We start from the raw sequence: 115,343 nt of genomic DNA on the forward strand, positions 1-115,343 counted from the left end.
TTTGCCGGCAGCCGAAGTGACGCCCCTTTCACACCGAGTGCAGGGCGAGCTTCAACTTCATTGCGTTCCCGGTCCCAAAGGAAAATGCTGCTGCGATCACAATCCAGAAGCCGCGTTGCTTCGTTGGCGATTTGTTCGAGTAACGGGGCCGTGTCTTCAGCTGATGACAATCGTGACGCAATGCTCAACGTCGATCGAAGTCGATCAACCTGTTGTCGGTTCTTCAGTTGTCGATCCGCCAGACGCAGCGAAATCGAAAGGGATCGACCGATAATCAAACCTGAATCCAGCAGGTCACCATCGGTGTGCCGCGTCGCGACGACCAGCATGTCCGCAACGGGACCACCTGTCTGCAATGGAAAGGCTCCCAGTGTCCAGTTCTGAGCTGTCGACTGCAGTCCGGCCTTATCGCGATCATAGGCCTGATCCCAGAATTCCGTCTGGCTAATCGTCAGTGTGTGCTGGCCATGTTCGGCGACGGTTTTCCACGCGGGGCCCGGTACCCGCCTCACCAAAGCGATCCATTGCACCGAAAGTTCCGTCGCAATTTCGGCCAGTGCAGGACGCAGGAAGGAATCGAGCGTCTTGACTTCCAGAGCGTCTGCCAGCAGTTTTCCATTTAGCTGCACCAGCGTTGCGTGGGCATTTCCGGGGGCAAACAACGAAACCTGATTCCAGGACTTCCATTCAACGGCAGCCAATCGTTCGCACTCCTGTCTTTCACCACTCAAAGCGACCCGCAGAATCGTCGACGTTTGTCGGTGAATCCTTCTTGTCGCACGGATTGACTCCGCTCACACTCCTGCGCCATCCAGATGATGACGCCGGGAAGGTTAACCGTCGCGAACCGGATGTCAATGGCACTGTCGGTCTGATAATGGAATGACCAGCAGGGCGGTGTTCGAGTTCCCGCAGGAACTGCAAGTACCAGAAAATCTGCGCAAACCTCTCATTTTGCCTTGTTGAGCGGCACTGTCGATGCGCGAGTGGCTGTTGGTGAAGGCTGTTGACGGAAGAAGAAAATACCTACACTTCCGGACCACTCGATTCTGGACAGGTTACATCAATGGATTCAGGTTTGATTCTTCGACGCGCCGCAGAGAATGATGCGGAAACGATAGCCCGGTTCAATTGCCAGCTTTGCGAGGAAACGGAGCATCGTTCGCTGGACCCTGCGACAGTTCTTCGAGGTGTTGTCCGCGGTCTGCAAAAAAACGAGGATGTTCAGTACTGGGTTGCCGAAAGTTCAGCCCCTGCGGGACAGGAAGTCGTCGGCCAGCTGATGATTACGCGTGAGTGGAGTGACTGGCGAGATGGCTGGATGATGTGGCTGCAGAGCGTTTATGTCGCAGCGCCTTTCCGTGGACAGGGAATCTTCAGGCAACTGTTGTCGCACGCGATTGGTGAAATGCAACGAAGCCCCGACATTGTGGGGCTCCGCCTGTACGTCGAAGCTGAAAACAGTCGAGCGATGGAAGTCTATCAGAGACTGAAGTTTCAGGATGCTGGCTACCGAGTGATGGAACGTCTGTTTGATGGACGAAAGTAACACTGCGACTGCTGAATAACCCACGCGCCAGCAAATTTACAGGTATTGCAATGGGGTGCGATCAGAGTCGAGTAAGCCCGGCTTCTGCGGGTGCAGCAATCCAGCGAATCTGATGAATCGGGCGACCCGTAGCGATTGCTTTACCGGGCCCGTTGACTGGAATGCCTCTTCCGGCCGTGCGCTGAACCGGCAGCACGTCTCGCAGCCGACTGACAAACATTTCTGGACGTTGATTCCTGGCAGAACTTTCCGGCGACAGCAAGTCGGTGGGATCCTCCGTCGAGCCTGATTCAGGCGTCGCGTCTTCTGCAGCCTTCGGTGCCTCTTCAGTTTCCGGGGTCCCGGAAAGTGGATCCGAAATGGGAGGCTTGTTGGTAGCGCGAGGCGTGAGGGATGGGAAATCGTCGTTTCCTGATCCACCAGAGTCACCGCCAGATGGTGCCCACCGCTCGTTTTCGCGACCGGTTCCGACACCTCCCGTGGGCTCATCAAGAGGCCCCCGATTGTTGTCAAACAAATCGGGTTCTCCGCCTGAGCGGGCTGGATCCGCAGGCAGGAAACCGTCACTGGGATCATCATAGGTCCGGCGCGGCGTATCTTCGAGACCGTCGCGAGGGTCGGTTCCCAGATTGTCTCGACGACGCTCAAGGTCTTCAGCAGGTCGTTCTGGTTCGGATTTTTCGCGAAAGTTGGGATCAGCGCTGGGTTTCAACGTTCCGGATTCGACGACGCCACAACCTGTGGAACAACCCGTTCCGCACCCGACACCACCACAATTACCGACACCGCAGCTTCCACCGCAATTGCTGCATGGAGAGCAACCGCAATCAAATGAACCATAGCCCGCGGAATATGGGCTGCCGCCCCAGCCTGAGTAGCCATACATCGGTACAGGTGCCATGGGCATTGGAGCATAGCCAACGCCCCAGAAGCCCGGTGAGAATGGCGAATAGCAGGACCCGAATTGTGCTGAGGCTGTCTCGCAGGTGAATAATCCTGCCAGTGCAATCAAACCCAATTTGCTGAAAACTCGCATGCGAGCGGACTTTCCCATACAGAAGCAGTAATCGATCATCGTTAGCCGTTTTACCCGTCCTAACAAGCGTTTGTCAAATGCCTGCAGACCAGATTGGGAGGTTGATGCTCGATTTTTGCCGCGGAATCGATCCACGCATTCGTTGACCGGTGATGGTCGTATTGACCTGATTTCCGTGATGCCAGTACTGTTCAGCTGTTATTTAGCCCCGGTATTTCCATGGGACGACGTAATGGATTACTCGTCACGCATCACTCTTGTCTCTCTGTCAGCTGCCGCGTGGATTTTCTGCGCGATGCACAGCGCTAATGCGTGGCAATTTCAGGAGGCATTATCGCCTGATGTCGACTCCAGCCCGGCACTGCTGGTGCTGACGGACGGGCGTCTGATCGAAGGGCAAATCTCGTTGCGCGATGACGGCTACGAAGTTATTCAGCCGTCCGGACGCATTCATTTTCCATCGAGCAGCGTTCGATTTCCGGCCAACGACAAGAACGATGCATATCAAAAGATGAAGTTGTCTCTGCCCGAACTGACGCCCAACCATCACATGGAACTCGCGAAATGGTGCGAACGTAACGAAATGCTGGCGGAGGCGCAACGGGAGCTGATGGATCTTCTTCATCTGGATCCCAATCGCCAGGAAGCGAAAGAAATGCTTCTCGACATCATCCACAGGACCAATCCGAACTTGTTGACGCCCGATGCCGTCCCATCGCAGCAATCCGCCCATGCTTCTACTGAAACTGCTGACACGTCTGCGGATCGCGATCCGAACGAACCCCGATCCCTCCTGGGGCTTCGTCGATCAACAGCTCAGGAATTTACCAGTCGAGTCCAGTTGCTTGTCGTCAATAAATGCTTTGGCGGTTCCTGTCACTCCACAAATCATGCCACCATGCCACTGGTTTCGATACGCCAGAGAACGACACCCACTATTACAGAGAGGAATCTGGCGGCGGTGCTGAGGCACGTGAACCGTCAAAATCCCGATGACAGTGCCCTCCTGACTTTCGCCAGTTCCACCCACGGTGGTGCTCGTACAGCCCCACTTTCCGGTCGCACGGGTGCCGTGCAGTTTCAGTTGATCCGAGACTGGGTTCACAATGCTGCTGCGGATCTGGATTCCCTGGAAAATGCTCCCTCGTATCTTACAGCGGGTTCTGCGGAACAGGATGCACGAGCTTCGCTGAATTCTCCTTTCACCCGGGAGGCATCCGGGAACGATAGACAACCCGAACCAACTGTCCGTCAAGCTGGTTTCGAACCATCGGCCGGTGTTGGGTACGGTCGCCGATTATCCAGTCAGGAACTGGACCAGCGAATTCTCAACGAGCTTCGATTGATGGACCGAAGTGATCCATTCGACCCAGCCATCTTCAATCGAAAATACCACGCTGGCGCCGGAAACAGTCTTCCCGGCGACACGGGTACAGGAAACAACACGGGTACAGGAAACAACACGGTCACAGGAAATAACACGGTCACCGGAAACAATTAAAAGAACGATTCGAGTGCCGCCTGCGGGTACGGCAGGCACCGAAGCATTCTGCATGCGAAAGGAATCGCAATGTCTGTTCGAAAACTACTGACGAACCTGATGGCAGGCACGATGCTGTGTTCGGGAATGGGCTGCACTTCATTGAAATGGCTCTCGCGAAACGACTACGCGGCCATGGAAGACCCATTTCTGCAGCTGCCAGCTGTTCCCTCCGCCAGGCAGACAGCCAGCCTGTCCGGTGTGAATTCCGGGCTCGCGAACGCGTCGGGCGATTTCAGCGCGCAGTCGATGGGGACTGCGGAATACGGAGACTCAAACACCGACAACCCATTTGCAGACCCGTCACAATCGCCGCTGGAACAATCGTCCTCGCAGCCTTTCGCGCAAGCGAGCGGGGATGCCGAAGACCGACCTTTCAACCCATTCGCAACCGATGAACCGTTTATTCCCCGGGAGACGCGACCGGTTGCTTCCAGTCCGGGTATTTCCGGCAGTATGTCTTCGACTGATGCGTTTGCCTCGTCTGCCGGCAATCCCGAGGCTTTTCAGTTTCAGCAGCCCTCCCCGCTGCAACAGCCATCTGCGGATGCTGACCGAGTGAGTTCGCCAGTTCAGAAGAGTCATGATCTGCTGGCTCAGGGGTTGTCTGCTCACCAGCCCGGTACGGCGCGGCTGACGGATGATGATGTCGCAGCTTTCAATGAATTCATGCAGGAATCCGCGACGCGCCCTGCGTCTCGGCTGAATCATGAACACAACCGAACACTCAGGCCGGTCGATGCACAGCAAGCATTGGTTCAGTCAGGTCACTTCGAAAGTGCAGCCGGAGTGTATGATGACTTGGTATCCGATCAGCCGGCCGGCAATTCATCGCCTGTGAACCGATCAGCATCCCTGTCCCGTAATGATTCCGCGGCATCAAACTCAACTCTCGATCAGTCGTTCCGAGGTGATAGCGGTTGGAAACCTACGCAGTTTGTTCATCCTTGACCGGTCTGACCACGTGAGGGCTCCAGCTCTCCGCCGTCGCGCGCGGGCCGGATGCCGTATCCCTTGAGAGCTCTGCGCGAATAACGATGCTGCGTGCCAGAAACGTGACTGCAGATGATGCAGGTGCGCTTCCGGGACAGATACGCCTATCTTGAACCAGCGCCACCTTCCGCAGACATGCCTGCCTGTCCGTTCACTCAGGAAACCACAGACAGTCAGACGTTGCAATCGATTACAGTGAGTGTTTCAATACGCTCGCGGCCAGATCCTCAGGGAAGATCCGTAGATGCATCATTTGAACAGTCGGGCAGATGGCAAGTACGAACAAGATAGAAGCAACCGATTCTGGAGGCGGTACCGGTTCGATCAGTCACTGGATTCACGAACTTCGCAATGGTCGAGAATCTGCCGCAACACATCTTTTTCATCGGTACCAGCCGCTGATGCAGGCTGTAGCCGGAGAGGCGTTGGGGAAGTCACCAAGAACGGTGGGTGATGAAGATGACGTCGTCTCTACGGCGTTCTGGGCATTCCTTCGAAGGAGCCAGGTGGGTGCCTATCCCGAACTGAATACGCGGGATGACCTCTGGCGTCTCCTGGTAACGATTACTCGAACCCATGCATGGAAGCAGGGCCGATTTCTGACGCGAAAGCGTCGGCACATGCAGCATTTGCATCAACTGGACCGTGTGGTTTTAAGGGAAATGGCGAATGACCGGATTCTGCCGGAAGTCACTGCCATCATGTCAGACACCCTGACAGCCTTGCTGAAAACCCTGGATCAGTCAGATCCGGAACTGGGCGACATTGCGCGTGGAAGACTGGAGGGATTGTCAAACGCGGAACTGGCCGAGAAACACAATCGATCACAGCGCACGATTGAGCGTCGAATTCGTCTGATTCAGGAAATATGGCAACGCCACTTCGAGCAACCCGAGAATGAATCTTCTGATTGACCGCATCTGTATTCAGTATGAAGACGCGCTGCGCGAGGGAAGCCAACTTTCTGTTGCTGAACTTCTGCTGCAAGTCGCGGCGGAACATCGCGAAGAGCTGCTGACCGAACTTCTTTGTCTGCGGCACGACTATGCCAAAGATGATGTTCATCCGGAACAATGGTTCGCCGAGTTTCCCCGGGAGAAAGCCGCGGTGCAGGAAGCCCTGCGACGCTGCCTGAAACTGACCCCTGCAGAATTACAACCGAGTGATTTACTGCTGAATCGATTCCGCATTGAGGAGCCCGTCGGAAAGGGAGCTTTTTCCACTGTATATCGCGCCTGGGACCAGGAACTGGGCCGGTGGGTTGCAGTAAAGATTCCCGCTCTGAAGGGCGCTGTAACCTGCGAAGTTGCCGATCAGGTGTGCCGCGAAGCGAAGTTGTTGGGTTCGCTGCGACACCATTCCATCGTTTTGCTCTATGATGTCATTCGTGACGAGAACGGTTGGCCGCTGCTTGTGATGGAGTTCATAGATGGCCAGCCGCTGGATGACTGGTGGAATTCAAAATCGCACCCTGACGTCCCGTGTCTGATGCAGATTGCGGAAGCGATGGGATACGCGCATCAAAAAGGTGTGATTCATCGCGACCTGAAGCCCGGTAATATTCTTGTTACCACCGAAGGTCGCGTTGTGCTCGTTGATTTTGGTCTCTCGGTCCAATTCAACTCGCAGTTGAACCGTCGTGATGGTAACGGTGGAACGCTTAAGTACATGTCGCCGGAACAGGTGCTGGGGCAGGCGCACTGGATTGATGGACGCGCCGATATCTGGGCATTTGGTGTCATCCTTTACGAAATGCTTGCCGGTGAGCCGCCTTTTGCGGGTGAGACACTGGATGAAATTGCTCAGGCGATTGTGGAACGCAATCCGAGACCACCTCGTCAAACAAATCCTCAAATCTGCCCTCAGCTGGAAGCCATCTGCCTGCGGTGTCTGAGCAAATCTCCGGACGGTCGATACAACACAGCGATGGACCTTCTGGCCGACCTGAAGAAGACTCAATCCACGAAGCACCTTATCCCGCCCAGAGTCTGGATCGTTGCAGCAGCGGTCCTCCTGTTGATGATTTTATTCCGCCTGTTTTCATCAGGTATCAGCAGACACGCGGGAACTGATTCAGCCCTTGCCAAAAACGTCGGCACGGACCTCCGGCAAAAGAACGTCCAGCAAAGCGGTCCAGCCTTCGTTGTCGCTGAGGATTGCCCCCCTTTGTTGGCATTCGATTTCGATCATGACGTGGGGCCATGGTACGCGTACGAAAAAGCCATTTCTCGGATTGAGGGCGACGCATTCAGGGGCGAAGGATGCCTGGCCGTCCGCGATCGTGTCCGTCAATTCGATGGGGTCGCATTCAACGCGACGGACCAACTTGCGTCCGGTCGTCTGTATTACATTCAGTTTTTTGCCAGAACACTGAGGCATCCATTCCTTCTGCAACTGCAATTGGAACTATCAGAGCCGGACGGCATGAGTTACCCCCCAATTGCCTACCAAATGCTTGAAGCCCAATGGAATCGCATCGAAGGGGATATCCTGCTGCCGGAGCATGTGCTGGAATCACGGCTTGTCTTTCGCCCTGCCGACGGTGTCAGCACGGAACCGTTTGCAATAGACGCTGTGTCTATTCGGGAATTGCAGATTGTCACTGGTTCGGAAATGTCCCCCGGCGGAGATTTTGAACACGGTGCGGGTCCATGGAAGATCGATGGTGATCTGGGCAACGTCAACGTGGTTCAGCGTGATGACGCATCGGAAGGAGATCATTGCCTTCGTGTGTCCGATCGTGCCAGTGCCGATTCAGGCGCGGCCAGGGAATTTCAGATCGAGAACGGGCGGTATTACCTGTGCCGGGCATTATTGAAATCTCCCGAGCAGGACATGAGCATTAAGATGATGTCACGGTTGGTTGACGACGCGGGTGTCCACTATGGAATGTACCGAATTCTGAATGCCGGGATGGATCAATGGCAGCAGCTTCAGGAAGTCGTACGAATTGACGCCGTTGGCAGCATCCACTCATTTCAAATCGGTGTCTACAACGCGGACGATCAGAATGCAGATTACCTGATGGACGATTTCAGTTTGCAGGAAGTACGTTTCGTCGCTCCTTAGTAAACGATCGTTGATGTGACGCTCATGTGTCATGCATCCTGCGACATTTTTCACGAATGCATCATCGCGTTGTTTACCGCCGATTCAGCTGAGAAGAGAATCACGAAGAGAAGACAGAGTGCCAGCCGGCGTGTGCGTGATCAGCCTTCAAAGCGGAGTTGATGGCTGTCCTGCTGATTGCTGAGTCTGCCACGACGCGGGCATCGCTGGTGTTCGATTTTCCAGAGCCAGCCGTCGGGAATCACGGATCAGCTGAATCACGCGTCCATCCGTTGGCTGCTGTTCGTAACACCATAGCAGCGTCCGTGCTGCCTCATCGAACCGTTTCTGTTCAAAGTATGTCATGCCAAGCGCTTTCCTGGGACGGTAGGCAGATTCATCGACCGCAAGAATCTTTGTCAGGACGTTTTCGCAAAGTGAATAATCGCCCAAGGCAAATGCAGTATCGAAAGCATCCATCGCCAGATTGACCCGGAGTTCATCTGACATGCCGTCATGTTCTTCATCCATATGTGCGGCAATCAAATCCAGGACCGGCTTAAGATCATATTCCTGACCGCTGGCTTTATAGACAGCAAGTACGTCTGCGAGTTCCGGAAGCTTCGGTGCAAATTGTTGCAGGAGCAGACTGGGGGGAACCATTCTTGAATACAGAGCGGTAATGGCTCTGCGATAGTACGAATTCGCGTGAAAGACGACTGACCAGTGTTCCAGTGCTTCAGCCTGATTGCCGGTCATGAGCAGTTCCTGTCCAATCAGGAATCGAGTCCGCGGATCGTATCCACGGACAAGCAGGGCCTGATCGAGCATCGTTCGCGCCATCGTGCTGCTTGCCGGACGCAGAAACGAGGTCTCCGCCAGCAACATGTATGCGGTTCCCTGAATTGGACATTGTGCAAGCGATTTCCGGGCCAGCTGATCCGCCAGCATTGGCAGTTTGATTGCCTTGCCAAAGGCCCTTTGTAACCACGCCATCTTTTCCTGCTGCGACTGGAATTCTGCGGATCGAACTGTGTCGCGAATCTGCGTCAGATTCAGAGGGGTTTCGCTGGTCGCCTGCTGTTCGTCAAAAAGCGTGAGACAAAGTTGAGCCATTGTCAGCTGGACACGTGGCTGATCCGGACACGCTTTCAGAGACTTCACCAGCAGGCCCAGACGATGTTTCTTAATGCTCAGATCCCTGTGATCCGGCTGGCTGGCATCATCCGGACTATTGCCGTTATGGCCATGATTCCGGTATTCCATTTCCACTGTGGCATCGCCGGGATCATCGGCATCGTATGCATCGGAAGCGTCACTCTCGTATAGCGAAAGTTCTTCTGCTTCTTCACTGTCCATCGCAAGTGAAATGGCAGCATCCGCAACATCCCGTTGCTCGTCCAGTGTCGTCAGCAGATACTGATACCAGTACTTTTCGCCTGCCACACGAGCCGACAGCCCGGGCTGAACCAGCAACAGTAGTCCACCACATGCAACAGCCGGGGCTAGCCAGAACGGGCGTGGAATTGTGATGCCACGTTCGCGTTCAAATCCTGAACAGAGGCGAAGGCCGGCAACAACAAGCACAACAGTCGTTACCACGATTGCTGGCGCGTACCAGATGAAATCTGCTGTTGCGTGCGCTGCCCCCGCCAGGAGACTTGCACTGACCGCAGCGACCAGTTCGGCCTGTTCGGAATCTGCCGGGCGAACCATGCGCCAAAGGAGACGTGTTAGTACGTAGGCCAGCCCAATCACCAACAATCCAAGTCCCGCCAGTCCTGTTTCCAGTGCCAGGTTGATGTAGGTACTCTCGGCATGAGAGAACTCGAACGTTGAAAAGTCAGCGAAGTCTGTCATGTAGGTGGGATAGACTTCCCGATGACTACCGACGCCTGTCCCGAACAGAGGGAACTTCCTGGTTGCTTCAATATCTGCCGCCCAGATGGTCCGGCGTGCATTACCACTGTCCAGTTTGTTGACATCTCCGGATGCAATTTGGTTTACCCGGACATCAACGGTGTCGCCTCCCAAAAGCATTAGCCCAAAAACCAGCAGAGTCCCGGTGGCGGGCAGTGCCAGCGACAGTGTCCTGCGCGTACTTTCGTTTCGCAGCAGCCCCACACACGAAACGCACGCCGCCAGCGCCGCCGCCGCCATGCCGCCGCGGGACAATGACAATACGGCGCACATCATCACTCCTGCCACAGCGCAGATCAGCAACAGGAGTCGAACGCTGACCAGGTTATCGAAATTCGAATGATTCCCCTGGGCCGGACCCAGACCCTGACGAACAGTGCCCGCATTCTGTAACTGGTGCTGTCGGCGTTCTTTCAGAGCCCACCAGATCAACGGGCCGACACTGATCGCAAGAAACTGAGCAAAGTGGTTTCGGTTTGTAAACGCCCCCTTCAGTACCTCGCGTGTTCCTGTGAATGGGTGCCTGTAAAACCAGAAGAATTTATCGTTAGATGTCGCCATCTGGGCGACAGCAAAGACGGCCATCATCACTCCGGAGATCCCAACCAGCTTCAGCAATGTTTCACAATCCGCTTGATTGCGAATGCGTTGAGTCATGACAATTCCGATGATTCCGTAGGCCAGCAGAATCCAGAAGCCATGCCGAGTTTCAGACGGAGTCAGGCTCAGTGTGTTCCAGACGGGGCCGGGAGCTACGTCCGAAGTCTCGCTGCCGACTGAAACGGCCTGGTCCGGTTCGCGTGATGGTGGATCTGCCTGAGTTGCGCCCCACGAGGGAAATAGTCGTTGATACTCACCGGAAATCCCGGACATCACAGCCGGAGTCTGAGGTATGGTCTGGTACCAAACCAGCATCAACCCTGCGATCAGTAATGGTTCCAGCGTTAGTATCAGAAGCCGCCCGCCTTTTTGAAATCGGTGCAGCGACCAGGCCAGCCCCATGAACAGCGACAGTGAGATCAGAATGCGGTGCCCCCACGCTTCTCGCCCCCCCATGATGAACGGGAAAAACAAAAGCAAAGCGACAATTGCGCAGTCAGTGAGCAGCATTCCCCACGATTCGGTCTTCAGTTCTGGCAGAATAGTTGCATTGCCAAAGGATCGTGCGCTGTTCTTCGACGACTTCTTCCTGTCGTGCAAACTCTGAACCATGGGGATGACTTTCCGGACGTTCAAGCAGCTCGATTCGAGCCCGACTTGCGAAATGACGAACCGCCTTCTGCCAGTGCACTCAGGCCCGCAGCCACATTTGGCTGGCCGGGTTCGCCGTGCTCGTCGGCTTCGTGGCCGTATCCATAGCCGTATCCATAACCGTACCCATATCCGTAGCTGCCATCGTCATGCCCGGAAAGATGATTCACGACGACACCCAGCAACTGGCAGCCGAGGCTGCGGAGAGTTTCGGTTGCTCGTATCACCATGCGGCGGCGGTCCTTGTCTGGTCGAACGACCAGTACCACAGCGTCGACAAGACGCCCGACAATGGTTGGGTCGCTGACAGCCAGTACCGGTGGAACGTCAACAATAATCTGTTCATAACGCGTTTCGGCCCACGCGAGCAGATTGGCGAAGCGATCACCCGCGAGAAGTTCGGCCGGATTAATGGGGCGAGGTCCGCAGGAGATGACATCGAGTTTGTCGGTGTTCAGGTTGCGAGTGTGGCGAGTTGCGATGGTATCAATATCTTCATCAGACTTGAGTATCTGTGACAGCCCGATGTCATCACGCAATCCCAGCAACGCCGACAGCCCCGGACGACGCATATCCGCGTCGATGATGAGTGTGCGTTTGCCGGACTGAGCGAACGCAACAGCCAGATTCGATGACACCGTGGTCTTTCCATCACCGGGTTCGGTACTGGTGACAATAAGCCGGCTGGATTCCACCGGTGAAAACTCAATACTGGTTCGCATCGATCGAAACGCTTCGACTTCACGAGCATTCGGACGAGCATGACTGATGACGGCATCAAAGCCGTCCCCCTCCAGTTCTTCGATGCGTGGCACCATCGAAAGGACCTGAGTGGACAACTGAAGTTTCAGTTCTTCAGGCGTTCGGAAACGATCGTCCATGATGTCCAGAACCCAGATAATGCCCAGGCCCGTCACAGTTCCAAGCATCAGAGACAGAAGTCCGGTAATTGCCAGACGGGGTGAAACGGGTCGAGCGGAGTAGCTGGGTTTGCTGGAGACCTGAGCACGGATGCCTTTTTCCTTGTTCAGGTCGATGGTGCTCATACTGGTGAGCAAGCCGTTTCGCAGTTCGTGTAACTGTTCAATCTCGCGATCAAGGTCGCGCAGTTGAGTCAGAGTTTGTGACAACATCATCGAACTGTTTTGCTGTTCGTGCATTCGTGAATACAGCTCTGTTTCGTGAGCCTGGCTGCTGCGAAGGCGCTGCTCGGCCATTTTCAGCAACTGTGGTCCCAGATGTTCTTTGGCCATCAGCTGAATGCGCTGACGCTGCATCTGAGGCTTCTCAGAAAGATACTTTTCTTTCACCAGGATTTCGGACTGCAGTCGCTTCAGTTCGGGATGAGCAGCACCCAGCTTTGTCTGTGCATCGTTGAGTTGTCCGTACAGGTCCAGGAGTTCCTGACTGAGCCGCGAATTGATGATGTCATCCTGAGCTCCCACACCCATCAGCTGATTCATCATATCTCGCCCCGCACTATCCATCGACTGCGAGAGGAAGAGACTGATGTCTTCGTTATTATCGATCGCCTGGCGCAGCCCCATATAGAGAGTCTTCGCCCGGGTGGTTTCTTCGCGGGCGTTGGCCAGATCCTGTGCCAGGATACGAATCTGTTCTACCGCGATACTTAACACGCCCTGATCACTGCCGGAATCGACGATATCCGGATTGGCAGATTTCAGGCGAAGACGTTCGGTGGTCTTCTGTATCAGTTGATTCTCAAACTCCGTCAACTTTGACTGCAGCGTGCGGAGATTCTGTTCCGAGTCACCCTGGTGTGTCTCATTCATATAGTGTTCGTATGACGACAGCAGCGTTCGCAGCATCATCTGAGCACAGGCGGGATCGCGAGAGCGATACTTGAGTTCAAGAATGGTCGTGCCGAAGGGAGATGAGACGCGAAGGTTATCGCGCACTTCTTCAACCCAGAGAGATTCTGAAACTCCGACCAGATCAACTCGGTATTTTTTTGGCAACCTCACCAGCGCTCGGCTGATGACTTCGTCACTGGACATCAGCTGTTGAAAGGTCGGCATGTCCGCACTGGGGCTGTCGTTCTTCTGAACACCGTCCTCGGTGACTCCGGACCCTTTGCGGACGATGTGCAGTTGAGCAGATGATTCGTAACGGCGCTCGGCGACGACGTAATAGGCCGCTCCGCAAAGGCCAACAGCAACGATGGTCGCCAGCAGGATTCCGCTGCGCATTCGCACGGTGCGCAGGAAGCGGAAGACAGAATGCAGAGTTGTCGCAGCGCTATGCTGGCCAAGTTGCTGCATCATCATCAGATTTCTGTCGTCCATCGACATTGATCGGCTTCCTGCCCGTGTCTTTAAACAGACTGTGTAGTCAACAAAACTGGTGCGTGGCTTCCGCTGCGAAATTCGTCAGAACAGAGTCCCGACACTTCCGCTGACGCCAAATCGAATGATCTGCAGTGCTTCCATGAACACTGTGCCGGGCGTTTGCTCTACAGAAACAACGTCGCCCGGACCAAGTCGAATATTCGAATCACCGCTTCGCTTCGCCTTGTAAATTGTCAGTTCAATGACTGCCGGGTTCGCTCCATTGGCTACCGGACGAATCACATACACTTTGTTGGCTAACTGGTTTGAAATGCCTCCGGCCAGCGCGATGGCGTCCAGGACGTGAATATCTTTTCCAACCGGGAAGTCATACTTGCCGGGATTTTTCACGAGGCCAATCACTGAAACCGGATCCGGGTCCCGCTTCTCGACCATGATGACGCCGCCGTCGCTCACGAGATAATCGCCACCTCCGTCTTTCGAAGCAGAAATCAGGTTGATGCGATAGGAATTCATCGAACGAGTTGAGGCGACCGGTGTTTCTGCGCTGGACGAGCTGACTGGCGAATAGGGATTTTGAGGATCCCCGGCAATGGCCGGACGATCGTAACTTGCGGACACAGGGTTTCGAACCTCCACATTCTCGCCTGCGTTTTCTGCCAGGCCACCAGCCTCTGCGATCGCCGAAACAACATCGCTCGCCGAGGGGGGAAGTTCGTAAATCCCTGGCTGCTTCACCGCCCCCAGAACGCGAATGCGATTCTTTCGGGCATGCGAAACGGTGACCGTTACAGAAGGATTCTTGTAGAGGTTCTTCTTGATGGCTTCCATTCGAATCAGAGATTCGGCTGCCTGCGGTGGGTAACCAGCCAGCTGAATGGTGCCGATCTCCGGAAGGGATGCGTTTCCGTCATCCGCGATCCGGGACGACAGTTTGACCTGATCTTTTTCTGTGAGCCCCGCTGCAATGGAAACATCCAGCACATCGCCCGGGCCCAGGACTTCGCTGCTTCCATTCGCGCTGGCGAGCCCCGACAGATCGGCCTCCTGCGGATTCGACTGCGCAGCAAGTCGCAGCGACATCGGGAGCGATTCGGCGAAGAAATGATTGTCCGACCGACAGCCTGTGAGGATGCACAACAGGGCGACCGTTATGAAAAACGGAGCCTGCGAATCCTTCGCGTTGCCGCCTGTGCGTCTGTAGTTCATCGAAGATTTCTCATTCGTCATTTGCAAACCCGATCGTCCGAATGGATGAATCGAGCCGCAAAGTGGAGTTCTGAAATCACACACCCGACACAATGTCTCTGGTGAGCGACGAAGAGGAGGGAGAGTGAGAGTGCTTATGATGGGTCGCTGAAGCAACGCTGGTACGCTTTTTCAGCAATTGAGCGGATTCGAACGGCAATCCCAGCCGAAAGTCCTCCGATCAAACCACAGAGTTCTACGGAAATGGATCGGAATGGGTCAAGATGAATGTCACTCGGGCCAGCGACGCCGCTTTCATGGCTGCCTGTTCTTTGTAAACGGGCTATTCTGCCGCCAATGACGGGGTCTGCACTGTCTGGAACGGAATGTCCGCACTCTGTCGATCATCGATTCAGACATCGATTCAGGTCAGAAATCAACCATCGTCCACGATTTACGATGGCATGCGAGTTCTGAGTTCTTTGCGCAGGCTGGGGTGATTGGCTGTTCGGCCTGCTGAGGCGTGTCTGGGTGGAATGCGGTGATTTGGTGGAGCTGCTGGCTTCGGTGAGAGCATCCGACCTATTTCAGGATGCGGCTTCGGCGACAGCCTTCATTTTTTGCAGCCCTTCCACGGCGACTTCCAGGGGATTCTTTTCCCAAAGGTCCGGGCGAAACAATTCCAGCGAGAGAAATCCCTGATATCCAACTGTCCGCAGCAGGTCACAGTAGCGCCGCAAGTCAACTGCTCCGTCGCCAGGCATGACACGGTCCGGATCCCGCTGAGTTGACGGTTCGGGCTCGGCCGGTGCGTCATTGAAATGAGAAACCGCAATCTGCGTCGGTCTTAATTTGCTGATGGATTCCATCGTCCCGCCACCGACAAAGCAGTGAAACGGGTCGAGAACGATGCAGGCAGCCGGATGATTGGCGCCCTCAATGATCTGGATCGCATCGTCGATTGTTTTGATGTCTTCAACAAAACCGAGGTATTCGAATGCGGGGCGGACACCATATTTTCGACCGATTTCAAGCAGGTGATGGTAACGTTCTGCTCCCAGAGCACGGTCAGCATGGCCGTGAGGTGGTCCGGCCACTGTGAACTCGGCGCCAACCGCGGCAGCCTGTTCAAATTTCCTGTGGGCGTCCTGAATTGCCTGAGCGTACTCGTCACCTTCCGACTGGAACCATTGTTTCAAATGAATGGTGGTGGGAACTTTCAGTCCGCTGGTCTGCAGTGACTGACGCAGTTGCTGAAGCGTTCCACCTTCGGCAAGGAACAGGTCGATATCATCGTGCCACAATTCAATCCCTTCGAAGCCAGCTTCTGCGGCCACTGCAATTTTCTGCAGGATGGGCGTCGTTTTGATCGTGCTTGAATTCAGGCTGTAGCGAAATGCAGACATAGGAGGACTGTGTTTCAGAATGGATTTTGTTTCACCCGATTCTTAGAGCCAGGGAGTGCCTGGATTGGCATATCAGCTCCGGGTGTGACGGCGGGATCGGGCCACTCCTGTGGTTTCGGCAGCTTCTGAAGTCGCCGCCACAGAAGGGCTCGGAAACGAATTTGTGCGAGCGTTGAATTGGCAAGGCAAGCGAACGAGTTCAGGCTGATTTGGGCTTCCTTCGGCACGCCAGGCAACGATCTCAGCGAATTTGTACACTTCTAGTGTGCGTGGCGGCAGCAGCCGGGACCGCATGGACCGGCAGACGGCGGCGGGCATGCCGACGTAATTGGCAATGCGGAACCTGATCCCACGTGTCCTGCAGAAGTACTCATCAGTTTTTCAAGTTTCTTTGAGCCGCAATGCGGGCAATCCGGCGTTTCACGCAAACTGACAAGCAATTCCGACTCTTTGTGACATTCTTCGCAAACGAATTCAAAAATAGGCATGGCATTTAACCTTTCATTTCACGACGCAGTGCTTCGATTTCTGCGTCTATCGCTGATTGTTTTAACTGGGCCGCTGCGGACGCTGCGTGCACCGCTGTTTCCGATTCCAGTGGAATTTGTACGTTGTTTCCAGTGAGTTCTGCTAGTCGACGAGTGGCATCTGATTGTCGGGCTTCCAGAGCTTTTTGAATGCGAAGCATGTTTTTCTGCAGGCTGTCGGCAGCTTCCATTTCGGGCAGAATCCCGGCAATCAGCCCTTCGAGTTCGACTTTGCGGGTCAGGGCGTTGCGTGCCTTGATTTCGTCCCCGTCGGACAGATTCCGGCGAGCGATATCCAACCATTCGTCGATTTGTCTTTGGTGCTGATTGACCTCTTCACGCAGACGCTGGTGATTGGCTTCGGAGACTCGCACAGTACGCCGGCAAGCCGCGAGTCCTTCCTCCATTTCCGCGATGACTTCTCGCAGAGTGGTGGCAGGATCGTCGGATGAATTCAGTATCTCGGTCAGATTACAGGTTACGATATCGGTCAGGCGGCTGAAGTGAGGCATGACAGAACTTCTTTGATGGAACGAAAAGCAAAATTCATCGAACAGTTTAGCAGAGACGGTGGTGTCTTGTGTTCCGGACTGGGCCAGGAAACGGTTTTGCTGCCGTCACAGATCATTCCGATTCAGCAAATCCTCGACACGAGAGCAGATACCTTAGTTTTTCCTTGGCCAGTCGGAGGCGGCTTTTGGCCGTGGGCAGACTTGTTTCCATCGCATCAGCAACTTCCGACAGTGTGAGTGACTCGTAGTGGTGCAGTTCAAATGTAGAACGCTGATCCTCCGGCAATTCTTCCAGCAGTTCACGAACAACGACTGCAATTTCTGATGTTTCTGCCCGGGAATCCGGTGGCAGCAAATCGGAAGGAATGGTCTTCAGCAGATCAAATTCATCGTCGCCTGATTTCACCGATTGCCGAAGACTGCGAATCATCACATCGTTCACGGCGCGGCGTGCATGGTCAATCATCAGATTATTGGCAATTCGAAACAGCCAGCCTCGAAAACGGCCTGTGGGCAGATAATCCCACCCCTTGCGATACAGCCGAAGTAACGTCTCCTGCACCAGATCTTCGCAAAGCTGTTCGTCGCGACTGCTGCGGCGAAAAAAGCCAAACAGGGGCCGGCTCCAGACGGCAACGATTTCGTCGAATGCCCCCGGATCGCCTTCCTGAAGGCGAATCATTCGAAGATCGTCTTCGTTATATTGCGATGTGGCAGCAGGAGTGAGGGACATGAGGATCGATGGTCCGGGCTGAATAAGCAGGTCTCTGACGGTTATTTTTCTGATGCGGTGGGCGTGAGAATACCATCTGCAATCGGCATCGTCCCGGCAAAAAGGCCCTGAATGACCCTGGTCATGTGAGACAGATTCAGCTTGTCAACTTCATCGGTCGGTTGATGATAGTCGTTATGAAGCGACCCGGCCGAAAAACTATGGGCGACGACTCCGACGCGCACAAATGACGCATTGTCGCTTCGAGAGTAGAGCATTTCACTAAATTGTCTGTGATGAAACACCGTCATGCCCACACGTGCCGCTCCGGCGGCCATCTGCTCACCAAGGTTGGAGTGTTCCCAGCCGGTGCCCCAGGCTTTGCCTTCTGCGTTTTCTTCCGGGCGACCGATCATTTCGATGTTGATGTTGGCCACAATTTTTTCCAGCGGCCAAAGTGGATGTTCAACAAAATACTTTGAACCGCGAAGCCCCTGCTCCTCTCCCCAGAATGTCATAAAGATGACGGTCCGTTTGGGAGGTTCAGGAAGCGAGGAAAATGCATCGGCCATCGTCAAGACCGCCGTCACGCCGGTGGCATTGTCGTCCGCCCCATTGTTGATCCGATCCTGTCCTTCATTCAGAGTACCAATGTGATCCAGATGAGCCGAAATGATGACGGCCTCTTGTCGCAGTTCAGGATCTGATCCGGAAAGCACCCCAATCACATTATGGACGGGTGCCGTCGTTCGGGTATTGGCTGGTACTTTTGCCGTCAGGTTTCCTTCGACTGGAAAGTCAAGAGGAGCAATCAGCACAGGAACCGCAGGGTGGTATTGTTCGGGCAGATTCACAGGATCTGACCTCATCTGATCGGCAATCTGCCAGAGAGGACTGTCATCTGCGGACCGAATAATCACGAGAGAAGCCCCGGCTTCTGTGAACGGCCGAATCCGGCGGGACCACACCGACATCACCCGTGCCGGGCTGCTCAGCATTTGAGGAGCCAGCATGATGTCCTCGATGACGATGACCTGCACAGCTCCGGAGTCTGCCACCTTTGTCGTCAATGAACCGGCAATCTCAAGCTCTTCCGGCCGCCCCCAAAGGATCCTCAAACGATCATCCGGAGTGTTGTTCACCGACACCTTTGGTAACGGCCGTCCCGGACCTTCCATTTCAATCTGGTGTGTCTGATAAAAACTGCCATTGTCCTGGATGCTGGTGAGACCAGCTCCACGAAATCGCGCTGCGACGTAGGCTGATGCGATGGTCAGCTCCCGGGACGGTGTCGCGCGGCCCGCCATTTCGTCGGATGCCAGAAAGGCGACCGCTGAAAGGACACTCCCTTCGCGAATGCCTTCGATGGCCGTTTTCTGCGCATCGGTTAATTCCGGCACGACGATCTCACTATCGACCGCGGATACCGACTCCGTGTTTGACAGCAGGCAAAGCCCGCACAGCAACAGCCCTGTGGCAGAAAAAACACGAAACCTTGAAATCGGGTATGACATTGCACCATGTCTTCGCTGCAGGACGTTTCCGGGGAAGCTCAAAGAATCGGATCAAGACCGCCAGAGCGTGACATTCTGGCGGCGAAACCTGAGGGTGAAACATTCGTCGGCCGATTCCAGCGCCCACGAATTCCAGTCTTGGACCGGTACGTCAGATCTGCGAACACCCATCCAGTCGGCGAATGAAAACGTTTCGCAACCACACTTCGCTGTTGTGGTCGGTCAACATCAGACGACCCACGGTGTTTTGGCCGAATCCTTCATGGTTCCTGAACTTGCTGTTTGCGACGGCCTCCATCCATCGGGGAGTGCCAAAGTACTCGTCAATAATCAACCGCCCGTTCATCCAGTGTCGAACCCGTCCATTCTGAACAACAATGCGTCCGACATTGTAGTCGCTCAACGGTTTATAGTCCCGCACGTAGAAAGGCTGTGAAGGGACGAACAGGTCGTACAGAGACGCGGTGCGGTGTTTCTCTGCCATCTTCGGAAATGCCTGATCGTCCTGAATCTGGTACTCCAGACCAAGCAGCGAATTGCCGTACTTTTTGACCCGGTACTTGATTCCGTTATTGCCTTTTTCTGAGATTCGATATTCGAACCACAAGTCAAAGTCACCAAACTCATCCCGGGAAATCAGGTTGCCACCTTTGCCGGACAAATGCAAAACGCCTCCCGGTTCAAGCACCCATCCACCATCGACCGGCTTTCCATCAGCCTTTGTCCACTGACTGAGAGAAGTATCCGAAATCAGATTGGTGTAACCCTGTGCCAGAGCGTTTGAACCGTCCAGGCAGAGCTGGCACCAGGAGATCAGAAGTGCAGCCATGGTGAATGACGAGCGTGCAGGAACCATCGAAGAATCCTCAAAGAGTTCAGGGATCACAAAACAGCGTCGGATCAGGATCCATGTTTTAGAGCACACAGGAACCTGACGCGACAATCAGACGCCCGTTTTCTTGAGGCACGCATAAATTGGTCGCCGGGCTGACGTGGTAATCCGGACGGCCCGAAGGGGACGGTTCTTAAGGACCGATTTCCGCCTGATAGTTATGCCGGTCCAACAATGCTGCTCAATTGATTCAGGTTCGTAATCAGGCGGTCGGGCCGGGTGGCAGGATCTTTCATCTGAGCGCTGCTGACTTCCAGTCCGGTTTTCTCGGCGGCCAGCAGAATGGTTTTCATTCCGGCAGCCTTCGCTGGTGCGAGGTCAGTGGACAGTCGACAACTTACGTGAACGATTGCTGAGGCCGGAATCCCAATGGATCGAGCCCGGGACACCGCGTATTCAAAAAGTGTCTTCGATGGTTTTCGGATCCCAAGCTGTGTCGAAAACAACAAGGTTTCCGGACGAAAGATTTCATGAAGCGGAGGCAATGCGTCCTGCTGGCCCAGATCATGAAGCACCTGCACCAGAGAATAGGATTGACCATCAGCAAGGAGACCCTGCAGCACATCAAGCGACGCCAGCTCGTGCATTGCTCTGACCGCATTTTCCCGGGCCTCCGTGGCCTGAAGATTGCGATGGAAAAAGAAGGCCACTTTCTCACTGAATTGACGAAGGTTACCGAAGTGTCCCTCGTCGAACTGATATTCCTTTTCGAACAGGCGAGTAATGATGCTCTGCCAGACATCCACCATATCGACCTCTGTGTAGTCGCCGCGACGCTCTGTAGCGATCATCGAAAGGCGACCCGCGATATCGCGGTAGAGCGAAATCAGAGATTGCCATGGAGGTCCGGGTCGACGATACATGTGATTCCACATATTGAATTCATGGATCGTTTTGTCGAGTGCAATCTGCAGGCGTGCTTCATCGGATGGTTCGAATCCGATCTTTCCATCCGTGATTCGAATTAACGTTCCGAAGACGTCCCAAAGAACAAGTTTCACTCCGGCAAGCGGCTTAATTGTTGGCGTTGCATTCACTCCAGCGACAGCCTGAACGCGTGGCCATAACAGGTTGCGTTCGTCGAGCGAATCTGAATACTCAGCCAGCGATAGTGCCATGGGTGCTCTGGTAGACGTTGGTAGAAAACGTGACTTGGCGGGAAATCTTCCCTGGATCGTCGGCTCCTGGTGCCTGCGGAAGGTAAACCTTGCGGGGCGGGAAGTATAGAATCCGCCAAATCCCGAGGCAAAAAGAGGATCCGTGTTTTGCCCGGAATTGATCCCAACGGAAACAATTAGCATGAATCATCGGTTTCTCAGGCATCAGCGAGTCAAATCTCAGGCAGATTTTCGAGCCATCTACGGTTGCGATGTCCGCGCGGGAGATGATCATCTGCTGGTTTTTGCCGCGCTGCGGACGGCGGACACTCACCCGGATGAAGTATCCGCAGGAAATTCGGAATCGTTGGCGAACGCGCCCAGGGGCAAAACGCTTCCCACGCGGATCGGGCTCAGCGTTTCCAGGAAGCACGGACCAGCTCCTATCCGCAACCGCAAGAAGCGTTTACTTCGGGAGGCTTTTCGGCTGAAACAATACGAAGTTCCCGCCGGTCTGGACTTGATCCTGATTCCACGACAGCGGACCGATTCGACGCTGGATGACTTCCAGAACTCGCTAACCCGCTTGTCCGGAAAGCTGCACCGCAGACTCACCGAACGACGTCGTCTACAAGAGCCGGGCTCGGAGATCATTCCTGGCTCTGGCGGACGTGGTTAACAGCCTGTTGAAAAGCGGGACTGGCTCGAGCCGGAGACCTGAAAACACGACGGTTTCCAGTCGTCCTGCTTGCCTGCCCCGACTTTTCAACCGAGAGTCAGGCTGGAGCACAGCCTGACGAAGGCTCGCGGTCCGAATACACACAGAGCAGACACGGAATGTCTGCTCTGTGGGGGTTTCTGCATTGATTTGATCGCATTGTTTCCCCCGTCGCTGGCAGACCTGACCGTTTCGGGGTCGGACTTCTGAGCCACAGGTTCAACGATAGAAACTGCGAAACACTAGTTCAGAGTTTCTTCACCCTTCTTCCAGTTGCAGGGGCACAGTTTATCTGTTTGCAGAGCATCCAGAACACGGATGACTTCGTCCACGTTTCGGCCGACGCTCAAATCATGTACGGCCAGATAACGCAGCACTCCGTTTGGATCAATCAGATAGATCCCACGGTAAGCAATGCCTTTTTCGCAATCCAGAACGTCGTAAGCCCTGGACAGTTCCTGGTTGGTATCGCCGATCATCAGATACTTCAGGCTCTTCAGATCGTCGTGTGAATCACACCATCCCTTGTGAGAAAATACACTGTCGGTGCTGGCGGTCAGCAGCACGGTTTCCCGATCTTCAAACTCGCCAAGAGCTTTGTTGAAGGCGACAAGTTCGGTTGGACAAACGAAAGTAAAGTCCAGCGGATAGAAGAACAGGCACACCCACTTGCCCTTCAGATCAGCCAGCTTCAAATCCTTGAATTGATTGTCTGAACCATCCTTTGTTCGGTCATATGCTCGCAAAACCAGATCGAGCCCGGGAGCTGTTTGTCCAATCCGAACACTCATTGTGTACCTGTCCTTCTTTTACAATTAATTTGCTTTGAAACCAGTGACCCGATGGACTGTGAAATCCGTCGTATCGGCAAAAATCCTCACGCAATTGCCCGGCCGCTTCAGAACGACCGGAAAACCAGCAGGATGCCGGGAGTATATGGCCGGGGAACCGTGTTTCAAGCAGGCAAAACTTCTGCGAAAAATCGCAGCCAGTTGCCATGCATGATGCCGGCGATATCTGTGTCGCTGTATCCACGCTGGCTCATCAGATCCGGCAGGCGCTGAAGATCACTGATCTTGTTCAGATCTGCCGGTGTCTGCTCTACCCCGTACCCACCATCCAGATCCGTGCCAATCCCGACGTGGCGGGCGTTTCCTGCCAGCTGGCAGACAATATCGATATTGTCAACGGCCCGTTCGATCAGTATTTCCGCAGATGTGATTCCACGCACGTAACCAGGCTGCATCATGATCGCGTCAAAAGCCATGCCGATCACTCCATCGCGTTCAATTACAGCCTTGTACTGCTCGTCGCTGAATTGACGCTGCCAGGGAGCAATGCGGCGAGAATTCTGGTGGCTGGCGTGAATGCGGCCGCCAAAGTGTTCGAGCACCTGCCAGAACGCAACGTCCGACAAGTGTGTGACATCAACGGTCATTCCGAGATCCGTGATGTTCTTCAGCAAAGGAATCGCGTCCAGCGCAAGTCCAACTTCACAACGGGTTCCTCCCCCGTATCGATTGGCACCGTAATGGGTCAGCCCGATGGCACGCAGGCCGTGTTCATGAAACTCGTGAATTGTGTCTGGTGTCAATACGGGATCAGCACCTTCCATCGTCAGGATGAATCCAAGCGGCGTTCGGACAGGATCTGTGGTCCAGGCATCAAAATGATTCTGAAGGTCCGTTTTTGTCTTCAGCATCTTCATCCAGCCGGCTCGTTCCATTGCCCGATACCACGCAAGATGTGCATGAGCCATGGCGTAACAGGTTTCCGGCGTTGTCCAGCCGAACGGATGGTTGACTTCTTTTTCCTGCCGCGCCAAAAGAGTGGTCAGACAGATGCCGATCTGTGCCGTTCGCAGCTCCGGCAGGCTGAGCGTACTGCCGCAGCGTCCGGGGTCAGTCATGCCAAGTGAACGTTCCTGAGCTCGCAATTCGTCGACATCACATCGCATATCGCGGTTCCAGTCCACGCCATTGAGTGCAAGATCCAGGTGGGCATCGAATAGTAACACAGGCATATCCTCACAGAATGGTTCGACAATGTCTCCGGGGCATTCGCTCAGGACCATCCGAAGATAACGTGACTGGCGGGGAAATTCATGCATTCCTGAGCTGACAGACGTCTGGTTTCGGCTGGCATGACCGTGACTATAGAGAACGCTTGCGGGATTCACACGCAAGCTGGCAATAATCCTGTTACCCTTCCGGGGCAGGGTTCGTCAGCCTGCTATACTGCTCCCAGCCCGTCTCCATTACCACGACATCGACAGCCGGTTTTCGAAAGCGGATGCATGGCCATCGAATTTAATTGCCCCTACTGCACAGCAACAATTCGCGTCCCGGATGGATTTGCCGGTAAACAGGGGAAATGCCCGAAATGCGAAACCAGACTGCTGGTCCCGAATGTTGAAATCCCGGACGAAGAACCATCGCAAAGTTCCGATGGCCCGGAGACCAACGCGTTTGGTGCCGACACGATGTCAGGGCTCAGTGCAGAAGGACCCACGACAGTGGGGATTCATGCCGTTGAATCTGCCGGTTCGGTGCCCGAATTCATCCCGACTACACCACAGACCAACATCACTTCGAAGTTGAAACGCCGAACGCGCCGGGGCCGCAACCGAATCTGGACGGTGGCCGTGCCGGTGATCGGTTTCCTGCTTCTGCTGTCCCTGCTGGCCATGTTCACTCTGTACAGCCTGCCTCAACTGAAGGGTACTCTTGCGGCAGAAGTGTTTTCGGAACCAACGGTGCCACGTGTCACATTTCCATGGAGTTCGACCGGATTATCAACGGAAGAGCAGGAACAACTCTCCAAAATACTTGAACATGCACCAGAGGGGTTTGTCAGCGAGCTCATGACCTGTCGTCTGATTGCAGATGAGAAAGGCCTGCAGGTTCAGCTGACGGCCGGTGAAGGCCATTCGTGGTTTGTCGTCGACCCAACGCAAAGCCGCGCGCTGGTGTTGTGGGCTGAAAAACAACAACAGTACCTCAGTATCACTCGGGCTTCCGAAATGAAACGCAGACTTGCCGACTATTGTCAGGACAAAATCAAGCAGCAGGCCGGTGAGATATTCACGATCGACGCGCAGCAGTACCGCGACAGCGTTGGAATCAACACGCATGTTTCTGCACTGGGCTATGCACTGGAAGCTTTTGGCAGCGGCCGGATTGTGCCGTGTGGTCATGAAGACCAGCAGGGAAGGCTCTACTTTCTGCTGCCCTCAAAAACCCGATCGTTCATCATGAGGGGCCGAATGGTTGGTGATGGGACGAAACCGTTTCCCGGGGAATACACCATTCAGGTTGGCGATCGAATTCTTCAGGAAGACATCAGGACCGTTCCCGTCGAACCGGAATCCGAAGCGTCGTCCGATGGTCCGGAACCCGAGGATTCGTCTGAACAACCAATGGATGCTGCGATGGACAAGGATGACCAGTCACCCATGAAGCAGCCCGGCGATTCTCCCGCCGGGATGGAGACAAAAGCCGGGACAATGATGGAGAAGTAGCGAAAGACGGACGCCGGGTTTCATATGCACGCCAGGCAGTGGTTTGCTAACATCCGCGGACTGCTCGCGAAAAAAGCAGCGACAAAGGTCTGAAAGAAGGACAATACAGTTGGCCGAAAAACGGGACTTCGACGAGTTTCTGGAGAAATTTCGTCGCCACCACGAAGTCATGGTGGAAGAACTTCACAAGGTAATCGTCGGACAGGATGACGTCATCGACCAGATCCTGTCGGCCATCTTCACAGGCGGTCATTGCCTGCTGGTGGGTGTACCGGGGCTTGCGAAGACTCTGGTGGTCAGCACCATTGCCCGATTGCTCGACGTGCAGTTTCGAAGAATTCAGTTTACGCCCGACCTGATGCCGTCAGACATCACCGGGACAAATGTGCTGGAAGAGACAGAATCCGGACGTCGCGAGTTTCGATTTGTCGAAGGTCCGGTCTTCACCAACATTCTGCTGGCGGACGAAATCAACCGAACGCCGCCGAAGACCCAGGCCGCTCTACTGCAGGCCATGCAGGAACACGAAGTTACTGTTGGACAGACAACGTATCAATTACCGGAGCCGTTCTTCGTCATCGCTACCCAAAACCCCATTGAACAGGAAGGCACCTACCCTCTGCCTGAAGCGCAGCAGGACCGATTCATGTTCAATGTTAAAGTCGACTACCCGACCCTTGAAGAAGAAGAACGCATTCTTGAAGCGACAACAAGCGGCGAACGTGCCGAAGTTCGAAAAGTACTTTCCGCGCGATCTATTCTTTACCTGCAAAAGCAGATCAGCCAGATTGTGGCCAGCCCACTGATCATCAGTTACGTCACACGGCTTGTTCGTGCCACGCGTCCCAAAGACGGCGCGGCACCCGACTTTGTGAAAAAACTGGTCGACTGGGGCGCGGGGCCTCGTGCGGGCCAGTACCTGATCGCCGGGGCAAAGGCAGTGGCCGCCATGGACGGACGACCCAATGTGACGATTGAAGATGTCCGCAAAGTTGCCATTCCCGTTCTGCGCCATCGACTGGCTACCAATTTTCAGGCACAGGCCGAAGGCATGGCTGCCGACGATATTGTCACGCGGCTGGTAAAAGAAGTTCCTGAACCCAATATTCCAAAGTACGAACGCTAGACCGGTCAATCTGTCCTTCGATGGCTGACTTCACGAATTCCGTTTCAATCTGGTTACCCGGTGTCATCGCCATGATGGTGCTGATTCTGCTGTCGGGTTTTTTCTCGGCCAGCGAAACAGCATTGTTTTTCCTGTCTCGCGACGAGATCCGAAATTTCGGCAAAGGCGTGGGGCGTCAGCGAATGGTGGCCGCACTGATGGCGCGACCGGATCGACTGCTGACCGCCATTTTGTTCTGGAATCTGTTGATCAATCTGGCCTATTTTTCAGTCGGCCTGGTCACGATGAACAAGCTGTCGCACGGCGGATTCAATCGCGTGGCTGCGGCGCTGGGTATCAGTAATCTGGTGGGAATCATTGCCATCGGAGAAGTGTTTCCAAAGAGCCTGGCCGTTGCCTTTCGACGAACCCTGGCACCGATGGTAAGCTGGCCGCTGGCTGTGATGACTGCCGTTCTTGACCCTGTCATTCCCGTCCTGGGCAAGACCGCGTTGTCTCTGCGTCGAGCTTTCTGGCCACATGTTCGCGGCGAATCTCACCTGAACCCCAAAGACCTGGAACACGCAATCGATGCATCGGCTGCCATCAGCGCGGATCTGCTGGATATCGAACAACAGGTGCTGCACAACGTTCTGGATTTAAGTGAGATTCGGGTTGAGGAAGTCATGCGTCCCCGAAGTCACTGCCTGATCGTTTCAGCCAATGACAGTTTTGCAACGCTGAATACCAGTATCCAGAGCGTGGATTATCTGTTGCTTCAGGACCCGGGTGAAGATCATGTGAGCCGCGCGGTGGCTTTGGGGGCCATCAGCGCGTTTGACCATCGTCGATTCCGCCAGATGTCAGAACGCGTGATCTTTGTGCCCTGGTGTTCGACTCTGGCCTGGACGCTTTCGGAACTGCAGCGGCAGTATTGCGGTGTTGCCGTCGTCGTCCATGAAATGGGTGAGATGGTGGGAGTCGTTTCTTACGAAGACATCCTGGAAACCATGCTCACGGAGAGCCCCAGTCGAACGCGCCGAATCATGCGCAGAGAACCGCTGATTACTATTGGCCCCAATCGATTTCACGCAGATGGACTTGTAACACTCCGGTACCTGGCAAGTCAGTTGCGAGTGGATTTCGATATGGATGTTGACGGCCAGTACACGATTAATGGCCTGATTCATGACGAGCTTGAACGATTCGCAGAAGTTGGCGATTCGATCGTCTGGAAGACATGGACATTGACGGTCATTGAGACGGCCGCCCGGGGACGTGTGCGAGTGCTCATCGAACAGCTGCCAGCCGGACTTTCGATGGGTGATGCCGCGACCGAGCCGGAGAAGCAATCATGATTCCCGCATTGACCATGTTTGCAGGCATCATCTTGTTTCTCATCGGTGTCCGACTGTCCTTCTTCTTTAGTGGAAGTGAAACCGGGTTCTACAGACTCAGCCCACTTCAATTGGCAATCCGCGTGCACCAGGGCGACAGAGTTGCTCAAAGTCTGCAAAAATTCGTCAATCACCCCGAACGGTTTGTGGCCACGGCCCTGGTCGGTAACAACGTTGCGAATTATCTGGTCACTGTCGCTATTGGACTGGTCATGTCGGTCCTGGTAACAGATTCTTCCGGGGCCGCTGAAGTGATTTCAACGGTCGTCGTGACGCCCGTCGTTTTCGTCTTCGGCGAATTGATTCCCAAGAGTCTCTTTTATCTGGCGCCTCTGTCGCAGCTGCGGGCCAACGCACGCTGGTTCTCCTTCAGTTATGTGGTGTCACTGCCACTATCCTACCCACTGATTCTTTTGTCTCGGTTTATCGCGAAGCTTGGAAATTCAGATCGCCAGCCGCTGGAAACAGTGTTGAGCCGCACTCGACTGGTCAGCGTTCTCGAAGAAGGACATCGCGAAGGTTTACTGACAGAGCTTCAAAGTCAGCTGGCCGACAACATCATTCAGGTGGCAAGGCACCCGGTTTCGTTGTCCATGATTCCGGCGCTGGGCGTTCAGGGGGCTCCAGAGAATGCTTCGCGCGAGGAGATCCTGGCGTTAGCAAGACGTTTGCAGAATCCCCGAATTCTTCTGCATCTTCCCGGGCAGCCAGGCCAGTGGTGTCGATATGTGCGTGTCGCGGATCTTTTTGAAAAAGGGAAATCACCGCGTTCAGTCGCTGTCGCCCTGCCGCAATTCGCATCTGATGCCCCCAAACTGGAAGTACTTTCCGAATTGGTTCGGCAGTACAGCAACTACGGCGTCGTCGTGGAGGAAGGTCGAGTGCTGGGTGTTGTAAGCCGACGGACACTGCTGGCCCAGTTACAGCGAAGCGGACCAAGAACCCAGTTGCCAGTGGAGCCGATTCCACCTGACAAAGTCGCCGCATCCATTCGTCAGGCTCGCGACGTCGTGAAATCGACATCGCAGGACGCCGGGCAGCAGAGCAAAGACAAGTCATGATGATTCAGGATGCTGTTTCCAGAGAAGGCAGGCAGCAACAACTGGCAGTGACAATTCTGGCGGTCTTCGAATTGCTGCTGATTGTGGCGACCTGGAAGCTTTGGACTGGTCAATCGGCATTCCCGATGGTTCCTCTTCTGCCATTGAATTCACAATCGGCCCGCTTGCTGTCCGACCAGTCCATCGTCATGCAGTCTTTGGCAGCCACGCTGACACCGCTGTTTCTGACGTGCCTGATGGCGTGGACTGCCTGTCATCTTCGGATGGCGATGATAGGCTGGAAGACCATAACCGGCCTCGCAACGCTGCTGATCGCTTCGCTGCTCGTATTGCAGAACGAACACCGCCTTCAGGCATGGCACTGGTTCTTTATGGTTGGGTTAAGCTCATCGATTGTGCTGGGCCCCTGCAACTGGCGGCGTTTGTTGTGTCTGCAGATTTCCATGGTCTACGTCTTTTCCGCGTTATCTCGATTCGGTCCGCAAACCAGCGACATGATGACCTGGCAAATTGCCTCCATGCTCTTGAAGCTGGCGGGACTTGGCAGAGCATCAGCGGATGCTTCCGTGCTTTCTGCGTTCGCCTGGTCGTTTGCATTTGCCGAATTCCTGATCGGGCTTGGGCTCCTTGTCCGACGTTTTCGTCAACTCGCTGCCGTCGCCGCGATGCTGTTACATGCAACACTCATCCTGGCCCTCAGTCCCTTTGGTCTGGGACACCACTGGGGCGTTCTGATCTGGAACAGTATGTTCCTGTGCCTGCTTCCCGTACTTTTTCTGTCGCAATCACAGAATGATGCGATTCACGATCAGAAGCGGTGGTTCCGAATACTCGCCAGCGCAGTCGTTCTCATTCCGCTCACTGGTTTGATAGGATTTGCCGACAACTGGATGTCGTGGCAGCTGTATTCGCCCAGGCCGGAAGTCTACGGGTTGTTCATTCGCTCAGATGCCATCAAAGACCTGCCGGAAACGGTTCGGCCTTTTGCTGCCGCCCCCAATCCTGTCGATGATTTTTGCTCCGTACGTCTGGATCGATGGTCACTCGACCAGACGAACTCACCATTGTATCCGGAAGACCGATTTCAGATGGCAATCATTCGATTTGTTACCGCGCAAATCTTGGATCGATCTGCAGTCCGGGTAATCATCGATGAACCACAGGTCCCTCTGTGGTGGAATCGCCGGATCACCATTCTCAATTCCCCGGAATAGCCGACCATACGTCGGCAGGCTGTTGATTGGTGCCGGGGCTGCCTATCCGCCGGAGATTGCCCTTTGCGCTGCCACCGCTCCACTGTCGTCGCTACTGGCACAAGGCTCGCGAAGAAGATCAATCGCGCTTCTCATGTGCTGGCGGTGATCACCAACAACAACGCGTGCGAACGAGCCATGCGTCCCGTAGCTATGGTTCACAAGAACTGGGTATTCGTTGCCAGCAAACCGGCTGGCGACCGAGCCGCAGTCCTGATGTCGATGATTGCCAGCCGCAAAGCTGACCTCGTGGAACCCGGGCCTTGCTCAAAGAGGTGCTGATCCGCTCGGAGCCCCTCATGAGTTTCTGATCGCCGGACCATCTCTGAACGAAGAAATCTCGAACGACAACGCTGCTCAGACGATTAGCGTGTTCCTCACCTGGTTATGACCTGGCGGTTATGAATGTGTACTCGCTGTCACGTAGCTGCTAAATGACTTCGAGGGTTTCGGACTCCGAAGATCAAGGGCCTCAAGTTCCGCTGATACACCGCGCTACGTTGTCTGCGGCATTGGCTGTTTGGGTCACCAGCGTTGAGAGTTCACTTGTCGCTCCATATTGCTGCTCTACTGCGGATCGGATGCTCACAGACACCGTGGTGATTTCATCGATGATGTTGAGAATGTTGCTGATTTCAGATGCGGCGACGTCTGATACGGTTCGGATTTCAGACAGTTGGCAGTTGATGTCGGCGGACAGCTAAGCTAAGCGTGCCTGAAGAACAGGGGCTTGGCACCTTTCGAAGGTGCACTCGGTGAAATTCGTTTTCGAGACGGAATCGCCTGAGGCGACATCGCGCATATTGGATAGCGTAAAGAATGTTCCTGGATTGCATTCTCATGTAATTCAGAATGTCCCCTTATCGCTCTGCTCGGTGCTGTGGATCGTGTGCCTCACTGAGGAAACCGCCGAGGACAGTCACGCCTGACGCAGAATCAGTCCAGTTCATGCCATCCTGCGACGCCGTTGGGCGGGTCGGCTCTGACTTCTGCTAATCGACCAGCTCATTTCCGAGCACGCGATCCAGCTCGAAGAATTCCTAAACATCAAGCCCGCTTGCTACGATGCCTCGCGACGTTGTTCGCTTAAGACGTCCGTTACCGAAAACAGAAGGGACAGGATGACAGGATCAGCAGGATTTCTGCCATGGACCAACCCCGCACTCATCCTGTCAATCCAGTGATCCTGTCCAGGAACAATCCCCTCGAATCCGAATCATGAAACACGAAGACCTCACCCAGAAGATCATCGGCTGTGCCTATCAGGTCTATAACACCATGGGCTGCGGGTACCTCGAATCGGTGTATGAAAAGTGCCTCATGATCGAACTCAAAAAAGCGGGTCTGTCCGCTGTCGCTCAATACCCCATTCAGGTGACGTACGCTGGTGAAATCGTCGGTGACTTCATCGCCGACATTTTCGTCGAAGGAACCATCATCGTGGAGCTCAAGGCAATCCGCCAGCTAACGACCACGCATGAGGTTCAACTTGTGAACTACCTGACGTCCACCAATACGGAAGTCGGCCTGCTCATCAACTTCGGGGCAACAAAAGTGGAAGTGAAAAGAAAGATCAGAACTCTGCCTTCTGCGTGAAGACAACGGAGGGGATCACAGGATGAACAGGATTTCCGCCATGGTCAAACCCCGCACTCATCCTGTCAATCCTGTGATCCTGTCCTGTACCGTTGCACTGTCTGCCTTCTGCGTGAAGACAATGGACAGGATGACGGGATGAACAGGATTTTCGCCATGGACAACCCTCGCACTCATCCTGTCAATCCTGTGATCGTGTCCTGTACCGTTGCGCTGTCTGGGTTCTGCGTGAAGACAACGGAGGGGATCACAGGATGAACAGGATTTCTGCCATGGACAAACCCCGCACTCATCCTGTCAATCCTGTGATCGTGTCCTGAACCGTTGCACTGTCTGGGTTCTGCGTGAAGACAATGGACAGGATGACGGGATGAACAGGATTTCTGCCATGGACAACCCTCGCACTCATCCTGTCAATCCTGTGATCGTGTCCTGAACCGTTGCGATGTCTGGGTTCTACGTGAAGGCGATGGACGGGATCACAGGATGAACAGGATTTCTGCCATGGACAACCCCCGCACTCATCCTGTCAATCCTGTGATCGTGTCCTGTACCGTTGCGATGTCTGGGTTCTGCGTGAAGACGACGGACGGGATCACAGGATGAACAGGATTTCTGCCATGGACAAACCCCGCACTCATTCTGTCAATCCTGTGATCGTGTCCTGTACCGTTGCGATGTCTGGGTTCTGCGTGAAGACGACGGACGGGATCACAGGATGAACAGGATTTCTGCCATGGACAAACCCCGCACTCATTCTGTCAATCCTGTGATCGTGTCCTGAACCGTTGCACTGTCTGGGTTCTGCGTGAAGACAATGGACAGGATGTCGGGATGAACAGGATCTGTATTGTTGCCATCTCTGGCGAGAATCCGGTTGTTCCTGTGAACCTGTCGAGGCCCGTTGAACCGTCTGTGTTGTCAGTCAAATCAACGCGGGCTTGCAGGGGGCTGACGTTTCCCGAAGTTCATCTTATGAGAACTGTTTTCAAAGCCAGGGCTGGTTTGTGCCTGTGACGGAGTCGTCAGTCGGATTCATCAACGGCAAACCGCTGCGGTTCTTTCAGGCGGGCACCCAGTAATTCCAGTTGATATCTGACAAGTCCGGCGACTTCATTGTTGAACGTATCGTCGTCCGAAAACGTCAGCGGGATCTTTCGTTCTGTGGAATCCAGGATGACTCCCCTGGACTTTGTCGCTGACGGGCGTCGTCGGTCGCCGGACTCCTTTGGGTTGAGCGTGATGGCTGAGCCGATGCCAATGTCGGTGACGGAATCGGTCGAAACAGACAACCTCTTGCGGAACCATCCGACACCCACTCCGCCGGTCAGCTTGTCGCGATTGACACGAATAGTTACTCGGCCAAACCACAGGGCCAGAAGCATTCCCAGCGGCATGAGCCCCACGATGACAAAGATAGAGAGAAAGGCCAGCATGGCAATCGTGAAAAGATTCAGCTCCTGCGATTTCAGAATGCCGACCGCCATCGTGCCCACGACGCCATACCAAAACACACAGAAGAAGGCCAAAAATGGTGTCCCGATGGCTCGAAAGATAAGAGGGACGGCAACCGGGTAGCTGATCGCAAGATCATGGGCATCAAACGAGTCGATACGGACCCTGGAATCCGGCGGCAGGTCCTCCGGGCACAGTTCCGGAGGCCGCTGGGTGATGGATGAATGCTCTTCCAGATCGCTGATGCCGTCCTGAAGAATGCTGTTGGTTTCGATGGATGCGGCTCTCGCCAATGCTTCTTCGCCGTAGAGGCCTCCGTCCCAGTTGAGAAATTGATTGATGACCGTGACAAGCCATTCCTTTTCGGCGACCTCCAGGGCGGTCCCAAAGCATTCTTTGCGGTCATTAACCCCATAGACCGCAACCCGATAAACGGGCTCATTGTTTTGCTCATACGATTCTTCAAGTTGCGCATGAGCTCCCTCGCCCAATTCCAGCTCAGTGAACTTCTTGCGCCCCGCGAGGCTGCGTTGAATGGACAGCAGGTTTGGCTGTACGGCCAGCATGACCTGAGTAAATCGCATGCGAAACCAGGCCACGATCATCCCGACTCCAACGGCGTAGAACGCACCGAAGAAGAGAGTCAGAAGTATCAGCTGTTTGCCCCCGGGCTTTTCTGCAAAGAAGAAGCCACATGCAATCGCGGTGGTGATTAGCAACCAGAAGACAGCAAACCATCCCAGCGCGCGGCCTCTTCTTCCGCCTGGCGGGATCACGATCACCAGCCGCTGTGCCGAGTTCTCATGCAGCAGGATCGTTGAGCCTTCCGGCGGATTAGGAGTTTCAGACGCCATGGATTTTTCTACCCTGACAGCAGGATGCAGACCGTGCAACGGACAATGACAGAACCGGGGACAAAGGGACATACCAACCGGGCCCTGCCCGGCGAAAGTCCATTCCACTGTGTTCAATCTCCTGGGGCGTGACGGCGGCAAACGGCCTCTCGCCCCGAAAAAGACAACACCGCCAAACGTGATGATCGTTTGACTCAACAAGCCGTCCTGCAAGTCCTGACTCCGATCTCCGATCTCCGATCCGCATTTCAGCGAATCGAGTTTCGGATTTCGACCAAATCGTTCCGCTCAGGACGCAGCGAAGCAGGTGCAACGTTATATCAGATCAGGCTATCAACACTGTTGCAGGTGGTTTGATTTTGGAGCGTTAGCGCCTGACAAACCGCCAATGGCGGCTGCGAGCGGGCGTGCTGGTCGAACGCGAACTGCATCCCTCGATCGAAGGCACGATGCAAGGCGGTCCGCTGTCTCCGATCCTGGCGAACATCCTGCTGGATGACTTCGACAGGGAACTGGAGCATCGTGGTCTGCATTTCGTCCGCTATGCCGACGACTTCCTCGTGTTTACCAAAACGAGAGAAGCCGCCGTCCGCGTGGCCCGTTCGATCGAGAACTATCTGACTCGCAAACTGAAACTGGTGATCAGTCATCAGAAGAGCCGCATCTGCCGCACGGAAGGAGTCGCCCCAAAAAGAATCGAACAGGGCTCGGCTTCGCTTTCGAAGGCTGGGGCGGTCAGATTCGGGTTAGCCCGAAGAACGAACGCAAGTTCCGTAACCGCGTCAAGCAGATCACACGTCGCAACCGCGGCGTGTCGATGTCTCTTCGCTTCACGGAGTTGCATCGCTACTTTCAGGGCTGGGTGGCTTACTTTCGTTTCGTGCCGATCAAGACGTACTTCGCGGAACTCGACAAGTGGATTCGCCGTCGCATCCGGGCCTGTGACTGGAAGCACTGGCGCGGTGTCCGCACGAGGATCGCGAATCTGCGTCGGCTCGGTGTCAAAGACGACGAAGCGGTCACCCACGGCTGCAGTCGCAAAGGTCCCGTGGACGCTGTCGTCACGCTCAAAGCGATGCACGAAGCACTGTCGCTGGACTATCTCGCTCAGGAAGGATTAGTCAGCCTGTTCACAATCTGGCAGACACTCACTGCGAAAGATCTGAACCGCCGGTGCGGACCCATGCCGGGTGGTGTGGGCTCAGCCCCAAGGCTGACCTATGCCGATCCTGGTTAGGCGATTCTTGTTTAAGGCACTATTGCTCCTTTTGCCATGATTCCATCAAGGATTGCATGTCCAGTCGGGCTGCAATCCGCAGGCGAGAAGTTGGTAGGATGAGTTCCGCATCCCTTAATGTGCTCGTCCCAAGGAAAAAGACGGTGTCATCAACACGCAGAATTGCGGTCATGTAGATGGCACGGTTGGCATTCGATCAACTGGTAGTTACGGAACTCTCCAGCAACCCTGGACAAAGGCAATACATTCGCAACACCGAACGTAGCTTTGCCTTTGGTTGTCACCAATCGGAGTTCGAGCGTCCTGCTGAGATCGCGCAAGTACAGATGAAAGAAGTCTGAGTCGAGATATCGGTCGAAGTAGTGGACGCAGCGTTTGGCAGTGTTAATCGCGTCGCGTATCTTGAGATAGACGGTGAAAGGCGTATTTGCTTCATGTAGCTCCGCAGCCCAATTGATGGGAACGCGATCGATCGCGTTTAGAGTGTTTTTCTTAACGAGAGCTACGCGTTCCCGAAACTCTTTCTGTTTGTCGAATGGATCACTTGACTTTCTCGCAAGGATTCCAAGGTAATTTCGCAGTCCGTATTGTTCGCCAGCAATTTCGTTGTACTCGTCCACAAAACGAGCAGTGCCAAACGTTACGAATACACACACCTCGTTCATCCACCGGTCCATGTCCGGCCCAAGTGAAGCCGCAACGATCTGGTACTCAGTGTTGGTTGGGGGCTGTGCCTTTTCTGCAAGTGCATCAACCGGTGCGAGCACTCTGCCAAGCTGAAGGATCAGCGTCGATCTTTGAGCGGCGCTGTCAACCTTCATCAGCGTCTGTTCGCTAACGCCCCGCGTCACCGGGGCCCGTGAGTTGAGTATCCATTTGAAAAACCGATCCAACGGGCCTCCGGTGCACACTACTGATGGTTATGCCTTATTTGTCTGCAGGCACAGGCAATTTCGTCTTCGTTGTGCTGATCCTCATCTCCTCAAGTGCGATCGATATCCCTTCAATCGCTTGCTGCGATGCGGAAATTTTCTCAGACAATACGCTGATTGATTTGTTTAAGGATGCGGTACGTTTATCGAGATCATCCGGCTTCACAACGGCAAGCGTCGGAGGCGTTGAGTTCCCCGCATTGCAAAGTCATCATCTTCAAAAATGCCAAAACAAAGCATAACAGCCCCTGTGATCAGCAAAACGGCGATGAGCACGTCATGCACAGCGGAATTTATTCGAGCAAGCTAAACCTGTTATGAACTTTGGGGAGTGGAGTCTTGCGAGCATAATGGTGACGAATGCGAGCCAGTGCCAGCAAATCAAGCGTCACACTCAGCCGTTCGTAGTCTGCGCCAGTCTTCGGAATCTCGCCAGCCAGGCAAAGGTTCGTTCCACAACCCACCGGCGAAGGTAATAGTACAAATCCACGCTTCGCTTCCGTGTGCTTAACTACTTCCAAACGAATCGACTCAGCGTTCGCCTGTTCAACAGCGATTCTCCGGTGTAACCTGATCGACAGCCACGCCAACTCTACCGACTGATCCGTCACTTCCTGAACTTGTTTCGCCAGCTCACCGACCTGCGCACGGTCCTGTTCGTTTGCTGGTGTTACAACAGTGGCAAGTAAATGCCCAAGTGTGTCTACCGCCACATGAACCTTCGATCCTTTGCGTCTCTTTGCTCCATCGTAACCGGCCCAGGATCCACTCTCCGGGGTCGACTGCTAATGTCCGCATCAAAATCACTGCTGAAGGATCTTCAGCACGCTCCGTATTCAGTCGAGCCACCATTCGAAGATCATGAACAATGGATTGGAAGACTTTCGCATCAACCCAGCGTCGAGCTTTGCTGGTACACCACAGTCCATGGCGGAAAAATCATTGGGCGGGTATCGCCACCCGGACAGCCAGTCTTAACAACATACTGCAATGCATTGAATACGGCTCGCAGAGGATATTCCCGCTGCGGTGCGTCTTCCGTCATCAACGTCAGATACGGCACAACAAATTCCCATTCGTCATCCTTGACGTCGCTGGGATACGACGTGTCTTACTCATCACTTAACTTCAACATATGTTTCAAGTTAAGTCAATAACGAGCTCTAGAGGATTCGATGCCGTTCAAATTTCGCCAGCGTCTCCACGTGAAGCGATCGCTTTGGGCGTGGAGGACCGATTCCAAAACCAGAGCGGTGATACCAACGCACCGGCCGCTTGGTTGTCCTTGAGGCAACATTTTGAACTGAATCGAACCAAGCGTGTGTCCAGTCCTCCATTGCCAGAGACTTCAGCGCAGCAGTAACTACGGACGCGGAATACAGGTAGTAAACTGACTGAAGCAGTCGCTTGCACGCCCACACAAAGCCCGCAACTAAGAGGCACAGGAATGCAGTGCCAATGAATAGGAGCGTGCGCGACCGTGAATCAGTGGCATCAATCGCATACTTGCTGGAATAAAGTATCGCGGCAAGTGCCACCAAGTACCGTGTGTATTAACGATTCGCATCCTCAACAAAATCGCGGCGCGTGTCGTACATGTTGAATAGCAGCGTCTCGGTCCGCCTGCTGAGTTTCGAACGGCACTTTTTTGACTGGTAGTTTTCGGCGACTCTCTCGGCCTCACTTTTCAGGTAATCGCGTAGGTTGCGTTCGCTGTCAGTGGTTGGAAGTAGCAAACAACTTTCGACATCGATTTGACTGTTCCATTTCGGGAGAGTCTTCATCTTCAGGTGAGTCTTCATTGGAATCAGTGTTCAAGTCTAGTTCTCGCATAACGTTTGCGTTGACCGGGCCGCCGCCAATCAGCATTGACTTCACGAACGACGCGACCGGCGGCTCTGCGTCCAACGATGCGCCCAACATGGGCGTGGACTTGTGGGGTGAAAGTCCCCTGTACGAAAACGGGACTCACTGAGAGCAGTATGCCAAATGTTTCTTTGTGAGTGAAGTACGAGGCGAGGAGCAACTGCGGAAGAGCGATCGACCGTGGGGAGGAAGCTCTTCTTTGGGGCCGGGTTTGACAATCGCCACCTTGAGTGCGGAGACTTGTCGCCGCTTTGGATTCTTCTGACAAACGATCTTCGAAAAGGCGGTTCTATTCCGGAAGCATTTACGACAACACCGGGCACCAATCTTCCGTTGAATCTGGCGATCGGCAGAAGCCCGAAGGTCCACGGGCGTTCGCGGAACTGACAGGAATTCTGGCCGAGGTCTGCCGTGTAAATGATCAATTTTGAGCGATTCAGAGTTTTGACCAGTTGTGCGATCCGTCAATTTTAACCTGCCGCCCAACTCGCGGAAACTCGAAGTGGTGAATCAAAGCCAAAGCCGCGACAAGTCGCCGCACTCCAAACGACAACCTGGCGGCTGCCCAGTTAGCGATCCCCGGCATCGAAATCCTCACTGCGTCAAGCAGATCACGTCGCAACCGCGGCGTGTCGATGTCTCATCGTTTCACGGAACTGCGTCGCGACTTTCAGGGGCTGGGTGGAGTTGCTTTCGTCTGGTGCCGATCAAAACGTACTTCGCGGAACTCGACAGAGTGGATCCGCCGCATCGAGGCACTGTGACTGGAAGCACTGGCGCGTGTCGCACGAGGATCGCGAATCTGCACGTCGGCTCGGTGTCAAAGACGACGAAGCGATCACTCACGGCTGCAGTCGCAAGGTCCGTGGACGCTGTCGTCAACAAAGCCGTGCACGAAGCACTGTCGCGCTGGACTATCTCGCTCAGGAAGGATTAGGCGGCCTGTTCACAATCTGGCAGACACTCACTGCGAAAGATCTGAACCGCCCGGTGCCGGACCCACGCTTGCAGGTGGTGTGGGAGAAGCAGCCCCAAGGCTGACCCCTATGCCGATTTTTTGTTACTTCCCGCACGCTGATCAGTGCGTTTCACTGCACAAGGTAACCGCCCCATCTCGCTTGAGGAATAGATGCGGGCTACCCATATCGCCAACATCATCATGGAATAATTGCCAGCAGAATTTTCGCCGAACCATCCATCGTATGGCTTTTCACGATTCGCCCACGGATAGCGAATTTCAGGAGGCATCAGTAACCGATGCGAGTTGCGCGATGTACACGCCGTCGGAAACGCTCGCGGTATAGATGATCTGGAACTCACCGATCTTCACAACAGACAGAACCGCAAGGCGGTAATTGTCGCGTACATCCAGCTCTCTTGCATCAGCAGATGCTTCTGGTTAGTCTGCGGCTCGGTAAATAACGCCGTATCCATCAAAGTGCGTGTACTCGTATACGAACTCAGGGAACTGTTGCCAGGAGATCAGTTCTGGTCTTTGACGGTCTCCCAGAGAAAATGCATGGACTGACAATCGTCGTAGCACCAACCTGCTTCATCCTCGGTATCAACAGTAAATCGCCGGGAAGCTTCGGCACGAGGTCAAAAGAGTCCGCAAAGTTGATCTGAGCCATGAACCACATTGGGCCTCCGTCTTTGTTCTTTGGCCACGGCTTCGCAGCAGGCCAGTACGGTAGACCACCGATTTTGGTGACGTGGCGTTTAGGAGACTCCCCTTTACTTAAAGACGAAGGCATCGGTGGGAACTCCAGAGGGGCGTCGCAACCCATGCCGATCTCGAAGCGTTTCAACTGAATAGAGATCATAAGGACCGGAGATGTTTTGCCCTCGAAGGGCTTCTGTTCGGATCGCGTTCTCGTAAGTGCGGCGAACTGCTGGGAAGTCCAGTTCGTCGTGCACTTTGCTCGAAGTGGAGTTGATCATCTGAACGGGCGACTCCGTGTTGGCAAGCAACGACAAAGATCAACCGGATTTGCCGCGACTGATTCTCCAATGTGTGCGCAGTCCATCAACAAACTTCTACTGCATCTTATTGTTAGCTAATCAAGCACGGCAGCACGTGCCTGTGGAAGCCAAACGCGGAACCACAGGACTTTGCCCCAAAAGCGACTCCGAAAGCAATGCCCGCCTAGCCTCAGTGTACTGAGCAATTCGTGCTCTCATTCAGACGTGTCTCTACATATATTGCTCTCCCAACCATCGTATTGGAGTTCGAAGATATCTGCAATGCACTCCATCGGAACTGAGCACTGAACACAGCATTCTGCGTTATTGGCATCATAATGGACACGACAATCTGGTGGGAGTCGCCATCGCTTTTTGCAACGGCATCGCCATACCGATTGTCGTTTATGAAGCGTGCGATCAGGTTTGCCTTCTTTGCGTTGGGGGCGATGAGGAGGAATTCCACTTCGCGAGCAGTGGTGGCGATATCGCCCAAGCCTTCGTTGCTGATCAGGAGTTCCCTGTCAGCGCAAGAAGTCGAAAGGAGTGCGGAAATCAGTTCAGACATGGTGTTTCAGCTAACAAGTATTATCCAGCCGCTGGATAATCACAATGGATAATCTGAAAACGAAACGTGCGGCTACCGAGCAGATTCTGACTCCCGGAGAAGCTGATGTCAACGACCCTGCGGGCTGGCGTCTTCACACACCCGCGATACACTTTCGGCTGCGTCCAGGAAAATCCAGCTGCTGGATATTCTACCCGCCATGAATCAGGAGATCGTAGGTACGGGCGCGGGATTAACCGCGACTTCCGGGGCAGGTGCGAGGACTGGCATTCAGCATTAGTGCCAGCGAGCTTCAGGCCTTACATGCGATCTGTCGTTTCTTCAGGCGGGAGACTGACCTACTTCGACTGCGTCAGAGTTCATTCGGATTGAAACGGTAGATCTGCTGAAAGACTGGTTTTTCTTCTTCCGGAAGTCGGCTCTGATACTCACGAAAGGCATCTACATTCCACTGCACCACTCCTTTGTGGAGGCCACCTTCGAACTGCGACGGTTCCCGGAGATCTGATGTTTCGAACGGCCTGATCTGCCATTACTTAAAAGCCATGACCTGGGATTTTGCCCGTTGCGAGGAATGGGCGTTTGCAAGGTCGATTGAACATCCGTCCGAAAAATGCAGGACAGATCGCAGAGTCATCGTGGTGCCCATCATGTAGCTGCCTGTCTGTAGCTGAGTGATTTCGGACCACGCCGCAACACGTCGGTCGGTGGCGAAATGTCCGCCCCGGAACACTCCATTGGGTGCGACATAGCCAGCGGAAATCAAATCCCAGATAAAGATCATCGCCAGGAGCAGGACAGCGGGCACAAGAACTGTCAGAGACACGCGAATGCAGCCGAGAGAATAAGCTTGCAGGTAGTCATCAATGGGCAGTTCGGGATCAATACGTCGAATCACGGCCTTCATTGCCGCACCGTTGAGCCAACGGCTGGCAGCATCGCGACTCCCCTGCATCGTCATCTGAATTCCGGAAATCGCCGTGGGTACTCTCCATAAGGGCCTGGCATTCAAAATCAGAAAGAAGATCAGCGCGCTGAGTATGATGCCGACGAATACTGCAACGACAGCACTGACCGGTTCCATATCGATCAGCCATGTGTCGTCAGGAATCAGGCCCAGCCAGATACCGATTCGATCCATGGGAAGCTGAAACAAACCGAAAGTCGTTCCGATGATGCCAGCGATCAGCAGGAGAAGCTGGCCGATAACAGCACCCGCACAACTCAGCTTTCGCAATCCACGCGTCACCTGAATGTGGTGTGCCACGGTTGCTGGCATTCCAAAGGAAATGAGATCGGCGACCTGTTGGTCATTCAGAAAGAGTTCGTCGCTTATCATTGGGCACGTCTGGGTGGCACTGGTGACAGAAACGGCAACGAGTGCGCCGCTTTCTCTGCCAGCGCCCTTTCTGGTCGAAAACAATGGCGAAGCCAGATAGCCACCACATCATCATTGAAACGTTCGATCTTCTCAACGCAAGAGACGTTGGCGGGGTGTCATATTCTATGAAGCATGATCGCCGTGCATGGCGGTTGGGTGGCGCAGGCACACGATGGACTATCGTGGGCGTCGATGACAGATCGGTTGCGAACGGGACATCAATTTCCAGTCCGAGCGGCCAGCGCATCGGTAAGCCAACAGACCGACGTACCAGATAACATCGCGCCGAACTCCATGGCCATTCGTTGACTTGTTGTGTCAAGCCCGCTCGAACGGCACTGCGATCAGATTGCGATACCATTCGTTCCCACGGGCCCCAAGCTTTCTGTTGGGGGCGATGATCAGGCACGCTCCGTTGTGTCCGGTTGCCGCGGAATGGTAGAATCGCATGCTGGCAGGATGCTCCTGTTCGTGTCATTCAGATTGCCACATGGGTTGCCGCCCAGGCTGTGTGGCGTTTTCGTCGAACAGACTCAGAAGTCACGCGAAAGCGATGAGTTTGCGGGTGACGATTTATTCGTTGCAGGATGCGACGCACGAAGTGAGTCGATGGCCCTTTTACCTCTACACGTCCGAGACATTCAGAATGTTGCTCATCCTGCGAATCTCAGGCAGTCCATCAGCGTCATTGCCTTCAGTCTGCTCCTCACCCATCTGAGTCCAGCCACTTGCCTGGCCGATCAATCCAGCCAATCCCGGCCAGGTCCCAACATTGTTGTGATCTATATGGACGATATGGGGTACGCCGATATCGGGCCGTTTGGTGCGACCGATTACCAAACGCAATCTTGACCGGATGGCTTCTGAAGGACGGATCTTTACCGACTTCTATGTCACTCAGGCGGTCTGTTCGGCCTCGAGAGCGGGGTTGCTGACGGGATGTTACAACGTCCGTGTTGGCATTCAGGGAGCGTTGGGGCCTTCGTCACCTATCGGGATCAACGCGAACGAGGTCACCCTTGGTGAAATCTGCAAGCAAAAAAACTATGCCACCGCATGTTATGGCAAATGGCACCTGGGACATCATCATCAGTTCCTTCCGATGCAGAATGGATTTGATGACTACTTCGGACTTCCCTACAGCAATGACATGTGGCCCTATCATCCGGGCGTCGCACATCTGCCAATGGAAGAGCGTCTGAAACGATGGCCGCATCTGCCCTTAATTGACGGTAATACAATTGTGAATGCCCAGGTGACCGGGGAAGACCAGGAGCAACTAACAACACAATACACCGAACGTGCCGTGAAGTTTATCGAAGATCACGTCGATCAGCCGTTTCTTGTCTACCTGCCACACAGCATGGTTCATGTACCGCTTTATGTTTCTGATAAGTTTAAAGGAAAAAGTGGTCGTGGGTTGTTCGGAGATGTCATGATGGAAGTCGACTGGTCTGTCGGACAGATTCTGGACACTCTGCGAACCCATCATCTGGAGGACAAGACACTGGTCATCTTCACTTCGGACAATGGACCATGGCTTTCGTACGGTGATCACGCTGGTTCTGCCGGCCCGCTGCGAGAGGGCAAGGGGACAATGTTTGAAGGCGGATGTCGCGAATCCTGTGTCATGTGGTGGCCCGGCACAATTCCCGCCGGAACAAAATGCTCCGTTCCTGCCATGACGATCGATATTCTGCCCACGGTTGCCCACCTGATCGGAGCCGACTTGCCTGCACATCCGATTGATGGCAGGAACATATGGCCCCTGATTGCTGGCGAACCGGATGCCGTGTCTCCCCACGAGGCCTACTATTTTTATTGGGGTGGCCAACTACAGGCCGTTCGCAGCGGACGATGGAAGCTGCATTTTCCTCACGACTATCGCACATTGAACGGAAGGCCCGGCGGTACCGATGGCAAGCCGGCCAACTACGTTCAGGCGGAGATTGGACTATCGCTTTTCGATCTGGAATCAGATATGTCCGAAACGACAAACGTCGCCGATCAACATCCCGAAGTCGTCGCTCGACTGACCGTTCTTGCCGATCAGATCCGAGAGCAATTAGGCGACAAGGGAATTCGAGGCCAGGCGATTCGACCAGCGGGCCGCAAGGTCGAAGTCAATTAATCACAAGGCTCTCATCGACAATGGCATTTCGCTCTTGTGCGGGATAGCGGGTGTGGCGATGGAAAGCTGCGATTAGCAGGATTCCTTCACTCACTCGTAACGTATGCCGACATCCCAGATGTGAGTGATAAATGGCGAAGATGGCTGTGTGGACCATGGAAAAGTGAAAACCTCCCGGGGCATGGTCTTCTGGTTCTCAACGGTCCTCAATCGTGAAATGGCTAATTGATGACCAAACCGCGACCAGGCTATAGACATTGCATGCCCTGGTAGTCGCGCGGTGACGATTTGTCGGCCTGTGGCCGGCTGCCAGGCCGTAATGCAAACGGCTTGTCCGGATGCATCCGGAGCGATTGTATCTGCGAAACTCTGTCCGACAGTCCAGAGTGGTCCGCTGCTGGTGGTTCCAAAAGCCACCGAAGAAATCGAAAGTCCGGGGATCTGTTCTCGAACCGACAGCGTCTTCATGATGGAACCGTCCTGGAGATTCCGTATTTGAACGGCTTTCCGGTCGGCGATAGCCATTCGGGCCGGGGCGGGAGAACGCGGGATCGGACTGGGTTCAGACATACGATCAAGGCTTATTGCAGACGGAATGGAATTCAGATTCACCTGCCATTCCGTGCTTCCATCGCTTACCCGGCTTCGGACCAGTTTCGGTTCTGATTCGTCCGAATTCGCCCGCGCGACCTGTGCAACCTGGTAGCCATCATACGTCTGTCGGTGGATTCCGGTGACAGTCCAGGTTGATACTGAAAGGAGCGATTGACAGTCCAGTGTAAACTGCAGGTGCTCAACCTGGGCAACGTGAGGCTGAATACGCTGATGCAGATAAAACCTTCTCGGCACTGGAAGATTCGTATCAGGGGTGTGAGGCCATTCCGACGTGACAATGCCGTAAGGTCTGTCGGGCAGTGGCTCTTCGTCTGCATTCCAGAGTTCAATGCTGCCGTCGATCTTGCCAATCGCAAAAAGGCAGCCGCCCGTGGCGGCCACAATTCTTCGAGCACCAGTATCTGAATATTCGAGGCCGCTGGTGTGGTGTCTGCCAGGACCTGAATTTGGTTGAGCGGCAATGGTGGGATATTTGTCTTCAACGGTCTGCAAGTGTGCGCCCGTTTTTGCGTCCCAGAAACGAATGACCGGAAACTGCCCAACGGTTGCGACAACTCTGCCATCCCCCGAGATGGCCGCCTGAAAAATTCGTTCGCCATCCGGGGAAATGCCAGTCGTCTGTTGCACGGTCCCGTCAAGTGGATTGATCAGATAAGCCACCTGATCCACCAGGACAACAGTCTTTGTACCGAACGACAGAGAGGCGACTCCAGCATCATCCGCAGCCCCTTCAGTCGCACGTCCGGACATCGAGATCGATGCCCTGGGCCACGGGGTATCTTCGGGAACGGTTACTACTGGTGGTTCCGGGCGACGCCTTTCTCGCTCAAGGTTGACCAGCTCCTGGCCGCGAAGGCGGTATTTCGATGCGATGGGGATCAGATTCCATGCAAATCCAATGAGTGAAACGACCAGCCAGATTTTGATGATGCGTGCAGCCATGAGTCTATCTCCGGCAATAAATGTGCGCGATAATGAATGCCAGCCGGGCTGACTCTCATTCACTTTGGAGAGATCGCCCCGAGACAATCCAATGGATCTGCCCGTTTGCTCGTTTTGGATTGCTGAAACGTCTACGGCAAATCCATTCGGCACCAGCGCCGATATGCAGTGACGGTTAGCAGAATGCCTGATATCAGCAGCACTCCTGATACAACCCAGGTGGTCCGGGCCAAGTCGCCATCGTCCATGCGGTTCGAAGCAATCCAGGAAGTTTGTGACACCAGTGTTGCGGCTAAAATTCCAATCGCCATGCTCATTCTTGATCCGTAGGAAGAAGCCAGCGCGCTGACGCCAAACACAACGAAATGAGCACCAATGACCCACAGAGAAAACTCAACAATGGCTTGCGGATAAATCGCTAATGCGTTGACTGGCCAGATCACAATACTCGTGCCGATTCCGAACAGTGCCCACCAGGCCAATTGTGCGGTGATGGAATTTGACAGCAGCATCAGCCCATTGTCGCGTACCCAGGTGCGTCGACTGAACGGGCGAAGGCTTTCATAGCCCAGTCGGGGCCATCGTTGCTGAATCAGAAGAAACTGCCCCCATGTGAGCATCAGAGAAAACATGCAGGGAAGAGAGAGCATCAGACGCACGCTTCTGACATCCAGCGATTCTTTCAGGGCGCGACTTTGCAGCCAGATGGCCATCAACTGTATTGAACCAACGACCATGAAGAACCAGACGTGATTGGTCGGCCAGTCTGCCGACAATCGCCAGAGCATGATTCGTTCGCGAAGGGTCGTCGCGGTCCGCAGTGAAAGAGCTTCCAGGGCTTTTGATGCTGGTTGGAGATACCAGTCCCAGGACAGGGTATTATATGGTTGCATCTGAACGCGCCTCGATCGACGAATCGTAGCGGCTTTCAGGTCCCAGACATCCATGGGCATCACCTTGCCGTAATCCGGATCATCCTCTGTCAGAGAAAACAGGTGATGAAAGAGCAGGCAAGCAGCCCCCAGAGCGAGTGACATAAGAAACCACGATGCTTGTGGTGCACCTCCCATCAGGAAGTCTCCGAGGGTCGCTCGCAGAACAGGAGAGAATGCCGTGGCTATTCCAAGAGAATACGGAATGGCCAGCCACCATCCCGGACACGCACCTGCTGAATAGCTTACGGTCCAGACCAGCAGGCTCAGACCACAGGTCGCCAGAGGTGAACTGCCGGATGCACGCGAGAAAGCAAACGCGGTCAGCAGAGGCACTGACCACATTAAGAAAGCCACAATGAGATGCCACCGACGATAGTCCGGAACCAATGTGGCTTCCGGCCGGGCTATCTGTTGTTTCAGGTGGATTCCGAGCCAGAATGTCAACATCAGCATGGGGCCGAATGTGAAGCCGGCAAACGTCAGGGAGTTCTTATCAGCCGTCACAATGCTCAATAGTGTACCTGGCACCATCAGGCAAAGCATCAGCATCAGAAAGCGTCGCGTCACATACGTCATCAGCACCTGATAAAGCTTACTCATGATGGAGCTCCAGAAAGATCTCTTCCAGATTCAGGTCTTCAACATCAATCTGAGCTTTCCATTGCCTGCTGAATCGCGACAGCAAGTCCGGTGTGAATCCGCGCAGACTTAATACTGCTGACTGACCATTCGATTCACAGCTCAACAGGCCCGGAAGCAGCTTCAGATCATCCGGCAGGGAACCACTGGTGGTAATGCGCAGCCGTTTGACCTCGTCCTTCAGGTTGCTTAACTCATCGTGGTAGATGATGCCGCCGTCTCTGAGTACCGCGACACGGTCGGCAACGCGTTCCAGATCGGACGTAATGTGGGTCGAAAACAGGATGGTTCTTTCCCCCGACATTGCCACATCCAGCAGCGTGGCCAGAAACTGTCGGCGAGCGGATGGATCAAGACTCGCGACAGGTTCATCCAGCACAAGTAAGTCCGGCTCGTGCCCCAGGGCCAGCAATATGGAAAGAGACTGAGTCTGCCCGGTGGAAAGCGTTCCGACCTTCGCTTCCCGGTCAAGCTTCCATTCCGTGAGCAGCTTTTCTGTAAGCGAATTGTTCCATCGCGGGTAGAACGCCCGGGTGTAGTCGATGATCTGCCTGATTTTCATCCAGGAATACAGTGTGATTTCCTGCGGCACATATCCAAGGCGCGCTTTTGCGGTGCCCGACAATGTGGCAACGTTCTCACCCATTAACCTGATCAGACCAGCCTGCGGACTTTGTAGCCCCAGAGCGCATTTGAGAAGCGTTGTCTTGCCTGATCCATTGCGTCCCAGCAGCCCCGTGACCGATCCGGGTTTCAGGTCAAAGTTCAGCTGGTCAAGGACCGTTTTGCCGGAGAACCGTTTTGTGACCCCGATCATCTGAATGACGGGCGCATGTTCGGGCTCAACTGTCCCTTCTGGCCCCGTTTGTTTTTCTGCGGCTGGGTGTTCTGAAGCTGCATCCAGCGCGAAACGATTAGTCATTACCGGGCTCCCTCAATAACGGGGTCAGGGCCGTCAGAACCTGATCGGCGGTGAGTCCAAGCTGGAACGCCTGAGCGGCGACCTGCTCGAGTAACGGGCGCAGTTGTTGTTGCCGCTGGCGAACGGTGTCCTGGGGTCTGGCTGGTGCGAGGACTCGCATCCCCTGACCGCGAACGCGTTCGACAACGCCGTCGCGTTCCAGAAGTGAATACGCTTTGGAAACGGTCATGGGATTGATCTGAAGGGATTCTGCGATCGTGCGAACCGACGGCAGCATCTGACCCGAAACCAGTTTTCCGTTGGCGATCTGCGTTCTCACCTGATCCATCAGCTGCCGATAAATCGGCACTCCGGAGGAGGGGTGAATCTGGAACAGCAGAACCGGGCTCATCAGAAAAAACTCGCCTTCCGGGTGATCATTCAGAAACTGATATCAGTGTATGACGACAATAATACACATCAACAGGTTTCTTGAGATTTGTTGCTCGGGATTGGAATGTCTGGTCTGCAGTGTGTCCGTTCAGGCCGTCAAACATCGGGTAAACCGCGTCGTTTTCGGTTCAGGCAAAAGGTCTGGACACAGATTTCGAATTCCGGCAAACTTCGCCGACTCCTCCGTTGCTTCGTTCTGAAGCTACGAAAAACCTCTCATTTCTGATGGGGCGTCCGACAACTCATGTCGGTGTCGCTTCGGATCCAGTCTCGCGCAGTTTCACTGCAAACTCTCTCTACTCTTCGTACGTCAGGATCATTCCAATGGCTCGACTGGCTATTGCCGTCTGCTGTTATGCTGCTGTGTTTGCGGCGACGTTCCTTGGCGCGGTGCTGTTGCGTTTTGATTTCGAATTTGCCGCGTATCCTCGCAGCCTGTATCTGGAAACCGTTCTGATTGTCGTATTGCTGAAGCTGGGGATCGTGTTGTTTTCGCGCGATTGGCGCAGGCATCTTCGATATTCGACAATTCACGACCTTTCCTGGTCAGCGGGCATCTGTGTCATCGCAGGAGTCCTGATATCTGCCATGCAGCTGGCTCGGCCGACGATGCCGTATATCCCCCGGTCGATAATTGCCATCGATACTGTGCTTTCTGCGGCAACTCTGGCGTCATTGCGAGTGGTTGCCAACATGCTTCGCACTTTCCTGATCAATCATCAGGGACCTGGAATCGAAAGAGCCCTCATCTATGGCAGTACAACCGATGCCGTCAGCCTGCTGACAGCCATCCAGTCAGGTTCTGCGCGACTGAAAGTTGTGGGAATTGTGAGCGATTCGAAAGGTGCCGCGGGTCTGGTGGGAGGAGTTCCCACGTTTACCGACGGTGGTGCACTGGCCAGTGTGATCAGCCGAACGCATGCGGACCATGTGCTGATGCCTTCGAATCTGCCCGGAAAAGTAGTCCGGGATGTCACTCGAAGTTGTCTGGAACTTGGAATCGAAGCTCACCTGGTACCGGCTGTTGATGAAATTCCCGCCCGCCGATTTCAGCTTCGGATGCGTGATGTAACCATTGACGACCTGCTGCGTCGCGAACCCAACGTTCTTGATCTGAACGGCATTCGCTCAATCCTTCGCAATCGAGTGATTCTGGTTTCAGGGGCCGCTGGAAGTATCGGTTCGGAAGTTTGCCGCCAGCTGCTTCATTTTCAGCCACGCAAGATCGTGCTGGTGGATCAGTCCGAATTCGGCATCTTTCAGATCGAGCAGGAATTTCAGCAGCAAATCAAGACGCTGAACTGTCCCGCGCCGGAGCTCGAGTACCTGGTGGAAGACATTGTCGATGAAGAAGCCATGCGGCGCGTCTTCATGCTGCATCGCCCGGCTGTTGTCTTCCATGCAGCCGCCTATAAACATGTTCCGCTGATGGAGCATAATCCGCAGGCTGCTGTCCGCAACAATGTCTTTGGCACGAAGATTCTGGTGGATCTGGCCCACAAGTTTTCTGTCGATCGATTTGTGATGATCTCCACTGACAAAGCCGTGCGCCCAACCAATGTGATGGGTGCGACCAAACTGATTGCGGAGCAGTATCTGAATAGCGTCGCTTCCAGATCGAGCACTCGCTTCATAACGGTTCGATTCGGAAACGTGTTGAATTCAGCGGGAAGCGTCGTTCCGACGTTTCGGCGTCAGATTGAGGAAGGCGGTCCGGTGACCGTTACCGATGCCGACATGCAGCGGTATTTCATGACAATCCCGGAAGCGGTTCAGCTGGTTCTGCAATCTGCGGCGCTGGGAGAAGGTGGTGATGTTCTGATTCTGGATATGGGGGAACCGGTCAGGATCGTCGATCTGGCGCGCGACATGATTCAGCTGTCCGGGCAACGGTATCCGGAAGACATTGATATCGTGATCACAGGTCTGAGACCGGGCGAGAAACTGTACGAAGAGTTGTTCTACGAAAGCGAAGGAACCGCCAGCCGAGTGCACGAGAAGATTTTTCGGGCACCACGTCAACAGATTCAGAACACAGGTTGGATTGAAGATGAACTGGAAAACCTGCGCAGCCATCTGATGACAAGTCGCGAACAAATCCGCGAAGTCTTGTGGCAGGTGACTGCTCGCATCGTCGAAGACAATTCCAGGATCTCCACAGATTCCAGCGAGTCACGCCGAGCGGCTTAAATTCTTAACGCGAGGCCACGCGACCAGACAGTGGCAGGCAGACAATAAGTTCTGCCACGGCCGCAGCGGCACTGAGACCGACAATCGGCCCTGGTTCATGGCAGAAGTAACTGAGTAACGGCAGATAATGCCGCAGGAACGCCTCAAAAACGTCGTCGTCGAAGGATTGCCGGGACTTTGGGACAGTCGCACGATCAGAAGCAGTCAACAGGGATTGCTGATCGTAGGTTAGTCGCGATATACCACTGAATTGAATTCCAAAAGCTTACTGCGGCGTTCAACTTCAGGATTGCTGAACAGGGCCAGATTCAGCCTCGATGCCCAAACGTTCAAAGGATTGACAATGAAACTTCGGCCAACCGGTCTCTTAGTGGCCACCGCTTTCCTCATATCTGGTTTTGGCTGTTCTTCAACGGCTACATCGAACACTGCCCGCACAGCAAAAGAGCAGATGCTCCTGTCGAATGCTGTTGATCAGTCGCTGGACAAGGTTGACTTCACGCCATTGTACGGGCAGCGAGTATTCCTTGAAGAAAAATATCTTGATTGCATCGACAAGCCTTACGTTGTCGGCTCTGTGCGTCATCGCATCATGAGAGCTGGTGGCACTTTGCTGCCCAGTGCTGATGATGCCGATGTCGTGATGGAGCTCAGAAGTGGTGGCGTTGGCACCGATACATCGGAGTCCTTTCTTGGGACGCCGGAAATCGCATTGCCCGGAATGCTGACGATTCCTGAGGTTCGCTTGGTCGAACGAAAAACACAGTTTGGCTACTCGAAGCTTGGACTTGTGATTTACGATGCCAGAAGCCGTCAGGTGCTGGGTGATGGTGGAATGGCCATGGCCCAGTCGGATGACAATAACTGGCACGTTCTTGGGGTTGGCCCGTTTCAGAATGGTGATCTGAAGACTGACGTTGCCAGGGCAGAAATGATTCCCCCGGGAATGTACCGTCGCCAATTGCCGACACAGGTCGCGTTCGGGACTCGTGATGGAGTCGAGGCAGATGCCAATAATGTCCGCTACGCCAGCGGCAAGAAATAGCGCCGGTCACGGAGCGACATTCGCAAAATACGGCAACCCGATCCGAAAAGGATCGGGTTGTTTCTGCGCTGCTTGCGATGTTCCATGGGCACCGTGCTGACCGCCAGCAACAGCCCGATCGACTTCATCAGACGCAAGCTCGAATCATTCAATAGTTCTTGTGAGGCTTGCACAGGCCGGCAAACATGACGACTGCGACAACCGCTGAGACGACGGAGAGTGTTGTGATGGTTTCTGCCGACAGTCCAAGGTCCACGGAGGCGACTCCGAATGCTGCGAACACTGCGATCCCCACTGCCGTCAGGGCCTCTCCAGCGATGACGCCGGACGAAAACAGAACGCCTCGATGAAGAATGGCGTCGTGTTCTGCTTCAGGTTTGCCTCGCGAATAGAAGTGTGCCAGCAGGCCGCCGAACAGGATTGGAATGGCCAGCCCGAATGGCAGATACATTCCCACGGCAATTGGCATCAGGTATGCGCGAAACTTTGCGTTGGCTGATTTGAGTCTGTGGTCAATCAACAGGATGACTGCCCCCACACCGATTCCGACCGCAATCAGATCCCAACGAAGTTCCCCTTCGCCTGCGAATCCGCGAGCTAGTTCTGCAAATAAGCTGGCCTGCGGCGCGGAGAGTTCGGGACCTCCAATTCCGCCCGGCGTATTGCTGTGAAGCAAGTTCAGCACAGGAGCGATCGTAAAAGCTGCGACAGTGACGCCTGCAATTTGCATCATTTGCTGGCCGATCGGAGAAGCCCCAACCAGAGACCCTGTCTTCAGGTCGTTGCAAACGTCTCCGCTGGTACACGCCACGCAGCAAACAATTCCAGCGATTCCAAGAGTCGCGACCATCGCTTCAGGCCCTCGAAATCCCGCGAGATATAACATTCCGCCTGCAACAAGAACCGCTGTAATTGTCATCCCGGACACCGGACTATTGGAATTCCCGACGACGCCCACGATGTAGCTGGCGACCGCTGTGAAGAAGAATCCAAGCACCACCATGACGATGGTGGACAGTGCAGTGATGCTGACCCCTTTCGTAAACGAATAATTGACACCTGCAAGCAGAAAGACGCACAAGGCAGCCAGAAGAAGGATCACCCGGGAAGGGATGTCTCGCTGAGATGCGTCGGCAGGCTGTTGGTTGCCGGTCATTCCTGACCATAATTCACGAACGGCAGCGATCAACCCGGCTCTGACATTGTATAACGATGCGAATCCGCCCAGCACCATTGCACCGACGCCGACATAACGCACCTGCGAACTCCAGATTGAATACGCCTGATCGACGGCGGATTCCTCTGCAATCGCCCCACCAATAATTGGGATCCCAATTAACCACGACAGAGCTCCGCCGAGAAAAATCAGAACGGCCACATTCAGTCGGACGATAAAACCCACGGCTACGAGCATTGGTGACAAATCGCCACCGATATAAAAGATCCGTGTGCCTACAACCCTGGCAGTTTCCAGTGACCCGGCAATTAAACCCAGGAAACCGCCCATCAGTTTGAAGGCCGTCCCGAGGAGTCCTCCAAGAATTAAGCTTTTCCCCGCACCGGAATCCTCTTCTGCATTTTCGCCAGCCTTCAAAACGGCCGCGCAGGCAACGCCTTCGGGATAAGCAAGTTCGTCGTTGTCGACGACAAAAACTCGACGCATCGGAATCATGAAAAGGATTCCCATCAAACCGCCAGTGAACGCGATAATCGTGATGGTCCAGTAGTCGAAGCTGGTCCAGTAGCCGATCAGAACCATTGCCGGCATAGTGAAGATAATTCCTGCGGCCAGCGATTCCCCGGCCGAGGCGCAGGTCTGCACCTGATTCGCTTCGCGGATCGTTGAATTTCGAAACAGCAGCCGGAAAAACATCATTGCCATCACTGCGGCCGGTATCGATGCGGACACCGTCATACCAGCTTTCAGACCAACATAAACGTTGGCAGCGCCCATGATGACGGACAACAGCAATCCCAGAACGATGACTCGCGGCGTAATTTCCGCACGAGGTTCGTCCGATTGGGGCGAAACAACAGATTCTTCTACTGACACGGCAGCTTGACTCCCAAACGTAAACTCTTCGAGCGAGAATGATATCGCCAGGGGGAGTGTAGAAGGTCGGCAACGTGTTTTCGACGACAGGATTCCCTTCGGTCCCATCATTTTGACATTGGTTCCTTGTCCCGGTGCTCGCGATAACCGACCCCTGTGTTGCAGGCAAGGCCTGTCACGAAGCGAGGAAACGAAACCATACCGAAGGTCTGATGGCACCTCGGCTAAAAGAACGAATTGATGCTCGGTCTGAAGACGGAGCAGTTTCATTGCGATGCGTCGTCCGGTCATATGGCGGCGACGTTGTCTGTGCTGATTCCTATGGGCGTCCACCAACGGTTTCACGCAGAGCGTTATGGTTAAGCATTTCGCCGATCTTCTTTTGCTGCATCAATTCCCGGCCTTTGGCGTACGCCGGATCATGCCAGAAGACAAGGCATCCGTTGCAGCCGCGTCCACAGCAACCGGGATTTCCTGTGCGAAGCGACTTTGGTTCTGACGGAGCGTTTTCGGCATCGCGCGCTTCGGAAAGCTTCACCTGCTGCAACTGGTACAACTGCAGATCGGGACTGGCTGAACCGCACGAAGAATCGCCGCTTCCACACGAGGTGTTGTCGCCACAACAGCTGCTGCCTGACAGTTCCATTCGCCGCGCTGTTTTGTCCAGACGGAGTCGAGCGGCTTCCGTTTCGGTCAGCGGTTTTTCCTTGCGAATCACCGTCAACAGGGGCATGCGTGCGGGCAGCGTGGCCTGATCTTCCTGTTCGAACTGCGACCAGCGAATCTTCAGTTTTCTTGGCTGCCCGGGGTGGACAACTTCAACCGGATCGGGCATTCCTTCAAGTTCAAATTCGTACAACCGCAGTCGGACATCATAGAACGAACTCTGGATGTTCTCGCCCGGAAGAACAAACTCAAGAACATCACCGGGATCCAGTCGATTGCGAACGTCCACCAGAAAACCATCGTCGGTGTATTCACAAATGTAGCCGGCGAAGACAGCATCTGATACCTGTCCGGTGTGCTGATAGCCGTGTGCCAGATTGGTGAGCTGTCCGTCATGAAACGCCAGCGTGTAACCTCTCGAAGGAACCCGGTCCAGTTCATCCATGAAGGGCTTTGGATCCCAGTTGTCGGGATCGGCCGCCCAGGCATCCATTGCCTTTCGATAAGCGCGCGCGACGACTGCCACGTAGTAAACGCTCTTGCCGCGCCCTTCGACCTTGAACGAATCAACCCCCAGTCTCAGGTACTCGTCCAGCTTTGGAAGCAGGCACAGATCCTTACTGTTCAGAATGTAGGAACCGCGTGAGTCTTCTTCGATCGGCATCAGCTCGCCGGGCCGAACGCCCTCTTCCAGCAGGAACTGAAACATGTCACGATTACTGTCATCGATTGTCAGTTCCTGAACGGTGCCGTCGTTCAGCTTCAGATGAACTTTATAGTCCCATCGACAACTGTTCGCGCAGTTGCCCTGATTGGCTCCTCGTTCGGACATGAAGTTTGAGAGCAGACAGCGACCGGAATAGGTCATACACATGGTGCCATGCACAAACGCTTCCAGCTTGATGTCCGGGCAGTCGTGTCGAATCTGGGTGAGCTCTGCAAACGACACCTCGCGAGCGAGGACCACCAGCTTCGCGCCCTGATTCTGCCAGAATCGCACCGACAGCGACGAACAGACGTTTGCCTGAGTCGATACGTGCAGGGGAATTTCCGGTGCACGTTCACGAACGTATTCGAAGACCCCCGGGTCGGCGATAATCAAGCCATCGGGATTGACCGTCTTGACGGTATCTATGAACGTATCCAGCTTGGATACGTCCTTGTTGTGGGCGAACAAATTGAGAGTCAGGTAAACCCGCACATTATGTTGGTGAGCGAATTCAACCCCTTCCAGAACATCCTGCAGCGAAAAGTCGGACTTGGTGCGCAGGCTCATGTCCGGTGTGCCCAGATAGACTGCATCGGCCCCGTACAGAACGGCTACCTTCAGCTTATCGAGTGAGCCCGCAGGCATCAGAAGTTCGGATTTCATGATCGAAGTCGTCTTAGAGCGGAGACCAATTAAGTTCGCGTTGAATGGCTCAACCCGAGTTTCATGCCACGCATGGGCCAATCCAAAAGTAAAGTGGCCCGCTGTCGGCATTCTGGACATTCTGTTTGGGGAGTAAAGTGGAATGTCGTAACTGTTTCCAGAATGAGATGCCCCCATACCACTTCGTAGCCATTTCCAGCCGTAATTGAGAGGCGATTCCGCAACTTTCGAAATCCGAGACACGCCCCGACGGCTGATTCTCACGCCGAACGAGAGAACTTTTGCGAAAATGGGGGTCCTGGCAGCCGCCTTGCCATCATTGTCGCTTCCGGGGAGAAGTTGTCTGCAAAAAGAAAAGCCGGACAATTGCGGTGTGCAATCGTCCGGCTTCGGGATGGTAATTTCGTGTGGGTGAGTTCAGAAACAGATGAGCTATGCTTCAGGCACAGGCAGGGCACTGAGTCCAATGCCGGAGTAGTAGAAGCCGCGACGTGCCATTTTCTGGCGGTCGTACAGATTTCGTCCGTCAAAGATCACCGGGGATTTCATTTTCAGCTTCACGTAGTCGAAATCCGGATTCCGGAATTCATTCCATTCCGTGACGATTGCGATGCAGTCGGCATTTTCGCAGGCATCATAGTGATGCTTGCAGTAGGTGATGCGATCGCCCATAACCTGACGAACGTTTTCTTCGGCTACCGGATCGTGAACACGAACCGACGCGCCAGCGTCCAGAAGGCTTTCAATGAGAACCAGTGACGGGGCTTCGCGAATATCGTCCGTTCGAGGTTTGAATGAAAGTCCCCAAATGGCCACCGTTCGGTCCTTCAGGTCGCCAAAGTAACTGGAGATCTTCTTGAACAGAACGTGCTTCTGATGATTGTTTGTTTCGTCCACGGTTCGAAGGATTCGAGCTTCCACATCATTGGCCGCCGCAACTGACGCAAGTGCGCGAACGTCTTTGGGAAAGCAGGACCCGCCATAACCGACTCCCGGGAACATAAATGCAAACCCGATCCGGGCGTCATGCCCCATGCCTTTGCGGACGTCGTTGATATCCGCACCAACCCGTTCGCAGATGTTTGCGATCTCGTTGATAAAGCTGATCTTGGTGGCCAGCATGCAGTTGGCGGCGTACTTGACCATCTCAGCACTTTCAATACCCATGCTGATAAACGGCTTTTCGGTGCGCAGGAACGGCTTATACAGTTCATGAAGCACATCTGATGCTTCTTCCTCGTCGACACCCACGACAACCCTGTCTGGTTTGGTGAAGTCGTCGATCGCGGCACCTTCCTTCAGAAATTCCGGATTCGATGCCGAATAAAATGGCGTCTCTGTTTTTGCCTTGATCCAGTTGGCTACCTGACGATTGGTTCCAACAGGGACGGTACTCTTGCAGATAACGACGGCTCCTGACTTCAGGTAAGGAGCCATGCCTTCCGCCGCACTCTGAACGTATTTCAGATCGGCCGCACCGTTTTCGTCCTGAGGCGTCCCCACGCAGATGAAAACGCATTTTGCATCGCTGATCGCCTGCTGGTAGTCGGTTGTAAACTTGAGTCGACCCGCAGCCGCATTCCGTTTGACCAGTTCTTCCAGTCCTGGTTCGTAAATGGGCACTCCACCATTATTGAGGAGATCGACTTTACGGGCATCGACATCAAGACACGTGACATCATTGCCGCTTTCGGCGAAACACGTTCCTGTCACCAGCCCTACATAGCCGGTACCTATCATCGTGACCTTCATTGTCAGTCTCGCTTAATACTTTCAAGTGGTTTTGAATTGGACTGTGCCTGCTGGTAATCCCGATGCAGTTGCTCCAGCAGCATCTCGATATGGTCCAGCTTCTGATACTCCGCCTGTAACTGGTTGTTTGATTCGTTCACGCTGCCTTCATCAAACGCCGCATACGCTTTCAATGCCGTGCGGGATTCACTGGCAACACTTTCAGGTGTATGCCGTCCCGTTTCCTGAGACACCGTCAATATTCCCTGACGGCTTCGGTTGCGCACAGAGTCGGCAATGTACACCGGCCGACTGCGGACCTGATCGTAGATTCGAATTACGTATTCGCCAAGAATGCTGATCCCCAGCGCATTCAGTGTGCCAAAGAGCGAAGCGAGCGTAACGACGGATGTCCATCCGGGTATTGCCAGCCCGGTGAACAGCTTGTGAAACAATACGAAGCCGATCGACGCTGCACAGATGGAGGCAGAAAGGGCGGCGATCACGTAGAAGAATGTAAGCGGGAATGCCGAGAACGAAAGGATGGCTGTTTTGGCCAGGCGAAACAGGCCCTTCAGAGAGACGCGCGGATGCTGATCATGTCGAGCGGCCCGTTCCACTGGAACTCCCGTTTGACGGAAGCCAGCCCAGCTTCGCAGGCCGGGGAAATAGCGATCCTGTTCCGGAAGCTGCTGAAGAATATCGATCACGCGGCGATCCAGCAGACCAAAGTTGCCAGCGTCCTGAGGGATCGGAGTCGATGAGACGGCATTCAGCACACGATAGAAGCTGTAGAACAGCAGTCGTTTGGGCAGAGATTCCTTGCGATTGAATCGCTCGGCATACACCACATCAAATCCCGATTCCCACTCGGTCAGAAAGTCGGGTATCGCACGGGGATCATCCTGCAAGTCCGAATCCATGACGATGGCAACATCGCCACTGGCGTAATCCAGTCCTGCGTGAACGGCAGGCTGGTGGCCAAAATTACGCGCCAGATGAACGACAACGATCCGATGGTCTTCAATCGCCAGTCGGTCCAGCAATTCACGCGATCCGTCGCTTGATCCATCGTTCACGTAAACGATTTCAAAATCGGCGGAGTTCTTCTCCAGTGCCTTCACCAGTTGACTGGTCAACTCCCTGAGGATCGCGACTTCGTTGTAAACCGGCAGCACGGCCGAGATCTTTGATGAATGTCGGTCACGATCATTGCAGTACACGGCGAATGCACCGTCAGCTTCCAGCTCTCGTTGCGGAACGTCAAACGTCATTTGCGCAGCACTCCAACAAGCGACAGCCCCATCGGGACACCAATACTGTTCAGGCACCAACGCTCAGCGGCAGCCGCCGTCAGCAGCGCACGATTCGTGAATGACGATACTTCGGGAAAATCCGGCTGGTGACGACTGGGAAACAGTTTTTCCCATCCGCGCACGGCGAGAGCTGCGGGCAAAGTGAAGCTGTTCCAGTAGTTCAGCCACTGGACACGGAACTGCGATTCTCGCGCGTGAGTCCGAAATTCCGCGATTGTGTACCTGCGGAAATGTCCGAGCTGTTCATCCCAGCGACTGTAGAGCCATGGATGGGCGGGTACGGTGATGATGACCGCTCCATCGTCTTCAAGCGAATCGTGAACATGCTTCAGAACCTGCACTGGATCCTCAACGTGCTCAAGCACATCCAGCAGGACGACAGCACGAAGCGATTGCGGTTCGACCGGCCATGGCTGGCCAAGATCATGCACGCGAACATCTTCAATGCCGCGGTTTCGAACGTGCTCGACTGATTCGGGCATCAGGTCAAACCCGGTGACGTCGTAGCCCATCTCGTTGAATTCGACGAGATTACGTCCCGACCCGATGCCACCTTCGACCAGCCGACCGGGGGGCGGGCAATGTTTGCGAAGTAAACGTGTGACGAGTTTGCGTTTCGCAACGTGCCACCAGTAATTGTCTTCGAGTTCAACGAGTTCCTGCAGGTGACTGGGGTCCATGCCGAATAGTGCTCCGAAAGGAAAAGTCTGCTTCACCGCAGCCTGAAGGGAACTCTGTTCAATACATCCAGCGAATTAACGCGCCGCCGGCGCCCGGCGTGTGACAAGAAGAGCCTATCACCTGGATGCATCGACAACGTTAAGTTCAACGGTACTTCAGGCTCTGAGCACTCATCGGCCGAAATCTGTAGGGGTCACGCCGGTTGTGTGGTGAATCAGCAACAGGAACGCATGATCGCCATAGCCGCTATGAACAACCGCATCCGTATCATCAGAATATCGCAAGACTCAGCAGTGTCATCAGAATGAACAGGATGCCACTGGTGAAAACGATCAATGACAGCCGCCGCCGCTGAGGTGGGCTCGCCTCCAGTTGTCCACTGGCAATTGAAATCAACGACGATGCCGAAACGTAGAGTGCATAAAGCAGCAGAGGTGGAAATGCGGGGGACAGCAACAGCGATCTGGTTGCTCGTTCAGTCAGCTTTTTCGTTTCGGCATTTTCAACCACCGGTTGATTTGCAATCTGCACTATTGGTGCAGCGTAGGGATTCTCAGACCGTTCCGTCTCGATGACATCCGGCAGGGAAATACTCGTCCCGTCTTCCTGCAGCGGTGCTGTTACCTCCCGGTCGTCAGTACCCCGCAACTTGCCGCAGTTCCAGCATTCATCAAATGTCCGGGCGTTGATTTCATCGCAGGCAGAACACTGCCATTCGGTCGCTTCAACATCATTCACCCGGGCCTCGCGAAGTACCTGAATTGCTTCTTGTGCACGGCTTTCCGGAACCAACAGCTCAATTCTGCGAACGGCCAGACCGTAATAGTTCAGGGAATCTGCCAGTTCGGTGCCGGTCGTCTGAACGGGTATGCCGGACGACCTCAGGATGGCAGCATCTATTTCTGCCGTCGTTGGCTGGTCATACATCCGGATGACCACAGGCCCGTCGTCACCAAATGCAGGTTGGTTGGCGGGACCTGTACGTGCCATGAGTTCCTCCCCCGCAAAACGTTACTGGGCCGGGATCCGGTCGACAACAGACTGAATTGGCAGGACCAGCGTCGACTCGCGCGCACGGCGTGCAATGATGACGCCGATAATGCGGCCACGGGCATCGATCAATGGTCCGCCGCAATCGTCAGGCTGCACAGGGATGTCACATTGCATGATCTGGCGAAAACCAGTTCGTCGCTCACTCAATGGACCCACACGGCCATCCAGAAATTCTGCTCGATGAAACATCGCTCCGGGATCACTACCCATTCTCGCCCCGGTGGTTCGTGCCTGACCGTTTCGCCACAAATCAAACTGCAGCCAGTCTCCCGGCTGGTTTGACTGGTGAATGCGTTCGACATCTTCAAATCCGCTCAACGTCTGCCCATTGATAGCATGAATGCGGTCACCTGTTCGAATCATTGCATCGGTTCCCGTGCTGTTGGGACTGACACTCTCGACAACGATCTCCGCTTTGTCGGAAAGCGAAAAACGCATTCCGAACTTTCCCTCCGCGGCTGGTTCGTCATGCATTGTTCGAGACAACCATCCGAGCTTCAGAGTGCTATCCGGTTGAAGCGTTGCCGCGACAGGGTGATCGACGAAGATGGATTCCGGATTCGGCAGCGGCTGCATTCGATCGTCGTCAGAGATATCCAATCGAAGGATCGTAATGTCGGTCGCCTGATCAGTTGCCACAACACGTGCCGAGAATCTCTTTCCATGGCGACCGACGCAACGTATGAAATGCCGGGGAACTTCGTCCCGAACCACGATACCATGGTCATCCAGCAGCGAACGTTTGGTTGCTACCAGGCCGTTACCGAGCCGTGTTCCAAGCCCGACGCGTTTCCACCGTTGCTGATCACGAACGGCATCGCTGTGATCTTCTGTGTCCTTTGTACGCGTTTCGACAATCACAGTGCGATCTTGTGCAAGTGTGTGAAGTTCAGATGGCAGATGGTTGAGTGCCCGCTCGAGTTCTTCTGATAAGTTTCGTTCTGCCTGGCCCGGGATTTCCCGGGGCACGCTGGCGACTTTTGAATCAGTCAGAAATTGTCGGACGACTTCCAGAGTCACGTGGTGATTACTGGTCAGATCGAAGCCAATTTGGCGATGGACTCCCAGCAACTGCCCCCGCAGATTGATCACGGGGCCTCCCGAATCTCCCACAGATAACGCACACGTCGTTCGGAATGAACGTTCTGTTTGATGCGTGATGGTTCCCAGGCGAACCACAGTCGAAGAATGATTTGGTTCTCGAGCCGGAAGACCTGAACTGAGCACAAACGTACCAGGCCCCTCCGGCGGCGAGACTGGCATTTCCATCGCGAGAGGGATGGGCTGCATGTCGAATTGGCCGATCACCGACGGATCGGCTAACTGCAGCACCGCCAGATCACAGTGACTGTCTCGGTGTCGTATGGTCGCAATTGCAACTTGATGCTGCGGCAATACTACACGAACCATCGGCGCTTCCTGGCCTGGCGTCGGTTCCGGTACTCCGTGGGCAACCGTGAGGATGATCCCCTCGCGATTGATCAGAACTCCGGAAGCACGATCGTTTCGGCTGATGATGCGTACGGTACCACGACGCAGGCATTCGTGGAGCCACGCTGTTTCCGGAACCGCTGGTTTTGGAACGGAATGGGCAGTCGCGTCCGGATTACGACGGCCGTCGTCTTCTGGGCTTCCTGGACAGAACGTTTCGTCCGTTGCCATAGCCTGACTCGCAAACACCTGGCATGCGAGGAGCGACAGCATGAGAATCCACGTGCGCCCAAAGTTTCTATTCACCTTCGATGTACTTCAGCTGAATGGCGGTGTTCGGCAATTTCATTTGCAATGCCTGAACTCCCTCTTCAGTGACAGCGGTTCGTGTCACTTTCAGGTCTTTAAGTTGAGTCAGGTGTTCGAGTGATGGCATGCCAGCATCCGAAACAGAGGTTGAACCCAGATGAAGGAAGGTCAGCTGGCTCATGTCTTTCAGTGCGGGCAGGCCAGCATCGGACACCTGCGTGTTGTCCACGTTCAGCCATGCCAGATTGACAAGTGGCGACAAGTGCTGAAGCCCCGTATCACTGATTGCATCGCGCCAGAGGTTCAGCTTCTTCAGTGAAGTCATCTGCCCGACAATTGCCATCCCCTGGTCATCCAGCAATGAGTTTTCGCTCAGGTCCAGATCTTCCAGTTTTTTGCAGGCTGTCAAATGTTGAAGCCCGTCGTTGCTGACCTGTGTTTTTGAGATTCGAAGTTTCTTCAGGTTTGGAAATCGTGCGACCATGGTCATTGCGTCGTCGTCCACCAGCGTACTCTTCAAATACAGTTCTTCGATGCTCGACAACCCAGCCAGGGCTTCCAGTGCTGTGCCGCTGACCCACAGGTCATCAACTGCCAGGACTTTCAGATTCTTTAATGTCGCCAGTTTGGCAACTCCGTCATCACCCACCGATGTCGCGCTGCTTTCGCCGGACAAGCGGATGGCCTTCAGCGTCGTGATCCCCGACAGTGTCTCCATAGCCGCGTCGGTGATAGCGCAGTTTCGGATATCCAGATTCGCGAGCGGGCCTTTGAAACTTCCGATCGTTGCGATGCCGGAGTCTGAAATGGGAAGTTTGTCCAGATGCAGAGATCGAAGACGTTCAAGGGGTTGAAGTATCGGCAGCGTTTCATCGCTGGATTCTGTACCTCGAAGATCAACGTCAATGATGAAACCAGCTTCGCGCTGAAGCTTTGCACCAAGTGCCTCAAGTTTTGATGAGATCTCTTTTTCCTGTGCCGCAGGTTCGGCCGAAACTTCAGTCGTTTTTTGGCTTGTGGACGGCTGGCATCCGGAGACCATCACGAATGCCGTGGCCATTCCGATGGCAGCAACTGAAGACAAACGCGCAAACAGGTGTCGAACAAACAGGTTTCGAACAAGCAACGGAACACTCCTGCCATCATGCATCAATTCGAACAACAAAGACTGCTGTAAGAATACGCAATGCGGGAGGAATTCCAAACTCAGTGAGCCGTTTGTTCGCAGGTCCAGCCAAAGATGGGCTCGAACAGGCCGCAAAGAAACACGCCGCTCGAAGCGCATCATTGCCAACGAAATTCATATCAGCCGACCGATACGGCCCCCCGGAGTCGTGTTCAGGCAGCTTCTTCGTGTGACACCGTCTGAATCTGCCCCTGCGCCAGTCGAACGATGCGATGGGCCTGCGCGGCGATGCTTTCGTCGTGTGTAACCATCACAATGGTCAGCTGACTGTCCTGATTCAGTCGATTCAGAATGTCCATAATCTCGCCGCCTGTTGACGCATCCAGATTTCCGGTTGGCTCATCGGCCAGAAGAATCTCCGGCTTGCCCACAAGGGCCCGTGCGATGGCACCTCGCTGCATTTCGCCGCCTGACATTTCGGAGGGACGATGTTTGATACGGTGCTCCAGCCCAACCTGCTGAATCATGTCCATCGCCATCTCCCGGATTTCTCGGCGTTTGCGCCAGTAGTCCAGCAGAGAGTATCGGATCATCAGCGGTGTCATCACGTTTTCGAGCAGCGTGAGTTCCGGCAGCAGATGATAGAACTGAAAGATAAAACCAAACACATGATTGCGCAGCTGATCACGAGCGTGCTGCGACAAGTTGTCGATCCGTTTTCCCTGCAGCATGACTTCGCCAATATCTGGTGCATCCAGAAGCCCCATGACATGAAGCAGTGTGCTTTTCCCGGAGCCACTCTGGCCGACCACGGAGATAAATTCCCCGCGGTTGGCTTTCAGGCCGGCTCCACGCAGAACCGGCACCTTATGTTCGCCTTTGACATAGGACTTTGTGATGGCGTCGGCGGAGATCAGCGGCGTTGTCATCTTTATGGTTTCGTTCATGATGGAAGACTCATCTGCGGCAGAAGTTCGATCACAGAAGAACGCGCGGATGCGATTCCGCAGATCAGACTATTCGTATCGGAGAGCACGCACGGGATGCAGGCGTGAAGCTCGACGGGCCGGCAATACGCTCGCCAGAACGGCAATCGCGATGGCGCCAAGAGCCACCCAGAACACCATCATGGGATTAACCTGAGTGGGGATCTCATGAAAGTAATAGATCTTTTCGTCGAAGACGCGTCGACCCGTCAGCCAGCTCAATCCGTCTTCGATTTCGTTGATGTAGTGCACAAAGAACAGCCCGATCATCACTCCGGCAAGGCTGCCAACGATTCCCAGGCCCAGACCATAGGACAGGAAGATTGACATCACGCCCTGACTGCTGGCGCCCAGGGACTTCAGGATCCCGATGTCGCGTGTCTTTTCGACAACGATCATGAAGAAGATTGCCAGAATTCCAAAACCAGCAACCGCAATGATAAGAAACAGAAGTACATTCAGGATGGCGGTTTCAACTTCCACGGCGGACAGCAAAAGGCTCTGCTTTTCTTCCCAGGTTCGTATGCTGACGGCGAACGGCGGGAAGGCGGCCTTCAGTTTCGCGACAACCTGTGCAGCATCCTGGTAGTCCTTCAGTCGAATATGGATGGCCGAAATATGGTCGACTCCATCCACGATCATTGCGCGATTACGCTGGAGTTCTTCAAGATTCATCAACACGATGCTGGAATCATATTCGCTCATTCCACTGCGAAAGATATCAGAGACAGTCGCTGTAAATTTGACGACATCAGGTGGCTGACTTGCTTTGACCGTCGAAAGAATGACGTCGTCGCCGGGATTCACCATCATGACCTTCTGAAGCTTCTTGGTTTCAGGGTTGAGGACCTGGAAGCTGACAATACCTTCACCGAGATAGACCCGAGCGGCGAGCGGCTCGGTGGAAATCGCTGCATCGGGGATATCAAAATGTTCGTCGAACGGGAGATCAATCGGCGACTCGGCCGCAGCGGAACCTGGCGTCATTTCCGTTGAAGCATCGCTCACGGCATCCGAAGCCCTGGCGATGTTCACCGGCGTGGTACTGTCGCCTGCCAGATCGAATGTGGGTTCTTCGACTGCTGCCTGAAGATTGTCCCCGGGATCTGAGTTGGTTTGGGGCAGATGGTCGAACGTTGGCGTGATTGATCGCTGTTGAAGCTGCATTGAATTCAGCTCCTTCACCTGCCGACGATATTCAATCGCTTCCGGGGTGAGTGTCCATCCCAGTGGCGTGTCCGGCGAACGCAGAGCCGGCCGGGTGACAACTCCGTCCTCGATGACCGCGTTGTAGCTGTCCAGATAGTCCTGTAGCGGGCCTACCTGTGCCTTACCTGCCGGATCAATGCCAACGATGCTGACCTGAGCAACGAACATCTCGCCACTCCAGGGGTCAGTGCATGAAATCATGCCGGGTACTTCTACTGTGGGCGTCATCGCGGCGATATAATCACCGGCAGCTTCGCGCACAATCTGCATTTGGCTCTGGCTGTCAGCGATTCCGTCCATGCTCTTGGATTCAACAACGATATCCGCCAGGAAGTTGTGAAGGCGGTCTCGCATCTCATTCGCAAAACCAGCCATCACACTGTTCACCACGATCATCGTGGCAACACCCAGCATGACGCTGATGATGCAGGCGAGGGCAATGTATTTGGTTCGAAGATAACGAACACAAAGCAGCAGCTTGTACATAGTTGGCACTCCGTTGCCCCGGGAAATCAGCTTTCCCGGATTAATCCTGTTTCTTGTCTTCCTGCTTGTCTTTTCCACCTTCATTTTCGTGCCGCAGAAGCGGGAAGAAAATGATATCGCGGATGCTGCGGCTGTTCGTCAGCAACATCACCAGACGGTCGATTCCAATTCCCAGTCCACCCGCTGGAGGCATCCCTACTTTTAATGCTTTGACGAAGTCGTGGTCCATTTTTGCCATCGAATCTTCTTCATCCTGACCTTCCAGTTGAGTCAGGAACAGTTTTTCCTGCAGTCGAGGATCGTTGAGTTCTGTGTAGGCGTTTGCCAGTTCCATCCCCCGCACAAACAGTTCGAAGCGTTCGGCAATGGCCGGATTGTCCTGCTTTCGCTTGGTCAGCGGACAAATGGCTGCCGGGTAGTCAATTACAAAGATGGGACCCTTCAGATTGTCTTCCACCGTGGCTTCGAACACTTCGCTCACAACGACATCCGGGTGCATTCCGGTTGTGTCGATCCCCAGCGATCGGGCTTTGGCTTCTACAGCGCTGGCATTTGTCATGTCGCAGCCTGCATGTTCCAGAAACAGGTCGGCGTAGGTTCGTCGAGGCCAGGGAGGTGTCAAATCCACAGAGTCGCCCTCTTCACCCCATGGTATGATCAGCGAATCTCTGATTGCTTTGGCCGCATTCGTGACGATCTTTTCGGTCAGATCCATCATTGACCGATAATCTCCATAAGCCTGGTAGATCTCAATCATCGTGAATTCGGGATTATGCGTCGCGTCCACGCCTTCGTTTCGAAAAACGCGACCAATCTCAAAGACCCGCTCGATGCCGCCAACCATCAACCGCTTCAGATGCAGTTCAAGTGCGATCCGAAGATAAAGCTCCATATCCAGCGTGTTATGGTGCGTGATGAAGGGCCTTGCCGCAGCTCCTCCGGCCACGGCGTGTAACACAGGCGTTTCAACCTCATTGAACTTTTCACCGCGAAGTGTCTGACGAACTGAATCGATGATTGCAGAACGTTGCAGCATTCGATCCAGGACACCGTCGTTGTAGATGAGGTCCAGATACCGCTGGCGGAGAAGTGTTTCAACATCCTGGACCGAATGGAACTTCTCCGGCGGCTGAGCCAGTGATTTACATAACACGGTCAATTCCGAGACCTTAACCGACGGTTCACCCGCATCAGTTCGCCAGGTTGTACCATCGATCCCGATCAGGTCACCCAGATCCAGCGCGCCCATCAGTTCCCATTGCTGGTCGCTCAGGTCGCCGCGGGAGAACAGCAGCTGAATGCGTCCCGTCTGATCCTTGATATCGTAAAACCGAAGCTTGCCAGCCTTACGACGCAACATGATGCGGCCGGCAATTCGCACGGTGGGGCCGTTGACGCCCGCTTCGGCGGGAACCTGCTCTCTCGCCGTTGCGATCCCTGTGTGGTTGTCGAATCGCTGTCCCCACGGATCCTGGCCAAGAGACTCGATTTTTTCGAGCTTCTCAAGTCGTGCAAGTTCGAATCGATCCGGTTTCTGTGGCGCCGTCATGAGTTCACGTGTGAGGTCTGTTTTCCGTCCGCACTGGCGAACGTCGGAAAATGACAACTGTTTTGAGAAGAGAGTGAGAATGGGCCAGTGCTGATTGGTGGACTCAACAACGGCGGAAAACCGGCGGATCTTGCTGAAATCAGCCGTTCAGGTCAATCCCATCCCGGTTCTCGATCAATTTCGCCGGATCCTGCCGGGATCACCGGATCCGCTACGGATTCCATGCCCAGAGATACCACACGGGTCAGAAGGGCACAGAATTGGTCAGGGAACTTCCCGGACAGCAGAAGGGAGTCTCCCGAAGGTGTGACGTTGACTTCCCGGGAATTTCACGCCAACTGAGTTTCAATTGACGCCGACAGACCGAAGAAACTGGCTGCCACAGACAATGGTTGCGGCACACTGAACGGCTTCGTAGATCGCTTCGTCCGAGATTTCCAGCTGACGTGCCTTCGCAACGTGGGAGGATGTACAGGGTTTACATCCGTTCAGGTTGCTGAGTGAGAGGTTGATCAGTTCCACCGTTTGATGGGTCAGAGATGTCCCGCTGAATGTATGGGCTCGCAGTCCGACAGACATCCCGTCAAACACGTCTGATCCGCTGATATCGCGGAACTTGAACAGCACATTGTACATGGAGTTTGTTGATCCAACTGCCATGGCTTCAATGACTTCCGTCGAATTGACACCCGCACGTTCAGCGTATGGCTTCAGGAACGACAGCCATGCCTGGCAGCCCATGTGCCCGCATGCCGCTGAAGCGACCAGCAGTTTTGTTTTCAGATCCAGTTTTCCTTCGCTCAGCACAAACTTGCGGAAATTCATGAAGTAGTCGTGCAACAAGGCTGGCACATTTGCGAAATAGCGGAAGATCTCGGGCACCTCTGACAACTCAAGAACCTCACGAATCCGCTCAAAGGTTTGTGCGACCTTGTCCACGGCATCCGATTCGTTAACTGGCTGGATAAGAGGTGTAGACATGGCTCTGATGGGAACTCCTGTGATAATGAAAGGGCTTTAGTGTCTTTGAATGAATGAGAGTGGATAGAATACGCAGATGCCGGAGAGGGAGTGAAATTTGGGGTTTGCAATCTCCACATTTCGCAACTTCCACATATCACTCCTGTTGAGCATGTGCGATGAATGATGGGCTGGAAGACGCTCTCCACATCTCCAACCTTTCACGAATCTGTTCAATTCATCGCGGCGCTGCGGAACCATGAGCGGCATCGTCCCTGCTGACTGTCCTTTCTGCCACGTATACAGCGAACCAAGTCACCTTTTCAATGAATAATACTGTCAGCATCTTCATGATTGGCCCATTGCGCGAGCCTGTGTTTGCAGCAACGGTCGAAGCAGTTCGGCGGAATGATGCCGTTCGAATTGCCGGGGAATTCGAAACAATTCCAGCGGCCATTCGACATCTGAAGCAGGGGGCACCGGCAGCGGACCTGACTATCGTTCTGCAAAGTTATCCTGAACAGTTTCAGCGGGCGGATATCGATCAGCTGATTTCCGCGACGATTTTCAAGTCGTTGGTCTGTTGTTTTGGTCCCTGGTGCGAATCGGATGGACGATCGGCACCACACTGGCCAACCACCGTTCGAATACCTGCTCGTTTTTGCCCGGATGCCATACTGGATGTTGTAAATGGTCTATCCGAGGGGCTGGAGCCACTTTCACCTCTCGCATCACCTGAGGAGGTTTACGCGTATCGGACCCTGGGTTCGGCTCTGAGACGGCCTGATACAAAAGATGGAATCGAGTCTGCTGTTTTGATCGGACAGGATCGAGCCCTGTTGCAAACGGTGCAGGACATCTGCCGCGAGTTCGGGATCAGGGTGGAATGCGTTACCGTCCACCAGCTGGTCGCAGGAACGATTGGTGTGACGGTGCCTCCGCAGTTGGCGTTCGTCGATCAGGATGGACTGCGTTCGGAGCTTTGGTTGAATGCCGCACAGCGTCGATTTCCCAGCGCTTGTGTTGCCGGGCTCACTTGGCACGTTGATCCAGACTTGAGCGATTCGTCGTTCCCGGTAATTGCAAAGCTCAATCTGGCTGCAGGCATCGAGGGATTATTGCGTGCTCTCACATCAGAGGTTCACCAAATGCAAGTGCTCGATGATCCTGATGACGATTAGGGATTTGCTCGCTCCTGACGTTCGGCGGAACGTTCGCTTCTTGTTTAGAAATCCTGATCGCTGAGATCTTCCTGTGTTTCGATTGCCGACTCGGGGCTTCGCGGCCGCGAACCGGCGGGGGAGACGAGTCGAGCGTAAACCGATGGCGCGATATCTTCGCTGACGAATCCCACCGATCCATCAACCCATGCAACATTGACACCGTTGGGATGCTGGGAATTCGGGGCCGCGAATCGGACATCATTTTCCGATCCCAGTCCGGCGGCGGTCCCATTGACAACAGAGCTGACACCGATCGAACTGCTTGCTTTCGAAATTGAATCGAATGGGTTTCGATAATTAGCAGGCCCCTGATCGTACGGAGCAATTGGCAGCACAAACGTGCAACGCCGCCAGTTTGGGCTTGCCCAGTTGGCTTTGGGACCGGCGTTGGCAAGACCAGCGTGTGAGTTTTCAGAGAGCAGGATGGTTTGGCTGCTGCCATCGTAGACTCTATCCAGAGAAAAGCTTCCGTGACTCCACGATCTGGTGATCATCGCGGAGTCGGCGCCAGGTTCACGCACTTGCCAGAACATGCCCGTATCACGGTGGGCGTCTGCATCTTCAGCGTCGATGTCAGGTGTGGCCATAGAATTGGTGGTGTTATTGCGATTCCAGTTGATCTGACCGGCATCCCAAAAATTGTCCTTTGCACCGACCGACATGTAACCATGGTTCACGACGTAACTCAACTGGCGGGGCTCCGATGGTCTGGTCGTATCATCGGGGCAATACAAAACGCGAACAGGAATCGAACCCAGCTCTGAATTTGCAGGGCTATCAAAGGGTTGGTCGAAATTCCATCGATCGGCAATATCTCTGCGGTCCACGTACGGCAGAAGAGATACAACCCAATTCTGCATGGGGCGGAACCTCCCGCCGTCGCGGTGCTGAAATCGTTGTGATGCCGGCAAATGACCCTGATGAGCACCCGCGTAGTTGTGCATCGCCAGTGCGAGATTCTTCAGGTTATTCCGGCACGACAACAGATGCGATGAACCGCGTGTGACTCGAATTGACGGCAGAATCAATGCCAGCAGTGTTGCAACGATGGCCACAGAAACGGCCAGGTCCACAAGTGAAAATCCACCGCGTTGCGGTCGTTGCCCGAATCTCTGCCGCCCGAATATCGTTCGCCCCATTGTGTCCCCCATTCGACATTGCCGGCCAGTACGATTGCCTTCAATCCAAAGGTTGCAATCGCGTAGGGGGGAGTAACGATGTCGTGCAGCAGAGTTCCGTATCCTGCTACGGAAAAATTATCCTGATTGTCAGGAAAGATCCTTGCTGAGGAGCAACTTCGAAGACACTGCCCAAATGCATCAATCGGCACTGCGAATCAGTCTGGTGATTTGAGAACTGCGCCGAAAGACGGCTCCGGGGCGAACATGGCAGGCAGGGATCCGTCGCCCGGCGCCCGGGAAATGGCACTGCGTGGGACCGGCCCCTTCATTTGGGGTGATCCAAACTGGAAAGCGATCGCCTGGATGGTCCTCAGTTCTTTTCGATTGCACTGGAGAGCGACGCGACGCTGTTGACTTCCCCGGTCATGATGGAACGAGGGAACATCAACTTGGGGACAGCCCCAGCGCCGACCTTGCGATACAGATCCACATGCCGTTGGATATACTGATCCGGAATGCCACGATTGAGTTCATCCTGCAGAGGCTGCCGACCGACGAGCTGTTCCGCTTTGGTCCGTGCTTCTCCCGCGGTGCGGTTTCGCCCTGCATAGAACATCCAGTTGTGGTATTCGGCGAACTGCTGTGGCGAAACTCTCCAGACAGCAACGGCCAGTTTTGCCAATTCGCATGCATCAGCGTGGCCGGTGCTGCTGATGGCATTGTTGCAGCGTGGGTTCAGAGGCACGGCCAGCATAATAATTGCAAAGTCATCACCGTATTTTTCACACGCTTTCTTGATGGTTCGGTGAGTGTTTCGACAGTGTGGACACGTGTAGTCGAACATTTCCACCATGATGTATTTCGCATCGCACTTGCCAACCATGGGCCATTGAGCAGCATTCAGCCGGAACTTGTCACCAGCCACGCTGACAATTCTTGGTTCCGCTTCGCCGGCCGCTTCTTCCGTTTCGGGTTGCTGTGCTTTGGTTCCTTCAGTTGAAGTCGCTTCGTCCGATTTCGTAGTTTCATCAGCAAACGCGATCAGGATGTGATTTGTCGATCGAATGGCTCCCGGAATGATTGTCAGAACGGAAGAAATCACCGGAAGCGTTTCATCCTTTTCTGCGGATGCTGCGGCAGGTTGCCGGGGCTCAATCTCCGGAGTATCAGAGCCGCTGCGACTGACACTGGGGTTCGAGGCGCTGGATTTCGTGTCTCTGGATTCCACCACTGGCGAATCCGGGTCGCGAGCCGAGGCAGGTGATGAATCACCCGGGGCAGGCTCGATAAAGGGAGCTTCAAACACCGCGGTTGCGTCAGCAACAGGAGACTCAAACACCGGTGCGGCTTCAATTTCGCCGGGAGCCGCGAAGATCTCATCACCCGGCGGTGCGAAAATATCTGCGTCTGGAGATGCCAGCATTTCGGAACTGGATGAACCTGAAGCGGGAAGATCGAACTCCTCCACAACGAAGGTCTGGGGCGGGGGAGTCAGCAGTTGGCCAATGATCAGAACTGCCGAACACGCGGCTCCTGCGCCGCCAAATTGTCGGATCGATTTCCAGCTGATCTGCTTCTGCATCAAGACGGTGGCAACCAGCAGCAGCCCACAGGTATGCGCGACCAGGCAGTATGGGCACAGGTGTCCGATCACAAAAACTTGCAACCCGATAAACCAAAGCGCCGCGATACCAGCGGCCACAGCTCCCGCTGTGAGCGATTTCCAGGCAAGAACACGCAGGGATTCAGGGGAATTCGGACCAACAAAAACAAGGACTGCCAGAAGACTCGCATACAGTCCAACCGCGGGCACGGAGACGGGGATACCAAACCACTTCGACCAGGCGCTCGTGAGAACGTGTCCGCAATTGAAGACATCTCCCGTACATCCGAACACGGGTGAAGCATTAAATGCAGTCCATGCAAGGTATGCAGAGACTGCGAGCGCAATTGTACAGAGGATACGGAGAAACCAGCGCACACTGCCGGATGGACCAGATGGAGGGCTGCCGGAAGGGGGACCCTGGCCGTCATCGATCGGGGCGTGAAACGCCGGCGTTTCCGATGTGGTTTTCAATCCGTCGTCATCAGAACAGATCACAGCAAGTCGAAGCGGCGAAGGCATCGAACTATCTCCGTGTGCCAGCCTCTTGGCTGACAGCGTGGCGTGGTCAGCGTAGGAAAACGCAGAACCACTTAACTCATGCGAGCCTCTATGGACCGGGCAATTTGCCCCGCGGAGCGCTGGCGAGGGATACCAATGCTCTGACCACAGAAAATACACCCTCCCTGGACCAACCAAGAATACGTTTTGCTGAGGCACGACAAAAGGCCAAAGAATTGATTCTATGGCTATAAATCTTTATCCAAACGTCGCAAACCTATCTCAGGAATTCTCCGGCTCCTTAAGCTTGCAGGCCCACTTCGCCGCAAAATCCGTCCAGTTTTACTGAAATGCTCATCCGTCCGAATCTGCTCGAATACGTGAATCGGGGCACCAACGCTCTGCGGATGGGGTGGCAGATACCAGAATTCTGGTTCACTCAGGCAGTTCCCGAAAGCGTTGTGCTGCACTGCAAGGAGGGATATAACCCGCCTGGTCGTCGATCTGGCGTCACTCCGCATCGACCGCTGTTTCGTTTCTGTCGTTTCCATTGTGGCTTTTCGTATCAGTCGCAAATGGAATGGACAGTCTTTTTTCTGACAAGATGGATTCATGATTCAGGTTCAACTGCCCGACGGGAATGTTCTGGAACAATCTGACAATGCAACTGCACTGGACGTCGCTGCTGGTATCGGCGAGCGTCTGGCAAAGGCAACTGTGGCAGCCAGCATCGACGGAACCATCGTCGACGCAATGCGCCCGCTTGCGGAACTGACCGACCTGCGTCCCGTCCCCCTGAAATTGATTACCGAGCGTGATGCCGAAGCACTGGGGGTGATGCGGCACAGTTGTGCGCACGTGATGGCACGTGCCGTAATGCGACTGTTTCCCGGCACTGGGCTTGCATTCGGCCCGACCCTTGGGAATGGCTTCTACTACGATTTTGACCTGAGCACTCCGATCAGCGAAGACGACTTCCCACGCATCGAAGCAGAAATGCAGAAGATTGTTGATGAAGCGGAACCGTTTGAACGCTTTCACATGAATCGCGACGAATCCATTCAATTCTGCGACGATCTTAAACAGGAACTCAAGGTCGAGCACATTCGGACCGGACTGGCAGAACATTCGACACTCAGCTTCTACCGTCAGGGAGAATTTGTGGACCTGTGTCGTGGGCCTCATATTCCACACGCCGGCAAGATCAAGGCTTTCAAGATCCTGAGCGTTGCGGGTTCCTATTGGAAAGGCAATGCAGAAGGTCGACAACTGCAGCGTGTTTACGGAACGGCCTGGTTTGACCGCAAGGACCTGAAGGCTTACCTGGAACAGATTGAGGAGGCCAAGAAACGGGACCACCGTGTGATTGGCAAACGGCTTGGTCTGTTTTCGATTAATCCCGAGGTTGGTCAGGGATTGTGTCTGTGGCTGCCCCGAGGAGCCATCATTCGAGCAACGCTGGAAGAGTTCATCAAAGCCGAACTTCTGCGACGTGGGTACCAGCCCGTCTATTCGCCGCACATCGGTCGCGTTGAAATGTATGAAACCAGTGGCCACTTCCCTTATTACCGTGATTCACAGTTTGCACCTCTGTTTGGTCATTCCGCCGGGCAACTGGTCGATCACTGGATCCGTTGTCTTGATCCGTCCGACGAGGAACACGTGGTGCCTTCGCCAGATGATGAAAAGAAGCTTCTGGAAGCCGCAATCGTTCTCGGATTCAAGGTGGATCAATTCCCGGTCAATGGGACACCTGATGAGAAGCGTGATGTCTTGCGCCGCTGGGAGCGTCAGCAGGAACGGTTTCTTCTTCGTCCGATGAACTGCCCCCACCACGTTCAAATGTACAAAGCGATGCCGCGCAGCTACCGGGACCTTCCCGTGCGACTCGCAGAATTTGGAACCGTTTATCGCCATGAGCAGTCGGGTGAACTGAACGGCATGCTGCGTGTTCGCGGCCTGACGCAGGACGATGCCCACTTGTTCTGTACACCGGAGCAGGTGGAACAGGAATTCAAAGATACGCTGGGGCTGGTGAAGTATGTTCTTCAGGCCGTTGGTCTGGAAGATTACCGCGTCCAGCTTTCCACCCGCGATCCGGGGTCGGACAAATATGTTGGCAGCAACGAGCTTTGGGACAACGCTCAGGGCGTCCTTCGTAAGGTACTGACCGAGCAGGGACTCTCATTCGTTGAATGCGAAGGTGAAGCCGCCTTTTATGGCCCGAAGGCCGACTTCATGGTGCGTGATTGTCTTGGAAGAGAATGGCAACTGGGGACCGTGCAGCTGGATTACAATCTCCCGAATCGATTCCAGCTGGAGTACACTGGTCCGGACAATAAGCCGCATCAGCCCGTCATGATCCATCGAGCTCCGTTTGGTTCGATGGAACGTTTTGTCGGGATGCTGATCGAACATTTTGCGGGCGCGTTTCCGCTCTGGCTGGCGCCCGAGCAGATTCGCGTACTTCCGCTCAGCGAAAAAACCGACGACTACGCCATTGCTGTGGCTGACAAATTGCGATCGGCAGGTTTCCGGGTTTCGACCGATCTGCAAAGCGCTCGTGTTCAGGCGAAAATTCGCGACGCACAACTCGACCTGGTGCCGTACATGCTGGTCTGCGGTCCAAAAGAAGCCGAACAAAACGCTGTGGCAGTGCGCTGCCGGATCGACGGGGATCTGGGAGTGATGTCAATCGACGATGCAATCGCCCGACTGGTAGAAGAACGCGATCAGCGGACAATTCGGCAGGTTGTAAAATCCACGTTCAGCGGACTGGAAGGTGAGTCGGCAGAACAGGGCGAATACTAGATTGCAGTCTGAACGGGCCCGGCCGATGGATTCAACAGGGGCTTCGCGCCACAAAGGACGCTCGGCCTGATCCCCGGCAGCTATTCGTGATTCCTCACTGGCCACCAGAACATTCGAATTCTTCACACTATACCATCCCAACCATATCAAACAGAAAGTTCAGTGCCATGGGCGCAACTGCCAAAGCAAGACAACTGGGCATCGCTCTCGATCCACAGCCAAAGGGCTACCTGAATATGTGTATCAGGAGCGGCAATCAGCTCATCACGTCCGGGCACGTGAGCGACATCAAAGGGATTGTTGGCAAGGACGTGATGGTCGATATGGGCTACGAGGCCGCCAAAGAATGTGCAAAGAAGATTCTGCGATCCGTCTGTAACTGCCACGGTTCTCTGGATGGACTGCGGGTCATTAAAGTTCTCGGCTGTGTTTATTCCGCCCCGACCTTCACCGATCAACATTTGGTGATCAATGGTGCGTCTGACTTGTTTCATGAAGTGTTTGGCAAAGACGGCGACGGTTACCACGCCCGCAGCGCACTTGGCTTCGCCGCGCTTCCAACTGGAGCGGCTGTTGAAGTGGAAGCTATCTTTGAGATCAAAGAGTAGACCTTTCGATTCCAGAGCGTCTGCTGCTGCTGTTGTCTCAGTTCTTCCGAATGTTACCGGAACTGTTCGGATTGGCGGTTTGCTCTGGCTCAGGGTGCTGGTGCGGCAGGTTGGTTCGAGTTGATGGCCGTCTGTTGTCTGTCTCAGGATTCAGGCAGACCGTACGGCCTGAGATTGAAGTCCGCCCTGCAATTTCTGTGGTGCGTCACAATGTTGCATCAGAGTGCGTCGCTGGTTTCAACCTGCCCGGCGAACTCCGAAAACTCTTGCGAGACGAAAAGACAAAGAATTTCAGAATTCATTCGAACATCCCGGGTTTGTTTGTGTCATGGCATTCATGAATGCGAACAAATGCAGCTTCATGCAACAACCCGTACGTGCGATCAATGAATGGCCGCAGAGTAACCCGTCTGTTGACGGCTGTTCCTGAAGGAATCTGTTTCGAAGAATGGATTGCAGGCTTTCGTCGCAAGGTTGGTTCATCGGTATTCGCTGCTGGCCGAAAGAATGAACTTTCCAGCCGCAAGACAATGCACCGAATGTGCTCCGGCATCCATGGCACGACAAGAGACGTCGGCGAGTCCGGCAAAAGAGCGGCTTTGGCTTTTTTCTCTGACGGTTCGCACACCGCCCGTGTCCATAAAGGTGCGTGGCAGCGAAGTACGCAGATTGGCCAGATGAGCGGGGTGCGTGCCGCGAATCATCGCCTGCCTGCAAACGGTCCTGCAACGCGGTTGGAAGTACTTCACCCGTTCGATGGGTTGGTCGCACGGAGCTGGTCCGACGGAGCGGCAATATGAGAACCTGCTCGAAGCGATTTTTAGTCAACGTTTTGGGTGACTCTGAAACGATCGGGCTCCATCCGTTGATGACGGGCTGCTTCTTTCCGTGCGGACCTGACGCAGTTCAGTGAGCCTCCGTTCAAAACGCAGGCTTCTGTCCTGACCTGAAACGCATGAACGCTTTGGTTCTGTCCGGCAGTCAGACATATTACGCTGCACTTGTTCCGGGCCCGTCCGAAAAATCGAACGCGGTGCTTGGAGGTCAAAACGCGTGGAAGTCAGCGAATGTGCCCGTCCGCATGTGGTTCTGCCGATGCCGCATCAAAGATACAAAAACTGCAGGTTGAATCTGCCCAAACAAGTTGAATGATAACTCCGTACAGATTGAGACGGACAAGAGAAGACAAAACGAAAGTAAGACAAATGAGTTCCATGGAAGAGAATATCAAAGACCTGCTGTCCTCGGACGAATACCGTCCGATCGTGGCGCAGGAACTGGCTCGCAAGTTGAGAGTCAGCAAGAAGAGTATGCCGACATTTCGCGAAACGCTTGACCGTCTGATTGCAGGCGGACATGTCCGCGAAGGCAAGAAAGGGCGTCTACGACTGCGTCCATCTGCGGGCTTCATTTCGGGGGTTGTCAAGAAGATTGCCAGCGGTGCCGGGTTTGTCATTCCGAATGAACGTACCCCGGAACTCAAAGGTGCTGATATCTATATTGCCGCAAGAGATCTGCGTGATGCTCAAACGGGCGATGAAGTTCTTGTGCGTCTTCTGAATGCTCGAAGAACAAACGGGCAACGAACTGGTGCCGTCGAAAAAGTTCTGGAGCGAGCCAGCAATGTGTTCGTCGGTGTCTATCAGGAATTCGGGGATCAGGGATACGTCCAGGTCGATGGTACCGTTTTCGAACAACCGATCCACGTGGGTGATCCGGGAGCAAAGGGAGCTCTGCCTGACGATAAAGTCGTGATCGAAATGCTTCGATTCCCGACTGCCAGCCGCAAAGGTGAAGCGGTGCTGACGGAGGTTCTTGGCAAACGTGGTGACCCGGGCGTCGACACTATGACTGTGATCTACAGCCTGGGGCTGCCACACGAATTCAGCGATGACGTTCTTGAAGACGCTCGCATTCAGGCGGAGAACTTTGATGAAACGGCAATTGGCAGCCGGCGTGATCTGACAGGCGAAACGATTATCACCATCGATCCGGTCGACGCTCGCGACTTCGACGATGCAATTTCGCTGACCAAAAGCGACGACGGACACTGGCATCTCGGGGTCCACATTGCCGACGTATCTCACTTTGTGACTCCGGGAAGTGCGCTGGATGAGGAAGCACGGTTACGGGGCACCAGTGTTTACCTGCCACGCCATGTCATACCGATGTTGCCGGAGGTGATCAGCAATGGTCTCGCCAGCCTTCAGCAGGGAGTCGTGCGGTTTACCAAGAGCGTGTTTATCGAATTTGCTGCGGACGGAAGCGTCCTGGGCTCAGAAGTTGCCAACACGGCGATCAAAGTCGCTCGCCGGTTCGCCTATGAAGAGGTCATGCCCATCATCCAGAACCCTCGGCAGCAGGCACCTGGTGTGACGGCAAAAGTCCGACATCTGCTGGAGCACATGTACGAGCTGGCGATGATTCTCCGTCAAAGGCGGTTCGCGAATGGTGCTCTGCAGATGGGCGTTGCAGAGGTTGAAATTGATTTTGATAAAGACGGAACTGTCACAGGTGCTCACGAACGACATCACGATCAGAGTCACGAAATTATCGAAGAATTCATGCTGGCGGCCAACATTGCTGTAGCGACCCTGCTGTCTTCGAAGGACATCCCGTTTCTGCGACGTGTTCATGGTTATCCGGATGAACTGCGGTTACGGGCGTTCCAGGATTTTTGCCGGGGGCTCGGATACGAGCTCGAGCACTTCCAGAGTCGCTCGGAAATCCAGAGCCTGATCAATGAAGTCGCCGACAAGCCAGAGGGACGCGCAATCAACTATGCGTTGTTGCGAAGTATGAAACAGGCGGAGTATTCTCCTGAAGACGCCGGGCATTATGCCCTGTCCGAAGAAGATTACTGCCACTTCACCAGCCCGATCCGACGCTACCCCGACCTGACCGTTCATCGCATTATCGGCGATCTGGCCGATGGCAGAATCCCGACAACCGACAGCATGGCGGAGCTGTTGCAACTGGGTAAGAATTGCTCCAGCACAGAGCGGCGCGCGGAAAAGGCAGAACGTGAACTGATCAAGATCAAGCTTCTTCGATACATGTCCGCCCATGTAGGAGAAGAAATGGATGCATTCATCACGGGCGTGGAAAACTTTGGCATGTTTTGTCAGGGTGTCAAGGTGCCTGCTGAAGGACTGATTCATGCCAGCGCTCTTTCCGATGATTTCTACCAGTTTGATCAGTCAACTCGCACGCTGACCGGACAACGAACGAAGCGTGAATTCCGACTGGGTGATCGGGTGAAAGTCATCATTGCAAATGTCGATATCGATCGACGGCAGCTGGACCTGCGACTGGCCGACGGAAAGAAACCCATCGGAGTCCCGCGGTCTATTCGTCGGAATGCCGCTGTCGAAACGATGGTGCCGGAAGTCTCGTCCACACCTTCGAAGAGCAAGTTCCGAGGGAAATTCAGAGACAAAGTTGCCACCGCCGAAGTAAACCCGGGCGGTCGTGCGAAATCAAAAGTGCATCCAGAAGGCTCCCCGGATGCGAAGAAGCGACACAAGCCGAAAGGCAGACCATCTGCGGCCAAACCAAAGGGAAAGAAATCCGGCGGCAAGGGAAAGAGTAAAAAGAATCGCCGGAACTGAGAGTCACAGATTACAGCAGAAGAGCGAATAAGCGCCGCCGGAATTACAGGCCACTTCAATGGAAGCATGGTCAGCAGTGGGGCGGCTCCGATCTGTGAACTGCACTGATCTGAGGACCTTCTGACTGCCGTGACGTCGCCAGACCTAAGGGCGGTTGAAGGGTGTCTTACAGGTGGCAACGTTGCGGGGCATTTGCCTTGTGGCGGGTCCGAATGCGCTTTTCTCGGGGAAAAGAAGGCTCTCAGAGGGCCGGATCGGCAGGCGCAACACCTTGTCAAATAAGGGTTTATCGCCTTGACATAGTTTTGACATGGGAGTGACGACCTCTGGACTGAGTGAGATTGTGGTAAGTCGATAAGGACCGTAGCCTTGCTGCAGTTGGACGAAGCATTCGGGAAGAATCGCGTGCGGATCCAACTTTGTGTGTGATGGGAATTCAACCCGCAGGACCGCAGGCCGTTCTCATCCTCAGACCAGTCATCGCAACCTCACAGAAAGTGAGCGTCACGCATGAGCGCAACGATTCCAACAATGGCAGTTCCTGAGAAGGTTCTGACGCCGGCTGAACTTAAAACGCAACAGCGACTTGCAGATACCGAGACTCTGGTAAACGCTTTTCATAAAGATCAGTTGCGGTGGTCAAACATTGATTGGGTTGTCACCCTGTTTTTAATTGGTGTCCATGTTGGTGCGCTTGCTGCACCCTTTTACTTTTCGTGGACGGGACTGGCTGTCTGTGTTGCTCTTCACTGGGCGACGTGCAGTATCGGCATTTGCCTCGGCTACCACCGGTATCTCGCTCACAAGAGCATGAAACTGCGATCGCCTGCTGAGTTTGTTGTTCTCGCCTGCGGATGTCTTTCGGGAGAAGGGGCTCCTTTGACCTGGGCCGCAACTCATCGGTTGCACCATCAGAAGTCCGATCAGGAAGGTGACCCGCATTCGCCAATTATTGTCGGGCCATGGTGGTCACATATTCTCTGGTTATTCCCGAAGCGGACAACGCATGCTGCTCGCGTATTGTATCGACGGTATGTGCCGGAACTTGTGGACCGCCCGATGATGAAGTTCTTTCAGAAGACCTTCGCCTTGTGGCTTTGGGGAAGCGGGTTGGCGTTACTTGGTATCGGTTACGCAATTGGCGGTTGGGATATGGGCATTTCGATGGTGGTTTGGGGGATGTGCGTCCGAATGGTCGCCGCCTACCACAGTACCTGGTTTGTGAATTCCGCCACACATTTGTGGGGATACCGCAACTACGACACTCGGGACCACTCACGCAATCTTTGGTGGGTCGCTATCCTCGCTTACGGTGAAGGCTGGCACAACAATCATCATGCTCACCCGAGCCTGGCGCCAGCTGGTCACAAATGGTGGGAATTCGATATTACCTGGTGGTCAATCAAAGCGTTGCGAGCTGTCGGCCTCGCCTACGACGTCAAGGACAATCTTCCCAGAGGACGACAGGCAGAAGACGAAGGCGTGGATGAAGCTGAACGGATGCTGGTCCCTGCCACCCCTGAAGTCGCTGCGTGAATTCGGCTCTGGAAAAATAAGACCTGATTCAGGGAGTCACCAGAACGGTAACTCCCTTTTTCATGCGCACAGAATCAAGTCTGGCGATTATCCGCGCGGCAGGCTGAGGGAGGTGTCAACCGTTGGTAACGGGCATCTGATGGTGGCCCGCTTTGCGGGTCTGGTCGGTTCATGAGTGCCGGCTGAGGTTCCCGGGAGCGTGCCGTTCCTGTTCGTTGGCAGTCCCACATCGGGGAAGCCCTTGGAAGGCCTGTTTTTCGAAGGTAACATCCGCCCACCATACAGCTTCCGCCAGTAAGAAACCCTGCCAGTACCAATCACTGGTCACAACGAAAAACAGACAAATGACTGTTCGAACGCGATTTGCTCCCAGCCCCACTGGATTTATGCACATTGGCGGCATGCGGACAGCACTATTTAACTGGTTGTTCGCGCGGCATCACGGCGGTCAGTTCATCCTGAGAATTGATGACACGGATCAGCAACGCAATATGGACGAAGCGCTGGGGCCAATTCTGGATGCGTTTCGGTGGCTGGGGCTCGACTGGGACGAAGGTCCGGAAGTTGGCGGAGATTGCGGTCCTTACTTTCAGTCGCAACGACAACATCTGTATCAGGCTGCCCTGACGCAGCTGCTCAACAGCGGACATGCCTATCGGGACTTTGAATCACCGGCGGAAACACAGGCCCAGCGTGAAGCCGCAGAGAAAGAAAAGCGTCAGTACGTCAGCAGTCGGACGTCACTGAATCTCACGCCAGACCAGATCGCTCAAAATCTGTCTGACGCTGTGCCACACGTTGTTCGTTTCATCGTGCCCCGTGACCGCAGGATTCAGATCAACGACCATGTAAGGGGAGACGTTGAGTGGGATTGCAGCCTGATGCCGGATCCCGTGATTGCCCGTAACGATGGTTCCCCTCTTTACAACTTCGCAACCGTGGTTGATGACGCCCACCTGAAGATTACCCACGTCATTCGTGCGGAAGAGCACCTATCAAATACGCCGGTTCAGGTGTTGCTTGGTGAAGCCCTTGGGTATCAGCAGCCTCAATGGGCACACATCCCGTATGTTGCCGCGCCAGGCAGCAAGGAGAAGATGAGTAAGCGGAAGATCTCGAAGTACCGCACAAATCCGCAATTCATGAAGCTCTTCGAGATCGGTGATACAGTTCTCGCGGCGATCGGCGAAGACGCCGCTTCGGATGCGTTATCGCCCGTGATGGTGGCCTATTATCAGAAGGTTGGTTTTATCCCCGCCGGCGTCTTGAATGCCCTGGCTCGACTGGGCTGGTCGCTGGATGATTCGACCGAACTCCTGTCTGTTGAGGCCGTCACGGAATCATTTTCGCTGGATCGAGTCATCAAAAGCGCAGCCGGATTTGACCCTGACAAACTGATGAGCTTTCAGGCACACTGGATGGGCCAGTTGCCGTTCGAAGAAAGACTGGCTGGCTGTCTGCCGTTTCTGACAAAGTCGGGGAAGATTCAGGAACCGGTTTCCGAAACCATGCAAACCTTTGTTGGCAGGGTCATCGAGCTGGCTGCCGATCGAATTCGAATCTTTGGTGACATACTGCAGCTGGATGAATTCTTTGTGGCGGATGATCAGCTGACGCACGACGAAAAGAATTTCCAGAAACGCGTAGTTAAGCCAGATGCCGCGGTGGATTTGCTTCAACAGGTTACGCGGCTGCTCTCCACGCTGAGCGATTTCACGGCGGACGCTTTGCACGATGCCGTTAACTCGTTCGTTTCGGAACGCGGTCTCCGGGCGGGAGATTTGTTTCCCGCATTGCGGCTTTGCGTCACAGGAAAGGCACAGGGAACCGACTTGTTTCCAACAATGGAGTTACTTGGCAGGGATCGAGTCATGGCAAGGCTCAACCGGAGCATTGGCATTGCAGAGTCCATGAAGGTTTCGTGAATTCAATTCCCTCCACCATCCGTCGTTAACGAAACATCAGGGTTGTTTTTCTGCAGAATCCGAAGGAATTGGCAACTCAATCCTGTTCACCCATGGGAATTGAGCTATGTGTACCTCAACCGCTGGACTCGTAGCAGGCGACAATTGAATCGGAATGATCGATTGCGGCGGCATTTCAGGACTTGGGTTTGGCGGACGTCGAATACTGCGTCACGCTCAGAAGAATTGAGAGAAGCAGATGGCAACGGTACTGGTGACGGGCGGTGCAGGTTTTCTGGGAAGCCACTTGTGTGATCGACTGATTGAACGTGGCGACGAAGTAATTTGCGTTGACAACTTTTTTACGGGTAACAAGAACAATATCCGACACCTGATGTCGAACCCCAGGTTCGAGCTGATTCGGCATGACATTGTCCATCCGCTTTATGTTGAAGCGGATCGCATCTTCAATCTGGCGTGTCCGGCATCGCCGGAGGCCTACCAATACAATCCCATCAAGACCATCAAGACATCAACGGTCGGTATGGTCAACATCATGGGGCTGGCGAAACGGTGTGGCGCGCGAGTTCTGCATGCGTCTACTTCCGAAGTCTACGGTGACCCTCAGGTTCATCCACAAACCGAAGACTACTGGGGGCATGTGAATCCGATCGGTCCACGCAGTTGTTATGACGAAGGGAAGCGGATTGCCGAATCGCTGTTGATGAATTATCACGAAGCGCACGGCACGGAAATTCGAATTATACGAATCTTTAACACGTATGGCCCGCGGATGGCTCCGGATGATGGTCGAGTCATTTCGAACTTTATCACACAGGCACTTCGAGGTGATGACATCACCGTTTATGGCGATGGAACACAAACACGGTCGTTCTGTTTTGTCAGCGACCTGATCGAGGGAATGCTTCGTCTGATGGATCAGGACGTACATACCGGGCCGGTTAATATTGGTAACCCCGTCGAAAACACAATGCTTGAACTGGCCGAAGCCGTTATCCAGGCGACCGACAGTAAGTCGAAAATTGTTCACATGCCATTGCCAAAGGACGACCCGCAAAAACGATGTCCGGACATCACCCGAGCGAAGAACTGGCTTGGCTGGGAACCCGAAGTACCGCTTGCCGAAGGCCTTCAAAAGACCATCGACTGGTATTCGAAGCACATCTAACAGTCTTCAGGGAAGAATGATTCCATGGCACGAATTCTTGTGACGGGAGCCGCCGGGTTTATCGGTATGCACACTGCAACCCGGCTGCTGGATCGCGGCGATACGGTTGTTGGTCTCGACAATCTCAACGATTATTACTCGCCGCAGCTAAAGCAGGATCGACTGGCAACACTGGCCAGTCGTGACGGTTTCCAGTTTCACCAGATGAATCTGGAAGACCGTGACGGCCTGATGCGGTTGTTTGAACAAAACCAGTTTGACAGCGTCATCCATCTGGCTGCACAGGCTGGTGTTCGGTATTCGCTCACAAACCCTCACACGTACGTTGATTCAAATCTGGTGGGATTCGTGAGTGTCCTGGAAGCCTGTCGCCACAACAGCATTGGCCACCTCGTTTACGCTTCGTCCAGTTCAGTTTACGGAGCCAACAGGAAAATTCCGTTTCGTACAGATGACCGAGTGGACTTTCCTATCAGTCTCTACGCGGCCACCAAGAAGGCCAATGAACTGATGGCTTATACGTACAGCCATCTGTATGACCTGCCGACAACCGGCCTTCGTTTCTTTACTGTCTACGGTCCGTGGGGACGTCCGGATATGGCCATCTGGATGTTCACCGAAGCAATTCTGAAGGGCAGGCCCATCGACGTCTTTAACAATGGGCAAATGAAGCGGGACTTCACATTCATCGACGATATCGTGGAAGGAGTGATTCGCGTCAACGATCATGTTCCCCAACGAGGCGTATCAAATACGGTTGACGCCTCGCAGGACATGCCACAAACCGATGCCCCATACAGCATCTATAACATAGGAAACAACCAGCCTGTCGAGCTGATGCGCATGATCGAGGCACTCGAAGAATGTCTGGGCGTTAAGGCTGAAAAACGGATGCTTCCGATGCAACCGGGCGATGTCCCAATGACTTACGCAGATATCGACGCTCTGCAGGCTGCCGTTGGTTTTCGGCCAGAAACATCAATCGAAGCGGGCATCGAGCAATTCGTACGATGGTACAAAGGCTACTTCAGGGTCTGAAACGAGCTGCGCAAGAATGGTCCGGCGTCAGATCCGTCCTGAAGGATTTGGCCCGGAAGAAGCAAAGGATTTGGCCCGACAAAAGCAAAGGGAGTCCGTGGCGATCACCACGAACTCCCTTCTGTTTGACTGTTTCACCGGGTCCTGAGCCCTTAAGCTCTGAATGCAGCCAGCCGGTTCTGCTAGACGGAGAAGCTGTTGCCACAGCCGCAGGACTTAACAATGTTGGGGTTGTTGAACGTAAACCCGCGTCGATCCAGCCCGCTGTAGAAATCAATCACGGTTCCGTCGAGGAACAGTTCGCTTTTCTTATCGACAACCAGTTCTACTCCATGATGCTGGAAGAGCAGGTCTGCTGTTTCGTTGTAGGAGTTGGTAAAGTCGAAGTTGTATTCCAGCCCGCTGCAACCACCACCCCGCACACCAACGCGAACGTACTTCAGGTCGTCGCGATTCTGTTCCTGAATGACGCGCTTGATTTCGGTGGCAGCCGCTTCTGTCACGATCACCATTTGAACGATACTCCCATGCGAAATGCCGGATTTCCACTGAATCCAGGCCAGATGATTCAAGTAAACGCAGTCCAACGAGCGGCACTGCGACACTACTTTAGACGGAAAAGTCACGATGTGAAGCGCAAATCTGCAACGGACACTCCGCCGGACGCAAGTTGATCCGGGGAAGGCTCGAACCGATGGTTCCGGGAGGAGTTTTGCGTAGGAATCGCCTCCGGAACTTTTGAGATTTGAGAAATCTCACCAGGTAATTCGTGCGTTCTGCGAATCTGTGAAGGCCACCGAATAGCGGGATCCTGACGCCTATCCCTGGAATGACAGGTTTTTGACCGTTACATTGCTGTTTCGACTCCAGGTGACTAGCGCTGAACAGGTTTGATCGTGGTGTTGACCTGAATCCGGCAAACCGTGAGTACTGAGAAAGCAGCAATCAGATGAGCGAATCGAATACCGATAAGAGTGCCCCTGCAAAGGCTGAGGAGGCTAAGCGTGCTCCGGACCGACCGGAACATGTGTACCTTGTGTCCTACCCCAAAATCGTATTCCTTTACCCGACCGTGGTCACGGCCCTGTTCTGCGCCGTGTTCATGTGGGCGAAAGGCGGCCTGCCGGAAAGGGTCGCGGCACCAGATTCGGCGACGGCGGGTGTTCTGCCACGTGTCATGCTGGACGACACACGAGTGGTGTTTGCATCGTTCGATGAACTGGCGACAGACTCGTCCGGCAACGATGGAGCTGCTCAAACGCAGAACGAATCCGAAGAATCAGCCGCCGAGCCCCCCCTAGCCGCGAACGAAGAGTCCGGTGAAGCCACGGGATCCGGTAAAGCCGCAGAAGAGGGGCCAACCTATCATTTCGTTTGCGCCCGCATTTTTCTGCTCGTATTCTTCCTGAATCTCGTCGTGATAGCCTTCGACTTCCCTCGAACAACATCGTTGACATGGTTTTTTGCCGTCGTCGCGATTGCCGTTGGTCTGTGGACGCTGTTTCGTATGAATGAAGGTCTGGCTCCTCGAGTTGTCCAAAGCCTTCTTAGTGTGCAGCCGGCAGCCAATTCTTCGTTCTACTTCATTTTCGCACTCGGCATGCTGATACTTTACATCGCTGTTCTTATCAGTCGCCGCTTCGACTATTGGGAAGTCCGTGGGAATGAGCTTCTGCATCATCACGGAGTGCTGAGCGATCTTGAACGCTTCTCTGCGCCGAATCTGCGTATCGACAAAGAAATCAACGACGTGTTCGAGTACCTGCTGATGCGGTCCGGCCGCCTGATCCTGCACCCAAGCAATGAACGCCGTGCGATCGTTCTTGAAAATGTGTTGTTTATCAGTCGGAAAGAAGACGCAATCACCCGCATGCTTGGTGCACTTCAGGTTCGAGTTCGGACGGATTCTGAATAAGGTCGACGTCATCTGTTGACCAATGCATCGGTGTGTGTCTCCCGTCAGAGTTGTGGATGGATCCAAACCACGATGAGCGAAGTTCAAACGGTTCCCAGCGGCGGTGACGGATCGGATGGCGGGAGCGATTCACTCGACGAAGGCAGTAATGCTCTTCCTCCAACGCTGGCAACCCCAACCTTTGCTGGTTTCGTCACTACACAATTTCTGGGTGCATTTAACGACAACTACTTTAAACAGCTTGTGCTGCTGGCTTGTCTGAACGAAAAGGCAGCCAGCAGTACCGATCTGCAGCCACTGGCTGTATTTGCGTTCGCACTTCCTTTCGTCCTGCTGTCCGGCTTCGGAGGATTCCTCTCGGATCGCTTTTCGCGTCAGCGAATTATTGTCGCCTGCAAAGTTGGCGAAATCGGCGTCATGGCCCTGTCGCTGCTGGTTCTGCTGATCCCGGGACTCAGCAGCAGGACACAACTGATGCTGCTGATCGCGGTCCTTGGTTTTATGGGGGCACAGAGCGCGTTGTTTGGTCCGTCCAAGTATGGATCACTACCGGAGTTGTTTCGCCCGGAACAACTTCTGCCGGTGAATGGCATTGTGCAGATGACCACGTTTCTCGCCATCATCTTTGGGATGGTCGCTGCCGGAGTTACGCTTGATTACCTGGATCGATCGCTCTGGCCGGGAAGTGTGATCGCCGTCGGTATCGCCATCGCCGGCACACTGACTTCGTTATTGATTCGCCGAACCAGAGCAGCGAATCCTTCACTTTCGCTTCGCCCGGAGCATCTGGGGATACCCAGGGATATTCGTACGTTGCTGAAGAATCAGCCGCCACTCTACTCCGCCATTCTGATTGCGTCGGTGTTTTGGTTTATTGGTGGAATAACACAGCCAGCGGTCAACACCCTCGGCCGTGAGATGATGGGGCTTTCAGAGACTCGCGCAAGTGTTCTGGCGGCATCAATCGGGGTGGGAATTGCAAGTGGATGTATTGCTGTCGGTGTCCTGGGCAAACATGCCGGTCCGACCTGGGTCATGCGTGGCGCGTGGGGAATGATTCTCTCGTTGTTTTCTATCAGTTTGCTCGCCAGCCAAACATACTCACGACCTGGATCAGCAGGGACTGACACAGTTCATGTCGATCATCAGGGGGCGGTTGACGACGCAGCTTCTGGTCTCGGTGTCAGTTCCTCAGACACGACTTTGGCAGAGGATTCTGACGGAGTCTCCGCATCCGAAATCGGCCCTTCTGAATCCGGTGCCAGAGAATCAATTGTCGAGGCCATCTTCCATGCACCGAAGATCGAGTGGGCCCTTCGTTTTTGTATGGCAATGCTGGGCTTTTTTGCAGGGACATTTGTCGTTCCTCTGCAGGTCTATATTCAGCAGGCACCATCGCAGGAGTTAAAAGGTCGAGTGCTTGGGACACAGAATCTGATTAACTGGATTGGTATTGTTCTTTCTGCCGTGTTTCTGATTGTCTACAACCTGACGCTTGCCTCCCTTTTCGATGCTGAAACGCTGTCAGCTCGACATCATATCATATTCACCATACTGGCCATCCTGCTGCTTCCAATTGCATTCTATTACCGACTTCCCGCTCGGTTAGACACCGAATAGCAGACGCCCGGCACAGCTATTCCACCAGCTGCACTGCCCGAAATGACCTGGGCGTCGTGTTTGTGTCCATGATGCGCGACAACGAAATGCCAGACCGTTTACTGATCCAGCAGCATGGCTGTGAGATCGTTCTTGCCTCCTCCGTGCGCGCAAGCCTTGTGATATGCCGCCAGTGACGTCGGGTTCACGGGCCGAGATGCGGATCGGATCATTCCGGAATACCTGGATTCAAACCTGCGGCACAAAGGCCATGACTGCGTGATCGTCTCTTGTTCATCGGCGTTTCGGTGATTTGGCTGAGTCATGTGTTTGAATGGGTCGGATTTTTCCCCGCCGGGCATGTTCCCCGTCTGATCTTCATGGTGAACACTGGAAGCATCTGCTCTCGTTGCCCATGTTGAGAACATTAGAGATCCCGGAATCCGGCTGGAAATTCCTGAAATCTGTTTCAGGGCTTTTCGGGTGACAAACCTCTCAAAAACCGCGGCAAAGGAGAATGGCCCGGAAGTTTTTTCATGAGTTTTTGTTTACTTTGGCTGAGGTGTCGTTGTCGGAATGGCCTGAAACCCGCGATATACGGGAGTCTTGAGCTCAATAGAGTGTTTTGAAAATCTTTTGGAAAATGGCGGCATTTCGTGGCGGGCTTTCAATGAGGAAGTGACTCATGAATCCGGCTGCTGTTGATTTTACGAGGCTTTCATGCTGAGGACTTTGTCAGACCAGTCGCTGCTTCAACGACTCCGCACGGGTAGCGAAGATGCCGCAACTGAGTTATACGGGCGTTATGCCAAGCGTCTTGATTGCATTGCATCAAGGGGTCTGGGCAGCGACATGCGCTCAGTTGTCGGCAGTGAGGATGTTGTTCAATCGATTTTCAGGACGTTTTTTCGAAGGGCGGCGGCAGGAGATTATGACGTCCCGGAAGGCTCTGAGCTCTGGAATCTCCTGGTCACAATCTCACTCAATAAGATTCGCGCGATCGGGCTGCATTATCGCCGACAGAAGCGCAGTGTTGCTCGAACAAAACACGGAGACTCCGCTACAGACGACATGGCGGTTGGCGATGACGTTGCCTGTCAGGTCCTGCGGATGGTGATTGATGAGCTGATCGAGTCATTGCCGGAATCTCATCAGCGCATCATACATTTGCATATTGACAATTGGGGAGTTTCCGAGATCGCTTCGAAAACTCAACGATCGAAACGAACGGTCGAACGTGTTCTGCAGCAATTCCGAACGCAGTTGAAAGAGCTGATTTGCGACGACGTGAATGACAAATCCGAACTCCACGAAGATGCTTAATCTCACAGATTGCGTTGAGGCTTACGAGCAGTCGATCGCCAACGGTTTTGACTGCGCGATTGAATTGTTTGCTCCGCACGAATCTCATCCGGAATATGCCGAGATTGTGACTGAGCTTGTCCGGGTGGAGATGGAGCATCGTGGCTGGCAGCCACGTTCAAATATTGCAGGATATTGTAAACGCTTTCCAGTTGCCTTCGACAATCCTGTTCATCGAGCGATCATAGCGTTTGAAGAGTTTCGTGTTCGGCGCCAGCATGGAGAACCTGTTACTCGACATGCCTATGCCGACGAGTTTCAGATTGATACGACACAGTGGCCGTCAATCGCCTCGAATCCTGATATCGACCTGCTGGCTGACGCCGGCTCATCGGGTCATCGAGGGCGTCTTGTGCCTTCGGTGACGGAGATGGATGAAACACATCTGCTGCAATGTATTGCAGAAGCATTTCCTGAATTTGAACCTCTCGAAGAATTAGGGAGAGGTGCGTTCGGCCGCGTCTTTCTCGCTCGTCAGCGAAATCTGGCAGACCGTCTGGTGGTGATTAAAATCACTTCCGACACAACGACGGAACCAGAGCGACTGGCTCGCCTGCAACATACGAACATCGTGCCTGTCTATTCAGTGCATCGTACAGCTGACTGGCAGGCAATTTGTATGCCGTTTTTTGGCAGGCGAACGCTGCGCGACCATCCTGTGGCCGATATCCAGTCATCGCTGCGGCTTATGGAACAAGTCGCCATCGGCCTGCAACATGCTCACCGCTGCGGCATTCTGCATCGTGACGTCAAGCCTGCCAATATTCTGGTGACGGACAATGGCCAGCCGATGCTGCTCGATTTCAATTTGTCTTCAGACAGTGCGTCACGGTCAATGACGCGTTCTATCGTCGGTGGCACGATTCCTTATCTTTCACCCGAGCAACTGCAGTCTTTGAGGTCCGGCGAATCGGTGAGTGCGACCGCCGACATCTATTCGATTGGGGTGATTCTTTTTGAATTGCTCGCTGGCCGTCTGCCGTTCGAACTCCCGAAGGCAGCCTCGATTCCGGAGTTAATTCAGCACGCCCAGGAGCGAGAATCCGGTGAAATCCCACACATCCGAAGCATCAATCCTCGTGTGTCGTTCGCTGTTCAGGACATTGTCCTGAAATGCCTGCAGCCCGAATCAGCGGACCGGTATCAATCGGCTGCAGACCTTGCTGCGGATCTGCGGCGGGAGCTGGACCGCCTGCCGTTGAAACATGCTCCTAATTCATCGATTGCAGAACGCATCGCAAAATGGAGACATCGTCATCCGCGACTCTTGTCTGTCACGACACTGGCAGCCGCACTCCTGGCAATGGTCATCATTGCAGGCATGGGATCCTATGCGTCTCAGCGGCGAATGCTGGCATTGCACGCAGAATCGCAATGGAAGGAATTCCAGCTGTCGGCGCCTGAAATTCGTACGCTCCTTTCGGCACCCGATGCTTCGCTTCCGGCTCTGACGGAAGGAATTAGCAGCGCAAAGAACCTGGTGAACCAGTATCACGTTGCAGATTCAGCAGACTGGCATCATAGGCATGAAGTTCAGCTGATCGAGCACCCGCAGCGTCAACTTCTGGATGAAGAGTTGTCGGAAATAGTGTTCCTGATGGCGTCCGGTCTTCAGCGGCAGTCGCGATTTTGCACAAACGAAATGCATCAATCCCAGTTGTTGAACGAGGCACTGCAATGGAACTCTCTGGCATCGCAGTTTGATTGCGCCGCAGACTCGGGCGAAGTCTGGCTGAGTCAGCGATCTGCCATTCAGCAAACGCTCAATTCCCTTTCCTCTCATGCCGCACCGCAGGTTGATTTGCAATTTCGAGCCCGACCGATTGCCGATGGGCCAGGTCAGCTGTCAGGCTTTTCAAATGCCATTCGCTTGCTGGAAGCGGGCGATTCTCCAGCAGCCCACGTTCTTCTGTCAGAACTTGTCCAACGCAACCCGCATGACTATTCGGTGTGGTACCTGCTGGGAAAATCACGACAGGCAATGCGTCTTTACGGGGACGCGGATGCGGCGTTTTCCACCTGCATCGCACTGAACGCGGATTGTTGGGTCGCATGGCAGGATCGCGCAGTTGTTCGATTGGAATTGCAACGATTCGAAGACGCTGCTGCCGACTGTACAAACGCCATTCATTTGAGGCCCAGTGCGGCAAGTGGATATCTCAACCGTGCACTGGCCAACGCCGCTTTAAAGGAATTTCAGATGGCGGAAGCGGACCTGGACCTAGCAATACAGTCTGGCGGTCCATCGCGGGCGTTCTTTCTGCGTGCCGACGTTCGCCAGCAACAGGGCAATCAGGCAGGTGCGCAGTCAGACTACGACGCGGGTTTAAAAGCGGTTCCGAACGACGTGGATAGCTGGGTCACTCGAGGAATGGCCTATTTGCCACAGGACCCGGTGAAAGCTCTGGCAGATTTTGAACAGGCACTTCGCCTCGATCCGAAATCTCGCGATGCGTTGCAGAATTCCGCCCATGTATTGGCGGAGAGACTTGGCAAACGTGAAGAGGCAATTCGATTTCTTGATACTCTCCTGACATTCTGTCCCGACGACAACCCGGCGCGGATAGGTCGCGCAGTGCTGTACGCCCGCGCGGGCGAAGACGCGTTAGCGCGTCGCGACGCCGACGATGTTCTGCAGCAGTCGCCGGATGCGATTACTCGCTATCAGGTCGCCTGTGTCTTTGCGCTGACGTCGCCGAGAAGCATGGAAGATTCAGAACGTGCGATGCGGCATCTTTCAGAGGCGATGCGAGCGTCACCCGAACTGCATGCCATGGCGGAGCAGGATACTGATCTGGACCCGCTACGAAACCTGCCGGCATTTCAGGAACTGCTGAATGCATGTCGGAAACTTATGACACTCGGAACAGATGTTCCCTCGGCAAGTAAGCAGCCGATTGCGGTCAATCAATCTAACGGAGATTAGAACCATGGCGCTATTCCAAATCCTGAATCTGCTGAATGTGACTCGAAAGTCCCCGAACGCGCGCCGCCGCTTTCGCTCTCAGAAAGAGGCGGAAATCCTTGAGGTTCGCAGTCTGCTGACGACTTTCGCATGGTCGAACGCAACAAGCCTGACAATCAGCTTTGCACCCGACGGAACAGATATTGCCGGCACGCCAAGTGGGTTGAATTCTCAACTGGATCAGTTGGGAACACCAGCGGAATGGCAGGGCACAATCGTCCATGGTTTCCAGACATGGCTTAATGAATTGGGCTTCGATCTTTCGGTGGTGAGCGACACCGGCGCAGACTTTGGAATCAACGGAGCCACGCGGGGGGATGCACGATTTGGTGATGTACGCGTTGGAGCCGTGCCGTTGAGCCCTGAGACACTTGCCACGGCAATTCCACAGAACGCATTCATCTCCGGAACGTGGGCCGGGGATATGATGCTGAATTCCAACCTGCAGTTAAATTCGCTGGATGAACTGTATGCACTGTCGCTGCATGAAGCAGGCCATATTCTGGGACTGGAACACAGTTCCGATCCGGCCTCTCCCATGTTTGATCACGCCGGCACAGTCGTTCTTCAGCCAACCGCGCAGGACATTGCAGTTTTGAAGAGTCTCTATTCGCAGGGAGGCGGAAAACAGCGAACGTCGGAGGACGAGAGTTCATCCGATGACGATTCAGAACGCACACGACGAATCGTGCCAGTGGATTCCACGGGGATGTTTCCGCATTTTGAAGTTACAGGCGTGATCGGCGACGCGGGTCAGATTGACACATTTGTCTTCAGCCCGGGCGCTGTGTCAAGAGAAGACCCACGAATCACAACAATCGTCCTGCAAACAACCTCCACCGATTTCATTCCTGACCTGACGCTGTCAACGGCCAGCGGTCGGAAGGTTGAATCGACAATTGTGGCGAATGGAAACGGGCTGATTATTCTGCAGTCGCGTGAACTTGAAGCTGAGAAAGATTATGTCGTTAAGGTTCGATCCGCTTTCACCGATTCGCGCTTGTCACAGGGACGTTATGAGCTTGCAGTGACGTTTTCCGAATCTGCCCAGGTCATGGACACCCTGGCCAGAGGTACCCTGGATCGTGAAAAGACGCACAGGTCGTTCGAATTCGCTGTCGGCAAGACAGAGCTGTATAATTTTCTGCTCGTTACAAAAGGGAATGACTCAAAGACGAAACCAGTTGACGCTGCAGTCGTACTGTCAGTCGTCGATGAGGAGGGTTGCGTTGTCTTCCGCGCTGTTGCTTTGCCCGGACAATCAGCTTCTAACAACACGGTCATGCTTCGCGAAGGAACGTATCAACTGATGGTCGATGTTGTTGCTGCCTCACGGCGATCGACTCCAGAAGTTGAATTCGCCGTTCGCGGGAGTGTACTTTCGACGGATGCCGGGCCGTTGCCGAGAAATCCTGTCGGCAATCCTTTGAACACTTCCCTTGTCACGCTGCCCTATACGCCGGAGGTCCTGACAACGACAGTCTCAACAACTGTGAAGAATCCAGTTGTGACGACCCCTTCAACAAAGCCTAAGCGGCCGCCCCTTCTGTATGTCCCGGTTACGTGGCAGCAGCTTTTGCTTGACTATCCATCACTTGGTGGTCGTGGATTTCGCTAATTGAGCATTCAGTAACAATGTTCTTCTGCGGACCATGCCGGACAAGTGGCCAGCTGCTGCTGTGTGTGTGTGGCAGACGATCATGCGACGCTGGAATCTCCTGGTTCGCGTAACCTTGAAGCACTCAGGAGATTCGCAAAGCGGCATACAATTCAGGCGATCGCCAATCGTCTGTTTCGGAGCATTCAGACTGTCGAGCTTTTTTGTTCGCGGCACATGATAGTGTTATTTCTGGGGAAACGCGCGAAGTTGTCGCCGTTTCCTCTGGAGCAGTGCGCCCGGGGAGCAGCGATGGCTGCAGTCTGAATAGAGGCAGCCGCATGTGTGTCGCATGCTGACGAAGAATTGTGCAACTATTCTTTCGCAAAACTCCATTGTTCTTGTTCTGTGCTTCGTTCCATTCCGAACCACGAAGAAGCCACGCTGGATGGCGAAACATCAGCCGGACGATGCTGCAATTATTTATGGCCATCATCTGGAATGCGGAGTTTTTTCAGAAAGCTTTGGCGGAGTTTCGATGTGGAAGTCACTTAATCCGTTAGCCGAAGCTGCATTGCTGCCCGCCGATATTTGTTTGACGAAAACGGCCCGTCTGTCAGACACAGATCATCTGCCGGGATTTCCCGGACACTCTGAAATTCGCCACGCAAATACTCCCCGACATTCAAGTGATACCAGATCACTTGTGCTGGAGACGTTCGGCGAGACGGAAGTCCGTGCTGCGATCTGATCATTAAACCCCAGGGCAATTCAGGCAATTTGTCTGTTGGTAATTCGTTGTCGTCACGCTGCAGCGATCCCACTCGTAAGGAAATTCATCATGGTTTCATTTCTCCGCCAACTTCGCCGCGTTGCCAGACTCTCCAGAGCTCGCCGGCGTCCCCGAAGGCAGTGTTCACAAGAAAATCAAATGGGATGTGAGTCGCTTGAAACTCGAGCCCTGTTGTCGGCAATCACCGGAACAATCTACGAAGATGTCGATTCCAGTGGTACCAAAACTGGTCCGGACAACACTCTGGGCGGCTGGCAGGTTTATGTGGATCTGGATAACAGCGGAACGCTCAATAGCCGAGCTGATGGAACACCTGAGCCATCTGTATTCGCAAATTCAGGCGGCGACTACACCATCAATATGAATGGTTTTCCGACCGGTACTTACCGCGTCGCTGAGATTGTTCAGCCTGGATGGAGCCCAACGGCGGCAACCTCCCGTGATGTCGCATTTACGAGTAGCCAGGATTCCAACAAGGTCGACTTCTTCAATTTTGCTGGCGGCGACATCGTCGGTACGGTCTGGAACGACCTTAACGCTGACGGCATAAGAGCTGTTGATCCGATCACTGGAGAATTCACCGATCCGGGGCTGGAGGGATGGACGGTGTTCATCGACATGAAGCCCGCTGGTGGTGGCGGCTTGAATGGCATTCCTGATCCAGGTGAACCGACCACAACGACTGACGCATCTGGTCAGTATCATTTTTCGAACCTGCCCGCCGGTGACTATGAAGTGACTGAAGTTCAGCCCGCAGGCTGGGATGTTCCCTCAGGGAGATGGGACACAAAGCAGACAGTTGCTGTCAATGCCTTGACCACTGCGACGCAGGACTACGCGAATTTTTCGTTGATCAATGGCTCGATCAGCGGTTCCGTCTGGAATGACCTCAACATTGACGGTGTGCGGGAAACAGATCCCATCACCGGAGATTTTACGGAGCCGGGTCTGGCCGACTGGACGATCTTTCTGGACACCAACAATAACGGTGTCTTAGATCCGACAGAAACGTCTACGGTCACTGATACAGATGGAAACTATTCATTCATCAGTCTGGCTGCCGGTGATTACGAAGTGACCGAAGTCATACCGGCGGGCTGGGATGTTTCGCCGACTTATGACAGTCGCCAAACGGTCGCTGTGCGCGGCGGACGGAATTCAACGGCGAACGATTTCGCGAACTTCACTGTCGAAAATGGTTCTATTCGTGGTACTGTCTGGAACGATCTGTTTCGAGATGGTATTCGCAACAGCGATATCTCCGGAGCCTTCACGGATCCGGGCCTGGCAGGCTGGACCGTTTATCTGGATATGAATCGCAATGGAGCCTTTGACAGTACAGAGCCCACTGCGATAACCGATGTTGATGGCCACTATCTGTTTCCAGGCTTGCAGGTTGGTGAATACGAAGTTATCGAAATTGTTCCAACAGGCTGGGAAACCGCTCCGACGTTCGGCGACAATTACTCCGTGCGAGTTTACTCGGGTGCAGAGTCTGTCGCCCACGACTTTGCAAACTTCAATCTGTCAACGCTGATTCCGGGCACAGTCAGCGGTACGGTCTGGAATGACGTTAACGCAAACGGCATCATCGACAGCACTCCATCGGCCGAACCTGGACTTGGCGGACGCATCGTGTTTGCGGATCTGAATTCCAACGGGATTCCTGACGCTTCAGAACCTCAAACCACCACAAACCCTGATGGAACATACACGATTTCAGGCGTGGCGCCGGGAACGGTGAATATCGTGGATGTCCTTCCGGCCGGATGGAGAGCAACATCGCCGGTCACGAGCGTTCGTTCGCTGGTTCTGAAGAACGGCGAGAACAAGACCGGGATCAATTACGGAACTGCGGAGCTGAAGAATTCTACCATCAGCGGAGCAGTCTTTGCTGACACAAACAAGAACGGTATTCGCGACGCGGGCGAACACGGACTGGCCGGCATCACTGTTTATCTTGACATGAACAACAGCGGGACGCTGGACGCTGGCGATCTTCAGACGACAACTTCGGCCGATCTCTACTACACGCCATCCATTAACGAAGCTGGCAGCTACAGTTTTGACCATCTGGCTTCCGGCACCTACTCTATCCGTCAGATTATTCCAGTGGAACTCAGCGCCACACCAACAACGCAGTTTGAACATTCGGTCACAATGGTTGCTTCCGAAAATCACTCGGGAGTTGATTTTGCCGACGTCTTTCGGCTGAACGAAATCCATGGTGTAAAATTCGAGGATGCCAACGGTAACCACGTGCGTGATGCGGACGAGGTAACCGTCGCGGGCACCACGATCTTCATTGATTCCAATCGAAACAATGTGCTTGACGCCGACGAAATGAGCACCATTACAGGCAGCGATGGTTCGTATTCGTTCACAGGTCTGACGCCGGGGGCCTACGTTGTTCGAGAAGTCGTCGAATCAGGATTTGGGATAACATTCCCTACAACCTCCGGAGGGACTTTGTGGCCAGCCGGAGTCAGTAATCCTGCTGTCGGCAATGTCTCACCGACAAGCATTACAACGTCGCTCATTGTTGGACAATCCTATAATCAGACCGTGAGTTTGACCCTGCCTGATACTGGTGCGCTGACGAACGCTGTTGACGTCTTTCTGCTGTTTGACGATACCGGTAGCTTTACGAACAATAGCCCGATCGTACGAGCCGCGTTTCCAGACATCATTACTCAGTTGCAGACATCACTTTCAGGAACGGACCTCGCATTCGGTGTTGGGCGATTCGAGGAATACGGCAACTTCGCGTCTGAATACGGTACTGGCCGACCATTCGTATTGAATCAGCCGATCGTTGCGGCCAGCACACCCGGCTATCTGACCGCAATTCAAGCGGCATTAAATCGAACAACACCGGGATACGGCGGCGACGGTCCGGAGACCGATATTGAAGCGTTGTACCAATTGGTAACGGGCATCGGATTTGACGGAAACAACAACGGGTCCGTGATGGACAGCGGTGCCGCGGGGCTTGGGGCAACTCAATTGCTTCCTGGTAACAGCGGCGACGTGCCTTCCTTCGTTTCTTTCACGGCGGATGCATCGTCCAACGTCCTGCCAGCAGCTGGTACCGTCGGAGGCGGTGGTTTCCGAGCCGGCGCTTTGCCCGTGATTCTGCTGGCGACCGACACAGGTTTTGCCTATCAGCCGAAGGGCGAAACGACGATCACAGGGGCAAACGGTTTGACTCTTCCCGTGAGTGATCTCACCGAAACATCACGTGGGACCACCCCGTTCAGTTCCGGCGCAGGACTCCAGGAGACAATTACCGGGTTGAATGCGCTCGGTGCCCTGGTGATTGGGCTTGGCACCAACACGCAGAGCAACGTTGATCCGCGACAGGGACTGGAAGCGATTTCAAAGCTGACCGGCGCGATCAATCGTTCGACGACACCCATTGATAATGGCACTGGAACTCCAATTGCTCCCGGCGATCCGTTGTACTTCCAGATCTCAACCGGCTTTGCGGGCAGTGTTGCTGCGGGCGTACAAAACGCCATACAAAATGCGGTGACAAATGTGGCGATGGACATCACAGTTCAGGCGTCGGATCCTCGCGTTCATATTATCAACCACACAGGAACCCGCACGAGTGTTGGTTCCGGACAGACCGCATCGTTTGATATCGAATTCGTTGGCGATGGCATTCCGCATCGTTTTGATCTGCAGTTTGTACGTGAAGGAACGAACGTTGTTCTTGGCTCGATCCCGGTTGTACTTGGGACTCCGATTCCTGGCGATGGGTATCACTTCGATGATCTTGGCGAAGGCGAAATTGAACTGGAGGATCACTTTGGTGACCATGCATCGGGGGCATCAACAGCCAATGTGGCTCCGAGTTTCGTAGCCGGAAGCAACCAGGTTGCACCAGAAGACGCGGGAATACAAACTGTCATGCCGTGGGCAACGGGAATATCTCCAGGTCCTGCCAGCGAAGCATCACAAACCGTCAACTTCGTGGTGGTCTCAAACGACAATACCGGGCTGTTCAGTGTTCAGCCAGCGATTTCGGCTGATGGCGTCCTGACGTTTACTTCGGCACCCGATGCATTCGGGACAGCAACACTGTCCGTGGTTCTGCACGATAATGGCGGCACCGCGAATGGCGGGACAGACACCAGTGCTCCGCAACAATTCACGATTCATATCACGGCAGTGAATGATACTCCGGCTGTCGTCGATGATTTCTATTCATCTCCGAGCGGAGATATCGTCATTGTTGCGGCGCCTGGCGTGCTGGCAAACGACAGCGACGTTGACGGTGACCTGCTCAGTGTTACCCCCGTCACATCGCCAGTTCATGGATCACTGACATTAAGTACCAGCGGTAGTTTTTCATATATTCCGGACGCTGGTTTCAGCGGCACCGACAGCTTCACCTACGTGGCTAATGATGGCACCGTCGATTCAGCCCTGGCGACAGTGGCAATCGCTGTCACGGCTGCCAATAGTGCTCCGACTGCGGCTGGTGATCACTATGCAACAAATGAAGACGTTGTGCTGATCATTGATCTGCCCGGTGTCCTCGGGAATGATACCGACATCGACGGAGATCCGCTGACAGCAAGAGTTGTGACCGATCCGTCTCACGGATCGTTGACGCTCAACCCGGATGGCAGCTTCATTTACACTTCTGTCCCGAATTTCAACGGAATCGACAGCTTCACCTACACCGCTAATGATGGGACTGTGGATTCTGCTGCAGCGACTGTGACAATCACAGTGGCTCCGGTGAATGATCTTCCTGTCGCAATACCAGACGATTACAACACTTCAGAAGATGTGCCACTGGATATCACACTTCCCGGCATACTTAGCAACGATCTGGATGCAGACGGTGATCCGCTAACGGCGAGGCTCATTTCGGTCCCAGCCCACGGCACTTTGACAGTGAACCCGGATGGCAGCTTTAACTACGTTCCGGACCTGAATTTCAACGGAAGTGACAGTTTTACTTATGTCGCGAACGATGGAGTAGTTGATTCAGAGGCGGCCAAAGTTACCATCAGAGTCGCTGCAGTCAACGATGCACCAGTCGCCACCCCAGATCGCTATTCGATCAGCGAAGACAACACACTAACCGTGGTCATCCCGGGCGTGCTGAATAATGACACCGACATTGACGGTGATGCCCTGACGGGAAGACTTGTTGCTGGCCCAACTCATGGAACGCTGTTGCTGGACTCAAACGGCCACTTCACCTACACACCGGCCTTGAACTACAACGGCACCGATACATTCACGTACGTCGCGAATGACGGATCGCTGGATTCAGCGCCAACGACTGTCACGATCACCGTGACTGCAGTGAATGATGCACCGCTTGCCATTGGCGAGGACTTTGCCGTGGATGCTGGAACGGTACTGAATATTACACTACCCGGTATTTTGGCGAACGACAGTGATGTTGACGGAGATGGACTCACAGCAGTCCTCGTGGCTGGGCCGTCGAATGGTTCACTCATACTGAACGCCGACGGTTCGCTGAGCTACACGCCTGCAACAGGCTTCAGTGGCACCGACAGTTTTACCTACGTTGCAAATGACGGCTCGCTGAATTCCGAAACCGCCACTGTCACATTGACTGTGAATCCCATTCTGCCTCCGCCAACGGGTGATATGCACTTCCTTGTGGTCGATACGTCCAGTCGTCGTACATTCGAATACGACGAGGCCGGCGGTGTGCTGAATCATTCTCGGCTCAACACCGAAGACCAGAAACCCCGGGGGATTGCGACCAACAGCAACGGTACTCTCCGCTGGGTGATCGACGAAAAAGGCGAAGTGTTTGTCTACAACGACAGCAATGTCCTTCTTGGTTCATGGGAATTTGAAGGCGTAGACAAAGCTCAGGGCATCGCGATCAATGGCAACGATCTGTGGGTTGTTGACAGCAGCAATGATCGAGCGTACCTGTTCTCAGGAGCCGCTTCACGTCGTTCCGGCAGTGCCAGTCCGGACTTCAGTTTTGCATTGAGCAACTCCAACAGAAATGCAAAAGACCTGGTGACTGATGGGGAGCATATCTGGATCGTCAACGACACGGCTTCGGTCGATCGAGTGTTCCGATACTCGATGGCAGGTACGCCTGATGGAAGCTGGGTGATTGATTCGGCGAATACTCAGCCGACAGGCATTGCTCTGTCGCCGGACGGTACGGGGACGCTCTGGATCGTTGATTCCCTGAGCGACCGTGTTTATGGATACGATGTCGGCACAACCCGATTCTCAGGCAATCTTTCTGCCACGCATCAGTTTGCTCTGAATTCACTCGACAGAAACGCTCAGGGCATCGCAACCGTCGTTCCGCCAGTGTCTACCGGGCTCGCCTCACCCGCAAGCGTTTTGACACCCATCGCAAAAGCGACGGCATCATCACTCTTTGATGATCCTGCTGAGATGTCCATGACGATTGCGACATCCGATTCCCCATCGACGCGGACAACGACCGCCAGGATCGCCACCGTAAGAATCGAAGTGCAGAGCCACGATGATGACACGTTCGTCAAATCAGAGCGCGAAGTGTCGGGGGAACGTCCGGATCTGGAAGACTCACTTCTGGACGAGGCTTTCGGAACGGACGACTTGTTTCTGCTTCTGGGCAGCTAAAAAACTCCGCAACAATTCATTCTCCAGAAACTCAGGTCAATCCTTGACCTGAGTTTTTTCGTCGTGGAACAGAAATTTTTGCGGTCGATACGATCAAAGCCAGCGGGAGGTGAACATCCCTGGGAGTTGGAAAATCACCGGGAAATCATCCGCCACAAAGCGGAGACTTCTTCTGCACAATCCGGGGGCATTTGGGAGCCATTTCTGCATTCAATTGTTTGTATTCCTGCCATCTATCGGGAAGATGATCTTCAAAGAAAATGGCTTCGACCGGGCACTCAGGAACACAGGCTTCACAGTCGAGGCATTCATCGGGATCGATAAACAGCATGGCCTCTCCTTCGTAGAAGCAGTCGACGGGGCAAACGACAATGCAGTCCGTATACTTGCAGTTAAAACAGGGTTCAGCCACAACGTGAGTCATTGGAGTTCCTCCGGAAAAGGAAATAGGTTTGGAGAGAAAAGGCCCTTCATTTGATGAATGCAGATGTGGCTCGATGACCGGACAAGAATCTCAGAAAAACATAATGTCAGCGGAAAGCGGTGCCTGAAATCTGTCGCTGGTGACTCCCGGCTGAAATTTCCGGTGGTTAGCTTTCCGTTGAAAAATCGGGACGGCACGCAGGACGACTGGAAACCATGATTTCTTCAGGTCTCCTGTTCGAGCCAGTCCCGGTTTTCAACAGGCTGTTAAGTGAAGGTGCTGCGTTCGTGGCTTTTCAGAAGTTGCCTTTGTTCGAAAGATTTCACATGCGGAATGACTTTGTCGCTGGACACGCCCTTCGCGGCGTCACCCTGTTCGTGCTGGGGATCGTACGTCTTGCGTTTACATCCGCTGCACCCGCGGACGATGCTCCATCACTGAATACCCTGTTGCAGCCGTTTGTTGCCAAACATGAACTGGCGGGAGCCGTTGCAGTCGTCGCCGATCGAAATCAGATTCTCGCGTTAGAAATGGTTGGCTTCTCGGATGTCAGTCTTCATAAGCCGATGACGAAGGATGCGATGTTCTGGATTGCATCGCAGTCCAAGCCAATGACTGCAACTGCGGTGATGATGCTTGTCGATGAAGGCCGAATATCGCTGGATGATGCGGTCGAAACACATTTGCCGGAGTTCAAAGGCCAGATGGTAGTGACAGAAAAGTCAGACGATCAGGTAACGCTGCAACGTCCGGTTCGCCCCGTGACAATTCGTGACATTCTAAGTCATATGAGTGGCCTGCCGTTTCGATCGGCGATCGAGGAGCCAACGCTGGATGGGTTGCCACTGCGTGTTGCGGTTCAGAGTTACGCGATGACGTCTCTTCAGACGCAGCCGGGGACCAGGTATCAATATTCAAATGCCGGAATCAACACTGCTGCCCGCATTCTGGAAGTTCTGTCCGGCATGCCTTACGAAGATTTCATGCAGCAGCGTCTGTTCAATCCGCTTGGCATGAAAGATACCACGTTCTGGCCGAATGAAGAGCAAGTGACGCGCATTGCAAAGTCTTATCGACCAAACCCTGAAAAGGAAGATCTGATAGAAATACCGGTCAGTCAGTTAACTTATCCACTGAACAACCGAACGCAACGATTTCCAATGCCAGCAGGCGGGTTGTTTTCAACGGCTACCGATACTGCCATCTTCTGTCAGATGCTGCTGAACGGTGGAGAATGGAATGGCCGGCAGATCATCAGCAAAGCCGCACTGAAAGAACTGTCCTCGCGTCAAACCCCAGGCAGTGTGAAAGAGAGTTACGGTCTTGGTTTCGCATTGTCGCCCGACGGTTTTGGGCATGGAGGCGCGCAAGCGACCAGTATGCACGTCTATCCCGAAGAAGGGATCGTTATCGTATGGATGGTCCAGCACGCCGGTTTCCCGGGAGAAGGAGCCCGCGCGCAGGGTGTTTTTCGTAACTGGGCAACATCCCGGTCATGGGCGAATTGAATTGGCCTGAGTTGGACGGGAGAGCCGGGTCCATTACAGTGCTCTCATGGTTAACGAACGGCTGATGTTGGTGACGTGCTTCTGGTTGGTGACGCCTCTGGGTCGATAACGAGCCCCGGCGAGACAGGAGTGCGGAGCCTATGGAATGCGTCACTGTTATGGGGAGACGTTCATCAGGTGGTGTGACCTGAACCAGTTGACACTTGGAATGCTGCTGTTGATGTTCAACGGCTTTTTGATCTTGGAATCAGGTGCGAGCAGTGGGTTCGCACGAATTGAAGCGAGCGACGGAAACGTGTGTCCGTGAGTTCGTCTGACTTTCGGTTGTGGGCAGATGCCCGTGCAAGGGGAAATCAAGTAATGGATCAGGATGAGATTCTTCTGGACGCCGAAGAACGCATGGAAAAAGCAGTTTCCGTTCTCTCAAACGCCTTGAAAGGAATTCGAACGGGTCGTGCCAGTGCAGGTCTGGTGGACTCAGTCCGGGTTGAATACTACGGCTCTCCCACACCACTGAAGCAGATTGCCAACGTCAGCGTGCCAGAGCCTCAGCAGATCATGATTCGCCCGTTCGATAGTACTACGCTGGATGCGATCGCAAAGGCCATCACGAACAGTGACCTGGGCCTGGCGCCGAACAATGATGGACGCGTGATTCGACTGAATATTCCACCACTCTCCACGGAACGACGAAAGCAGCTGACAAGTCGTGTTAAGGAACTCGCCGAAGAAGCTCGTGTAGCGATCCGAAATATTCGACGCGATGCCAATAAGCACGCGGACCAGTCTGAAAAAGATAAAGTAATGTCCGAAGATGATCGCGACACCACCAAAGACAAAGTTCAGGATCTGACAAAGAAGTACGAAGGCATTGTCAACGATCGGGCCACGTCCAAGGAAACTGAGGTCATGGATAACTAGTGTGGTGCAGCCTTTCGGTTGTTGAATGACGCCGTAGCGGAGATCGTGAGAATTCTGACGCACGTCCAAATCCTGATCACGTCTGAATTCTTACGAATCCGGCTCCAGCGGGACAGAAACCAGGCAGCCATAAACAGCCGCCCGGAGCATACATCCGCCACCCGGAGCATACATCAGCCACCCAGAACAGTGCACATCTGAACGAGACACGTACGAGTGACCCGACGAACTGATTTTCAGACGCTCGAACAACAACTTCGCGAACTCCCGGCATGCGAACGGACAGACGAGTGGCCTACGGCCCAGTTCGAAGCGCTCAAACAGGCCGGTGGTCTTCGCTGGAACATCGGGCCTGAATTTGGTGGTGATGGACTCAGTTCGGCCGAGATGCTTTCGCTTTATCGTCAGCTTGCCTCGGCATCACTGGTGACAACGTTCATCCTGACCCAGCGAAATGCCGCCTGTCAGCGTATTGCGCTTGCCCGAGAAAGTGATCTGCGGACAAAGTTGCTGACACAATTATGCGAAGGCGCGATATTCTCGACGGTCGGGATTTCACATCTGACAACATCGCGACAGCATTTGAAGTCACCGCCGGTTTCAGTGACGGTCGATGGAAGCGATTACGTTTTGAATGGCGTTGTGCCCTGGGCCACAGGTGCCACGATGGCTGATGTTCTTGTGACTGGCGGAACATTATTCGATCAGACCCAGATTCTTGCAGCTATCCCAGCCCATCGTGCCGGCGTTTCCGTTGGTAAACCTGTAGAAATGCTTGCTCTGAACTCATCTCAGACGGGAGCCATTCATCTGCAGAATGTTCGTATTTCTGCAGAGGAAGTTCTGCACGGACCCGTCGAAAAAGTAATGTCGCAGGGAGCCGGTGGTGGAGCGGGGTCGCTGGGAACGTCAGCACTGGCCATTGGTGCTGCCGAGGGCACGATTCGACAGTTCGAAGTAGAGGTTGAGAAACGCCCGGAGCTTGCCGAATTTATCCTTCCCTTGAAGGCCGAAGCGAATCGTCTCGTGCTTGAACTGGAAAGGGCAGCGGAGGCTACGCAGGATGCGGGAACACAGGCGACCGAAGTTTTGCGGCGCGACGCCAATAGTCTGGTGACGCGATCTGCACAGGTCTGGCTGGCGGCAACAAAAGGAGCGGGATTTATTGCTGGTCATCCTGCAGAACGTGCGGTGCGTGAAAGCATGTTCTTTATGGTTTGGTCGTGTCCACAGCCCGTTCTGAACGCCAATCTGAAGGAACTAAGTTGTCGGCTGAACGACGAATGAAAGCACGTTCCATCAGGCTGAAAACATTCAGAGCGTCTTCGACGCAGATCGATGGCAGAGCCCGTTGGAGACGCCGCCAGAATCCGTGCAAAAGCTCAAACACAAAGGAAACCCGATGAAGGCTTTGGTGACGGGGGGCGGTGGTTTTCTCGGCCTGTACATTGTTGAGCAACTTCTGGCAGATGGTCATGAAGTTCGAGTGTTTTGTCGCGGGCAGTACGAAAGACTGACGCAGCTGAACGTACCAGTCGTACAGGGCGATCTGCGGAATTACGACGAAGTCTCTTCGGCCTGTGAAGACATCGATGCGGTCTTTCACGTGGCTGCTCTTCCCGGCGTCTGGGGGCCGTGGAAGTCGTATCACGACATCAACACTCTGGGTACGATCAATGTTGTGGAGGCCTGCAAGAAACAGAGCGTCCGGCGGCTGGTCTACACAAGCTCGCCCAGCGTTGTGTTCGATGGTTGCGACCACATCGATGCCGATGAAAGTCTGCCGTATGCATCGTCCTGGTTATGTCATTATCCGCATTCAAAAGCACTTGGCGAACAGGCAGTGCTGGCTGCTGACAACCCACAGCTTCGCACGGTTGCCCTGCGTCCGCATTTGATCTGGGGCCCGCGAGACAACCACCTGATTCCCAGGCTGATCCACCGGGCTAAGAATGGTCGGCTGCGGCGAGTGGGTGATGGCACAAATGTTGTTTCGGTTTCGTATGTAGAAAATGCGGCCGCCGCGCATGTACAGGTTGAACGCCACCTGCGCGACTCAGATTCAGCGGCTGGCAAAGCCTATTTCATCAATGAACCCGAATCGGTGAATCTCTGGAACTGGATTGATTTGTTACTGGTTCGTGCTGGTTTGCCACCGGTTCAGAAATCCATTTCACGGCGTGCTGCATGGAACATCGGTGCCATGTTGGAAACATTGTGGTCGATAACGCGACTGAAGGGTGAGCCACCGATGACACGTTTCGTTGCGTCACAGCTGGCAGGATCACACAGTTACAGCATAGCGGCCGCACAGAGAGATTTTTCATACACACCTGTCGTGTCCATGGAAGAAGGCCTGGAACGACTTCAGCCCGACCTGACGGCTGCTACGCGAAAGTAGACTCCATGCCTGCATTAACGCGAATCTACACAAGAACCGGCGATGACGGGTCCACATCGGATGGATCCGGTCAGCGTATTGAGAAAATCCATCCCCGCGTTGTGGCAGGTGGAAGCATCGACGAAACCAATTGCGCCATTGGTGTGGCAGTTGCAGCCGACGAACTTTCAACGATGAACGAAGACCTCCGTCGGCTGCAGCATTTTCTTTTTGATCTGGGGGCTGATGTTTGTGTTCCGCTGAAGCAGGAGCCTGCGTCGTCGACGATTCGCATTCAGTCATCGCACGTCGTTGCGCTGGAACGGATGATTGACAGCTACAACGAGAAGCTCAAATCGCTGAAAAATTTTGTGCTGCCCGGCGGGTCCACTCAGGCGGCAGCGCTGCATTTGTCCCGAAGCATTTGTCGAAGGGCTGAACTGGATCTGCTTCAGCTGTCACAGTTGGAATCGATCAACCCCCACGTGATTATTGCCATGAATCGGCTGAGTGATTTACTGTTTGTGCTAGCCCGCACGGCAAACACGCCGCGCGGTGATGTGCTCTGGCAGCCGGATATGAAGCTGGAGCTACATTCGGCGGATGGCACACGTCACGACATGCAGCCTCGGGATTGATGGAAGCTGTTGAAGGAACGCAGGTCAGGGTTTCAGACCTTTGTGTTCAAGGAGCTGCGCAATCAGATTGTCGACAGTGATTCCCTGAGCTTCCGCTCGATAGTTCGGCAGGATGCGATGCCTTAACACCGGCGCGGCCAGCGATTCAATATCTTTGGATGATACATACGGACGGCCTTCTATGAGTGCGAGGGCTTTGCCCCCCAGCACAAGATTCTGACCGGCCCGCAATCCTGCGCCCCAGCTCACGTATTCATTGATAAACGCTGGTGAATCTTTTTGTCCGGGGCGTGACGCAGAAGCGATTCTCACGGCATACCGTACAACTTCTTCTGCGACAGGAACTCGTTGAACCACCTCATGAAATTCCCGTACGACATCCCCTTCGAAAAGGGGCTTAACGGTGTGACGACTTTTGCTGGTCGTTTGAGTGACAACCGCAACTTCGTCATCTTCCGGCAGGTAATCGATCAGCACATTGAACATGAACCTGTCCAGCTGCGCTTCGGGCAAAGGATACGTGCCCTCCATCTCAATCGGGTTCTGCGTTGCCAGGACAAAGAACGGTTCCTCAAGCACATACCGTCGTCCCGCTGCGGTCACCTGATGTTCCTGCATGGCTTCCAGCAGCGCAGACTGCGTCTTGGGTGGTGTCCGGTTGATTTCGTCTGCAAGAAGTACGTTGGCAAAAATCGGCCCCTTGATGAAACGCATCGTTCGGTGGCCTGCATGGTCTTCTTCCAGCACTTCCGTACCGGTAATGTCTGCCGGCATCAGGTCCGGGGTGAACTGGATGCGATTGAACTTAAGATCAAATAGCTGGGCAATGGACTTGACCAGAAGAGTTTTCGCCAGTCCGGGAGCGCCTGTAATCAGGCAGTGTCCACCAGCGAGCAGCGAGATCAGGAGTTGGCGGACCACATCTTTCTGGCCGATAATGACCTGAGACAATTCCGCGTCAATCTGCTGCCGGAGTGAGCCTAACTGATCAATGAGCTGGCGTTCACGTTCGCGAGACATTGCGCCTGCTGCTGCAGGTTCGGTGGATGGTTCCGCTTGTGTCATACAAAGTCAGGTAAGTTGAATGCGGTTCGTCATCAATTTGCCAACGCAACTTTCAGGTGCAGGTTATCGTTACCGAATGAATGCACAGCAATTGACATCGAAACGTCTCCGACTTCGCGAATGTCAACGCATCGTTGGCTTCTCACCACAGACGATTTACCCTCCTCCTTTCCGTGTCATTTTGGTTTCGTGTTTCGGTACCAGATTTCAATGAGCAATCGTCAGTGTGTCATTGCATAAAAAACGATGTTGATTCCCAGGGGGTAGGCTTTCTTTTCAGAAAACTCTTTGAAGTACCACGGGTCTTCGCCTTCTCGCTCCCAGCCATCACCAAGATCTGTATTGTGTCCGATGAAAGCCATCATGCGGCCGTTGTCATCAAATAAGCCTTTGTAGTGAACATCTTCTGTTCCGTACCCCTGATTAGTACTGATCGTGCCATCCGCACGTTGGTGTGCAAACCCCAGCGCGGGAATCTGTGGTCGCTCTTTCAGGTCGTACACGCAATGAAATATCGGATGTTCCAGTGGAAGTTCGACAGGTTCGCGTTCCGGAAAAATCCGCTTGAGCTCTTCGTAGAAGTTGTACCATTCCGTGTCGCCCCAGAAATCATCGACCATCAGAAAACCACCGTTCAGCAGATATGTGCGCAGCGCTTTCCTTTCGGCATCCGACAATGCGATGTATCCAGGCTCGATGATGTAGATAAAGGGATAGTCGAACAATGCAGGATCCGTCAGTTCCAGAATCGCACCGTCGGGATCTACATGCAGGGAAGTCAGTTGCTGAAGACGATAGGAAAAATTTAAATCAGCGTCCGGGTAATCTGTCTGCCAGCCCCAGCGACCGTACGAGCCATACCGGATGCGGACGAAGGTGAAGACATCTTTCCGGAAGTTTTCATCGAGTTTCCAGTCCGGTACTCCGCGGCGGTCCGGACGTCCGTCGGCTCCATAGAAGCTTCGGAAACGCCCTCGCTGAGCAACGACGGCGGTGGTGAAGCAAAGTGACAGCAGGACGATGGTCATCGTGAGTGTTCGAACTATCATGCGATCACTTTCTTCATGACGCGGACAGATTTCAGCAATCTGAAACTGTCTGATGACAGAGATCCTGCAGAGCATGGAACGGTGAAAAACTCCACCGATTTCGTGCTCCTGCGGAAAGCATGACTCCTGCGATATCAGACAAACCTTTCTATCGCAGGCAACAAGCTGCAGGAACAATATTCGATTGGGCGCCTGAAGCAAATCACACTCACCATTTCCCCCTTTTGCCGAGGGAGAAGAGTTTGCAGACAACGTTGTGTCAGCCGCCCAAAACTGCCGTAAAAATGGTGGAATGAACCGTGCGAAAAATGGAAGGTCAGTCTCTCGCTGGTGATTCAGACATCAGCGTTTTGTGGAACTTCGGCTGATAGGAGATCAGTACCTCCCCGAAACTTTGCAACCCGCAACCCTGCAGTGAAAATCGCCGATGGGTTATTCATCGAACGAAAGCCCTATGGAGCTGGTCTCGGCGTCATTAGTCAGAGTCACCGGAATCTGCCAGGTCCGGGAGGCCAGACGGCACAGCGACTCGTCCGTTGCACAGTACCCATAACTCATTTGAACGATCAGAACGGTTTGCCCCGGCTCGCTGGATACAGGCAAAGAAAATGACGCCGTTCCGTTTTGCGGTGTCGCTTCCTCCCGCGAATTCAGCGCATCATCGGGTACAACGGCCTGTCCCTCGGATACCGCCACCTTCCAGGTGACCGGAGCTAATTCATTCAGCTTATGGCCATCCGGAATATTCAGATTCACTGTGAACTGAATCGGTTCGCCCGCTTTCACTGTCTGTGACGCGACTTTTGTGGCATCGTCCGTATTAATAGGAGAGGGAAGCCGAACAGGGTTGGGGGCTGCCAGTCCCTGAATGACAAACTCCTTCATTTCGCCGGAAGTGAAATCGACCGTACAGATACGATGATTGTTGGTATCTGCAACATAAAGCACTTTCTCTCCGGCTGAGATTCCTCCAGGTTCATCGAGCAACGCTGGTTCGAGCGTGTCACCAGCCTCCCCTGTTCCGATCCAGGACTGAACCGATTGATTCGACAGATTAATGCGCTTGATCTTGTGGTTATAGGAATCAGCAACGAAAAGAGTTGCTCCGCGGACAGCAACTCCCAGAGGGTGCTGCAAACGGGCATTCGGTCCGATACCGTCAATATCTCCGAATGCGAAAAGTGACTGGCCCTGAGGCAGTTCTGATGTCCCGGCAATTGTCGTCACCTGACCTCTTTGATCGGTCGAAACACGCCGAACGGCAGACCCTTCGCTATCGACAACGTAAAGGAATTCGCCGCTCGGATCGACACAGATCTCAGAGGGTTGAGCGAATGATGACTGGTCCAGCGAACCGTTGATGACGTCTTCGCGCCCATTGCCTGCGTAACGTCGAATACGGTCTGAATTCGGCAGATAAACCCAGATTTGATGCGGGCCCGCCATCGCGATAAAGAGTTTATTGTCTGTGTATGCCAGCGACCAGGGGCTGTTGAGTGCGGTGGACAAGGGAGCTCCGCCCCCCTTCGCGCGGAAGTGCGCCTGTTCGCCGGTCCCCGCAATCGTCTTGACGGACTTTGCTGTCAGATCGATAGCACGCAGCATGTGATTTTCTGTGTCCGCGACATACAGCAGATTCTCAACAAGCGCCATGCCCTGCGGGTGATTGAATTCCGCGCTGGAGTAACTGCCATCCGCCGTTCCCATGCGTCCGCTGCCAACGATATCAATTAATTCACCGCTGGTGCTCGCAATCACAATTCGATTGTGGTTACTGTCTGCGACAAAGACTCGTTGCCCGGCTTCGTCGACGAGCACCTTCCCCGGATACCGGAGCGGTGTCTCGGTGGCCTTCCCTTCTTCCAGTTCGAATCGGATGGGAGTTTCATCCAGAGTGCCCTTCGAACGATGGTACTCAATGAGTTTTTCAATCACCTTTTCGATGGGTTCTCGATTGCCTTCGCCGGACAACGAACCGATGTACCGTCCTTCGGCGTCGATGATTGCCAGGGTAGGCCAGGAACTCGTGCCGAATCGCCGCCAGACGAGCAATTGATCGTCATTGACCACGGGATGCCGGATCTCGTACCGCATGATGGCATTTCGAATGTTCTCGGCGTCTTTCTCGTTTTCGAATTTTGCCGAGTGCACCCCGATGACAACAAGTTCCTTCTCAAACTTCTCTTCCAGGTACTTCAAGTCCGGAAGAATGTGCATGCAGTTGATGCAGCAGTATGTCCAGAAATCGACAAGGACGATCTTACCCTTCAGGTCCTTCATGCTGATTGGCTGTGATGTGTTCAGCCAGCCGCTTCCCCCTTCGAAGACTCCTTCCGGAACCACCTGCGCGCGGGGGAAAGGATCGGCCACACGTCTCGCACCCCGCTGTGATTCATCTGTATTGTTCAATGCCACGCGGTCCTGTGCCCGGCTGATGTTGCCCGATGCCAACATCCCAGAGAACATCGCGAGAACAAGAAGACGAATCACAAAGGCTGGTGAGATGCGAGTCACGGCATCGACTCCTGAAATGCAGCAGCAGATCGCTGGCCCGATGTCAGGGGAGGGAAATGAACGTTAAGCTTTTAATCTATCGTCGAACGAATCGATGCGAAAGTGTTGATAAGGATTTCTGCGTTCAAAACAAAGCGTCGATCAGTAACGTCGATCAATGAAAGTCGTAGGTCACCACGCCATGCCTTTGTGCCCGGCTGATGCGATCGGTGGCATAAAGTCCTGCCAGAACGAATTCCACACACGATGCGCGAACGGCAGCATTGTCGGCTGCGTTGACCTCAAATGCTTTGTCCCAAACTGGAGGCACTCGTTTCAACAGCGTCTCGTAGTAGGTACTTGGAAGCATGTCACCCACTTCGATCTTTACACCCTTCGCAAAGATTTCGGTGATCTGTTCGAGCCCGTGCTGTTCGATGTATTCCTCGAAGACAGTCCTGATAGCTTCTGCCGTCACAGAGTCCAGAACCTGTCTTTCGCTCATCTGGTGGCTGCTCATCAGATCAACTTCCAGCTTACCAAGCGACGACGAATAAAGATGGCCAAGATCGCTGATGCGTGGTACTGCTGGATTTTCACCCAGAACTGCGCCGCGCCGCCGCGCGCTGGCGATCATAGTCTGATAGTTTGCAATGCTGAATCGGGCACTGACGCCCGATTGCTGATCGATGTAACGGCTCCGGCGCGCGGCACGGCTGATCTCTTCGACAATCTGTTTCATGAAGAAAGGAACGAGCACCGGAAAGTCGCCATCAAGATCAACGCTGCACTCCTGCTCCATGATCTGTATGCCCGCATCCCGTTCCGAAGGATAGTGCGTATGGATAATGCTGCCGATGCGGTCCTTCAGCTGCGGGATCACTTTGCCACTTCGGTTATAGGTCGAAGGGTTCGCCGAGAATAAGATGACAACATCCAGATCGAATTGAATCGGATACCCTCGGATCTGAACGTCTCGTTCCTCCAGAATGTTAAACAGGCCGACCTGAACGAGTTCATCAAGTTCGGGGAGTTCGTTCATCGCGAAGACTCCGCGATGCATGCGAGGGATCAAGCCGAAATGCAGGGCATCTTCGGCAGACATGCTGCTGCCAGCGGCAAGCTTGGCAGGGTCGATTTCGCCAATGATATCTGCAAACTTGGTCCCCGGAGCCAGTCGCTCTGCGTAACGTTGGTCGCGAGGCCACCATTTGATTGCAATCTGATCATCGCTCGCGCTGGCAATCCGTTCTTTTCCGGCAGTGGTAATGGGCTGATAGGGATCTTCATGAACCGGGCAACCCGGTAAATCCAGGTACGGAATTGCGTCATCAAGAAACCTCGGGATCGCTCTCATCAGGCGACTCTTACCCTGTCCTTTTTCTCCCAGAAAAAGAATGTCGTGACCTGCCAGCAGCGCAAGACTGATTTCGGGGACGACGGTGTTTTCGTACCCGAGCATTCCGGGGAAAAGCACTTCGCCTGCAGCCAGTTGACGAACGAAGTTGGAACGGAGTTCTTCCTTCACTGAACGCGATTTCCAGCCGCTGTTTTTCAGGTCCGCCAGTGTTTCAGGGTGCATAGCGTTCTAAATCTTTCATTGAGGCGCTTCGGCCACTATCACAGAACCAGAGTGGTCGTGTTTCGCGTCAGAATTCTAATCGGGACCACCAACTTCAGG

General features: G+C 54.1%; 86 protein-coding genes and 2 pseudogenes (2 of these 88 only partly in view). 41 read left to right on the plus strand and 47 right to left on the minus strand.

What is annotated here, in order from left to right; all coding sequences use genetic code 11:
- Positions 1–701, minus strand: partial view of a sigma-54-dependent Fis family transcriptional regulator gene (locus R3C20_04570; protein MEZ6039756.1) — the start only. 1,282 nt of this gene lie to the left of the window's left edge; 701 of the gene's 1,983 nt are visible here — the first part of the coding sequence; it begins with the start codon at positions 699–701; its stop codon lies off the left edge, out of view.
- Between the two features lie 305 nt (positions 702–1,006).
- Here R3C20_04570 and R3C20_04575 point away from each other — a divergent pair, with 305 nt between their 5' ends.
- Complete coding sequence (locus R3C20_04575; GenBank protein MEZ6039757.1) at positions 1,007–1,549, plus strand: N-acetyltransferase; 543 nt, start codon at positions 1,007–1,009, stop codon at positions 1,547–1,549.
- 61 nt (positions 1,550–1,610) lie between these two features.
- On the opposite strand, the gene R3C20_04580 is transcribed toward R3C20_04575, so the two are convergent.
- Positions 1,611–2,585, minus strand: coding sequence for a hypothetical protein (locus R3C20_04580; protein ID MEZ6039758.1), 975 nt, complete (start codon positions 2,583–2,585; stop codon positions 1,611–1,613).
- Positions 2,586–2,763: 178 nt separating this feature from the next.
- On the opposite strand from R3C20_04580, the gene R3C20_04585 reads away from it, so the two are divergent.
- The 4 genes from R3C20_04585 (at position 2,764) to R3C20_04600 (ending at position 8,187) form a co-directional block, all read left to right on the plus strand.
- Entirely contained in the window at positions 2,764–4,086 is a 1,323-nt protein-coding gene (locus R3C20_04585) for a hypothetical protein (GenBank protein MEZ6039759.1), read from the plus strand.
- Positions 4,087–4,155: 69 nt separating this feature from the next.
- On the plus strand, positions 4,156–5,076 hold the full coding sequence (locus tag R3C20_04590; GenBank protein ID MEZ6039760.1) for a hypothetical protein: 921 nt from the start codon (positions 4,156–4,158) through the stop codon (positions 5,074–5,076).
- A gap of 311 nt (positions 5,077–5,387) precedes the next feature.
- Positions 5,388–6,032 (plus strand): ECF-type sigma factor, encoded by a 645-nt coding sequence (locus tag R3C20_04595; protein ID MEZ6039761.1) that lies wholly within the window; start codon positions 5,388–5,390, stop codon positions 6,030–6,032.
- Entirely contained in the window at positions 6,016–8,187 is a 2,172-nt protein-coding gene (locus tag R3C20_04600; protein ID MEZ6039762.1) for a serine/threonine-protein kinase, read from the plus strand. Before R3C20_04595 ends, R3C20_04600 begins: the two co-directional genes overlap by 17 nt.
- A gap of 147 nt (positions 8,188–8,334) precedes the next feature.
- Here R3C20_04600 and R3C20_04605 read toward each other — a convergent pair whose 3' ends face one another.
- The 9 genes from R3C20_04605 to R3C20_04645 form a co-directional block, all read right to left on the minus strand.
- Positions 8,335–11,298: an O-antigen ligase family protein gene (locus tag R3C20_04605; GenBank protein ID MEZ6039763.1), complete on the minus strand. Its 2,964-nt coding sequence runs from the start codon at positions 11,296–11,298 to the stop codon at positions 8,335–8,337.
- Between the two features lie 20 nt (positions 11,299–11,318).
- A complete protein-coding gene (locus R3C20_04610; protein ID MEZ6039764.1) occupies positions 11,319–13,649 on the minus strand; it encodes a polysaccharide biosynthesis tyrosine autokinase in 2,331 nt (776 codons plus the stop codon).
- 78 nt (positions 13,650–13,727) lie between these two features.
- Positions 13,728–14,855: an SLBB domain-containing protein gene (locus R3C20_04615; protein MEZ6039765.1), complete on the minus strand. Its 1,128-nt coding sequence runs from the start codon at positions 14,853–14,855 to the stop codon at positions 13,728–13,730.
- A 566-nt stretch (positions 14,856–15,421) separates the two neighbouring features.
- Positions 15,422–16,240, minus strand: coding sequence for a sugar phosphate isomerase/epimerase (locus R3C20_04620; GenBank protein ID MEZ6039766.1), 819 nt, complete (start codon positions 16,238–16,240; stop codon positions 15,422–15,424).
- A 493-nt stretch (positions 16,241–16,733) separates the two neighbouring features.
- On the minus strand, positions 16,734–17,279 hold the full coding sequence (locus R3C20_04625; GenBank protein MEZ6039767.1) for a PspA/IM30 family protein: 546 nt from the start codon (positions 17,277–17,279) through the stop codon (positions 16,734–16,736).
- A 112-nt stretch (positions 17,280–17,391) separates the two neighbouring features.
- Positions 17,392–18,012 (minus strand): sigma-70 family RNA polymerase sigma factor, encoded by a 621-nt coding sequence (locus tag R3C20_04630; protein ID MEZ6039768.1) that lies wholly within the window; start codon positions 18,010–18,012, stop codon positions 17,392–17,394.
- A gap of 41 nt (positions 18,013–18,053) precedes the next feature.
- Positions 18,054–19,505, minus strand: coding sequence for a M28 family peptidase (locus R3C20_04635; protein MEZ6039769.1), 1,452 nt, complete (start codon positions 19,503–19,505; stop codon positions 18,054–18,056).
- A gap of 151 nt (positions 19,506–19,656) precedes the next feature.
- Complete coding sequence (locus R3C20_04640) at positions 19,657–20,361, minus strand: DUF1080 domain-containing protein (GenBank protein ID MEZ6039770.1); 705 nt, start codon at positions 20,359–20,361, stop codon at positions 19,657–19,659.
- 194 nt (positions 20,362–20,555) lie between these two features.
- Positions 20,556–21,698 (minus strand): HAD family hydrolase, encoded by a 1,143-nt coding sequence (locus tag R3C20_04645; protein ID MEZ6039771.1) that lies wholly within the window; start codon positions 21,696–21,698, stop codon positions 20,556–20,558.
- Here R3C20_04645 and rnpA point away from each other — a divergent pair.
- Complete coding sequence (gene rnpA, locus R3C20_04650; protein MEZ6039772.1) at positions 21,697–22,173, plus strand: ribonuclease P protein component; 477 nt, start codon at positions 21,697–21,699, stop codon at positions 22,171–22,173. The genes R3C20_04645 and rnpA overlap by 2 nt on opposite strands.
- Positions 22,174–22,454: 281 nt before the next feature.
- On the opposite strand, the gene R3C20_04655 is transcribed toward rnpA, so the two are convergent.
- Both R3C20_04655 and R3C20_04660 read right to left on the minus strand, forming a co-directional pair.
- Complete coding sequence (locus R3C20_04655; GenBank protein MEZ6039773.1) at positions 22,455–23,003, minus strand: peroxiredoxin; 549 nt, start codon at positions 23,001–23,003, stop codon at positions 22,455–22,457.
- Positions 23,004–23,167: 164 nt separating this feature from the next.
- Positions 23,168–24,322, minus strand: a complete 1,155-nt coding sequence (locus R3C20_04660; protein MEZ6039774.1) for a membrane dipeptidase — start codon at positions 24,320–24,322, stop codon at positions 23,168–23,170.
- 186 nt (positions 24,323–24,508) lie between these two features.
- Between R3C20_04660 and R3C20_04665 the strand changes: the two genes are divergently transcribed.
- The 6 genes and pseudogenes from R3C20_04665 (at position 24,509) to R3C20_04690 (ending at position 30,806) form a co-directional block, all read left to right on the plus strand.
- A complete protein-coding gene (locus tag R3C20_04665; protein MEZ6039775.1) occupies positions 24,509–25,732 on the plus strand; it encodes a hypothetical protein in 1,224 nt (407 codons plus the stop codon).
- 109 nt (positions 25,733–25,841) lie between these two features.
- A complete protein-coding gene (locus tag R3C20_04670) occupies positions 25,842–26,858 on the plus strand; it encodes a MoxR family ATPase (GenBank protein ID MEZ6039776.1) in 1,017 nt (338 codons plus the stop codon).
- A 20-nt stretch (positions 26,859–26,878) separates the two neighbouring features.
- Positions 26,879–28,195 carry a CNNM domain-containing protein gene (locus R3C20_04675; GenBank protein MEZ6039777.1) on the plus strand — a complete coding sequence of 439 codons (1,317 nt, stop codon included), beginning with the start codon at positions 26,879–26,881 and terminating at the stop codon, positions 28,193–28,195.
- The gene (locus R3C20_04680; protein MEZ6039778.1) at positions 28,192–29,295 is read left to right on the plus strand and encodes a CNNM domain-containing protein; all 1,104 of its coding nucleotides are present in this window, start codon (positions 28,192–28,194) and stop codon (positions 29,293–29,295) included. Before R3C20_04675 ends, R3C20_04680 begins: the two co-directional genes overlap by 4 nt.
- Positions 29,292–30,509, plus strand: coding sequence for a hypothetical protein (locus R3C20_04685; protein MEZ6039779.1), 1,218 nt, complete (start codon positions 29,292–29,294; stop codon positions 30,507–30,509). Before R3C20_04680 ends, R3C20_04685 begins: the two co-directional genes overlap by 4 nt.
- A 63-nt stretch (positions 30,510–30,572) precedes the next feature.
- Positions 30,573–30,806 (plus strand): annotated as a pseudogene (locus tag R3C20_04690) (transposase).
- A gap of 214 nt (positions 30,807–31,020) precedes the next feature.
- Here R3C20_04690 and R3C20_04695 read toward each other — a convergent pair.
- A complete protein-coding gene (locus R3C20_04695; protein MEZ6039780.1) occupies positions 31,021–31,143 on the minus strand; it encodes a hypothetical protein in 123 nt (40 codons plus the stop codon).
- 623 nt (positions 31,144–31,766) lie between these two features.
- Here R3C20_04695 and R3C20_04700 point away from each other — a divergent pair.
- Complete coding sequence (locus R3C20_04700) at positions 31,767–32,144, plus strand: GxxExxY protein (GenBank protein MEZ6039781.1); 378 nt, start codon at positions 31,767–31,769, stop codon at positions 32,142–32,144.
- Between the two features lie 1,025 nt (positions 32,145–33,169).
- Here R3C20_04700 and R3C20_04705 read toward each other — a convergent pair.
- Both R3C20_04705 and R3C20_04710 read right to left on the minus strand, forming a co-directional pair.
- Positions 33,170–34,453: a hypothetical protein gene (locus R3C20_04705; protein MEZ6039782.1), complete on the minus strand. Its 1,284-nt coding sequence runs from the start codon at positions 34,451–34,453 to the stop codon at positions 33,170–33,172.
- A gap of 320 nt (positions 34,454–34,773) precedes the next feature.
- Positions 34,774–35,103, minus strand: a complete 330-nt coding sequence (locus tag R3C20_04710; protein MEZ6039783.1) for a hypothetical protein — start codon at positions 35,101–35,103, stop codon at positions 34,774–34,776.
- A gap of 89 nt (positions 35,104–35,192) precedes the next feature.
- Between R3C20_04710 and R3C20_04715 the strand changes: the two genes are divergently transcribed.
- Entirely contained in the window at positions 35,193–35,690 is a 498-nt protein-coding gene (locus R3C20_04715; GenBank protein MEZ6039784.1) for a group II intron maturase-specific domain-containing protein, read from the plus strand.
- A gap of 149 nt (positions 35,691–35,839) precedes the next feature.
- On the opposite strand, the gene R3C20_04720 is transcribed toward R3C20_04715, so the two are convergent.
- The 3 genes and pseudogenes from R3C20_04720 to R3C20_04730 all read right to left on the minus strand — a co-directional run bounded on the left by R3C20_04720 (position 35,840) and on the right by R3C20_04730 (position 38,424).
- Positions 35,840–36,511, minus strand: a complete 672-nt coding sequence (locus R3C20_04720) for a hypothetical protein (protein MEZ6039785.1) — start codon at positions 36,509–36,511, stop codon at positions 35,840–35,842.
- A 388-nt stretch (positions 36,512–36,899) separates the two neighbouring features.
- Positions 36,900–37,727, minus strand: a pseudogene (locus tag R3C20_04725) (IS5 family transposase).
- A 448-nt stretch (positions 37,728–38,175) separates the two neighbouring features.
- On the minus strand, positions 38,176–38,424 hold the full coding sequence (locus R3C20_04730) for a hypothetical protein (GenBank protein MEZ6039786.1): 249 nt from the start codon (positions 38,422–38,424) through the stop codon (positions 38,176–38,178).
- 844 nt (positions 38,425–39,268) lie between these two features.
- On the opposite strand from R3C20_04730, the gene R3C20_04735 reads away from it, so the two are divergent.
- Positions 39,269–39,529, plus strand: coding sequence for a hypothetical protein (locus R3C20_04735; protein ID MEZ6039787.1), 261 nt, complete (start codon positions 39,269–39,271; stop codon positions 39,527–39,529).
- Positions 39,530–40,640: 1,111 nt separating this feature from the next.
- Here the strand turns inward: R3C20_04735 and R3C20_04740 are convergent.
- Positions 40,641–41,018, minus strand: a complete 378-nt coding sequence (locus R3C20_04740) for a hypothetical protein (GenBank protein MEZ6039788.1) — start codon at positions 41,016–41,018, stop codon at positions 40,641–40,643.
- Positions 41,019–41,062: 44 nt separating this feature from the next.
- On the opposite strand from R3C20_04740, the gene R3C20_04745 reads away from it, so the two are divergent.
- On the plus strand, positions 41,063–41,221 hold the full coding sequence (locus R3C20_04745) for a hypothetical protein (GenBank protein MEZ6039789.1): 159 nt from the start codon (positions 41,063–41,065) through the stop codon (positions 41,219–41,221).
- 329 nt (positions 41,222–41,550) lie between these two features.
- Here R3C20_04745 and R3C20_04750 read toward each other — a convergent pair whose 3' ends face one another.
- Positions 41,551–42,357 carry a hypothetical protein gene (locus R3C20_04750; GenBank protein MEZ6039790.1) on the minus strand — a complete coding sequence of 269 codons (807 nt, stop codon included), beginning with the start codon at positions 42,355–42,357 and terminating at the stop codon, positions 41,551–41,553.
- A gap of 513 nt (positions 42,358–42,870) precedes the next feature.
- On the opposite strand from R3C20_04750, the gene R3C20_04755 reads away from it, so the two are divergent.
- Complete coding sequence (locus R3C20_04755; protein ID MEZ6039791.1) at positions 42,871–43,251, plus strand: hypothetical protein; 381 nt, start codon at positions 42,871–42,873, stop codon at positions 43,249–43,251.
- 4 nt (positions 43,252–43,255) lie between these two features.
- Positions 43,256–44,530 carry a sulfatase gene (locus tag R3C20_04760; protein MEZ6039792.1) on the plus strand — a complete coding sequence of 425 codons (1,275 nt, stop codon included), beginning with the start codon at positions 43,256–43,258 and terminating at the stop codon, positions 44,528–44,530.
- Positions 44,531–44,620: 90 nt separating this feature from the next.
- Here R3C20_04760 and R3C20_04765 read toward each other — a convergent pair whose 3' ends face one another.
- From R3C20_04765 to R3C20_04780, 4 genes are all read right to left on the minus strand, one after another.
- The gene (locus R3C20_04765) at positions 44,621–46,087 is read right to left on the minus strand and encodes a hypothetical protein (GenBank protein MEZ6039793.1); all 1,467 of its coding nucleotides are present in this window, start codon (positions 46,085–46,087) and stop codon (positions 44,621–44,623) included.
- A gap of 131 nt (positions 46,088–46,218) precedes the next feature.
- A complete protein-coding gene (locus tag R3C20_04770) occupies positions 46,219–47,622 on the minus strand; it encodes a hypothetical protein (GenBank protein ID MEZ6039794.1) in 1,404 nt (467 codons plus the stop codon).
- Positions 47,615–48,583 (minus strand): ABC transporter ATP-binding protein, encoded by a 969-nt coding sequence (locus tag R3C20_04775; GenBank protein ID MEZ6039795.1) that lies wholly within the window; start codon positions 48,581–48,583, stop codon positions 47,615–47,617. The genes R3C20_04770 and R3C20_04775 overlap by 8 nt, the downstream gene beginning before the upstream one ends.
- A complete protein-coding gene (locus tag R3C20_04780; protein ID MEZ6039796.1) occupies positions 48,576–48,974 on the minus strand; it encodes a GntR family transcriptional regulator in 399 nt (132 codons plus the stop codon). Before R3C20_04780 ends, R3C20_04775 begins: the two co-directional genes overlap by 8 nt.
- 365 nt (positions 48,975–49,339) lie before the next feature.
- Here R3C20_04780 and R3C20_04785 point away from each other — a divergent pair, with 365 nt between their 5' ends.
- A complete protein-coding gene (locus R3C20_04785; protein ID MEZ6039797.1) occupies positions 49,340–51,205 on the plus strand; it encodes a nucleoside-diphosphate sugar epimerase/dehydratase in 1,866 nt (621 codons plus the stop codon).
- Between the two features lie 4 nt (positions 51,206–51,209).
- Here R3C20_04785 and R3C20_04790 read toward each other — a convergent pair whose 3' ends face one another.
- Positions 51,210–51,413: a hypothetical protein gene (locus R3C20_04790; GenBank protein ID MEZ6039798.1), complete on the minus strand. Its 204-nt coding sequence runs from the start codon at positions 51,411–51,413 to the stop codon at positions 51,210–51,212.
- A 135-nt stretch (positions 51,414–51,548) separates the two neighbouring features.
- On the opposite strand from R3C20_04790, the gene R3C20_04795 reads away from it, so the two are divergent.
- Positions 51,549–52,250 carry a DUF6655 family protein gene (locus R3C20_04795; GenBank protein MEZ6039799.1) on the plus strand — a complete coding sequence of 234 codons (702 nt, stop codon included), beginning with the start codon at positions 51,549–51,551 and terminating at the stop codon, positions 52,248–52,250.
- 148 nt (positions 52,251–52,398) lie between these two features.
- Here R3C20_04795 and R3C20_04800 read toward each other — a convergent pair whose 3' ends face one another.
- From R3C20_04800 to R3C20_04855, 12 genes are all read right to left on the minus strand, one after another.
- Positions 52,399–54,303 carry an oligopeptide transporter, OPT family gene (locus tag R3C20_04800; protein ID MEZ6039800.1) on the minus strand — a complete coding sequence of 635 codons (1,905 nt, stop codon included), beginning with the start codon at positions 54,301–54,303 and terminating at the stop codon, positions 52,399–52,401.
- A gap of 319 nt (positions 54,304–54,622) precedes the next feature.
- Positions 54,623–56,341: a U32 family peptidase gene (locus tag R3C20_04805; protein MEZ6039801.1), complete on the minus strand. Its 1,719-nt coding sequence runs from the start codon at positions 56,339–56,341 to the stop codon at positions 54,623–54,625.
- 432 nt (positions 56,342–56,773) lie between these two features.
- On the minus strand, positions 56,774–58,093 hold the full coding sequence (locus R3C20_04810; GenBank protein ID MEZ6039802.1) for a UDP-glucose/GDP-mannose dehydrogenase family protein: 1,320 nt from the start codon (positions 58,091–58,093) through the stop codon (positions 56,774–56,776).
- A 2-nt stretch (positions 58,094–58,095) separates the two neighbouring features.
- A complete protein-coding gene (locus R3C20_04815; protein ID MEZ6039803.1) occupies positions 58,096–59,346 on the minus strand; it encodes a glycosyltransferase family 2 protein in 1,251 nt (416 codons plus the stop codon).
- Entirely contained in the window at positions 59,343–60,068 is a 726-nt protein-coding gene (locus R3C20_04820; GenBank protein MEZ6039804.1) for a class I SAM-dependent methyltransferase, read from the minus strand. The genes R3C20_04815 and R3C20_04820 overlap by 4 nt, the downstream gene beginning before the upstream one ends.
- 271 nt (positions 60,069–60,339) lie before the next feature.
- Positions 60,340–61,059, minus strand: a complete 720-nt coding sequence (locus R3C20_04825; GenBank protein MEZ6039805.1) for a hypothetical protein — start codon at positions 61,057–61,059, stop codon at positions 60,340–60,342.
- A gap of 21 nt (positions 61,060–61,080) precedes the next feature.
- On the minus strand, positions 61,081–62,859 hold the full coding sequence (locus R3C20_04830) for a trypsin-like peptidase domain-containing protein (GenBank protein MEZ6039806.1): 1,779 nt from the start codon (positions 62,857–62,859) through the stop codon (positions 61,081–61,083).
- Entirely contained in the window at positions 62,852–64,150 is a 1,299-nt protein-coding gene (locus tag R3C20_04835) for a hypothetical protein (protein ID MEZ6039807.1), read from the minus strand. The genes R3C20_04830 and R3C20_04835 overlap by 8 nt, the downstream gene beginning before the upstream one ends.
- Before the next feature lie 50 nt (positions 64,151–64,200).
- Entirely contained in the window at positions 64,201–64,935 is a 735-nt protein-coding gene (locus tag R3C20_04840; protein ID MEZ6039808.1) for an ABC transporter ATP-binding protein, read from the minus strand.
- Positions 64,936–65,004: 69 nt separating this feature from the next.
- The gene (locus tag R3C20_04845; protein MEZ6039809.1) at positions 65,005–66,669 is read right to left on the minus strand and encodes an FtsX-like permease family protein; all 1,665 of its coding nucleotides are present in this window, start codon (positions 66,667–66,669) and stop codon (positions 65,005–65,007) included.
- 40 nt (positions 66,670–66,709) lie between these two features.
- Positions 66,710–68,218: a lysine--tRNA ligase gene (gene lysS, locus R3C20_04850; protein ID MEZ6039810.1), complete on the minus strand. Its 1,509-nt coding sequence runs from the start codon at positions 68,216–68,218 to the stop codon at positions 66,710–66,712.
- Positions 68,219–68,563: 345 nt separating this feature from the next.
- Positions 68,564–69,199 carry a carboxymuconolactone decarboxylase family protein gene (locus tag R3C20_04855; GenBank protein ID MEZ6039811.1) on the minus strand — a complete coding sequence of 212 codons (636 nt, stop codon included), beginning with the start codon at positions 69,197–69,199 and terminating at the stop codon, positions 68,564–68,566.
- 305 nt (positions 69,200–69,504) lie between these two features.
- Between R3C20_04855 and R3C20_04860 the strand changes: the two genes are divergently transcribed.
- Positions 69,505–70,359: a hypothetical protein gene (locus R3C20_04860; GenBank protein MEZ6039812.1), complete on the plus strand. Its 855-nt coding sequence runs from the start codon at positions 69,505–69,507 to the stop codon at positions 70,357–70,359.
- A 44-nt stretch (positions 70,360–70,403) separates the two neighbouring features.
- On the opposite strand, the gene R3C20_04865 is transcribed toward R3C20_04860, so the two are convergent.
- Positions 70,404–71,540, minus strand: a complete 1,137-nt coding sequence (locus R3C20_04865; protein ID MEZ6039813.1) for a DUF1559 domain-containing protein — start codon at positions 71,538–71,540, stop codon at positions 70,404–70,406.
- Between the two features lie 352 nt (positions 71,541–71,892).
- Positions 71,893–73,647, minus strand: a complete 1,755-nt coding sequence (locus R3C20_04870) for a vitamin K epoxide reductase family protein (protein ID MEZ6039814.1) — start codon at positions 73,645–73,647, stop codon at positions 71,893–71,895.
- A 591-nt stretch (positions 73,648–74,238) separates the two neighbouring features.
- Between R3C20_04870 and thrS the strand changes: the two genes are divergently transcribed.
- The 8 genes from thrS to R3C20_04910 all read left to right on the plus strand — a co-directional run bounded on the left by thrS (position 74,239) and on the right by R3C20_04910 (position 86,323).
- A complete protein-coding gene (thrS, locus tag R3C20_04875; protein MEZ6039815.1) occupies positions 74,239–76,437 on the plus strand; it encodes a threonine--tRNA ligase in 2,199 nt (732 codons plus the stop codon).
- Between the two features lie 167 nt (positions 76,438–76,604).
- Entirely contained in the window at positions 76,605–77,045 is a 441-nt protein-coding gene (locus R3C20_04880) for a RidA family protein (protein MEZ6039816.1), read from the plus strand.
- A gap of 386 nt (positions 77,046–77,431) precedes the next feature.
- Positions 77,432–77,845, plus strand: coding sequence for a hypothetical protein (locus R3C20_04885; GenBank protein MEZ6039817.1), 414 nt, complete (start codon positions 77,432–77,434; stop codon positions 77,843–77,845).
- Positions 77,846–78,250: 405 nt separating this feature from the next.
- Complete coding sequence (gene rnr / locus R3C20_04890; GenBank protein ID MEZ6039818.1) at positions 78,251–80,656, plus strand: ribonuclease R; 2,406 nt, start codon at positions 78,251–78,253, stop codon at positions 80,654–80,656.
- A 510-nt stretch (positions 80,657–81,166) separates the two neighbouring features.
- A complete protein-coding gene (locus tag R3C20_04895) occupies positions 81,167–82,192 on the plus strand; it encodes a fatty acid desaturase (protein ID MEZ6039819.1) in 1,026 nt (341 codons plus the stop codon).
- Positions 82,193–82,536: 344 nt separating this feature from the next.
- Positions 82,537–84,117, plus strand: coding sequence for a glutamate--tRNA ligase (gltX, locus tag R3C20_04900; protein MEZ6039820.1), 1,581 nt, complete (start codon positions 82,537–82,539; stop codon positions 84,115–84,117).
- A gap of 238 nt (positions 84,118–84,355) precedes the next feature.
- A complete protein-coding gene (locus R3C20_04905) occupies positions 84,356–85,285 on the plus strand; it encodes a UDP-glucuronic acid decarboxylase family protein (GenBank protein ID MEZ6039821.1) in 930 nt (309 codons plus the stop codon).
- A gap of 24 nt (positions 85,286–85,309) precedes the next feature.
- Complete coding sequence (locus R3C20_04910; GenBank protein ID MEZ6039822.1) at positions 85,310–86,323, plus strand: NAD-dependent epimerase; 1,014 nt, start codon at positions 85,310–85,312, stop codon at positions 86,321–86,323.
- A gap of 182 nt (positions 86,324–86,505) precedes the next feature.
- Here the strand turns inward: R3C20_04910 and R3C20_04915 are convergent, their stop codons facing one another.
- Positions 86,506–86,835 (minus strand): iron-sulfur cluster assembly accessory protein, encoded by a 330-nt coding sequence (locus R3C20_04915; protein ID MEZ6039823.1) that lies wholly within the window; start codon positions 86,833–86,835, stop codon positions 86,506–86,508.
- Positions 86,836–87,272: 437 nt separating this feature from the next.
- Here R3C20_04915 and R3C20_04920 point away from each other — a divergent pair, with 437 nt between their 5' ends.
- From R3C20_04920 to R3C20_04950, 7 genes are all read left to right on the plus strand, one after another.
- Entirely contained in the window at positions 87,273–88,238 is a 966-nt protein-coding gene (locus tag R3C20_04920; GenBank protein ID MEZ6039824.1) for a hypothetical protein, read from the plus strand.
- 72 nt (positions 88,239–88,310) lie between these two features.
- Positions 88,311–89,858, plus strand: a complete 1,548-nt coding sequence (locus tag R3C20_04925; GenBank protein ID MEZ6039825.1) for an MFS transporter — start codon at positions 88,311–88,313, stop codon at positions 89,856–89,858.
- 699 nt (positions 89,859–90,557) lie between these two features.
- A complete protein-coding gene (locus tag R3C20_04930; GenBank protein MEZ6039826.1) occupies positions 90,558–91,160 on the plus strand; it encodes a sigma-70 family RNA polymerase sigma factor in 603 nt (200 codons plus the stop codon).
- Entirely contained in the window at positions 91,153–94,125 is a 2,973-nt protein-coding gene (locus R3C20_04935; protein ID MEZ6039827.1) for a protein kinase, read from the plus strand. Before R3C20_04930 ends, R3C20_04935 begins: the two co-directional genes overlap by 8 nt.
- A 4-nt stretch (positions 94,126–94,129) precedes the next feature.
- On the plus strand, positions 94,130–95,782 hold the full coding sequence (locus R3C20_04940) for a matrixin family metalloprotease (GenBank protein ID MEZ6039828.1): 1,653 nt from the start codon (positions 94,130–94,132) through the stop codon (positions 95,780–95,782).
- A gap of 427 nt (positions 95,783–96,209) precedes the next feature.
- Positions 96,210–96,512 (plus strand): hypothetical protein, encoded by a 303-nt coding sequence (locus R3C20_04945; protein ID MEZ6039829.1) that lies wholly within the window; start codon positions 96,210–96,212, stop codon positions 96,510–96,512.
- 180 nt (positions 96,513–96,692) lie between these two features.
- Positions 96,693–103,184 carry an Ig-like domain-containing protein gene (locus tag R3C20_04950; GenBank protein ID MEZ6039830.1) on the plus strand — a complete coding sequence of 2,164 codons (6,492 nt, stop codon included), beginning with the start codon at positions 96,693–96,695 and terminating at the stop codon, positions 103,182–103,184.
- A gap of 145 nt (positions 103,185–103,329) precedes the next feature.
- Here the strand turns inward: R3C20_04950 and R3C20_04955 are convergent, their stop codons facing one another.
- Positions 103,330–103,608, minus strand: coding sequence for a 4Fe-4S binding protein (locus tag R3C20_04955; GenBank protein ID MEZ6039831.1), 279 nt, complete (start codon positions 103,606–103,608; stop codon positions 103,330–103,332).
- Between the two features lie 326 nt (positions 103,609–103,934).
- Between R3C20_04955 and R3C20_04960 the strand changes: the two genes are divergently transcribed.
- The 5 genes from R3C20_04960 to R3C20_04980 all read left to right on the plus strand — a co-directional run bounded on the left by R3C20_04960 (position 103,935) and on the right by R3C20_04980 (position 109,055).
- Positions 103,935–105,116: a serine hydrolase domain-containing protein gene (locus R3C20_04960; GenBank protein MEZ6039832.1), complete on the plus strand. Its 1,182-nt coding sequence runs from the start codon at positions 103,935–103,937 to the stop codon at positions 105,114–105,116.
- Positions 105,117–105,476: 360 nt separating this feature from the next.
- Positions 105,477–106,037: a ribosome recycling factor gene (gene frr / locus R3C20_04965; protein MEZ6039833.1), complete on the plus strand. Its 561-nt coding sequence runs from the start codon at positions 105,477–105,479 to the stop codon at positions 106,035–106,037.
- 216 nt (positions 106,038–106,253) lie between these two features.
- Positions 106,254–107,324: an acyl-CoA dehydrogenase family protein gene (locus tag R3C20_04970; protein ID MEZ6039834.1), complete on the plus strand. Its 1,071-nt coding sequence runs from the start codon at positions 106,254–106,256 to the stop codon at positions 107,322–107,324.
- Positions 107,325–107,439: 115 nt separating this feature from the next.
- Positions 107,440–108,438 (plus strand): NAD-dependent epimerase/dehydratase family protein, encoded by a 999-nt coding sequence (locus tag R3C20_04975; protein MEZ6039835.1) that lies wholly within the window; start codon positions 107,440–107,442, stop codon positions 108,436–108,438.
- A 5-nt stretch (positions 108,439–108,443) separates the two neighbouring features.
- Positions 108,444–109,055, plus strand: coding sequence for a cob(I)yrinic acid a,c-diamide adenosyltransferase (locus tag R3C20_04980; protein ID MEZ6039836.1), 612 nt, complete (start codon positions 108,444–108,446; stop codon positions 109,053–109,055).
- A gap of 24 nt (positions 109,056–109,079) precedes the next feature.
- On the opposite strand, the gene R3C20_04985 is transcribed toward R3C20_04980, so the two are convergent.
- The 5 genes from R3C20_04985 to lpxK form a co-directional block, all read right to left on the minus strand.
- Positions 109,080–110,075: an AAA family ATPase gene (locus R3C20_04985; protein ID MEZ6039837.1), complete on the minus strand. Its 996-nt coding sequence runs from the start codon at positions 110,073–110,075 to the stop codon at positions 109,080–109,082.
- A 266-nt stretch (positions 110,076–110,341) separates the two neighbouring features.
- Complete coding sequence (locus R3C20_04990; GenBank protein MEZ6039838.1) at positions 110,342–111,169, minus strand: DUF4159 domain-containing protein; 828 nt, start codon at positions 111,167–111,169, stop codon at positions 110,342–110,344.
- A 432-nt stretch (positions 111,170–111,601) separates the two neighbouring features.
- A complete protein-coding gene (locus tag R3C20_04995) occupies positions 111,602–113,683 on the minus strand; it encodes a thioredoxin-like domain-containing protein (GenBank protein ID MEZ6039839.1) in 2,082 nt (693 codons plus the stop codon).
- A gap of 154 nt (positions 113,684–113,837) precedes the next feature.
- Positions 113,838–115,244 (minus strand): magnesium chelatase, encoded by a 1,407-nt coding sequence (locus R3C20_05000; protein MEZ6039840.1) that lies wholly within the window; start codon positions 115,242–115,244, stop codon positions 113,838–113,840.
- Positions 115,245–115,319: 75 nt separating this feature from the next.
- Positions 115,320–115,343 carry the end of a tetraacyldisaccharide 4'-kinase gene (gene lpxK / locus R3C20_05005; protein ID MEZ6039841.1) on the minus strand. It continues 1,122 nt past the right edge of the window, so the window shows 24 of its 1,146 coding nt (coding positions 1,123–1,146); its start codon lies beyond the right edge, outside the window; the stop codon is at positions 115,320–115,322.

It is taken from the genome of Planctomycetaceae bacterium (assembly GCA_041398825.1).
In the GTDB taxonomy this organism is placed as follows: domain Bacteria; phylum Planctomycetota; class Planctomycetia; order Planctomycetales; family Planctomycetaceae; genus F1-80-MAGs062.

Excerpts from the sequence above, each read along its gene's own strand:
- R3C20_04805 (MEZ6039801.1), bottom strand. The coding sequence starts at position 56,341 with ATGAAATCCGAACTTCTGATGCCTGCGGGCTCACTCGATAAGCTGAAG.
- R3C20_04700 (MEZ6039781.1), top strand. The coding sequence starts at position 31,767 with ATGAAACACGAAGACCTCACCCAGAAGATCATCGGCTGTGCCTATCAG.
- R3C20_04920 (MEZ6039824.1), top strand. The coding sequence starts at position 87,273 with ATGAGCGAATCGAATACCGATAAGAGTGCCCCTGCAAAGGCTGAGGAG.
- R3C20_04595 (MEZ6039761.1), top strand. The coding sequence starts at position 5,388 with ATGGCAAGTACGAACAAGATAGAAGCAACCGATTCTGGAGGCGGTACC.
- R3C20_04605 (MEZ6039763.1), bottom strand. The coding sequence starts at position 11,298 with ATGGTTCAGAGTTTGCACGACAGGAAGAAGTCGTCGAAGAACAGCGCA.
- R3C20_04660 (MEZ6039774.1), bottom strand. The coding sequence starts at position 24,322 with ATGCATGAATTTCCCCGCCAGTCACGTTATCTTCGGATGGTCCTGAGC.
- R3C20_04860 (MEZ6039812.1), top strand. The coding sequence starts at position 69,505 with ATGAATAATACTGTCAGCATCTTCATGATTGGCCCATTGCGCGAGCCT.
- R3C20_04585 (MEZ6039759.1), top strand. The coding sequence starts at position 2,764 with ATGCCAGTACTGTTCAGCTGTTATTTAGCCCCGGTATTTCCATGGGAC.
- R3C20_04810 (MEZ6039802.1), bottom strand. The coding sequence starts at position 58,093 with ATGAAGGTCACGATGATAGGTACCGGCTATGTAGGGCTGGTGACAGGA.
- frr (MEZ6039833.1), top strand. The coding sequence starts at position 105,477 with ATGGATCAGGATGAGATTCTTCTGGACGCCGAAGAACGCATGGAAAAA.
- R3C20_04765 (MEZ6039793.1), bottom strand. The coding sequence starts at position 46,087 with ATGGCTGCACGCATCATCAAAATCTGGCTGGTCGTTTCACTCATTGGA.
- R3C20_04870 (MEZ6039814.1), bottom strand. The coding sequence starts at position 73,647 with ATGCCTTCGCCGCTTCGACTTGCTGTGATCTGTTCTGATGACGACGGA.
- R3C20_04815 (MEZ6039803.1), bottom strand. The coding sequence starts at position 59,346 with ATGACGTTTGACGTTCCGCAACGAGAGCTGGAAGCTGACGGTGCATTC.
- R3C20_04930 (MEZ6039826.1), top strand. The coding sequence starts at position 90,558 with ATGCTGAGGACTTTGTCAGACCAGTCGCTGCTTCAACGACTCCGCACG.
- R3C20_04635 (MEZ6039769.1), bottom strand. The coding sequence starts at position 19,505 with ATGTCATACCCGATTTCAAGGTTTCGTGTTTTTTCTGCCACAGGGCTG.
- R3C20_04880 (MEZ6039816.1), top strand. The coding sequence starts at position 76,605 with ATGGGCGCAACTGCCAAAGCAAGACAACTGGGCATCGCTCTCGATCCA.
- R3C20_05000 (MEZ6039840.1), bottom strand. The coding sequence starts at position 115,244 with ATGCACCCTGAAACACTGGCGGACCTGAAAAACAGCGGCTGGAAATCG.
- R3C20_04975 (MEZ6039835.1), top strand. The coding sequence starts at position 107,440 with ATGAAGGCTTTGGTGACGGGGGGCGGTGGTTTTCTCGGCCTGTACATT.
- R3C20_04580 (MEZ6039758.1), bottom strand. The coding sequence starts at position 2,585 with ATGCGAGTTTTCAGCAAATTGGGTTTGATTGCACTGGCAGGATTATTC.
- R3C20_04740 (MEZ6039788.1), bottom strand. The coding sequence starts at position 41,018 with ATGTCTGAACTGATTTCCGCACTCCTTTCGACTTCTTGCGCTGACAGG.
- R3C20_04865 (MEZ6039813.1), bottom strand. The coding sequence starts at position 71,540 with ATGGGGCGAACGATATTCGGGCGGCAGAGATTCGGGCAACGACCGCAA.
- R3C20_04885 (MEZ6039817.1), top strand. The coding sequence starts at position 77,432 with ATGAATGGCCGCAGAGTAACCCGTCTGTTGACGGCTGTTCCTGAAGGA.
- R3C20_04925 (MEZ6039825.1), top strand. The coding sequence starts at position 88,311 with ATGAGCGAAGTTCAAACGGTTCCCAGCGGCGGTGACGGATCGGATGGC.
- R3C20_04775 (MEZ6039795.1), bottom strand. The coding sequence starts at position 48,583 with ATGACTAATCGTTTCGCGCTGGATGCAGCTTCAGAACACCCAGCCGCA.
- R3C20_04680 (MEZ6039778.1), top strand. The coding sequence starts at position 28,192 with ATGATTCCCGCATTGACCATGTTTGCAGGCATCATCTTGTTTCTCATC.
- R3C20_04590 (MEZ6039760.1), top strand. The coding sequence starts at position 4,156 with ATGTCTGTTCGAAAACTACTGACGAACCTGATGGCAGGCACGATGCTG.
- R3C20_04935 (MEZ6039827.1), top strand. The coding sequence starts at position 91,153 with ATGCTTAATCTCACAGATTGCGTTGAGGCTTACGAGCAGTCGATCGCC.
- R3C20_04720 (MEZ6039785.1), bottom strand. The coding sequence starts at position 36,511 with ATGAAGGTTGACAGCGCCGCTCAAAGATCGACGCTGATCCTTCAGCTT.
- R3C20_04950 (MEZ6039830.1), top strand. The coding sequence starts at position 96,693 with ATGGGATGTGAGTCGCTTGAAACTCGAGCCCTGTTGTCGGCAATCACC.
- R3C20_04685 (MEZ6039779.1), top strand. The coding sequence starts at position 29,292 with ATGATGATTCAGGATGCTGTTTCCAGAGAAGGCAGGCAGCAACAACTG.
- R3C20_04705 (MEZ6039782.1), bottom strand. The coding sequence starts at position 34,453 with ATGGCGTCTGAAACTCCTAATCCGCCGGAAGGCTCAACGATCCTGCTG.
- R3C20_04905 (MEZ6039821.1), top strand. The coding sequence starts at position 84,356 with ATGGCAACGGTACTGGTGACGGGCGGTGCAGGTTTTCTGGGAAGCCAC.
- R3C20_04610 (MEZ6039764.1), bottom strand. The coding sequence starts at position 13,649 with ATGTCGATGGACGACAGAAATCTGATGATGATGCAGCAACTTGGCCAG.
- R3C20_04730 (MEZ6039786.1), bottom strand. The coding sequence starts at position 38,424 with ATGAAGACTCACCTGAAGATGAAGACTCTCCCGAAATGGAACAGTCAA.
- R3C20_04945 (MEZ6039829.1), top strand. The coding sequence starts at position 96,210 with ATGGCGAAACATCAGCCGGACGATGCTGCAATTATTTATGGCCATCAT.
- R3C20_04745 (MEZ6039789.1), top strand. The coding sequence starts at position 41,063 with ATGGATAATCTGAAAACGAAACGTGCGGCTACCGAGCAGATTCTGACT.
- rnr (MEZ6039818.1), top strand. The coding sequence starts at position 78,251 with ATGAGTTCCATGGAAGAGAATATCAAAGACCTGCTGTCCTCGGACGAA.
- R3C20_04780 (MEZ6039796.1), bottom strand. The coding sequence starts at position 48,974 with ATGAGCCCGGTTCTGCTGTTCCAGATTCACCCCTCCTCCGGAGTGCCG.
- R3C20_04665 (MEZ6039775.1), top strand. The coding sequence starts at position 24,509 with ATGGCCATCGAATTTAATTGCCCCTACTGCACAGCAACAATTCGCGTC.
- R3C20_04625 (MEZ6039767.1), bottom strand. The coding sequence starts at position 17,279 with ATGCCTCACTTCAGCCGCCTGACCGATATCGTAACCTGTAATCTGACC.
- R3C20_04960 (MEZ6039832.1), top strand. The coding sequence starts at position 103,935 with ATGCGGAATGACTTTGTCGCTGGACACGCCCTTCGCGGCGTCACCCTG.
- R3C20_04825 (MEZ6039805.1), bottom strand. The coding sequence starts at position 61,059 with ATGGCACGTACAGGTCCCGCCAACCAACCTGCATTTGGTGACGACGGG.
- gltX (MEZ6039820.1), top strand. The coding sequence starts at position 82,537 with ATGACTGTTCGAACGCGATTTGCTCCCAGCCCCACTGGATTTATGCAC.
- R3C20_04835 (MEZ6039807.1), bottom strand. The coding sequence starts at position 64,150 with ATGATGCGCTTCGAGCGGCGTGTTTCTTTGCGGCCTGTTCGAGCCCAT.
- R3C20_04710 (MEZ6039783.1), bottom strand. The coding sequence starts at position 35,103 with ATGACTGATCACCAGTTTCAGTTTGCGAGTCAGATAGTTCTCGATCGA.
- R3C20_04600 (MEZ6039762.1), top strand. The coding sequence starts at position 6,016 with ATGAATCTTCTGATTGACCGCATCTGTATTCAGTATGAAGACGCGCTG.
- R3C20_04910 (MEZ6039822.1), top strand. The coding sequence starts at position 85,310 with ATGGCACGAATTCTTGTGACGGGAGCCGCCGGGTTTATCGGTATGCAC.
- R3C20_04620 (MEZ6039766.1), bottom strand. The coding sequence starts at position 16,240 with ATGTCTGCATTTCGCTACAGCCTGAATTCAAGCACGATCAAAACGACG.
- R3C20_04770 (MEZ6039794.1), bottom strand. The coding sequence starts at position 47,622 with ATGAGTAAGCTTTATCAGGTGCTGATGACGTATGTGACGCGACGCTTT.
- lysS (MEZ6039810.1), bottom strand. The coding sequence starts at position 68,218 with ATGACGGCGCCACAGAAACCGGATCGATTCGAACTTGCACGACTTGAG.
- R3C20_04955 (MEZ6039831.1), bottom strand. The coding sequence starts at position 103,608 with ATGACTCACGTTGTGGCTGAACCCTGTTTTAACTGCAAGTATACGGAC.
- R3C20_04785 (MEZ6039797.1), top strand. The coding sequence starts at position 49,340 with ATGGCTCGACTGGCTATTGCCGTCTGCTGTTATGCTGCTGTGTTTGCG.
- R3C20_04630 (MEZ6039768.1), bottom strand. The coding sequence starts at position 18,012 with ATGTCCCTCACTCCTGCTGCCACATCGCAATATAACGAAGACGATCTT.
- R3C20_04760 (MEZ6039792.1), top strand. The coding sequence starts at position 43,256 with ATGGCTTCTGAAGGACGGATCTTTACCGACTTCTATGTCACTCAGGCG.
- R3C20_04640 (MEZ6039770.1), bottom strand. The coding sequence starts at position 20,361 with ATGGTTCCTGCACGCTCGTCATTCACCATGGCTGCACTTCTGATCTCC.
- thrS (MEZ6039815.1), top strand. The coding sequence starts at position 74,239 with ATGATTCAGGTTCAACTGCCCGACGGGAATGTTCTGGAACAATCTGAC.
- R3C20_04940 (MEZ6039828.1), top strand. The coding sequence starts at position 94,130 with ATGGCGCTATTCCAAATCCTGAATCTGCTGAATGTGACTCGAAAGTCC.
- R3C20_04645 (MEZ6039771.1), bottom strand. The coding sequence starts at position 21,698 with ATGCTAATTGTTTCCGTTGGGATCAATTCCGGGCAAAACACGGATCCT.
- R3C20_04985 (MEZ6039837.1), bottom strand. The coding sequence starts at position 110,075 with ATGTCTCGCGAACGTGAACGCCAGCTCATTGATCAGTTAGGCTCACTC.
- R3C20_04820 (MEZ6039804.1), bottom strand. The coding sequence starts at position 60,068 with ATGGACCCCAGTCACCTGCAGGAACTCGTTGAACTCGAAGACAATTAC.
- R3C20_04915 (MEZ6039823.1), bottom strand. The coding sequence starts at position 86,835 with ATGGTGATCGTGACAGAAGCGGCTGCCACCGAAATCAAGCGCGTCATT.
- R3C20_04990 (MEZ6039838.1), bottom strand. The coding sequence starts at position 111,169 with ATGATAGTTCGAACACTCACGATGACCATCGTCCTGCTGTCACTTTGC.
- R3C20_04845 (MEZ6039809.1), bottom strand. The coding sequence starts at position 66,669 with ATGTACAAGCTGCTGCTTTGTGTTCGTTATCTTCGAACCAAATACATT.
- R3C20_04895 (MEZ6039819.1), top strand. The coding sequence starts at position 81,167 with ATGAGCGCAACGATTCCAACAATGGCAGTTCCTGAGAAGGTTCTGACG.
- R3C20_04615 (MEZ6039765.1), bottom strand. The coding sequence starts at position 14,855 with ATGAACTACAGACGCACAGGCGGCAACGCGAAGGATTCGCAGGCTCCG.
- R3C20_04795 (MEZ6039799.1), top strand. The coding sequence starts at position 51,549 with ATGAAACTTCGGCCAACCGGTCTCTTAGTGGCCACCGCTTTCCTCATA.
- R3C20_04655 (MEZ6039773.1), bottom strand. The coding sequence starts at position 23,003 with ATGAGTGTTCGGATTGGACAAACAGCTCCCGGGCTCGATCTGGTTTTG.
- R3C20_04675 (MEZ6039777.1), top strand. The coding sequence starts at position 26,879 with ATGGCTGACTTCACGAATTCCGTTTCAATCTGGTTACCCGGTGTCATC.
- R3C20_04980 (MEZ6039836.1), top strand. The coding sequence starts at position 108,444 with ATGCCTGCATTAACGCGAATCTACACAAGAACCGGCGATGACGGGTCC.
- R3C20_04840 (MEZ6039808.1), bottom strand. The coding sequence starts at position 64,935 with ATGAACGAAACCATAAAGATGACAACGCCGCTGATCTCCGCCGACGCC.
- R3C20_04750 (MEZ6039790.1), bottom strand. The coding sequence starts at position 42,357 with ATGATAAGCGACGAACTCTTTCTGAATGACCAACAGGTCGCCGATCTC.
- rnpA (MEZ6039772.1), top strand. The coding sequence starts at position 21,697 with ATGAATCATCGGTTTCTCAGGCATCAGCGAGTCAAATCTCAGGCAGAT.
- R3C20_04855 (MEZ6039811.1), bottom strand. The coding sequence starts at position 69,199 with ATGTCTACACCTCTTATCCAGCCAGTTAACGAATCGGATGCCGTGGAC.